85 protein-coding genes and 3 pseudogenes (1 of these 88 running past the window's edge) are annotated in these 98,529 nt (G+C 60.2%); 26 read left to right on the forward strand and 62 right to left on the reverse strand.

Translation table 11 applies throughout. From position 1 onward, the window contains the following. Nucleotides 1-295 carry the beginning of a TetR/AcrR family transcriptional regulator gene (locus tag OKW28_RS00875; protein WP_429443100.1) on the reverse strand. Its footprint begins 305 nt before the window's first position, so only the first 295 of its 600 coding nucleotides appear in the window; the start codon lies at nt 293-295; its stop codon lies beyond the left edge, outside the window. 205 nt (nt 296-500) lie between these two features. Between OKW28_RS00875 and OKW28_RS00880 the strand changes: the two genes are divergently transcribed. Both OKW28_RS00880 and OKW28_RS00885 read left to right on the forward strand, forming a co-directional pair. Next, nucleotides 501-1,163, forward strand: coding sequence for a DUF3313 domain-containing protein (locus OKW28_RS00880; RefSeq protein WP_429443102.1), 663 nt, complete (start codon nt 501-503; stop codon nt 1,161-1,163). Between the two features lie 122 nt (nt 1,164-1,285). Then, on the forward strand, nt 1,286-1,507 hold the full coding sequence (locus tag OKW28_RS00885) for a hypothetical protein (RefSeq protein ID WP_429443104.1): 222 nt from the start codon (nt 1,286-1,288) through the stop codon (nt 1,505-1,507). A 230-nt stretch (nt 1,508-1,737) separates the two neighbouring features. Here the strand turns inward: OKW28_RS00885 and OKW28_RS00890 are convergent. From OKW28_RS00890 to OKW28_RS00905, 4 genes and pseudogenes are all read right to left on the reverse strand, one after another. After that, nucleotides 1,738-1,866 (reverse strand): annotated as a pseudogene (locus OKW28_RS00890) (IS110 family transposase); the annotation flags it as partial. A 398-nt stretch (nt 1,867-2,264) separates the two neighbouring features. Then, the gene (locus tag OKW28_RS00895) at nt 2,265-3,590 is read right to left on the reverse strand and encodes a c-type cytochrome (RefSeq protein WP_429443106.1); all 1,326 of its coding nucleotides are present in this window, start codon (nt 3,588-3,590) and stop codon (nt 2,265-2,267) included. Nucleotides 3,591-3,651: 61 nt separating this feature from the next. Next, nucleotides 3,652-5,895, reverse strand: coding sequence for a molybdopterin cofactor-binding domain-containing protein (locus OKW28_RS00900; protein WP_429443108.1), 2,244 nt, complete (start codon nt 5,893-5,895; stop codon nt 3,652-3,654). Next, nucleotides 5,888-6,352: a (2Fe-2S)-binding protein gene (locus OKW28_RS00905; RefSeq protein WP_429443110.1), complete on the reverse strand. Its 465-nt coding sequence runs from the start codon at nt 6,350-6,352 to the stop codon at nt 5,888-5,890. Before OKW28_RS00905 ends, OKW28_RS00900 begins: the two co-directional genes overlap by 8 nt. A gap of 400 nt (nt 6,353-6,752) precedes the next feature. Between OKW28_RS00905 and OKW28_RS00910 the strand changes: the two are divergent. After that, a pseudogene (locus OKW28_RS00910) lies at nt 6,753-7,486 on the forward strand (IS6 family transposase). A gap of 38 nt (nt 7,487-7,524) precedes the next feature. Here OKW28_RS00910 and OKW28_RS00915 read toward each other — a convergent pair. From OKW28_RS00915 to OKW28_RS00940, 6 genes and pseudogenes are all read right to left on the reverse strand, one after another. Beyond that, complete coding sequence (locus OKW28_RS00915) at nt 7,525-7,689, reverse strand: LysR family transcriptional regulator (protein ID WP_429443112.1); 165 nt, start codon at nt 7,687-7,689, stop codon at nt 7,525-7,527. A 72-nt stretch (nt 7,690-7,761) separates the two neighbouring features. Further along, nucleotides 7,762-8,979, reverse strand: a complete 1,218-nt coding sequence (locus OKW28_RS00920; protein ID WP_429443114.1) for an NADH:flavin oxidoreductase — start codon at nt 8,977-8,979, stop codon at nt 7,762-7,764. A gap of 34 nt (nt 8,980-9,013) precedes the next feature. After that, the gene (locus OKW28_RS00925; protein WP_429443116.1) at nt 9,014-9,931 is read right to left on the reverse strand and encodes an alpha/beta hydrolase; all 918 of its coding nucleotides are present in this window, start codon (nt 9,929-9,931) and stop codon (nt 9,014-9,016) included. A gap of 64 nt (nt 9,932-9,995) precedes the next feature. Further along, nucleotides 9,996-10,244, reverse strand: a complete 249-nt coding sequence (locus OKW28_RS00930; RefSeq protein ID WP_429443118.1) for a hypothetical protein — start codon at nt 10,242-10,244, stop codon at nt 9,996-9,998. After that, complete coding sequence (locus tag OKW28_RS00935; RefSeq protein WP_429443120.1) at nt 10,231-10,386, reverse strand: SDR family NAD(P)-dependent oxidoreductase; 156 nt, start codon at nt 10,384-10,386, stop codon at nt 10,231-10,233. Before OKW28_RS00935 ends, OKW28_RS00930 begins: the two co-directional genes overlap by 14 nt. Nucleotides 10,387-11,219: 833 nt before the next feature. After that, nucleotides 11,220-11,765: pseudogene (locus OKW28_RS00940) on the reverse strand (IS6 family transposase); the annotation flags it as partial. A 1,468-nt stretch (nt 11,766-13,233) separates the two neighbouring features. Between OKW28_RS00940 and OKW28_RS00945 the strand changes: the two are divergent. Genes OKW28_RS00945 through OKW28_RS00960 form a run of 4 tightly spaced genes read left to right on the forward strand, consistent with a single transcriptional unit; the run spans nt 13,234 to nt 19,631 of the window. Further along, complete coding sequence (locus OKW28_RS00945) at nt 13,234-14,802, forward strand: DUF1302 family protein (protein WP_429443121.1); 1,569 nt, start codon at nt 13,234-13,236, stop codon at nt 14,800-14,802. 31 nt (nt 14,803-14,833) lie between these two features. Next, complete coding sequence (locus OKW28_RS00950; RefSeq protein WP_429443123.1) at nt 14,834-16,099, forward strand: DUF1329 domain-containing protein; 1,266 nt, start codon at nt 14,834-14,836, stop codon at nt 16,097-16,099. A 41-nt stretch (nt 16,100-16,140) separates the two neighbouring features. Beyond that, entirely contained in the window at nt 16,141-17,226 is a 1,086-nt protein-coding gene (locus tag OKW28_RS00955) for a WD40/YVTN/BNR-like repeat-containing protein (RefSeq protein WP_429443125.1), read from the forward strand. Next, on the forward strand, nt 17,223-19,631 hold the full coding sequence (locus tag OKW28_RS00960) for an efflux RND transporter permease subunit (RefSeq protein ID WP_429443127.1): 2,409 nt from the start codon (nt 17,223-17,225) through the stop codon (nt 19,629-19,631). The genes OKW28_RS00955 and OKW28_RS00960 overlap by 4 nt, the downstream gene beginning before the upstream one ends. 412 nt (nt 19,632-20,043) lie before the next feature. Here OKW28_RS00960 and OKW28_RS00965 read toward each other — a convergent pair whose 3' ends face one another. The 3 genes from OKW28_RS00965 to OKW28_RS00975 form a co-directional block, all read right to left on the reverse strand. After that, entirely contained in the window at nt 20,044-21,210 is a 1,167-nt protein-coding gene (locus OKW28_RS00965) for an acyl-CoA dehydrogenase family protein (protein WP_429443129.1), read from the reverse strand. 88 nt (nt 21,211-21,298) lie between these two features. Further along, nucleotides 21,299-22,258: an HpcH/HpaI aldolase/citrate lyase family protein gene (locus OKW28_RS00970; RefSeq protein ID WP_429443131.1), complete on the reverse strand. Its 960-nt coding sequence runs from the start codon at nt 22,256-22,258 to the stop codon at nt 21,299-21,301. Then, complete coding sequence (locus OKW28_RS00975) at nt 22,255-22,707, reverse strand: MaoC family dehydratase (protein WP_131315769.1); 453 nt, start codon at nt 22,705-22,707, stop codon at nt 22,255-22,257. The genes OKW28_RS00970 and OKW28_RS00975 overlap by 4 nt, the downstream gene beginning before the upstream one ends. An 840-nt stretch (nt 22,708-23,547) precedes the next feature. Here OKW28_RS00975 and OKW28_RS00980 point away from each other — a divergent pair. The 3 genes from OKW28_RS00980 to OKW28_RS00990 all read left to right on the forward strand — a co-directional run bounded on the left by OKW28_RS00980 (nt 23,548) and on the right by OKW28_RS00990 (nt 28,102). Continuing rightward, on the forward strand, nt 23,548-24,498 hold the full coding sequence (locus OKW28_RS00980; protein ID WP_429443134.1) for a LysR family transcriptional regulator: 951 nt from the start codon (nt 23,548-23,550) through the stop codon (nt 24,496-24,498). Nucleotides 24,499-25,397: 899 nt separating this feature from the next. Further along, complete coding sequence (locus OKW28_RS00985) at nt 25,398-26,579, forward strand: porin (protein ID WP_131315440.1); 1,182 nt, start codon at nt 25,398-25,400, stop codon at nt 26,577-26,579. Nucleotides 26,580-26,845: 266 nt separating this feature from the next. Continuing rightward, nucleotides 26,846-28,102 (forward strand): thiolase family protein, encoded by a 1,257-nt coding sequence (locus OKW28_RS00990; protein ID WP_429443136.1) that lies wholly within the window; start codon nt 26,846-26,848, stop codon nt 28,100-28,102. A gap of 716 nt (nt 28,103-28,818) precedes the next feature. Here OKW28_RS00990 and OKW28_RS00995 read toward each other — a convergent pair. From OKW28_RS00995 to OKW28_RS01005, 3 genes are all read right to left on the reverse strand, one after another. Beyond that, complete coding sequence (locus OKW28_RS00995) at nt 28,819-29,973, reverse strand: IS110 family transposase (protein ID WP_429443138.1); 1,155 nt, start codon at nt 29,971-29,973, stop codon at nt 28,819-28,821. A 253-nt stretch (nt 29,974-30,226) separates the two neighbouring features. Next, complete coding sequence (locus OKW28_RS01000) at nt 30,227-31,357, reverse strand: IS110 family transposase (RefSeq protein ID WP_429443139.1); 1,131 nt, start codon at nt 31,355-31,357, stop codon at nt 30,227-30,229. Between the two features lie 192 nt (nt 31,358-31,549). Then, on the reverse strand, nt 31,550-31,894 hold the full coding sequence (locus tag OKW28_RS01005) for a LysR substrate-binding domain-containing protein (protein ID WP_429443265.1): 345 nt from the start codon (nt 31,892-31,894) through the stop codon (nt 31,550-31,552). Nucleotides 31,895-32,016: 122 nt separating this feature from the next. On the opposite strand from OKW28_RS01005, the gene istA reads away from it, so the two are divergent. Both istA and istB read left to right on the forward strand, forming a co-directional pair. Continuing rightward, on the forward strand, nt 32,017-33,681 hold the full coding sequence (istA, locus tag OKW28_RS01010; protein WP_429443268.1) for an IS21 family transposase: 1,665 nt from the start codon (nt 32,017-32,019) through the stop codon (nt 33,679-33,681). Next, on the forward strand, nt 33,678-34,448 hold the full coding sequence (gene istB / locus OKW28_RS01015) for an IS21-like element helper ATPase IstB (RefSeq protein WP_006397378.1): 771 nt from the start codon (nt 33,678-33,680) through the stop codon (nt 34,446-34,448). The genes istA and istB overlap by 4 nt, the downstream gene beginning before the upstream one ends. 573 nt (nt 34,449-35,021) lie before the next feature. Here istB and OKW28_RS01020 read toward each other — a convergent pair. From OKW28_RS01020 to OKW28_RS01040, 5 genes are all read right to left on the reverse strand, one after another. Further along, on the reverse strand, nt 35,022-36,395 hold the full coding sequence (locus OKW28_RS01020; RefSeq protein WP_131315438.1) for an MFS transporter: 1,374 nt from the start codon (nt 36,393-36,395) through the stop codon (nt 35,022-35,024). A 117-nt stretch (nt 36,396-36,512) separates the two neighbouring features. Next, the gene (locus OKW28_RS01025; RefSeq protein ID WP_429443142.1) at nt 36,513-38,021 is read right to left on the reverse strand and encodes a class I adenylate-forming enzyme family protein; all 1,509 of its coding nucleotides are present in this window, start codon (nt 38,019-38,021) and stop codon (nt 36,513-36,515) included. 79 nt (nt 38,022-38,100) lie between these two features. Beyond that, nucleotides 38,101-39,168 carry an amidohydrolase family protein gene (locus tag OKW28_RS01030; RefSeq protein ID WP_429443145.1) on the reverse strand — a complete coding sequence of 356 codons (1,068 nt, stop codon included), beginning with the start codon at nt 39,166-39,168 and terminating at the stop codon, nt 38,101-38,103. A gap of 22 nt (nt 39,169-39,190) precedes the next feature. Then, nucleotides 39,191-40,006, reverse strand: coding sequence for an SDR family NAD(P)-dependent oxidoreductase (locus OKW28_RS01035; RefSeq protein WP_429443147.1), 816 nt, complete (start codon nt 40,004-40,006; stop codon nt 39,191-39,193). Between the two features lie 99 nt (nt 40,007-40,105). After that, nucleotides 40,106-41,875 (reverse strand): flavin-containing monooxygenase, encoded by a 1,770-nt coding sequence (locus OKW28_RS01040; RefSeq protein WP_429443149.1) that lies wholly within the window; start codon nt 41,873-41,875, stop codon nt 40,106-40,108. A 410-nt stretch (nt 41,876-42,285) separates the two neighbouring features. Here OKW28_RS01040 and OKW28_RS01045 point away from each other — a divergent pair, with 410 nt between their 5' ends. Then, on the forward strand, nt 42,286-43,014 hold the full coding sequence (locus tag OKW28_RS01045) for a carboxymuconolactone decarboxylase family protein (RefSeq protein ID WP_429443150.1): 729 nt from the start codon (nt 42,286-42,288) through the stop codon (nt 43,012-43,014). A 154-nt stretch (nt 43,015-43,168) separates the two neighbouring features. On the opposite strand, the gene OKW28_RS01050 is transcribed toward OKW28_RS01045, so the two are convergent. Genes OKW28_RS01050 through OKW28_RS01060 form a run of 3 tightly spaced genes read right to left on the reverse strand, consistent with a single transcriptional unit; the run spans nt 43,169 to nt 46,075 of the window. Beyond that, the gene (locus OKW28_RS01050; RefSeq protein ID WP_429443152.1) at nt 43,169-43,918 is read right to left on the reverse strand and encodes a nitroreductase; all 750 of its coding nucleotides are present in this window, start codon (nt 43,916-43,918) and stop codon (nt 43,169-43,171) included. Nucleotides 43,919-43,963: 45 nt separating this feature from the next. Then, nucleotides 43,964-45,592, reverse strand: a complete 1,629-nt coding sequence (locus tag OKW28_RS01055; protein WP_429443153.1) for a tripartite tricarboxylate transporter permease — start codon at nt 45,590-45,592, stop codon at nt 43,964-43,966. Between the two features lie 3 nt (nt 45,593-45,595). Then, a complete protein-coding gene (locus tag OKW28_RS01060; RefSeq protein WP_429443155.1) occupies nt 45,596-46,075 on the reverse strand; it encodes a tripartite tricarboxylate transporter TctB family protein in 480 nt (159 codons plus the stop codon). Nucleotides 46,076-46,413: 338 nt separating this feature from the next. On the opposite strand from OKW28_RS01060, the gene OKW28_RS01065 reads away from it, so the two are divergent. After that, nucleotides 46,414-47,232 carry an SDR family NAD(P)-dependent oxidoreductase gene (locus OKW28_RS01065; RefSeq protein ID WP_429443157.1) on the forward strand — a complete coding sequence of 273 codons (819 nt, stop codon included), beginning with the start codon at nt 46,414-46,416 and terminating at the stop codon, nt 47,230-47,232. Nucleotides 47,233-47,243: 11 nt separating this feature from the next. Further along, on the forward strand, nt 47,244-48,197 hold the full coding sequence (locus OKW28_RS01070; protein WP_429443159.1) for a zinc-binding dehydrogenase: 954 nt from the start codon (nt 47,244-47,246) through the stop codon (nt 48,195-48,197). 102 nt (nt 48,198-48,299) lie between these two features. On the opposite strand, the gene OKW28_RS01075 is transcribed toward OKW28_RS01070, so the two are convergent. The 5 genes from OKW28_RS01075 to OKW28_RS01095 form a co-directional block, all read right to left on the reverse strand. Beyond that, complete coding sequence (locus OKW28_RS01075) at nt 48,300-49,274, reverse strand: Ldh family oxidoreductase (RefSeq protein WP_166656295.1); 975 nt, start codon at nt 49,272-49,274, stop codon at nt 48,300-48,302. Nucleotides 49,275-49,295: 21 nt separating this feature from the next. After that, nucleotides 49,296-50,279: a Bug family tripartite tricarboxylate transporter substrate binding protein gene (locus OKW28_RS01080; RefSeq protein WP_429443161.1), complete on the reverse strand. Its 984-nt coding sequence runs from the start codon at nt 50,277-50,279 to the stop codon at nt 49,296-49,298. Between the two features lie 105 nt (nt 50,280-50,384). Further along, a complete protein-coding gene (locus OKW28_RS01085; protein ID WP_131315425.1) occupies nt 50,385-50,966 on the reverse strand; it encodes a carboxymuconolactone decarboxylase family protein in 582 nt (193 codons plus the stop codon). Between the two features lie 560 nt (nt 50,967-51,526). Next, nucleotides 51,527-52,711 carry a CaiB/BaiF CoA transferase family protein gene (locus OKW28_RS01090; RefSeq protein ID WP_429443164.1) on the reverse strand — a complete coding sequence of 395 codons (1,185 nt, stop codon included), beginning with the start codon at nt 52,709-52,711 and terminating at the stop codon, nt 51,527-51,529. A gap of 16 nt (nt 52,712-52,727) precedes the next feature. Then, nucleotides 52,728-53,573, reverse strand: coding sequence for an enoyl-CoA hydratase/isomerase family protein (locus OKW28_RS01095; RefSeq protein WP_429443167.1), 846 nt, complete (start codon nt 53,571-53,573; stop codon nt 52,728-52,730). Between the two features lie 336 nt (nt 53,574-53,909). On the opposite strand from OKW28_RS01095, the gene OKW28_RS01100 reads away from it, so the two are divergent. After that, nucleotides 53,910-55,190: an acetyl-CoA hydrolase/transferase family protein gene (locus OKW28_RS01100; protein WP_429443270.1), complete on the forward strand. Its 1,281-nt coding sequence runs from the start codon at nt 53,910-53,912 to the stop codon at nt 55,188-55,190. Between the two features lie 125 nt (nt 55,191-55,315). Here the strand turns inward: OKW28_RS01100 and OKW28_RS01105 are convergent, their stop codons facing one another. Both OKW28_RS01105 and OKW28_RS01110 read right to left on the reverse strand, forming a co-directional pair. Then, entirely contained in the window at nt 55,316-56,065 is a 750-nt protein-coding gene (locus tag OKW28_RS01105; protein WP_429443273.1) for a nitroreductase, read from the reverse strand. Nucleotides 56,066-56,157: 92 nt separating this feature from the next. Further along, the gene (locus OKW28_RS01110; RefSeq protein ID WP_429443169.1) at nt 56,158-57,582 is read right to left on the reverse strand and encodes an MmgE/PrpD family protein; all 1,425 of its coding nucleotides are present in this window, start codon (nt 57,580-57,582) and stop codon (nt 56,158-56,160) included. Between the two features lie 366 nt (nt 57,583-57,948). Here OKW28_RS01110 and OKW28_RS01115 point away from each other — a divergent pair, with 366 nt between their 5' ends. Then, complete coding sequence (locus tag OKW28_RS01115) at nt 57,949-59,148, forward strand: multidrug effflux MFS transporter (RefSeq protein WP_429443171.1); 1,200 nt, start codon at nt 57,949-57,951, stop codon at nt 59,146-59,148. 71 nt (nt 59,149-59,219) lie between these two features. Here OKW28_RS01115 and OKW28_RS01120 read toward each other — a convergent pair whose 3' ends face one another. From OKW28_RS01120 to OKW28_RS01160, 9 genes are all read right to left on the reverse strand, one after another. Next, a complete protein-coding gene (locus OKW28_RS01120) occupies nt 59,220-59,939 on the reverse strand; it encodes an ABC transporter ATP-binding protein (RefSeq protein ID WP_429443174.1) in 720 nt (239 codons plus the stop codon). Then, nucleotides 59,936-60,778 carry an ABC transporter ATP-binding protein gene (locus tag OKW28_RS01125; RefSeq protein ID WP_429443176.1) on the reverse strand — a complete coding sequence of 281 codons (843 nt, stop codon included), beginning with the start codon at nt 60,776-60,778 and terminating at the stop codon, nt 59,936-59,938. The genes OKW28_RS01120 and OKW28_RS01125 overlap by 4 nt, the downstream gene beginning before the upstream one ends. Continuing rightward, the gene (locus OKW28_RS01130; protein ID WP_429443178.1) at nt 60,775-61,668 is read right to left on the reverse strand and encodes a branched-chain amino acid ABC transporter permease; all 894 of its coding nucleotides are present in this window, start codon (nt 61,666-61,668) and stop codon (nt 60,775-60,777) included. The genes OKW28_RS01125 and OKW28_RS01130 overlap by 4 nt, the downstream gene beginning before the upstream one ends. 1 nt (nt 61,669) lies before the next feature. Continuing rightward, on the reverse strand, nt 61,670-62,563 hold the full coding sequence (locus tag OKW28_RS01135) for a branched-chain amino acid ABC transporter permease (protein ID WP_429443180.1): 894 nt from the start codon (nt 62,561-62,563) through the stop codon (nt 61,670-61,672). 10 nt (nt 62,564-62,573) lie between these two features. Then, nucleotides 62,574-63,719 carry an ABC transporter substrate-binding protein gene (locus OKW28_RS01140; RefSeq protein WP_429443182.1) on the reverse strand — a complete coding sequence of 382 codons (1,146 nt, stop codon included), beginning with the start codon at nt 63,717-63,719 and terminating at the stop codon, nt 62,574-62,576. A gap of 147 nt (nt 63,720-63,866) precedes the next feature. Next, complete coding sequence (locus OKW28_RS01145; protein ID WP_429443184.1) at nt 63,867-64,805, reverse strand: LysR family transcriptional regulator; 939 nt, start codon at nt 64,803-64,805, stop codon at nt 63,867-63,869. Nucleotides 64,806-64,969: 164 nt separating this feature from the next. After that, a complete protein-coding gene (locus tag OKW28_RS01150) occupies nt 64,970-65,758 on the reverse strand; it encodes an IclR family transcriptional regulator (RefSeq protein ID WP_131315755.1) in 789 nt (262 codons plus the stop codon). Nucleotides 65,759-65,765: 7 nt separating this feature from the next. Then, nucleotides 65,766-66,635, reverse strand: a complete 870-nt coding sequence (locus OKW28_RS01155) for an IclR family transcriptional regulator (protein ID WP_429443186.1) — start codon at nt 66,633-66,635, stop codon at nt 65,766-65,768. Between the two features lie 630 nt (nt 66,636-67,265). Next, the gene (locus OKW28_RS01160) at nt 67,266-68,420 is read right to left on the reverse strand and encodes an acyl-CoA dehydrogenase family protein (protein WP_133665325.1); all 1,155 of its coding nucleotides are present in this window, start codon (nt 68,418-68,420) and stop codon (nt 67,266-67,268) included. Nucleotides 68,421-68,722: 302 nt separating this feature from the next. Between OKW28_RS01160 and OKW28_RS01165 the strand changes: the two genes are divergently transcribed. From OKW28_RS01165 to OKW28_RS01175, 3 genes are all read left to right on the forward strand, one after another. Then, nucleotides 68,723-69,643 (forward strand): SDR family NAD(P)-dependent oxidoreductase, encoded by a 921-nt coding sequence (locus OKW28_RS01165; RefSeq protein WP_133665326.1) that lies wholly within the window; start codon nt 68,723-68,725, stop codon nt 69,641-69,643. 54 nt (nt 69,644-69,697) lie between these two features. Continuing rightward, nucleotides 69,698-70,576, forward strand: coding sequence for a MaoC/PaaZ C-terminal domain-containing protein (locus OKW28_RS01170; RefSeq protein ID WP_429443189.1), 879 nt, complete (start codon nt 69,698-69,700; stop codon nt 70,574-70,576). A gap of 214 nt (nt 70,577-70,790) precedes the next feature. Then, on the forward strand, nt 70,791-72,236 hold the full coding sequence (locus tag OKW28_RS01175) for an IS1182 family transposase (protein WP_429443192.1): 1,446 nt from the start codon (nt 70,791-70,793) through the stop codon (nt 72,234-72,236). 281 nt (nt 72,237-72,517) lie between these two features. Here the strand turns inward: OKW28_RS01175 and OKW28_RS01180 are convergent, their stop codons facing one another. From OKW28_RS01180 to OKW28_RS01215, 8 genes are all read right to left on the reverse strand, one after another. Continuing rightward, a complete protein-coding gene (locus OKW28_RS01180) occupies nt 72,518-73,186 on the reverse strand; it encodes a glutathione S-transferase family protein (RefSeq protein ID WP_429443194.1) in 669 nt (222 codons plus the stop codon). 164 nt (nt 73,187-73,350) lie between these two features. Beyond that, complete coding sequence (locus tag OKW28_RS01185; RefSeq protein WP_429443196.1) at nt 73,351-74,505, reverse strand: NADH-dependent flavin oxidoreductase; 1,155 nt, start codon at nt 74,503-74,505, stop codon at nt 73,351-73,353. Between the two features lie 249 nt (nt 74,506-74,754). After that, on the reverse strand, nt 74,755-75,876 hold the full coding sequence (locus tag OKW28_RS01190) for an NADH:flavin oxidoreductase (RefSeq protein WP_429443198.1): 1,122 nt from the start codon (nt 75,874-75,876) through the stop codon (nt 74,755-74,757). Nucleotides 75,877-75,966: 90 nt separating this feature from the next. After that, nucleotides 75,967-76,524 (reverse strand): isochorismatase family protein, encoded by a 558-nt coding sequence (locus OKW28_RS01195; RefSeq protein ID WP_429443200.1) that lies wholly within the window; start codon nt 76,522-76,524, stop codon nt 75,967-75,969. A gap of 143 nt (nt 76,525-76,667) precedes the next feature. Then, complete coding sequence (locus OKW28_RS01200; protein WP_131315405.1) at nt 76,668-77,582, reverse strand: alpha/beta hydrolase; 915 nt, start codon at nt 77,580-77,582, stop codon at nt 76,668-76,670. A gap of 162 nt (nt 77,583-77,744) precedes the next feature. Continuing rightward, nucleotides 77,745-78,572 (reverse strand): oxidoreductase, encoded by an 828-nt coding sequence (locus tag OKW28_RS01205; protein ID WP_429443202.1) that lies wholly within the window; start codon nt 78,570-78,572, stop codon nt 77,745-77,747. Nucleotides 78,573-78,589: 17 nt separating this feature from the next. Further along, on the reverse strand, nt 78,590-79,393 hold the full coding sequence (locus OKW28_RS01210; RefSeq protein ID WP_131315403.1) for an SDR family oxidoreductase: 804 nt from the start codon (nt 79,391-79,393) through the stop codon (nt 78,590-78,592). Between the two features lie 16 nt (nt 79,394-79,409). Next, nucleotides 79,410-80,438, reverse strand: coding sequence for an alpha/beta hydrolase (locus OKW28_RS01215; protein ID WP_429443204.1), 1,029 nt, complete (start codon nt 80,436-80,438; stop codon nt 79,410-79,412). A gap of 109 nt (nt 80,439-80,547) precedes the next feature. On the opposite strand from OKW28_RS01215, the gene OKW28_RS01220 reads away from it, so the two are divergent. Then, a complete protein-coding gene (locus OKW28_RS01220) occupies nt 80,548-81,480 on the forward strand; it encodes a LysR family transcriptional regulator (protein ID WP_429443206.1) in 933 nt (310 codons plus the stop codon). Nucleotides 81,481-81,742: 262 nt separating this feature from the next. Here OKW28_RS01220 and OKW28_RS01225 read toward each other — a convergent pair whose 3' ends face one another. Further along, nucleotides 81,743-81,997, reverse strand: a complete 255-nt coding sequence (locus OKW28_RS01225) for a hypothetical protein (RefSeq protein WP_429443208.1) — start codon at nt 81,995-81,997, stop codon at nt 81,743-81,745. Nucleotides 81,998-82,057: 60 nt separating this feature from the next. On the opposite strand from OKW28_RS01225, the gene OKW28_RS01230 reads away from it, so the two are divergent. Then, nucleotides 82,058-82,267, forward strand: coding sequence for a phage integrase family protein (locus OKW28_RS01230; protein WP_429443210.1), 210 nt, complete (start codon nt 82,058-82,060; stop codon nt 82,265-82,267). Beyond that, nucleotides 82,264-82,698, forward strand: a complete 435-nt coding sequence (locus tag OKW28_RS01235) for a hypothetical protein (protein WP_429443212.1) — start codon at nt 82,264-82,266, stop codon at nt 82,696-82,698. The genes OKW28_RS01230 and OKW28_RS01235 overlap by 4 nt, the downstream gene beginning before the upstream one ends. Before the next feature lie 265 nt (nt 82,699-82,963). Here OKW28_RS01235 and OKW28_RS01240 read toward each other — a convergent pair whose 3' ends face one another. After that, entirely contained in the window at nt 82,964-84,904 is a 1,941-nt protein-coding gene (locus OKW28_RS01240) for an AMP-binding protein (RefSeq protein WP_429443276.1), read from the reverse strand. 421 nt (nt 84,905-85,325) lie between these two features. Between OKW28_RS01240 and OKW28_RS01245 the strand changes: the two genes are divergently transcribed. After that, nucleotides 85,326-86,522: an acetyl-CoA C-acetyltransferase gene (locus OKW28_RS01245; protein ID WP_429443214.1), complete on the forward strand. Its 1,197-nt coding sequence runs from the start codon at nt 85,326-85,328 to the stop codon at nt 86,520-86,522. A 72-nt stretch (nt 86,523-86,594) separates the two neighbouring features. Next, nucleotides 86,595-86,996, forward strand: coding sequence for a hypothetical protein (locus OKW28_RS01250; protein WP_429443216.1), 402 nt, complete (start codon nt 86,595-86,597; stop codon nt 86,994-86,996). 275 nt (nt 86,997-87,271) lie between these two features. Here OKW28_RS01250 and OKW28_RS01255 read toward each other — a convergent pair whose 3' ends face one another. From OKW28_RS01255 to OKW28_RS01280, 6 genes are read right to left on the reverse strand one after another with little or no spacing between them, the layout of a single operon-like run. Beyond that, nucleotides 87,272-88,681 (reverse strand): MmgE/PrpD family protein, encoded by a 1,410-nt coding sequence (locus OKW28_RS01255; RefSeq protein WP_429443218.1) that lies wholly within the window; start codon nt 88,679-88,681, stop codon nt 87,272-87,274. Nucleotides 88,682-88,720: 39 nt separating this feature from the next. Next, nucleotides 88,721-89,875, reverse strand: a complete 1,155-nt coding sequence (locus OKW28_RS01260) for a CoA transferase (RefSeq protein ID WP_131315399.1) — start codon at nt 89,873-89,875, stop codon at nt 88,721-88,723. Next, nucleotides 89,868-91,094: a CaiB/BaiF CoA transferase family protein gene (locus OKW28_RS01265; RefSeq protein ID WP_429443220.1), complete on the reverse strand. Its 1,227-nt coding sequence runs from the start codon at nt 91,092-91,094 to the stop codon at nt 89,868-89,870. Before OKW28_RS01265 ends, OKW28_RS01260 begins: the two co-directional genes overlap by 8 nt. A 52-nt stretch (nt 91,095-91,146) precedes the next feature. After that, nucleotides 91,147-91,566 (reverse strand): Zn-ribbon domain-containing OB-fold protein, encoded by a 420-nt coding sequence (locus tag OKW28_RS01270; RefSeq protein WP_429443222.1) that lies wholly within the window; start codon nt 91,564-91,566, stop codon nt 91,147-91,149. Between the two features lie 25 nt (nt 91,567-91,591). After that, complete coding sequence (locus tag OKW28_RS01275) at nt 91,592-92,803, reverse strand: thiolase family protein (RefSeq protein WP_429443224.1); 1,212 nt, start codon at nt 92,801-92,803, stop codon at nt 91,592-91,594. Between the two features lie 11 nt (nt 92,804-92,814). Next, nucleotides 92,815-93,312, reverse strand: a complete 498-nt coding sequence (locus OKW28_RS01280; protein ID WP_131315396.1) for a MaoC/PaaZ C-terminal domain-containing protein — start codon at nt 93,310-93,312, stop codon at nt 92,815-92,817. A gap of 60 nt (nt 93,313-93,372) precedes the next feature. Between OKW28_RS01280 and OKW28_RS01285 the strand changes: the two genes are divergently transcribed. Continuing rightward, the gene (locus OKW28_RS01285; protein ID WP_429443227.1) at nt 93,373-93,786 is read left to right on the forward strand and encodes a hypothetical protein; all 414 of its coding nucleotides are present in this window, start codon (nt 93,373-93,375) and stop codon (nt 93,784-93,786) included. 115 nt (nt 93,787-93,901) lie between these two features. Here the strand turns inward: OKW28_RS01285 and OKW28_RS01290 are convergent, their stop codons facing one another. From OKW28_RS01290 to OKW28_RS01310, 5 genes are all read right to left on the reverse strand, one after another. Then, nucleotides 93,902-96,274, reverse strand: coding sequence for a xanthine dehydrogenase family protein molybdopterin-binding subunit (locus OKW28_RS01290; RefSeq protein ID WP_429443229.1), 2,373 nt, complete (start codon nt 96,272-96,274; stop codon nt 93,902-93,904). A gap of 58 nt (nt 96,275-96,332) precedes the next feature. Continuing rightward, nucleotides 96,333-96,845, reverse strand: a complete 513-nt coding sequence (locus tag OKW28_RS01295; protein WP_429443232.1) for a (2Fe-2S)-binding protein — start codon at nt 96,843-96,845, stop codon at nt 96,333-96,335. 1 nt (nt 96,846) lies between these two features. Continuing rightward, entirely contained in the window at nt 96,847-97,719 is an 873-nt protein-coding gene (locus OKW28_RS01300) for an FAD binding domain-containing protein (protein ID WP_429443234.1), read from the reverse strand. Between the two features lie 51 nt (nt 97,720-97,770). Continuing rightward, the gene (locus OKW28_RS01305; protein WP_429443237.1) at nt 97,771-98,346 is read right to left on the reverse strand and encodes an isochorismatase family protein; all 576 of its coding nucleotides are present in this window, start codon (nt 98,344-98,346) and stop codon (nt 97,771-97,773) included. Nucleotides 98,347-98,399: 53 nt separating this feature from the next. After that, nucleotides 98,400-98,529, reverse strand: a 130-nt coding sequence (locus OKW28_RS01310; protein ID WP_429443278.1) for an SDR family oxidoreductase, incomplete at its 5' end; no start/stop codon positions are given.

Below are 98,529 nucleotides of genomic sequence, written 5' to 3' on the forward strand. Positions count from 1 at the left end.
TGGCTTCGCGGTAAATCGCGATCCGGGCGGCGAGGATCGGTTCGGCTTTGGTTGAGCCTTCCTTCTTCAGATAGTCACGAGAAATCTGCTCGAACTGCTGCTGCTGATAATCGAGCAGCGCGCACAGCACCCCGTGCCGCGTACGGAACTGATGCAGGAGCCCCCCCTTGCTGATGCCGCTTTCGCGCGACAGCGAATCGAACGTCAGTCCACCGACACCATCCCGCGTCAGGATAGTAAGCGCGGCTTCAATTGCCTTTCTGCGGGAAATCTCCGAGCGGGTCTGATTGTCCATTGTCGATATCGATGACGTTGCGATGTTTGCGGCGGGGCGTTGCGGCTGGTGGAGCCGACCGGTGGAATTATACTGTCGCGCCTACACAAAAACAATCCGTCTAGACGGTTTACAAAGAGTAACGGCAGTGCTACTGTCCGGTCTCGTCGAATCCGCCCGGAACAGAGGGTTTGCCACGCTTGAACTTTCCTTCGAGGAACGCCAAATGCTTAACAAAAACGTCGTCCCGCTTCTTTTCACCGCGGTCACGGTGTTGACCCTGTCGGCATGCGCCGGTATGCAGCCTCTGCCCTACGCGGGTATTTCGTCGTCGTCGCAGTTGCAGCACAACCGCGATGACGATGCCGGCAAGGTGCCGTACAAATACACTGCCCCCGCGGCTTGGTCGCGATACACCCGGGTTCTCGTGGACCCGGTCGTCGTCTATCAGGGCAGTGACAACCAGTTCGGGGAGATGAAGGCGGAGGACCGCACCGAGCTTGCCGATTACATGGGAAAGAAGTTTTCGGAAAAACTGGCCGCTCGCTTCCAGGCCGCGCAACAGCCGGGCCCTAGTACGCTGCGCATCAAGCTGACCTTGACCGGTGCGGAAAAAACAACGGCGCTGGTTGGCCAGTTCATGCATTTCGACCTGGCAGGCAATCTCTATAACGGCGTGCAGTCGGTCCGCGGCGGCCAGGGAGCCTTCAGCGGCTCGGTTTCCTACGCCGTGGAAATCTATGACAGCGGCAACGGCCAACTGCTGAAGGCATACGTGTCCAAGCAATATCCTAATGCGATGAACCTCGTTGCAGCCTTCGGCTCTTTGAGCGCGGCGAAGACGGGCATCGACAAGGGAGCTGACGCGCTGGTCGCCCAGCTTCACTAAAACGACTCGCGGAACCGCGCCAGCTGAAGTCTTTCCCTCGCGGGCAGCGTCTGCACCGTATGAGTCACCGGAGCCGGCTGTGCAGAGAGGGCGGCCGCTGCGGACTTCACCGAGGTTTGCTCATGCGTGCTCTAGCTGACTTGCTTGTCCCGCTTGCACCCCCGCCTCTGATGGTCTGCATCGTATTTGCGATCGCGTACCTTCTGGTGGGGATTCCAGTCCATTTCCGACGCGGCGCGGTCGCCAGAAACGTGTTCGGCACGCTGGCCGGACTATTGTCCGGCATCGCCTACGTCACGCTCGTCGTGGGCTTCTCTTCTGGTATTCATACAGCCCCACGTTAAACCCCCGGTCATCGATGTGCATCTAGTCAACCCAGGCATTCGACGAAGGAAACAAAGTATGAAACGCTTGCGACCCGCGATTATGCCGTCGGTCATTTGCATGTGCCTTATGTCCGGTTGTGTCTCAACGGACCAGGTGATCAAACCCGAGGACTGAAGTTGACCCAGAAAAACGGACATCTATCCTTTGGACAAGGAGGTGCCGATTATGGGCAAGCATCGTAGCCCGTTTCTACCTGCGCCTGCGTCGTGCCAATCTTGCCCAGCAGTTCGACTTCGCCGGAGCCGAGCGCATACGCGACCGTGATCGATTCCTTGTGTACATCGAGACCGACGTACAACGTGATATTGTGTTCCAAGCTGGAAATCGCCGGGTGCGACCCTGTCCGCACCGTGCGGCTCTGGCAGCAATGCTAACCCGCGTTTGACTCCTCGCGGCAGGCCAGCCTTTGCCTCACGGAGTCATACTGTCTAGCCCAAAAAGTAAGAGCACGTAATGTCGCGCGAATTTGCGCCCGTCTGGCTGACAATATCCGTCATCGCACGCGCGCGGCGCCATCGTTCCGAGATGCGGTCGCCCTGCGTGAACTGGTGGACGCTATTGAGCAGTCCGCCGCGCGGTGGGTCTAATTCCGCGATCGCCGTCTGGTCCTTGCCAGTCTCCGGATAATTGTTATTGGGACACTATTCAAGCTGCGGACGCCGACGAACGAGAGCTCACTTGGGAGCTCAGTACAAGTAGCGGGTGCTCGTCGGATTACTTTGCAGCGCGCTGTGCGCGAACCTGATCAGACGTCACCGTGCCCTCCTTCGAGCCGAAATGGCTCAGCACGAAATTGGCGACCGCCGCGATATCCGAGTCGCCATACGCGCCCGCGAAACCCGGCATCTGCTGCAAGCGGCCATTCACCGTGAGCGAGGTGCCGTTGAGCAGCACCTGCACGAGCGCCGCGCCCGATGGATCGTTGACCGCGTGGCTGCCCGCGAGCGAGGCATAGTCGCTCTGGCGGCCCGCGCCGTTCCACTGGTGACAGCCCACGCAATCGCCTGCGAAGAGACGCTGGCCGCGTTCGAGCGCCGGCGTCGTGGCGCTCGCGCCCGGCAGCACCGCGTTCGATGCGCGCGCCGCCGACGGATCGAGCGTGATCGTCGCGGCCTCGTTCGTCTGCGCGCCCGTCGCGGGCGCGACGCTGCGCAGATAGGCGACGAGCGCCGCGATATCGCCGGGCGTCAGATATTGCAGGCTATGTTCGACGACATCGGCCATCGGCCCCGCCGCCGAACTGCGCCCCGGCGCATGGCCGCGCGAAAGATACTGCGCGACCTGCTGATCGCTCCACGCGCCGATGCCGTAGCTCTGATCCGAGGTCGTGTTGTACGCCTTCCAGCCTTCGATTTCCGCGCCCGAAAGATAATCGCGCGACTTCATCGCAAAACCCGCGTTGCGTGGCGTATGGCACTCGCCGCAATGGCCGAGCGCCGTGGCGAGATACGCGCCGCGATTCCATTCGACGCTCTTCGCCGGATCGGTGACGAAGCGCTGCTCGCGGAAGAACAGCACGTTCCAGGCGGCCATGCCCCAGCGCTGGTTATACGGGAACGACAGGTCGTTCGCTGGCGGCGCCTGATGCACGGCGGGCAGCGTCAGCAAGTACTGCTTGATCGCCAGCACGTCGTCGCGGCTTAGCTGCGTATACGAGGTATAGGGCATCGCCGGATACAGATTTCCGTGCGAACCGATGCCCGCGCGCACGGCGTTCACGAAGGCGTCGTCGCTCCAGTTGCCGATGCCGGTGTCCTTGTCCGGCGTGAGATTGGTGGAGTAGATCGTGCCGAAGGGCAGCTTGAACGGCCGCCCGCCCGCGTAGGGCGTGCCGCCTTGCGCCGTATGGCAGGCGACGCAATCGGCGGCTTTGGCGAGGTATTCGCCGTGCGCCACGATAGCCGCCAGATCGGCGGGCGTGCCCGCGACGGGCGGTTGCGGCTCGCTGCCTGCCGGCGTGAGCCAGGCGCGGCCGCACAGGACGGCGGCGGCCACGGCAGCCGCGAGCGCCGTATAGCCGATGATTCTGCGAATTTTCACGATGTGTGGGTGCTTATTAGTGTTGTCGGTTCGACGCAAGCCAGGCGATCAGTCCACGCAATCAAGCCGGGCGCAGCGAATCACCCAGCGGCAGCGCGCGGATCGTCGCGCCCGTGGCGGCGCCGAGCGCATTCGCCACGGCGGGCGCGGCGGGCGGCACGCCGGGCTCGCCGATGCCGGTCGGCGCTTCCTTCGACGGCACGATGTGCACCTCGACCACCGGCATGCCGCTCATGCGCAGCACCGGGTAGTCGTTGAAATTGCCCTGTCTGACGTGGCCCTTGTCGAACGTGATGGCCGTGCGCAGGAACGTGAGGCCGAAGCCGATCCCGCCTTCCACCTGGGTTGCGATGATGTCCGGATTCACCACCATGCCGCAATCGACCGCGCACACCACGCGATCCACTGTGAACGCGCCATCGGGCTGCACCGTCACTTCCGCCACCTGCGCGACATAGGTGCCGAACGCCAGTTGCAGCGCGATGCCGCGCCCGCGCCGCGTGCCCTGCGGGCCGGGTTTGAGCGGCATGGACCAGCCCGCCTTCTGCGCCACGAGTTCGAGCACGCCGCGATGGCGTGGCATGCTCGCGAGCAGCGCGTGACGGAATGCATAGGGATCCTGACCGGCTGCGCGCGCGGCTTCGTCCATCATAGTTTCGCCGACGAACGCCGAGTGCGTGTGCCCGACCGAGCGCATCCACTGCGTCTGCACGGGCAGCTTCGCCTTGTGCTGCGCGACGCGGAAATTGGGAATCGCGTAAGGGATATCGGCCGCGCCTTCGATCAGCACCGGATCGATAGAATCGGGCTTCGGCAACTGCATGAAACTCTGGCCGACCACATCATGATTCCATGAAACGAGGTTGCCCGTCTTGTCGACGGCCACGCGCACCTTGTGCACCGTGAGCGGGCGGTAATAGCCCGCGCGCATGTCGTCCTCGCGCATCCACACGAGCTTGATGGGCGCGTCAACGCCCTGCGCGTGCGCGGCTTTCACCACGCGCGCCGCTTCGCGCACGAAGTCCGAATGCGGATTCGCCCGGCGGCCGAAACTGCCGCCCGCATAAAGCTGATGAATCGTCACCTGCTCGGGCTTGAGACCGAGTTCCTTCGCCGCCATCGCCTGATCGGCCGTGTGCCACTGCTCGCCATTCCAGATCTCGCAACGGTCGCCTTTGAGGCTGATCAGACAGTTCATCGGCTCCATCGGCGCGTGGGCGAGATAGGGCTGCTCGTAGACAGCCTCGATATATTTTCCGCCCTCAGGTGCGCTCGTGAGCACCTTGCCGCGCTGCTCGGCCACATTGCCCGGCCGATCGGCGAGCGTGCGGAACTGGCTGAAGATATCCGTCGAGCTGAGCGCGAACGCGTGACTGTCGTCCCACGCAATCGCGAGCGCGTCGCGGCCCTGGCGCGCGATCCACGTGTTGTGCGCCAGCACGGCCACGCCGCCCTGCACTTCGTCGTCGCCTGGAATCTGCACGACCGCGACCACGCCGCGAATCGCCTTCGCCTTGCTGGCATCGACGTGACGCACCTTGCCGCCCAGTCGCGGCGGATGCGCAATCACGGCCACCAGCATGCCCGGCACCTTGATGTCCTGCGTGTAGATGGCCAAGCCGTTCACCTTCGCCGGGACATCGACGCGCTTCGACTCGCGCTTGCCGATCAGTTTGAAATCGGCGGGCTGCTTGACGACCACCTTCGCGGGCAGCGGCTCGCGCGCGGCGGCGGCCACGAACTGACCATAGCCCGCCCGGCGGCCCGAAGCCTCGTGGACAATCACGCCGTTTTCCACCTGCAGCCTGGCCGGGTCCACCTTCCATTGCTTGGCGGCGGCGGCAACCAGCATCATGCGTGCGGCGGCGGCGGCTTCGCGCATCTGCTTCCATGCGCCGGCCATCGCCGTGCTGCCGCCCGTGGCCTGCATCGTCCAGCCGAACGAAGCGAACATCGGGTTCGCGTATTTCTTGACGTCGGCGGGCGCGGCTTCGACCGTGATCCGGTCGAGCGGCACATCGAGTTCATCGGCGGCCAGCGTCGCAAGGCCCGTGAAGGTGCCTTGGCCCATCTCCAGATACTCGGCGATGACCGTGACCGAGCCGTCTGCATTCACGCGAATAAACGCATTCGGTTCAAACGTGAACGCTGTGCCTAGTTTCTCGGCGGAGTCGAGCGACGCCGCGACCGCCAGTCCGCCGCGAAAGCCAACCGCAAGCGTGAGCGCCGACATGCCCGCGAGAAACTGGCGGCGCGACAGCGTTGCGCCCGCCGCGGCGCTTTCGTTGAGTTTCGGATCACGCATGTTTGAGCGCCTCCGATGCTTCGTGGATCGCCGCGCGAATCCGCTGATAGGTCGCACAGCGGCAGATGTTGCCGCTCATGGCGTCGTCGATATCGGCATCGGTGGGATTAGGCTTCGTCGTGAGGAGCGCAACCGCCGACATCACCTGCCCCGATTGACAGTAGCCGCACTGTGGTGCTTGCTTCTCGATCCACGCGGCCTGCACAGCCGCGCCGACTTTCTGCTCGTGAATGGCTTCGATCGTCGTGACCTTACGGCCTTCGATTGCGCCGATGGGCGTCATACAGGCGCGCGCGGGCCGGCCGTCCAGATGCACAGTGCAGGCGCCGCATAGCGCCATGCCGCAGCCGAACTTGGTACCAGTGAGCCCAAGCTCGTCGCGCAAGTACCACATCAATGGCATCTCGGCGTTACCGTCGAACATATGCTGCTCACCATTCACACTAATGTTGATCACGCTTTTCACCTTAGATTGAGTGCCGCGCCCTTTACGCCAGCAGTCATGCGACGAGCCTCTGGGGCACTATCAGGAAATGAGCTCTCTCATGCTCGAAACTATGGAAGTTTTCTGACGTCCATTGCTGGGATGAGAAAGCATGGTCGAATTCGGCCTATCGCAGAGTCTATAAGGCAAAAGCAGACTGCGTCTTGCCCAAAACTATCAGTGTGTTGCCCAATTCTAGACAAGTTATCCCACAGACCTGACGCACCAGGTCCACCGATTGATCGCTTAACGAATAGAAACGACAGCAGCACTGATGTCCAATGCACAAGCGTCGGACATGCATATCCGATAACAGGCACAGCGCTACAAACGGCTCTGTCACGTTCGTTGAGCCGTGGGCTAAGATGACGTCATGAAAAAGTCGAAATCGCTGTATCACGGTCGTCGGTTTCCGGCATCGATGATCAGCCACGCCGTTCGCTGGTAGTTTCGCTTTCAGCTTAGCCTTCGCGATATCGAGGAGCTGCTGTTCGAGCGCGGCGTGGTCGTTAGCTACGAATCGATCCGTCGGTGGATAGACAAGTTCGGCGCCGATTTCGCGAATCGTGTGAAGGCCGTTCGTCGCATGCCGGGTAGTACGTGGCACCTCGACGAGAGGTTTGTCACCCTGCGTGGCGAACCGTACCTTCGGTGGCGTGCAGTCGACGAGCACGGCGTCGAACTCGACGTCTTACTGCAAAAGCGGCGCGACAAGGCCGCCGCCAAACGTTTCTTCAGGCGTGTGCTGCGCGCTAACCCGGTGCCACGCAAAATCGTCACCGGTCAGTTACGTAGCTATCCTGCGGCGAAAGCCGACATCCCGGAACTGGTCAACGTGAAGCACGTGTTCGTCAAGGCTGCGGCCCGCGTCAACAATCGTGCAGAGAACAGCCATCAGCCCACGCGTGAACGCGAGCGGCGCATGCGAGGTTTTCGCCATCCAAAGCGCACTCAGGCTTTCCTGTCGAGCTTCGGTCCGATATAGCAGCACTTCGCACTCAAGCGGCACTGCTGCGCGCTTCTCTCTATCGCAAGCACCTCGCCGCACGATTTGACTCATGGCGGCTTTTCACTGGCATCGCCCAAACTCCGTCTGCGGTCTTCTGAGCGATCCCTTCACCTGCCATCGCTTTGCCCAGAAATCGTCAATGTGACAGCGCCCTCAACAGCAATGTCCCTAAACTTTCCTCAAGGGCCTTTACCCGACGTGAAACCGCACCACGTGAGATGTTCAACGCGGCTGCGGCGCGTGTGAAATGCCGATGCTCGACAACGGTGGCAAATGTTTCTAACTGCAGCATATTCAACATCTCGTCCTCTTCCCAAACCGCACCCGTTAAGCAAGAGTGAAGTGTTCGGACGGGTGTCGCCTCGCAATCGATCTAGACCAACTCAGCCAATGCCTCCGGGCTGAAATGCTTCAGTGCCTCTGGATCCCCAGCAAGCACTTTAGTCACCCAACGAGGATCGCCTAACAGCGCACGCCCCACGGCAATCAGATCGAACTCGTCGCGCTCCATTCGCTGTATCAACCCGTCAAGGCTAGTAGGAGCAGATGTTTCACCCTCGAAGGACGTTGCGATATCCCTATCCAAGCCCACCGAGCCGACGCTGATCGTCGCTGCACCTGTAAGTTTTTTGGCCCAGCCGGCGAAATTAAGGCCGTCGGGCCCGTCGATTTCGGGAAACTCCGGCACGCAGAAGCGGCGTTGCGAGCAATCCAGAATATCCACGCCGGCTTCCACCAGTGGGGCAAGCCAAGCTCGCATTCGATCGGGCGTGTCGGCCAAGCGCACCGTGTAATCCTGTTGTTTCCACTGGCTAAGACGAAGGATGATAGGGAAGTCTTCGCCCGCCGCTTGCCGCACGGCTCTTACTACATGCACGGCGAAACGCGAGCGCTCCTCGATCGTACTGCCGCCGTAGTGATCGCTACGTTGGTTCGTGCCCGCCCAGAAGAATTGGTCAATAAGATAGCCATGTGCCCCGTGGATTTCTACCACGTCAAAGCCTAGCTGTTTGGCGTCCGCCGCTGCGCGCGCGTACGCTGCAATGGTGTCGGCGATGTCCTCCTCGCTCATCGCCTTGCCGCGCGGCTTGCCAGGCGCGAGCAGACCGGATGGACTTTCTACTGGCACCGTCGGCTCCCATGTGGTCATCGGGTTTTCCATCGAACCCACATGCCAGATCTGCGGTCCCATCTTGCCGCCAACTGAATGGACTTCGTCGATCACGTGTTTCCAGCCGTTGAGCGCATCAGCACCATGAAAAAACGGCACGTTCGGATCGTTGCGCGAGGCAGGACGGTCGATCACCGTCCCCTCGGAAAGAATTAATCCCACTTCGTTTTCCGCGCGTCGCTTGTAGTAGGTCGCCACGTCTTCGCCAGGTATGCCTTCCGGCGAAAATGAGCGGGTCATGGGAGCCATCACAATGCGGTTTTTCAGGGTGAGGGTCTTGATCTTGAACGGCCTGAACACTGGTGAGAGGGACAGCGAGGTCATGGCAGAAACCTTGGAAAAAATGGTTGCTCGATGGACGTTTCGTGCACTCTTGGGAACACCATTGCCGAGTGCCGCCATATTGAAAGGTGGCGGCATGCGGGCGATTTAAGATGTTTTCATCGAAATGGAGTTAGCTACCAAGATGCTGATGGAAGAAATCAGCGACCTTTTTAGAAGCAGGATCGACATACTGGGGCTTGTCATAGAGATCAATGTGCGTAGCGCCTTCGATCCAGAACAGTTCTTTCGGCCCCTTGGTCCTGTTGATCGTTTCGACGCTGAAGCGTTGTGTGTCGGCCTCAGTGCCTGCGATCATGAGCAGCGGCCGGGGCGCAATGAGCTCGACAAGCGCGTACGAGTCATACTGAGCGATCTTGTCCACACTTCGCGCGACCCACCGATTGGCCGCGCGGGGATGCTGCGCACGGGGGGTGCAATAGTAGTCGTAGGCCTCCCGAAACATGCTCTTCGGCGGAAAGTGCTCTGCCTGCTCAGGGGTCGCCGGAACGATCTGGCTCATTCGTACCGGCTCTCCCTTGGCCTCGTTGGTACGATCCACCGCCGCCTCGTCGAGTTGCTTCTTAATCACGGCTGGACTTTGCTTCCCATCCATCCCGTCGCGCCAAAGAATACCCACGCAAGCTGCTACCACAGTCGCGACAGCTTTGATGCGATGGTCGGTCTGAGCCGCGAACGGCACATATCCCCCCGAAGCACATATGCCGAGCGCGCCAATGCGCTTTGGGTCAACTTCTGGCTGGACGGAGAGGTAGGACACCGCGCTTTTCACATCCTCGGAACGTTGGAACGGATCCTCAAGGCCGTGGGGATTACCTTCGCTATCTCCTTGATAGGCGGCATCGAAGGTAAGAACGACGAAGCCCTGCTTAACAAGACGGTCCGCATAGTTCGCCGGGCTTTGTTCTTTCACCGCGCCCATGGGATGGCCAATGACGATACCCGGAAGGGGGCCCGACGCGTTCTCAGGAACATAAAGGTGGGCCGCGAGGCTTAAGCCACTGCTTGGAAATCTTACGTCTTTTAGCATGATTGCTTTCCTTACCTAGTCATTGGGCTGATGTGCGCTCCGCACTAACCGACAGGAAGCGCCGCTAGTAATTACCGTCCGTTGATTTCGTTAAAGCTTCGAATATCTTCATATCCGTCAACCGCGCCTCGAGCTCTGGAATGATCATCGTCAGCGAATCACTTCCCGCGGCAAAGATCCTCGGAGGATCTCCCATCGCCGCAATCGAAACCAGCGCGGCACCGAGCCCGTCCGGGTCTCCCGCCTGTCTTCCGTGTATCGATTCCATCATTCGTGGCGGATTTTCTTCATTCTTGTAATCACAAGTTGTCACTGGTTACCTCGCTCAAAGCAGCTTCAACCTTGGCTACGCTGCGACCGGTCGCAACTACACCGTCGCCGGTTTTCAACGCAGCCCTAGCCACTCCCGCCCCAATGCCGCTGCCTGCACCGGTTATAAGCCAAACTTTGCTCATGCCAACTCCTGATTGCGCCGGCCTGTCGGCCACTGTTGCGCGATCGGCTCGGTACGGTCGATCGCAGCAGGTGAGTCAGTCAATCAGTTGCTGCTGCGACGGATCGGCGATCCGCAGGCCAAGCTTGCCTTTACCGCGCCGCCGATACTCGCGTACGTAGTGCGCCAAAACAGTCACGAGTCCGCGTGGCGACGTCGGCGCGCGCTAACCTGCGGCGCGATCTAGAATATGGAAATGTCAATCTGAAAGCTTACGAGTCGGTCAGTCATGCCCGAACTCCATCGGCGGGTACATCGACGTGTATAACCGGAACAGACCCATCGGAGTCGTCGATTTAGACGCCACGGGGATATGCGTAGTGATGCAGGATACGAGCGAATCAAACTCTCGCTGTGACCTCCACCAACGCAATGTCTTAGAACTTGCGAGAAGGAGCACGGACACTTCTCACTCGCAAACAGCCTATGCGCGGCGGCCAACATTTCCAACTTGAGATTCACGAAGCATCGATTCGTAATTGGAGAAATGGCGGGGCGCTTACATACGCCTCAGATCTGCGCACCAAGGTTGCGATCGAGCTGGCACGCATAGGGTGTTGGCACGCTAGGAACATTCGCGATAGCAAAATTAGAACGGCAGCGCTCGCTTTCTGGCGCGGCCATTCACGGGTCGAGGCGGCAAAACGGCGCTGCCTGCGCCCATTTTTGCTTAGCCAAGCGGATTGATGTAAGCAGCTTTGACGACCGTGTACAGTTCTCTCGCGTGGCTGCCCTGCTCCCGCCGGCCAAAACTTGAACCCTTCCGGCCGCCGAACGGTACATGGCAGTCGACACCCGCTCGCGTTCACGCGTGGGCTGATGGCTGTTCTCTGCACGATTGTTGACGCGGGCCGCAGCCTTGACGAACACGTGCTTCACGTTGACCAGTTCCGGGATGTCGGCTTTCGCCGCAGGATAGCTACGTAACTGACCGGTGACGATTTTGCGTGGCACCGGGTTAGCGCGCAGCACACGCCTGAAGAAACGTTTGGCGGCGGCCTTGTCGCGCCGCTTTTGCAGTAAGACGTCGAGTTCGACGCCGTGCTCGTCGACTGCACGCCACCGAAGGTACGGTTCGCCACGCAGGGTGACAAACCTCTCGTCGAGGTGCCACGTACTACCCGGCATGCGACGAACGGCCTTCACACGATTCGCGAAATCGGCGCCGAACTTGTCTATCCACCGACGGATCGATTCGTAGCTAACGACCACGCCGCGCTCGAACAGCAGCTCCTCGATATCGCGAAGGCTAAGCTGAAAGCGAAACTACCAGCGAACGGCGTGGCTGATCATCGATGCCGGAAACCGACGACCGTGATACAGCGATTTCGACTTTTTCATGACGTCATCTTAGCCCACGGCTCAACGAACGTGACAGAGCCCTCGACTTCCCAGTCTGCCGCTTTTTCGAGAAAGTTCGAGAGCGGTGAATCGTGAACCCGCTCGCAACACGATGCTATCTCCTGATCGGTATAGAGGTACCCTTTGATGGATACGCGTCCTTCGCACCCGTGCCCACGAACGAGGCAGGAAGTTTGTAACACACGAAATAATGATCAGCAAGCTGCCCCCCGGAAGTCGAGCAGCGCCTTGTAGCAGGCCACTGGGAAGGCGATCTGATCATTGGGCTGGGAGGCTCTGCAATCGGAACGCTCGTAGAGCGCGCGACCCGCTTTGCCAAGCTGTTGCACGTTCCCCGCATGGCTGAAGACGGACAGGTTCGAGAGAAAAATGGACCAGCGCTAGCCGGTCACGGGCTGACGCGGTCAGAGTGGCAATCGCTGCCTTGATGGCGCCGCTGCCGCCACACTTGCGCAGGTCGCTGACATGGGACCATGGGTGCAGAGATGGCTCTGCTTGCCGACTGCGAATCGATACAATCCTCGCCTTCACGCCTTACGCAATCAAGATGTCTTCCCCGGGTGCTTCCCGAGGCGCAACGCAACCTCCACGTCGAGACGTTGAGCCACGGCCTTCAGCCCGAGCTGCCCCATGGTCTTCCATAGCAGTAGCTTCGCTCGCTCTGTGCATTTTCAAAAAAACACCCGAGGGATCTGTGACCCTCGGGGTGCCGTTCGAAGTTCAAGTGGACACTGTCGTCGCTGTTAGCAGCTCGGCACAACAGGGCTTCGATGAACGATCGCCTGCCCGGTATCGCGTGTTCGGCGGTCAGCTCGCGCGCCTAGATGTTGACGAAGACTTCCCGTTGGCCGGTTCGTCTCAGCATCTTAGGTAGCGCCGTGCGCCGAGTTCACGGACTGCTCTCTGGTTTCCCCGATCCCTAAGTACATGCCAATCAGCGACCGCGACCTTTTGAGAACAGACCCCGAGTGTCAACGTACGGAACGATCTGAAGCGGTGAATTGACGCTGCGATTTTCAAGCGGCTTTAATGCCTACCCAAGACGATATGAATTGAGAGGGAGACGGCAGTCTTTTGCGAAATCCGTTCCGCACCGGGTTCGAGATCACCTCGGCGCCTCGCGCAGCGGCTCGAACAAGCTGGTGCGTCGATCAGCATCGACGTAACGACATGCCGCGCGCACATGCATCGGATTGCGATTCGTTCCTCGACGCGGACGATCTGGAATTGACGGCCCAGAAAGACGGATGGGATGGGACTTAGGGTAAACGCTTCGCATAACTAGTAAATTCTGGAGGAGACAAACATTATGAAAGCGCTTCTGAAAAAGGCAAAGAGGCGAGTGCTACTTCGTCGCGCTCGGGGGAGCACGGCGTTTCTCGCAACCATACCGGCCTTATTGATCTTTCTCGACCACCCGTGTGACGCACACGCCGCGGACACGGCTGTGACCACGGTCTCCGCATCGGATACGGCTCCGGTGTCAGCGTCCGCTTCGGACGCGACGACTTCGACTTCGACCTCGGCTGCGGGTGCGGCGACGAGCCAGACGCCGGCCACGACGGGCTCGATGTTCGCCGGCCTAGCCGGCCTGCGGAACAACCTGACACTCGGCGGTTTCGTGCGCACGTGGGCGTCGCTCAATCTGCAGAACCACCCGGAAACGCCGACCAACTCCGCCGGCGATCTGCAAATGCTGCGTAGCTCGCTCGAGCTCGATGCAGGCCTGAAGACCGGCCCGTTCAAGTGGACGGCGATCGGCCGCTTCGACCGCGAAGTCCTGACGTCGTACCAGAAGGAGTTGCAGGAGCTTGCGCGTCAGCACACACCTGGCGGCCCGGGCAGCAGCCTGCTTTCGCAGTACGATCAGAACGAGCTCCGTGAATTCTACGTCGACACGGACATCGGCGACCGTGTGCATCTGCGTTTGGGCAAGCAGCAGATCGTCTGGGGTGAAACGGACTTCTTTCACCCGACCGATCTGATTCAAGGCTACGACTATCGGTGGCGCTCGTTCCTCGAGCCCGAGAGCGACGAGCTGAGAAAGCCGCTAATCATGGCGAACGCGACCATCAGCGTGCCCGAGGCCAACGGCGACCTGCAACTCGTGATTCGGCCGGGCCTCGATCGCAAACGCGACATCGGCAATTCCTACGATCTCTATGGCGGCCGCTGGATGCCGCAGCCATTCAAGGGCGTCGATTTCCTGTCCGGCATCACGTTCTACGATTACGACCATCCGTACGGCAAAGCCAGCTCGGTGACGGGCGGCGCCCGCTGGACCGGCATGGCGGGCCCGCTGAATTACGCGTTCTCGTATTTGCGCACGTTCACGCCGGATCCCGTGCTGAATCCGGCCGCCAATCCGATCGGCAAGGCGCCCTCGGGCGCGCTTGGCGACTGGTTCTTCCCGACGATCAACGTGTTCGACGCGAGCGTCAACGGCGAGATCCCAGGCATCGGCACGATCGCGAACTTCGAAATCGCGTATCAGCCGAACCGCTACTTCAACACCGGCACCAATCTACCGGTCGGTACCCAAGGCACCGGGCCAGTTGTCAGAAAGGACGTCGTCCTGACGACGATTCGTCTCGATCAGAAACTGAGCCTCCAATCGCTGCTCGGAACGAACGCACCGTCACTGCTTTCGTTCCAGATGTTCGACACGTGGATCCAGCACTTCAGGTCGAGCGACAACATCGTCGCGCAGGTCGGCTGGAGCGCGCCGGCGAAGCGGCACGACACGATCCTGACTTCGTTCATCACGCTGAACTACATGAGCAGCCGCCTGAATCCGCAACTCGCGGGTGGCGTCGACGTCAGTACCGGCGATGCGTTCGTGATCCCGAGCGTTGCGTTCCAATACGGCAATCACTGGCGCTTCCTCGTGGAGGCCGACATATTTCTCGCGAAGCATCCGCGCAGCTCGCCCGCTCAGCCCGGCCAGAGCACCTACGCGCTGGCCGGTTTCGCGAACAACGACCAGCTGATGTTCCGAGCAACGTACCAGTTCTAACCTACCCGAACAAAATCGGAGACGAATCATCATGAAGAAATCCATTAAACGGCCGATGACTTCCTGTATCGCCGCACTGATCGCCACGACGTTCGTCGCGACGGGCTCGACGGCGCTCGCGGCCGAGTTGCCGGCGGGCACGGTCATCAGCAAGGCAAACCTCGACCAGATCAAGAACGACACGTTCGAAGGCCACACCATCGAGAGCCTGCTCACTGACCGGATGGCCTGGGAAATTCGCAACTCGAACGTAAAAATTCCGCTGGCGAAAGCGGATGCTTCGGTCGATCCGAATTGGAAGGAAGCAACACAGAAATACTCCAGCAGCGTCCAATACGATCCGAAGACTCGCACCGTCACGGGTTACAAAGCCGGCGTGCCGTTCCCGACCATCAGCGAAAGCGATGCGGACGCCGGCGAGAAGGTCATGTGGGATTACTACTATGGCTCGCCGACCTATCCGCGCGACTTCTACGCGCACGTCGCGTTCGTGACGTTCAACTCCGGCGGCTTCGAGGCGTCACAGGACTGGGTGTTCGACCGCCTGCGCAATCGCGGCCGCCTGGGCAACGCCCCGACGCTCGACAACGACGACTGGATCACGAAGACGATTTTCGTCGCGACATCGCCGCAAGACATCAAGGGCACCGGCACCTTCACGACGCGCTACGACGTGAACGGCAAGCTCGAGGACCAGTTCGTGTACATCAAGTCGGCACGCCGCGTACGCCGCCTGTCAGGTAACGCGTGGATGGATCCGGTCGGCGGCTTCGACTTCCTCGACGATGACATCTACGTATACAACGCACGCCCGTCGCAATACGTAAGCAACAAGCTGATTGGTAAGCGCTGGATTCTCGCCGGCCTCGATACGAAGGTGCAACACGATTCGTCGAAGTCGGGGACGGCAGGCGAGTGGCCGAACATCGATTCGAAGGAAGCGCCGTACTGGAACGTCGTCACGCCCATGACGCCGCGCGAAGTCTACGTAATCGAAGCGACGCCGCCGGCCGAGCACCCGTACGGAAAGAAGGTGGTGTACGTCGACTCGAAGCTGTTCATCGCGTATCGCGGCGAAGTGTACGACAAGAAGGGCGAACCGTGGCGCACCTTCATGCAAAGCGCGGGACAGGTGGTCGGCAAGAAGTCGGGCATCAAGTACATGTCGCCGGCGATCGGTACGTTCGTCGACTACAAGGCGCATCATGCGACCGACTTCTTCGTCGTCGATCCGGTGTTTGATCGCGATCGCAGCGGGAGCGATTACGCGCCCAACGCGTTGGAGTCCTACCAGTAACCCGGGAAACCGGAGTCACCGTTGTTATCCGGAGCAAGTGAATGATGGTTATGCGACGTTTGTATCGTCTCGCGGGCTCAGCCTCTCCGTTCATCATCATCGGAGGGCTGCTTTACGCGGGGCTCTTCATCAAGCCCGAGCCGAAGGGTAATGCCGTCCCACGGCCCCCTTTTGAACGAAGCGATCGCCTGTACGGGACCGCGGTTCAACCCGACGGCAAGATCTGGCTCGTGGGTAATAACGGGAAGATTCTCGATAGCATGGATGCCGCCCGCACTTGGCAATACGCGAACGATCCGGCGCGCGTCGCGCTGCAGGACGTGGCGGCATGGGACGACCGGAGTGCGATCGCCGTCGGCGACGACGGCGTCGCACTGATCACCGACGACGGCGGCAAGTCGTGGAAGCCCGTCGATACCCCGAAATCCAAGATCGCCAACAAGCTGATGCGGGTCAAAACCGAACCCGACGGGCACGCGATCGCCGTCGGCGAGGGCGGAGTCATCGTGAGGTCGACCGATTACGGCCGGCACTGGGTCTCGGTGCGGTCTGAAGAGGACGAGGCCTGGAACGACGTCGGCTTGCGAGACGGACACGGCTGGATCGTGGGGGAACGCGGCCGCATCCTCCTGTCGAACGACGACGGCCGGTCGTGGCGCGAGGTCACGAGCCCGCTCAAGAGCAGCCTGATGTCGGTGTCGTTCAAGAGCGCGAAGGACGGCGTGGCCGTCGGCCTAAACGGCGTGATTCTCGCGTCTCACGACGGCGGCCAGACGTGGGTGCAAAAGCCGTTCGAGCTGCCCGATCAACCCCAAGCCGGCGGCTCGCCGCAGACGTCGGATGGATCGACGACGCTTTACCAGCGCGGCAGAACGGAGCATCTGTTGTGCGTGGTCTGGGACGGCGAACGGTGGATCGCGGCCGGCACGAAAGGCGTCATCGCGGTCGGGGATGCCGATGGCGACCACTGGCGCGGGACGCGCCTGACACCCGACGATCGGCACTGGTATACGGCGATCGTGCCGTATCGCGGCCGGTATCTGCTGTCCGGCAGCCGCTTCGTTTCATTCCCGATGAACGGCCTGAAATCGGCGGCCGTGTCTGAAAAAGCTGGAGAGCACGCATGAAAGACGAAGACTTTTCCAAGCTAGAGAGGTTCGTGGCGTTCTGCCTGCGCCGCCGCGTCGCAGTGACTGTTATCTACGTGGTCCTGACGGCGCTGATGGCGCTCTTTGCGTCTCGGATCGAGATCAAGACCGTCTTCGACGATCTGCTGCCGCGTACGCACGAATACGTGAAGGTGCATGAGCGTTTCAAGGAGCAGTTCGGCGGATCGAACGTCGTCAGCATCATGCTCGAAGCCGATCACGGCACGATTTTCCAGAAGGACGTGCTCGACAAGATCAAGAAGATCACGACGGACCTGGCGCTCGTTCGGGGCGTCAATCCGATGCAGATCATTTCGATCGCGTCGCCGAAGCTCAAAGAGATCCGCGGCTCGACCGACTCGATCGAATCGAAGCCCGTGATGTTCCCGGATGTGCCGCAGACGCAGGCGGCCCTCGACGGGTTGAAGGCATCCGTCCTCAACAATCCGCTCGTCTACGGCACATACGTTTCGCAGGATCTGAAGGCCGCGCTGATCACTGTCGACTTCTACGAGAGCGAGCTTGACTACAAGCAGATCTACGATCAGCTATACAAACTGACGAACTCGGTACAGGGCGGCTCCGTGAAGGTGAGCCTCGTCGGCGAGCCGATCCTGTTCGGCTGGGTCACGCACTACGTGCCGGAGACCCTAAAGATCTTCCTGATGACGATCGCATTCCTCGCCGCGCTGCTGTTCGTCATCATGCGCACTTGGCGCGGCACGATACTGCCGTTGCTGGCCGGCACAACGAGCGCGATCTGGGCACTCGGCTCGGCAAAGCTGTTCGGCTTCAACTTCGATCCGCTCGTGATCGTGATCGCGTTCCTGATCACCGCGCGGTCGATCTCGCATTCCGTTCAACTCGTTTCGAGATTCGGCGACGAGGTCGCGGCCGGCATCGTCTCGAGCCAGGCGGCCGCACACTCCGCGATGTTGCAGCTCTTCAAGCCCGGCATGCTCGGCGTGATAGCGGATGCGGGCTGCATGATCGTCGTCGTGCTCACGCCGATTCCGCTGATGCAGAAGGTGGCGATCGTCGGCACGGTCTGGGTGCTCACGATCGCGATCACCGCGTGCCTGATGACGCCGATCTTGCTATCGTGGGTTCGTAAGCCGCAAGGTCACGCTCATCCATTCGACGTGCTGCCGCTGTTCGATCGCGTGCTCGATCTGTGCGTGTCGGTCGCAACCTCGAAGCTTCGCTACGGGATTATCGGTCTGGCTGCCATCGTCTTCATCGTATCGGGCGTCTATGCGTTCAACCTGCACGTCGGCGATGCGGACGCCGGCTCGCCAATCCTGTGGCAGAAGTCGCGCTATAACGTCGACTCGGCTGCGATCAACGGCAAGTTCCAAGGTACCGATCGCATGTACACGGTATTCGAGGGCGATGGCCAGGACGCGATAAAGGAGCCGTCGGTTCTGCAGAGCATGGAGGCAATGCAGCGCTACATGGGCGCGCAACCGGAGATCGGTGGCAGCCTGTCCATCGCCGACGTGCTGCCAGCCGTGAACCAGATCCTGCACGAGGACAACCCGCGCTATGACCGGCTCGGCAAGACCCGCAATGAGAACGGCGAGCTGATCTACATGTGGGGCCCCGATGCAGGCGAGGCAGGACGCTACATGGATCCACAGGCGCGTAAAGGGTCGGTCACGTTCTACTTCAAGGATCACCGCGGCGATACGATCCGGACCGCGATGCAACGGCTGAAGGAATTCATCGCGGACAACCCGGTACAGCACGGCAAGTATCTGCTGGCCGGCGGGATAATCGGCGTCACCGCAGCAGTGAACGAAGTGATTCTGTCCGGCCAGGTCGAAAGCGTCGCGCTCGCGCTGCTCTGGCTCGTGATCTGCTGCGCGGTCGCGTATCGCACGCCGCGTGCCGGCATCTTCTTCATGATCCCCGTGATGCTGTCGAACACAGTAACGTTCAGCTTCATGGCATGGAAAGGCATCGGCATGACACTCAGCACGCTGCCGGTCGCCGCGCTCGGGATCGGCCTCGGCGTCGACTACACGTTCTACGTGGTCGACGGAATCCGCGAGGAATTGCATCATCACAACGACCTGAAGCGTGCGATCGAGCACGCGATCCGCACGGCGGGCAAGGGCGTGCTGATTACCGCGCTGACGCTGACGGCCGCGGTCGGACTCTGGTCGATGTCGTCCCTGCGCTTCCAGGCCGAGATGAGCCTGCTGATGGGAATCTGGCTGTTCGTGTCGGCGTTCAGTGCGCTGTTCATCATGCCGGCGCTCGTCTACGTGTTCAGGCCTGAATTCGTCGTCGGCAAACCGAAGACCGGGATAGAGACGGAAGGGCGCGGCACCGACGTGGACCACCGGATGCTAGGCCGAGCAAAACTGAAACGCGTGTAAGCGCGTCGGTCGCGGCGAGGCACTGGCCGTGATCAAAGTCCCCTACCCGTCGCTCACCGACGTAAAGACGGTCCCAACAAGCACGCGCCTGCTGCTCGATAACTGCGCCGCAATTAATATCAGGTCGCGGCGTAGCCCATGCGGTTGCGGCCCGGGACGCGTCCGCGTCCGCACCCAATCCGCGCGCGCGTGATTCGCACCGCTGCCCGTGCTTCAAGGCCGTGCCCTACGGTAGCTTGCCAAGCATCATCGGTAAGCCGAAACGGTAAGTTTCAGTGTCGCCACTGACCACTGCCCCCGCCCACCTACTCTTATGGCTTGCGCGTGCTGGACGCTTCTTCAACATTGCAAGCGCGACGAGACCTCCGCTACCGCCAGCGGAATTCGTCGAGGTATGGCGGGCTCACTAAGTTCAGTAGGACTTGGGCAAACCCAGCACTTTTTCGGCTATAAAGCACATGATCATTTGGGGACTCACGGGCGCCAGCCGAGGGATCATGCACTCCCGGAGGTAACGCTCGACATGGTATTCCTTCGCATACCCCATTCCGCCCAACGTAGCGATCGCTGTCTGGCAGGACTGGAAAGCCGCCTCAGCAGCGAGATATTTGGCGCTGTTCGCCTCCGCACCGCAGGGCTTCCCTGCGTCGTACAGGGTCGCGGCCTTCAACACCATCAGGTTGGCCGCCTCCAGTTGCATCCACGCTTGTGCAAGGGGATGTTGAATTGCCTGGTTTTGCCCGATTGGACGACCGAATACAACCCGCTCCTTTGCGTACTGAGTAGCGCGCCGCAACGCTGCTTGCCCGAGACCAATGGCTTCTGCTGCAATCAGAATGCGTTCGGGGTTGAGCCCGTGCAGCAAGTATTTGAAGCCTTGTCCCTCGACGCCGATCAAGTCCGCCTTCGGAACCCGCAATCCGTCGATGAACAACATATTGGAATCGACGGCCTTGCGGCCCATCTTTTCGATTTCCCGAACCTCCACACGACTGCGGTCGAGGTCGGTGTAAAAGAGACTCAACCCGTCAGTCGGTTTCGCGAGCTGATCGAGCGGGGTCGTACGCGCAATGATCAGCATCTTGTTAGCCACCTGTGCGGTCGAAATCCAGATCTTTCTTCCCGTGATGACGTAGTGATCGCCGTCTAGCACTGCTTGAGTCTTCAGGTGGGCTGTATCAAGTCCGGCGTCCGGTTCTGTCACTGCGAAACAGGCTTTGTCCTCTCCTTTAATGAGCGGAGACAGGAATCTTTGTTTCTGCTCGTCGGTTCCGAACACCTGCACCGGGTTAAGACCAAAAATATTGATGTGTACGGCCGAAGCTCCCGATAGGCCCGCCCCCGACGCGCTAATAGTTCGCATCATTAAGGCCGCTTCCGTCATGCCCAGTCCCGCACCGCCGTAGTCGGGGGACATGGCAATGCCGAGCCAACCGTTTTCCGCCAGCGTTCGGTAAAACTCATGAGGGAAGCCCCCGTTGCGATCGCGCTCCAGCCAGTATTCATCGTCGAATTCCTCACAGATCCTTTCGATCGACGACTGAATTGACAACTGATCTTCGTTAAGATCGAAGTTCATAAACTAAAACTCCTTGGATCGTGTCGTGGCCGTTCACGTGCGGCCCGCTTGAAATGTCATTCGTTATCTGGACGGCAACCGGTCTGCGTCAGCGCAGACCACTGACAGGTCGATTGTGCGGAGCGTCAGTCGCGTTGATACTCTCGTCTGCGAAAGTTCGTGGTCGCTGGTGTGCGACATCGATTTGCTGCCCTGAGCATGCGGCGAGGAGCCTTTCTGCGAGCCTCTTGTGCGGTCGGTCCAGCATCTTCCCGTCTAGCGTTGCAACGCCGCTTCCATCATTGAATGCGCTGATGACTCGGTGTGCCCACCGGAGCTCTTCGTCGGACGGCGTGAACACATCATTGATCGGGAAGACCTGAGAAGGATGAATGGCGGCCTTCGCTGCAAATCCGTCTTGCTTGGCTTCCAGCGCCTCGCTTTCGACGACCCGCAAATCCGCAATCTCCGCTGAGATTGCATCGATTGCTGGTACGCCCGCGTTCGCCGCCGCGATCAGGCAGAGCGATCGCGCATGCGCAATCGCCCCTGTCCAGCGCCCGCTCGATTTTCGGCGCGTCGCGCCTATGTCGGCCGAGAGATCCTCGGCCCCCCACATCAGGCCCATGAGTCGAGGCGACGCGTTCTTGTAGGACCCAAATTCAAAGAGTGATGAAGCGGTCTCCGTGACGATGGGGAGAATCCTTGTCGGTGATCCCGTCCGGCTATTTACCGCATCAAAGACGTCCAGGTAGTAGCTAAGACATCGAACGTCCTCACCGCTTATGGACTTCGGCAGGACGATACCATCGGGCCGATGCTGCATGACCGCTGCGAGGTCATTCACTGTCATGCCCGAGGTCAGATCGTTAACCCGAACATACACGGGCTTGTCGATTCGCCCCCGGTGCTGCAAAAGAAATCTGTGCAGGCATGACCTTGCCTCGGCCTTCCTGCTAGTGGCAACAGAATCTTCCAGATCGAAAATCAACGCGTCGGACGCGCTTGCGAGAGATTTTTCGAGTTTTCGTTCGCTGTCGGCCGGCACAAACATGAATGAGCGAATCATTCCGCTTTCCTTCGCATCATCGCAGTGCGAACGCATCGACACACTGCGTCCCCTGTCTGTTTGACCGCCACATGCTCGAACTCGACGAGTCCGGCGTTGGGCCGGGATTTACTTTCGCGCGTATCGAGCACAGTGGTCCGTGCCCGGATTGTGTCGCCGTGAAATACCGGGTTTGGAAACGTCACCTCGCGCATTCCCAGATTGCCAACGGTCGTTCCGATCGTCGTGTCGTTGACCGTCATGCCAATGAGGAGCCCCAGTGTAAAAAGGCTGTTGACCAAGGGCTTACCGAACTCTGTCTTCGCCGCGAAGTCTGAATCGATGTGTAGCGGTTGGACGTTTAGCGTCAGACAACTGAAAAGAACGTTGTCCATTTCAGTCACGGTGCGAGACCACGCATGCTCGAACACCCGGCCGACTTCGAACTCTTCATAAAACAAACCTGCCATCACCCGGTCCCCAGGTTGCTCGGCCTCCTCGAAAAAGCGAGGCAGCACGAGAAAACTCTTGATCCGACGCGTCTCGCGCCCCGAAAGGCCCCAAAACCCATTAATGGTCGGGAACACGCGCGCGAGGCACTCGTCCCTGCTTCGCTTCTCACCGATCGCCTACAAATGGTGCATTTGCATCACGGTTCTTACAAACAGATAGCCTCTTGCTGTTCAGAACAGCGTACCAATGCACTACGGCTGAGTCCAGAATCTCGCAGCGATTTTCCGGCCAAGGTGCTTGTCATCTATCGCAAAAATCCGGCCAACCCCCGCGTCGCCCATGCGCAGCTTTCGCTCCAACCACCCGCGAAAAAGAAGATGCCAGCCGCGCATCGCCCGCGTCATAAGCGAACTCGTCCGACGTCATTATTGCGCCGCAATAATCTGCCGCAACCGGAAGTTGCGCGCGCATCGCAATTTTGCCCAGCCGAAGCGGCAGCCTCTGCCGCTATCGACGTCCGTCAGCGATATCGCGGCAGCGATACGGCGCGAGGCTGGGACAGGGCCGCACGAATGCGACAAGGAGCGTCTGACGCGCAAGCATTCGTGTCAGGACGCGCGCACGTCTAAAGACGAACCCCACCATTTGTCATGCTTCAAGCGATGTCCCCGCCTGAAGCGTCGTCTGGATTGCCCGCCCCGCCTACGACGGCCCGGCTTATAGGGAGAGTCCCCGTTGACAAGGAGCGGTGATGAAGGTCTGCTGTCGAAATGAAATGCAAGTCGGAGCGGAAACGTTTCCATTCGCGACTGCGCTTCATTGACAAGTAATCTCTTCTATATGGACATCCAGGCTGGATGATGGACGACTTCACACGGATCCAAACGTTTATCAAAGTGGTCGAAGCCGGAAGTTTTTCGGCGGCCGCCCGTTGCACCGACTCCTCCATCAGTGCTGTCGCAAGACAAGTCCAGTCGCTTGAAGAAGAGCTTTGCATACGGCTTCTTAACCGCAGCACACGCAGTTTGTCGCTGACCGAGCCCGGGAGAATATTCTTTGAGCGCGTTCGAACCATCTCGAAAGACCTGAGCAACGCGAAATCAGAAGCTACGTCTTTCCAGGAAAGCGTCAAGGGAGTCCTGAGAGTATCCTTGAGAGTCTCAACGGGCACCACGATTATCGTTCCCGCCCTCCCCCGTCTTGTCGATCAGTATCCGGAGTTGGGTTTCGATATCTCGTTGACGGATGAGCGACCCGATCTTATAGCAAACAATATAGACGTCGCTGTCTGGATGGGCCATATACCGGACGCGGAAATTGTCGCGAGGCGCCTGACTCGCAGTGAACGGATCGTCTGTGCCTCGCCCAGCTACTTTGAGCGCCACGGCGTTCCCAAGACACCAGAAGACCTGCGCCACCATAATTGCTTGCTCTACGCAGCGCGCTCTTACGGCAACATATGGGAGTTCACAAAGGACGACACGCGGGAAGATATCGAGGTCAACGGCAATCTTCGATCGGACAATGGTCTGGTGCTGATTTCCGCGGCTATAGCAGGCATCGGTATCCTCGTAGCGCAGGAATGGACGGTTCGGCTTCCAGTATCTCGAGGTGAACTTGCCAGGATGATGGGCGATTATACCGTGCGACCACGAGCAGAGGATTCCGAATTGTACGTCGTATATCCGAACAGCCGCGGTCTTTCACGCAAGGTTCGCATCTTTGTCGACTTTCTTGTCCATCTGTTCAAAGGCGCGGATTCTTTAGTCGAAGCTCCTCGCTTGTTGGCCGACGGTCCGCCAAATTGAGTCAATAGTGATTCCAAATGGTTACTCATCCGCAAACGTATTGATCTGAGAAGCACCTCTGCAACGGATAACAAAGCGAACCTCCTATCAGCCGGCCCACTCCATCGCCCTTGGGGAATGCCTGCAACCCAGAAACGCCATCTCCAGATTTGGGTTCATTCTTCACGTCCCCGGCGCCCACCCCCAGCCTTGCCCTTACTGTAGCGCCTTTCGCCGTGATCAGGCGGTATCTTCCAAGAATTGCTAACCGCGAAAGGTTCCAGCAGTTGGCTCGCCGTTGGCCAACACGGCGCGCGGTCAGAAAACCTTTTCCATCGCAAAATCGCGCAGTTGGCCTTCCATGGCGACGAAAAGGGTTCTTCCCGACGAGCGAGAACACCGACTTTTAGCGAGGCTTCCCATCACTGGATCGCGCTGGCGAGAACGATATTCCCGCCGACACTTCGATTCCTGATAAGAACCTTGCCGCATAGCGCAAAGACCAATCGTCGATCATCTAGTAAGCTTGTCAGTACCGGTTTGGACAATAACTCACCGCTGAAAGTTCAGGTGATTGCATCGTCGGAATGGATGCATTTAATCGACTTGCGGAGGCGAGAGCCTGCTGCCAAAGAGAGCGTTCCGTTGCGTATTGTCCCTTTGCCGTCCAATTAAGGATATCAAAATGATTTGGAGACAACGTCCAGCTGCACCTGCTGGCGACACAGCGACGTCCCTCGCAATGGACCGCTTGCATCTCCCCATGCGCGGTTGGAATCGGTACTTTTGCCGGCCTTTTCGCGTATCTCATTCTTCCTCGGTTCGACTGTCTGCATCCGCGCAGCACTCTTTTCTCTCCTCTGTCGACTCCGTAACGATAGGGAGATCGCGTCAAACCTATAAGTCAATGGAGATCAAGCATGAAAAAGCGTCTTGCTGCGGGAGTATTGCTGGGTATGACAAGCAGTATTGCGTTGGCGCAAAGCAGCGTAACCCTCTACGGACTTATCGACGAGGGTTTTAACTTCAACAGCAATTCGGACGGGAAGCGTCAATACTATCTGTCGAGCGGCGAGTTGCAGGGATCCCGCTTTGGACTGCGTGGAAAAGAAGACCTAGGCGGCGGCATCTCGGCGATCTTCGTCGTGGAAAACGGGTATGACGTCAACACTGGCAAACTTGGACAAGGGGGCCTTATGTTCGGACGACAAGCCTATGTAGGCTTGTCGAGCCCATACGGCACACTGACGGCTGGCCGCCAATATGATTCAGTCGTGGATTACGTCGGCCCCCTGGGCGCAGCTGAGCAATGGGGTGGTTCGTTCCTCGCGCACCCGGGCGATACCGATAACTTCAACAACACCAATCGAACAAACAACGCCATCAAATACACGAGCGACAGCTTTGGTGGCCTCAGGTTCGGTGGTGTGTATGCAGTCGGAGGTGTAGCTGGCAACGTTAGTCGCAATCAGATCTGGTCTCTCGGAGCCGGGTATTCAAACGGGCCATTGCAACTTGGCGTTGGATATCTCAACGTGCGCAATCCGAACACATCGTTCTATGGCGCCGGCGGTACAGTCGCAGCGACCGTTGGAGGTGTACCCGGTTCGAATTTCGGGTCATCGCCTGTTATTTCCGCGTATGCGTCGGCGCACACACAGCAAGTCATTGCCGCAGGGGCGGCATACACACTGGGAGCAGCGACCATTGGAGCCACATATTCAAACGCAAAGTACATGTCACTCGGGGATAAATCATCAGGTCCCGTTCCGGCAAGCGGTATCAGTGGCACCGCCACCTTCAATAATGCCGAACTGAGCTTCAAATACCAAATCACGCCTGCATTGCTGGCTGGCGCATCTTACGTTTACTCCCGGAATAGCGGCGCCAACGGAGCAGATCATGCGACATACAACCAGGGTGGGCTCGGCATTGACTACTTCCTCTCTAAGCGGACGGACGTATACGCTCTGGCGATATATCAAAAGGCGAGCGGCACCGATTCCACAGGAAAGAGCGCTGTCGCGTCGATTAATACCGTCACACCTTCTACGTCCAATCACCAGGCGGTAATTCGAGTCGCGATTCGGCACAAGTTCTGACAACGAGGGGCCGATATCCGGACAGAAGGTTCGCGCGCCTGCGCGACGCGGTCGATTAGCTTCTTCACCCCATAGGCGGCTTTGCATCGAGGACAAAGAACCTTGTCAGCTCATGGGCGGCCCACCCCGACAGCAGGCGCCTAAAATCGAAGCGTGGTTGTTGTCTTAAGCCGCAGAAGCGCAGCGGTCTCTTAACAGCTAACGTCTTCTCCCGAAATAGCTCAGAGAAATCGACTTCTTGGTCCATATGAAAGGACGGAATACCAATGACTAGTGTGTATGTGGTGGGCGTCGGAATGACGAACCTTGGGAAGTTCGTGGACAAGTCGGTCAAAGATCTCGTTCGCGAAGCGGTCAATTTAGCACTGCGGGACGCCCAGTTGGAACTCGCAGACGTGCAGGGCGCGTGGTTTGCCAACGCTCGTCAAGGTCAAATGGAGGGACAAAATTCTATCCGTGGCCAATGCGCCTTGAAGGCTATTGGAGTCCAAACCATTCCCATTATCAATGTGGAGAACGCATGTGCCAGCGGCAGCACGGCTTTCAACCAAGCCATGATGAGCATCTTGGCCGGCCAGCATGACGTCGTGCTCGCTGTGGGTGCAGATAAGCTCTTTTATCCCGACAAAAAGGAAGCAATGTTCAAGGCGTTCAATGGCGGAACGGATGTTCATCTCGTCAATGAAACGTTTGAGCGCCTGGCAAATCTCGGCAAGTCGGCTGTGCCGCCCGGGGTGGAAGACGACATGCGAATCGGCGCACCCGGACGAAGCTTTTTTATGGATATCTACGCCGGCCTGACGCGTCAGCACATGGCAAAATTCGGTACCACTGCTGAGCAGATCGCCGCAATCGCTGCCAAAAATCACCGCCACTCGGTTCATAATCCGCGCGCTCAGTATCGCAAGCCTATGACAACCGAGGAGGTTCTGAACGATGCTCCTGTCGTGTGGCCCCTCACGCGCTCAATGTGCTCACCCATTAGCGACGGCGCCGCCGCCACTGTGCTGGTTAGTGAAAAGGCGCTGAAGCAACTCGGTTCACGCCGCGCGGTCAAGGTGGCGGCTTCCGTAATCGTAAGCAGCTCGGATCGTGATCCGGACGATTATGAACGCCACTCGGGACTGATCGCCGCACGCAAAGCTTATGAGCAAGCCAGTGTAGGCCCGGAAGACATGAGCCTTGCCGAATTACATGATGCAACGGCGTTTGCCGAGGTGTTGCAATCCGAAAACCTGGGGTTTTGCGCCCGTGGCGAAGGTGGACCGCTGGGCGTTTCCGGTCAAACCTCACTGGGTGGCCGAATCCCGATCAATGTATCAGGTGGCCTCATCTCGAAGGGACATCCCATTGGTGGTACCGGGCTGGTGATGATCCACGACGTAGTGACACAACTTCGTGGTGAAGCGGGTTCCGGGCAAGTGGCAGGCGCTCGCTTCGGCATCATCGAAAATGGGGGTGGATTGCTTGGCGTCGAAGATGCCGCCACGGCTGTTCACGTGCTCGGGCCTCTGATCAAGTAGCCAGCTCCGCGACCTGATATCGCTCCATTCGTCTAAGACCTAGTGACCCGTGCCACGAAAATTGGCACGGTCACCCCACATGATATGTTGGCGTAAGCACGATTTTGCGGCCGACCCTCATGGCCCGCGGTACCTGCCATGCGTGGAGTCCGGCCCCAGTACAGCGGCTGCTCTGGCAGTCGCCTCTTCTGATATGACTCCCGGTGTCAATCGGGATTGGTTTTGAACTTGGTGTTCACTTTCGTTCCGAATTTCCTGAGGGCGGCGCAGCAGTAACTCTCGACGGTGGATCACGCTTCTATGAGCATCAGATTGTCAAGGGCTTTCCTTGGATTGGCACTGTGGCCCACGGCCATCACGAGACAGGTTCTCCCTTAAGGCAACCGTTGCTACGGTGCGTGTCATGCTTCATGTCCGGACTCGCTCAAGATCGTTTTTGCGAAGTTTTCATAACGTGTCTCCTTGTGTTTGGTCTGAAGCCGCCCTTGCGCTCGTGAGAAGAACCAGCATCTCACCGCCTTCTATCCGCTGGCGTGTCACCAGCCTTATCCTGCATGCGCGTTACGCCGGAATCAATCCCGGGAACACATGCCCCATCTGAAAGTATTCGGTTGCTTCAGCAACCCAGTGTGATCACGGGCATGTTCACTCCAACCGTGTTTGCTGCGTAACTGCCTAGCCGAACCTTTACCTCCTTCCTGCGAAACCAGATCGACTCAAGCTGACTTAAGGTGCGCGCCTTCGGGAATGACTCCGTCTTTCAGATAGCGCCACAGCGCAATGGCAAGACGTCGCGCGACCGCGACGATGGCGATCCGTCGCGCGCGTCGGTTCGGTCCCGTACCCTGTGTGCGCTGATCAAACCATTTCGCTAATGCGCTGCCAGGCTGGTAGCGAAGCCAGGTCCACGCCATCTCGATCAGCAGCGCGCGCACCCGCCGGTTTCCCTGTTTGCTGATGCCCTGGTCGACCTGGCTTTCGCCACTGTCGTAGGGCTGCGGCACCAGCCCGACGCACGCACCGATTTCGCGGCGGTTGTTGAAGTCGCGCCAGAACAGCTCGAGGGCAAGGCGCGAAGCGCCTACTTCGCCAATCCCCTTCAGGCGCGCCAGCGCATCGCAACGCTGGCGCGCCGGAGCTGGTACGTTTGTCTGTCGCGTCTTCTCCAGCGCGGCAAGTTGCTGTTCGACGAGTGCCAGCCGTTCGCACTCGCGCAGTAACCGCTCACGCATCTCCTGCGGTAACGGCGCACCGTCGTGGCAGCGCACCTCTTCGCGCTCGAGCCGGTCGGCGAAGGCCCGGTGATCGACCGCATCCCAGCAGCCGAGCGTGGCCAGCAGCTTGCGCATCCGGTCGCGGTGCTGCAGGACTTCCTTCTGCAGTTGCCCGCGTTCGCGCATCAGGTGGCGCGATGCCTCGTCCTCCGGTGACGGCGCATGCACCACGTGCATGCGGTCGCGCTCGCCGCGCAGCCACGCGCGCAGGTTTACCACGAGTTTGATGACATCGAGCCGGTCGGTCTTCGCGCGCCGCCTGTGACGTTCGACGGGGATGCTGGCCGGATCGACGACATAGCACTCGACGCCGTGCGCCTGCAGCGCGCGATAGATCCAGAATGCGTCCTGTCCGGCCTCGTAGCTCACGACGATGCGCACGCCGGCCGGCAGCGACCACTTCTCCTTGTGCGTTTCGATCAGGTCCAGCACCGCCTGCAGACGCGCCGCGGCCTGCGGCTGTGCGACCGTGTGCACGGCCGGCTTCTCGCGCCTGCCATCGTGAAGCGCGACTTTCCATTTGGCCGCCGCCAGTTCCAGCGATACTGCCAGCACCGGTACGTCACCACTACCCGTGTATGCCTGATTGGTACGCATGATGTTCTCCTGTGAGCAAACCTTAGCAAGCTGATTTTAGGCGTCAGCTTGTCGAGGGCCTCGCTCATAGGATCTGATATTCGCGGGTTGGATACCGCATTACTGTGGTCCGTCTCATGAGCCTGCCGCTGACTTGCTTCGCAAGTCGACCTGATGCCGTTGCTAAAAGAGGACGCGGGTTGCTCGAATACCGGGCTGCGCCGCCCTCAGGAAACTCTCCTTTCGTTGAACCGGGTACATGCTTCGCAGAAAGTTAGGCTAGCTGACCACAGTGAGGTATTGCCAAGGCCATGCCCAGCCGCCCAATGTCCCAGATAAAAGCGGCCAGTTCTCGTGCGACCGCAACGATGGCAACGTGGGCAATCTTTCCCCTGGCCTGCAGCTTCCGGTATCGCCGGCACAGGCGCAATTGCGCGTCCCACGCCCGATCGATGATCGCTTTTGGAATACCTTCATGCCGGCGTTGAATATCGATGCTCACGCGCGCCGGATGCCGGTAGCTCCACGCGGACTCGACCAGCAGCTTTCTCGCGTAACTGTTTCCTGTCTTTGTGATGCTTCCTTGCCGCCGTTTGCCTCCTGACGAATGTTCTGACGGCGTTACACCAAGCCACGCCATCAACTGCCGCGGGTGTTCGAAGCGCGACAGATCGCCCAGCTCAGACACGAGGCCCACAGCCGACGTGAAGTTGATGCCCCGCATTGCTTGCAGAGCGAGTACGGCAGGATAAAAACGCCAGCCTGCAACCGCTTCACGCAGCGCGGTTTCCAGTCGTTCGCATTGCGCCAGGCGATCCTCGATCGTACGGCGGTGTTCGTTGAATGCCAGTTGTTGCCAGCCGCTGTCGAAGGCGAATGTGCTCAACCAGCGTCGATGGGTTGGTCCCCAGTCCGCGCGGCCAAGGTAATTCACACCATGCTGGAGCAGAAACGATTTCAGCCGGCATCGCGCCTGCTTGAGGTCTTCTCTCGCGGACGACCAGGCACGGGCCAGATCGCGAAATGCTTCATCTTCCACCGTGGGGACGTGCACGGCGGACAGATCACCGGCTCTCAGCGAACGCACCAGCTTGATGGCGTCGCGCCGGTCTGTCTTAACCCGCTCGCCGGGCTTGCGTGGGATGAGGGATGGCGCGCACACCATACAGTCGAAGCCCTTGTCAATCAGCCGTCGGTACAGGCCGTAACCGCAGGGACCTGCTTCGTACACCACGTAGATGTGTCGAGCTTTGGACTGCAGTCGCTTGCATAGGCGATCAACTTCGATCTGTGTCGTGCCGATCTTGCCGAGCAGCTCCACGTCGCTCATACCGACCGCATAGGCAACCATGATCGAATCCTTGTGAACGTCGAGCCCTACGTACAACGTGCTATCGTCTTGCATACTAGCCTCCGTGCCGGAAACAGACCGTTGAGTGGCGGTCCGTCCCCACTCAATGCGGCTCTGGCAGCAATGCTAACCCGCGCTTAGATCCGCACGGCGGCTAGCCTCACCTCACGGGGAGTCATACTGACTGGCTGGAACAATTCGATCAAGAAGTCGATAAAAATCCTTACCTTCCGTGGAAGACCCCGATCAGTTGGACAAACAGCATACAACTCCGAGTCTGCAGCGCGCGGACTGACGACATAACCATCTAACACCCGCGTCAGCTGACCGCCTAATATTTGGCAGCCGGACCATCCGCTCGTGGACCATGGTAATGCCGGCGCCCGCCAACGCGGCGGAGAGTAAGACCAGGCCATCGTCGGACCGCAGGTTCCCGTGGACAGCAACTTTCTGTCGTGCACCATCCCTCGAAAATCCCCATACATTGCCGTACGATCGTGCCGCATAGAGCAGACAGACATGATCCCGTAGGTCGTCAGGTGTCTTCTGAGCGCCTCGTCGCCTAAAGTATTCTGGCGAGCCGCAAACAATGCGGCGGTTCGGACCCCCGGCGGTCGGTCAAATTCCTCCGGGTATGGTCACTTCAAACTCCCCCACCTGACGACCGTCGGCTGAGCCACTAAAGCCGCCGGGAGAGGTGTTGCAGGACGTCTATCTTCGTCTCCTTCGAACAAGAAGGAGTTCAGGGAGTGAACGTCTTGAAGCCGCACCTGCAAAGCACCGTATTCACATTACTCGAGCGCAACAAGAGCCAGCGCCAGATCCAGCGGCTCACGGGCATCGACCGCAAGACGATTCGTCGCTATCAGGCGATGTTCGAGTCGGAGAAGTCCGCTTCGGCAAACTCCCCCATGGTGACCACCGGCTCTGAAACGGCCGTCACGCAAACTCCCCCACCGCCGCGACCACCGGCTACCGACGGTTCCAGCAAGACCACAACGTTCAATTTCGCCCGCTCCGCAAGCGAACCGCATCGCGAGTGGATCGAACAGCAGGTCCGCCTGAGGCGCAACGCGCAGGCGATCTATCAGGATCTGGTCGATCAGTTCGCATTCACCGCGAGCTACGAGAGCGTCAAGCGTTTCGTGCGCGCCTTGCGCCACACTGATCCCGAGCAGTTCGACCGTCTCGCGTTCGCCCCCGGCGAAGAAGCTCAAGTTGATTATGGCGAAGGTGCACTGACCCGCGATCCGAAGACCGGCCGCTACCGACGCCCGCGGTTGTTCGTGATGACCCTGCGGTACTCGCGGCGCAGTTTCCGGCGCGTGGTCTGGAAGTCCAGCAAGCAGGTCTGGGCCCAGCTTCACGAAGAAGCCTTTCGTTACTTTGGGGGAGCGGTCAGCTACGTTGTGCTCGACAACCTCCGGGAGGGCGTCATCACGCCCGACCTGTACGAACCCGGGATCAACCGGCTCTACGAGGCGATGCTTGAGCACTACGGTGTCGTCGCCGATCCGGCACGTGTGCGGGACCCGAATCGAAAGGGGACCGTCGAGAACGCGATTCAACATACGCAGGGCACCGCGCTTGCCGGCCGCCGTTTCGAGTCGCTCGAAGCCCAGAACGAATTCCTGATGCACTGGGAGGCAAACTGGGCGGCCAAACGCATCCATGGCAGCACCCGGCGACAGGTCGAGGCCATGTTCCAGGAGAAGAGGCCGCATCTGCGGCCGTTGCCGACCACCGGCTTTCGCTACTTCACGGAGGTCGTGCGTACCGTCTGGGACGACACCACTGTCAACATCGATCGCAGCAACTATGCGGCACGACCTGCACCGATCGGCAGTCTCGTTTCAGTGCGCATATACGATTCCACCATCGAGATTCGCGATCGCCGTACGCAGGCGTTGTTGCGCACCCATCCTCGCGCCCTGCAGGCCGGTTCGCTTGAATTGCCCGAAGACGAACGCCCGTTCAATCCGTCCCGCCAGAGCGCCTTCCTGCTCGCGAGCGCCGGCGACATCGGGCCACAAACAAAGGCGCTGTGCCAGCACATGTTCGATAACGAAGGTCGCGTCGGCCATCGCGCCATGTGGGGCATCGTGGGTCTGGCGAAGAAGTATCCCGCCCGGCTCGTCGAGCAGGCCTGCGATCACGCGTTGCGTCATCACGTCTACCGCTACAAACAGGTGCGCGCGATCGTCGAACGGCTGTTCGAACAGGCACTCGAGCGTCTCGATCAGGCACCGCAGCTAGAGCTACCTCTTACGCAGGATCACCCGCTGATCCGTCCTGCCGCCGAGTACGGCGAACTCTTTACCCTCGGTGCGCAGCACGGCGCCGAACCTCAACCTCCAACTGGAGAAACACAGGCATGACCATGACGTTACCGGAAATCGAACGGGCTCTCGGACAGCTCCGCCTGTCTGGCGTGCGCGACACACTCGAAACGCGCGTGTTGCAGGCCCAGGGCTCCCAGCAGCCGTTCCTTGAAACCTTCGCACTGATCCTGCAGGACGAACTGGATCGCCGCCAGTCCCGGCTCATCGAACGCCGCTACAAGCTCTCCGGCCTCGAAGAGAAACTCACGCTCGCCGAATTCGACTGGGCCTTCAATCCCAAAGTGCCTCGCCAGGCCTGCTTCCAGCTGCACACGCTGAAGTTCATCGCCGCCGGCGACAACGCGCTGATCATCGGTAAACCAGGCACCGGCAAATCGCATGTTGCGAAGGCCGTCGCCTACCAGGCCGTCCTGCAAGGCCACAAGGTGCAGTATCTTGAGACCGACGACTTCTTTAACCGTTACGCGCTGAGCCCGACTGCCCAGCGCGAAGCCCGGCTGCGAGCCATCCTCGAGAGCGATCTGCTCGTGCTGGATGACCTGTTCCTGTCGCGTACGATACCCGACGCCGCTGGCGCACTGCTGCAAACGCTGATCCATCAACGCTACAAACTGCATCGAAGCGTTGTCGTCACGTCCAACCGCGTTGTGCAGGATTGGGGCGCATACCTGGGCGACAACACGATGAGCACCACGATCCTCGACCGGCTCATGCATCACTGCCACCTGCTTGAATTCGACGGCCGCAGCTACCGCCTCAAGGAAGCCGCTGAAACGCTTGCACGGAAATCGAAAACCAGCTAAATAACCCTTAGTCCTGCTTCACAGGGTGGGGGAATTTGCGCGACCATAAGTGGGGGAGTTTCAACTGACCGTCCGGGTTCGGACTAATAGGCCTGGCGACCAGCTCCGTATCGGGTATGTCGGCCGCCCAGATGGCCACGTCATTATTGTTCGAAACGAGGTCTACCCGCTCGCTCGTCAGTCACCGAAATGTCAAAGCCCAGGTCCGGGTATCGCTGGAGCAGGCGAGGGAGTGCCGGTATGATGATCGTTGTGCCGGTCGCGACGCGCAATGATACCCTCGCCACCCCCTTTGCACTTTCCCGGAATGAAGCCGCCTCCGATTTGGCATTGCTAGCTGCCCGGCGATCGTGCTGACGCGGTCATGAAACGTTCGTCCCGGCTCAGTCAACGCCAGACTGGGAGTAGAACGATTCAGAAGCCTGATACCGAGTTCATCTTCGAGAGCACCTTTATAAACGTCTGGATTCGCGTGAACTCGTCCATTGCGAAACTGTTCTCCGGACACGACTATTGGACAGCCGTCATGCGTTGTTACGCGACGGCGTACCGTGAAGACGCCGGCTCGGCCTGCTAGGAGTGCTTCACCGCTGCAGTCGTTGACTCTTCCCCGCCCCTTGCATGCGACAAGCAGATCGAAACCGCGTACACAGCCCCACCAGCCAATAGCGTCGGCACGGCAAGCAGGCCAAACACGTCTGCAGCCCGCCAGCCTAGTGTGAGGAGCTCACCGCCCAGGAACGCGCCCGCGACAGCGCCGGTTCGACCGACGCCAAGGACCCATGCAACGCCCGTCGCGCGCGCCTCGGTCGGATAGACTCTTGCCGGGTAAGCAGATGTGGAAGTGGCCGCGCTCGTGAGGATCATCCCGCAAAGGAAAATCAGGATACCAAATAGCACCGGCGCGCTACCGACGCTCCGCCCCACGATGAATACCAGCAAGGCCGCCAGCACGTATGCGAACGTTATCGTGCGGTTCGCGTCGAAACGATCCATTAACCAGCCGGTAACGATGGTACCGATAACCCCGCCAAGCGGGAACAGCGACGTCACCAACGCACTGCGCTGCGCGTCGAACCCCGCATCATGAAAAAGCGTCGGCATCCAGTTGACGAGCAGGTAATAGACTATAAGCGTCAAAAAATATGCAGCCCAGAGCAGCAGCGTGCGGGGTAAATAGCGTGGGGACAATACGAGCGCAAGCGCCGCGCCGCGCGCGGGCTCGCCACGCTGGCTGGCAACAAACCTGTAGTTGTCGAATTGCTGTTGCGGCGCAATGCGCTTGAGGATGCGAGCGATCCGCGCATGCGTGTCCTGGCGCACCGCAAGAAATTGGGCTGATTCCGGCAACGCGACAGCGACCAGCAACGCGATCAGGCAAGGGCCGACGCCGCCCGCGATCAACACGCTCTTCCAGCCTGCATGCGGTATGAGCCAGGCCGACGCTGCGCCACCAACGACCATTCCGCATGAGAAACCGCAGATCATGCTGTTGACAACGACACCGCGTATGCGCTCCGGAGCGTATTCCGACGTGAGCGTTATTCCAGTCGGCATCGCGGCACCGAGGCCCAACCCCGTCAGGAAGCGGAACACAAGCAGCACGGTAATGGTATGTGCCTGTGCCGCCGCAAGGCTCCAGACACCAATACATGCAATGGACAGGACGAGCACCGTCTTGCGGCCAACGCGGTCGGCCAACGGACCGGCGGCGAGCGCTCCGATCCCGACGCCGACCAGCGCCGCACTCATGACCGATCCCAGAGCGTCGCGTGCCACACCCCAATCGCGTATCAGCGCCGGCGCGATGTAGCCAATCGCCGCGTTGTCAAATCCGTCGGCCGCGAAGGCGAGAAAACATAGGGCCAGTATCAACCATTGGCAGGGCGAAAATCGCTCACCATCGATAAACGACTGAACATCAAGCGTTCGAACGGGCTGATTCATCTAGTATCTCCTGTTTCACTTTTCGGTGCCGGGATTCATGGCATTTCCGCATGAACCCGGTCCTAAGCGATGTTTAGGTACGGGGAAGAAAGGTCGCGTTACCGGGTCTCAGAGCCATCATGCGTTGCCTCCCGATATTGCCATCGCCCGCGCTTCCCGACGAACGACTTTCCCCACCGGGCTGCGTGGCAGCGATTTGACGATTCTGATGTGCTTCGGCGTCTTCACGGACCCCACGCGCTCCTTGCAGAATGCGATGAGCTCATCCTCGGTGGCGGTCTGGCCGGCACGGAACTCCAGGGCGGCTTCGACGCGCTCGCCCCAGTGGTCGTCCGGTACCCCGAATACCACTACCTCAGACACAGCCGGATGCTGCGCGATCACAGCTTCCACATCAGACGGATAGACGTTAAACCCGCCGCTGATGACCACGTCGCGTATCCGGTCCTTGATGTACAGAAACCCGTCTTCGTCAATCAGGCCCAGGTCGCCCGTACAGAGCCAGCCGTCACGGATCGCCTTCGCCGATTCTTCCGGCATGTCAAGGTACCCGCTCATCAGGAGATCTCCGCGCGCACAGATCTCTCCCGGTTCATTGGGGCCGAGCCGCTTTCCCTCCTTGTCCAGGATCGCGACATCCACCAGAGGTGCGACTCGACCAACCGACGTGAGCCGCCTTTCGTTCGTGATGTCGCCCGCGCGCGCCGCGGACAGAATAAGGGGCGCTTCCGTCTGGCCATAAGCCGTTTCGATCACGGGACCAAACACCTGTAGCGCTTCGCGCAGACGGGCCGGTGATGCAGCTGCTCCGCCCCAGATAAGGTGGGCCAGGCGGGGCAGCTCGCGCGGCCGCGCCTTCTGCTCGTCGATCAGCTTGTAAAGGAGCGTCGGCGGAATCCAGGTGCTCGTCACGCGCTCGCGCTGCATAAGGTCGAGGAGGTGCCTCGGCGCCGCGTTGGATGTCAGCACCACACAGCCGCCCCTGGATAGCGTCGGCAGGATGAACGCCCCGGCGCCATGAGTCATCGGCGCCGCGCAAAGATAGCGATCGTTCGGCGTCAGCTCGAACGTCATCACGACCGCACTGACTAGCGCGTTGATGCACCTGAAAGACTGCAATACCCCCTTGGGCACGCCGGAGGAGCCTCCTGTAAATTTGATGGCGTTGATATCCGTGAGGCTGGCACTCCATTCGGCGCGTTGCCCCCGATACTTGCGTTCGAGCCGGGTCATGGCGCGCGCGTCGCCCAAGTCTGCATCGACGACCGACACACGGCGATCACCAGCGGTGAACTTGTCCAGATAGTCTCGATGAACGACGAGCACGTCCGGTTTGGCACGGCCTATCTGTGCATCGAGTTCGGGCTTGGCGTTACGTCCGTTAAGCGGCACGAGAATCGCTCCGCTGGCGTGGACCGCCATCAACGCTACCAGCATCTCGACACTGTTGGGGCCCAGCAGCGCGACAGTCGGCCGTGTTTTGCCCGCCAGGTCCTGTAGCCCTGCCGCGAAAGCATCACTTCGATCAATCAATTCCTTATAGCTCAGACGACTATCATCGTCGACCGCCGCCACTGAATCCGGGCAGGTGAGCGCCGAGCGGCGCAGGAAGTTTATGGGAAACATCAGTTATCCAAATTGAATGTGTCGTGATCCAAAAGCACTTGCTGGTCTCGGCAGTCGTCCCGGTTTCCAATACTACGCGCTACGAAGAAGCTATGTCCGATCGAAGACGATAGAACCGCGTCGCACTTCGCCAGAACAAATCAGCCCGCTCCTCGGCGCTCGCACCGGCGGCGATCCGCTTGAGGCCGTTTAGTCCAACGCCGAAGCTGTAGCTTCCCTTATCGACAGGGAAGTTGCTACCGTACATGCAACGGTCCGCACCGAAAGCTTCAATACACGTTTCGAACCAGGGACGCCATGCGTCGGCGAGGTCTGCTGACGACGGAGCCCGGTCCCGGTCCTCGAAGCGAAAGCCGGATAACCGCATACCGAGGCCACTGAGCTTGACCATCACGTTCGGGCATTTGGCAAGTTCAAGTAGCGAAGCCTTCCATTGAGCAAGAACTTCCTGCTGCTTACCTGTGAAACGCTCGATGCCCAGCACTCCCCCGCAATGGTTCAGTACGATGGGCGTCTCTGGAAAGGCGCGCGCGAGCGACGTCAGTCGCGGTATCTGGGGGAAAAGCAACCAGGCATCGAAGCTCAAGCCAAGTGCACCCAGATGCGCAAAACCTGCGCGAAACGACGCGCAATCCATCATGTCTTCGGTGGTCGCGTAGGCTGCAGCATTGAACAGCGCGGAGTCGCCGTCCCAGGCGAGAGACTGGCGAATGCCGCGGAATCTGCCGCCTTCCGACACTGGCCCGCCAGCCGCTGCGATGTGGCGTTCCAGCACGGGACGGACGTCGTCGCCGAGAAGCAGATCCGCGAAACCCACTATGGCCGCGCACATTCGCACATCGCCATAAAGACCGCTAGCGCTCTTCGCTGCCACTCCGTTGGCAAATTCCGTCTCGCCGACCGGGCGCATCGCCGGGGGCGCGTCGACCCGATACATCGTCCGCGCCTGCACGTATACGGTAGCGCGCACGTCATGACCGCATCGCAGGTCGGCAAGCATGTCATCGAATAGATATTTGAGACCCGGACGTTGATAAAGGTGGTGGTGCGAGTCGACGACCGGGAGCGCAGGATCGAGTGGCTCTTCGGTGCGCGCGGCGAGCCACTGTGGCCTGATCGGGTTGTGCTGAAAGGCACCATGAGTCATTGGGTCCCCCTTGTCGTCGCGCTTACCTGGCTGCGGTCACGCCGCCATCCACGACGAGTTGCGTCGCGGTGATGTACTTCGCCTCGTCGCTTGCGAGAAACACTATGGCATTCGCAATGTCCCACGCGTCGCCCATATGACCGATAGGAATCATAGCGTTGCGGTTGGCATTCAATTCGTCGGCGGATACGCCCAATTGTTTGGTGATCCGTGTTTTGACGGTTGGTGTGTCCATCATGCCGACCACGACTGTGTTGACTCGTATGCCCTTCTTCACGTAGGCAATGGCTGTCGATCGGCTGAACGCCATAAGTCCAGCCTTTGAAGCCGCATAGGCAACGTGCACGCGTCCGCCGACCTGATGGCTCATGTGCGCGATGCTCGAGACGTTGACGATTGCGCCACCTTTACCTTCAGCCTCAAACTGCCGCACCATGACGGGAAGCACGTGCTTGCAGCCCAGAAATGCCGTCTTGAGGTTCAGGTCCATCTGCGCATCCCATGCGTCGACGCCGAGCGACACGGGATCCCCCGGGACACTCCCTCCGACGACGTTGACCAGGATATCAATCCGCCCAAACTGTTCCACGCACGCGACGATCGCCGCCTTGACGTCATCATTCGACGTCAAGTCGCATCTTTGCCACGCCCAGTTCTTGTGACCTTCCCGCTCCATGATCGCCGCCGTGTCAGCCAACGCTTGCTCATTGATGTCCACGCCGAACACTTTGGCGCCCTGCCGAGCCATCAGCACCGCCGTGGCCCTGCCGTTGCCCCAGCCTTCCCCCAATGAACCCGCGCCTGCGACGAAAGCCACCTTTCCAGTCAGATCCAGCATGTCTCGTATCCTCTTTTTGAGTCTATAAGCGATCAGGGCGGCGATTCCTAAGAGCGCCTCGCCGCTGTGCACGAACTCCTGCGCCAGTGCGACCGCGGCTCAGGCAATGAGCCCGATTTCGCGGGCCTTGATTTGCAAGGCGACGTAATGTGAGTAAATGCGTGCCTGCGATAACCCGCTGCCGAGAAACCATAGCCCCTTTTGCGCTGTGGGCCTGTACATGTTGTTGAGTTCGCCGTCCTTCGCGATTCCCCAAATGGGGCCGATTCTCTCGGCCACCGCGGCACCCAGCAGTTCCCTTACCACGCTCTGCTGGCTCTGATAGCCCGTGGCGGTTACCAACAGGTCCGCCTTCTCCACGCGCCCGTCCTTCATCAGCGCACCATCCTCGACAAAGCGTTCGATGTCCTCGAAGTGAAGCAGGCCGACCTGACCATTGACAATCAATTCCGAGCAGCCGCAGTTCAGATAGTAGCCACCGTGCGTACGCCGAACCTTCATCATGTACCCGGTTCCGTCCTCGCAAAAATCCAGCTTGAAGCCCCGAGCGCGCAGCCCGTCCAGCAACGGCTTGTCCAATTCCTGCTGCCGCTTCGTCACGGCTTGCGCGTTTCGCACTGCGATCGGGTACGTAGCGGACAACGCAAGCAGGTCGCAATCCTCGATAGGCAAGCCGTCATCGTAGTACGTGGTATAGGTCACGCATGCCGCATCAAGGCTCGTCACTGCGATCGCACCACGCTGGATCAGCTTGACGTTCGCGCCGTGGCCGTGCAGGTCCTGCGCGATGTCGTGGCCGCTCGTGCCTGCGCCCAGCACCAGCGCATTCCTTCCGCGCCAAGCGGCCCCGTCCTTGTAGTCATGTGTGTGCAGAACCTCACCCTTGAAGTCCTCGAGCCCTGCCAACTTGGGCCGCTTGGGCGCACCAACGATGCCGTTGGCAAACACGATATGCCTGGGCCGAAGCACACGCTCGGACCCGTCGGCACGACGCACCTTCGCACGCCAATGGCCAGCTGCCTCATCGTATTCCCCGCCCACAAACGTCGTGCTTGTCCAAACATTGCATTCCATCGCCCATGCGTAGTTCTCGATCCAATTGGCCAGCATGTCCTTCGCAAGGTACTTCGGCCAGGTTGGAGGAAACGGCATGTATGCCATGTGGTTTAGCGCTACCTGATTGTGCAGCGCTAACGAGTGATACCGTTGGCGCCACACGTCTCCTACTCGAGGCAGCTTCTCCACGCATAGCACGTCCACACCAATCATCCGGAGCCGCGCCGCTGTGGACAGGCCGGTCTGGCCGGCGCCAATGATCAGTACGGCCGGCTCGCGATCTTCGAAAGCTTGCTCTTTTGCACGACGCTCCGCCCAATTCTGGCTGCCGAACTGGCGCGAGTATTCCGCACCCGATGGACGCCGCTCGCCCACCGCCGGCTCATGGCCCTTGAGTTCCTGCAGCGACGTCATGAAAATCCACGCCCTCTCAGGGTCGCATTCCAACAACCGCACGACGCCGCTACCACGGCCGTCGGCTGTCTCGAAAGTAAAAATAGCCTCAGTCACCGGAATCCCGATACGCTTGACGCGGCGGGGCGGCGTACGTTTTTCGGCGATCTCGAACCGATGCGCCTGGATTTGGTGCTGTCTGCTTATCAGCTCATTAACGATGCTCTCGCGCCCCTGATGCGGCGTGATGTTCCAGGTGAACGACAGCAAATCGCGCCAGTGGGATTCGTCGGCAAAAAGCTGACCCAATGCATCCCGGTTCAGCGACTTCAGCGCCTGCTCGAAACGGGACAGCCACCTTTGAACCAGGTCTGCCTCACTATCCACACTTTCGGCAATGCTAGAGATAGCTTCTTCCATAACGTCCGTTCCTTGTTTGTGCTTGGCAAAGCAACCTTTCCAGGTTTGCCCCTGTGAACAAATTGTAGTAGCGGTGCTAGCCGCCCGCCATCTGCGGACGCGGTTAGGACTCTTGCTCAGGCCGCAAAAATCATTGGCCCGCGCACATCTATCGCGGCACGACGCGACAATGCCTACTCCGATTTTCTGTCTGGCGCAAATGAGCTTCGCTTAAGAAACGCTGGATGCCCCTTCAGTCCCACGCCTATTCTTTTTTATAAGCATGCGTAGTCCGGGGTCCCCGCCATTTTCACGTCCTGCGGCATGGATTGATCGCGATACCTTCAAAGCGGGAGGCGACCTGTGTTGCTACGGACATATTCGTTCTATCAATAGTCAGCTCGCCGGTGCAACCGACGCAAGGAGACGATGTGCATTACGAACTTGATCAACTCGACAGCACCTTCGATGACCCGCGCGTGCCGGAACATCTGCGGCTGACGGCCACAACGTCATTCGAAGCCGCCTCCCAACTTTGGCGCGCCGTTATTGGTGACGAGCACCTTTCACCGAGAATGAAGGAACTCGTGCTGCTTGCGCTGCATGCATCAGCGACGGCTCTGAACGAGAAGGCTATTAGGCGGCACGTCGGACGGGCTAGGGCGGCAGGCGCATCCGAGCGGGACGTGTTGGACGTCCTGCTGTCTATCGTCGGTTTGAGTAATCATGCGCTGTACTTCGCCGTGCCGATCCTCATCGAGGAACTGCGAGCGACGCGCGGGCAGGATGCCGCCGATCTGCCAGCTGCGCGCTCTGATATCGAAGAAATACGACAGGACTTCGTGAAGACGCGCGGATTCTGGAACGAACAGCGCGATGCTATCGCGCGGCTGCTTCCGGATTACTTCAAGGCGCTGTCGGGACTATCGACCGAGCCGTGGAAGCATGGTTCGCTGACGCCCAAAGAGCGAGAATTGATCTACGTTGCCATCGACTCTTCCGTGACTCATATGTATGGCGCGGGCCTTGCCCTTCATATACGTCATGCGCTGCAGCACGGCGCCACGCGGGAAGAGCTCCTCGCGATCTTTCAATTGGTCGCGCTAACGGGCCTCGAAACCTTCATCCTCGGTACGGAAGCCTTGTTCTACAAAAGTTGACGAACCGCGCGGCCACCTACGACCAGTCGCTGCGTCGTACGGTGTCCAGCTGCCGCCGCCGTGGCGTCTGCGCCAGAATCTGCCTATAAAAGACACTGGCGCAACGCCGAGCGCATCGCGCCGGAAACCGCGCATTTTTGGCGCACCGCGATGGTCATTCCACCCATGCTACGACGTCGTCGATCGGCGCCCTCGACGTGCGGAAACCGTTGGCCGCGTGCTCCGTGTCTTCGAATCCGAAGGAGATGCCGCAGATGATGCGATTCTCGGCGCCAATGTCGAGGTGCTTGCGCAGGATATCAGGCCATGAGGCCAGTGCAGCTTGTGCGATTGCACTGACGCCTACCGCGGTGGCTGCCAACAGGAAGTTGGACACCCAGGCGCCGCAATCCATGACGCCGTGAGTGCCGAGGGAGTCGTCACTGCACACGATCGCCAGATGCGGAGCACCAAATAACCTGAAATTCTCTCTCCCCTGTCTCGCCGCGGCTTCGCGATCGCCTTTCTGCACGCCGGTGGCATGATAAAGGGCCCAGCCGCTTTCGCGCCTGCGCGTCTGATGAACGCCGCGATATTCGCGCGGCCAATCGAGTTCGGGTGATGGGGCGAGGTTCGCTGAGGCGCGGGCAATCAGATCGCTTCGAAGGCTTTCGAGCGGTTCGCCGCTCATCACGTGCACCTGCCAAGGTTGGGCATTACACCAGGATGCAGTGCGCTGCGCCGTCTCCAGAATTCGCCGGATGACGTCTCGCGACACTGGCCGCGGCAGAAAGGCTCGGCAGCTGTGGCGCCGCCGCAGCAATTCGTCCAGGCAAGTGAAATCTGCGGTGACTGTATCGGTACAAAGAGAAGCCATCTTTTGTCCCTCGCTTTCCATTGCCGCTGCGGCGGCGTTGATGAGCAAATATGAACGATGAATGTAGGGTCGGCAGCAGGCAAATGCGTGGACTCACGTGTCGGACAGGCGGCGGCTCGCCGTTTGCGCGGCGGGAACGCTGATCGGCTCAGCGCCGCCCTGAGCTAACGGTTCCGACTGATGGGCCTGGCCCGTCTGCGCGGCAGCGCTCACTCGTCTTTGAATCACCGCACGCCGAAGGCCGAAGCAGAGCTGAGCCAGCAGCAACAAGGCGCAAAGCGTGATCAGCACGGCGCTGATCGGATGTTCGACAAAGATCATCATGTCACCGCGTGACAGCAGCAGTGCCCGGCGAAAGTTCTCTTCGAATGGTCGCCCGAGCACGAAGCCGAGCAGGATCGGCGCGACGGGAAAGTCAAGTGCGAGAAGGACCGCGCCGACTACGCCGAAGAAGAGCGCCTCGCCAACCTCGAAAAGCGAGTTATTCGTGGAGTACACCCCTATGGCAATAAAGCCCATCGCCAACGGCAAAAGGTAGCGGTAAGGCACCTTCAGCATTCTGACCCAGATGCCGATCATCGGTAGGTTCATGATCATCAGCAACACATTGCCAATCCAGAAGCTTGCGATCAAGCCCCAGAAGATGTCCGGGTGTTCCCTGATCATTTGGGGGCCCGGCTGAACGCCTTGAATCAGTAGCGCGCCAAGAATGAGCGCCATCACCGCGTCGCCCGGAATGCCGAGACTCATCGTCGGGATGAAATCGACCTGCGTCTTGGAATGGGATGCGGCTTCCGGAGCTGCAACGCCCTCAAGTGCGCCATGACCGAAGCGACCGGGCTTGCGAGATACCTTGCGCTCGAATGCATATGCTACGAACGACGCTACCGTCGGACCGGTCCCCGGCATTGCGCCGAAGACCGTACCTACCAACGTTCCGCGGATCGTTGGCCAGAATGCCTGCTTGATGTCCGTCCTGCTCGGCAGCATATCCCTGAAGCCGACGTCCATCTTCTTGTTGCTGGACGTGACCGCGTGCATGCGGTTGATACTGACGAGGAAATCAGCCACACCGAAAAGGCCAAGCGCTAGCGCAACGAGTTCGATCTTGTCGGAGAGCTCCAGAAATCCAAACGTGAACCGTTGCACGCCGCTGGTAACATCCGTGCCGACGATGCCGAGGAGCAATCCCACGGTGGTCATGGCAACGCCCTTGAGCGGTGAGCCGCGAGCCATCGTCGAGCCTGCCAGCAGGCCGAGCAGCATGATCGAGAAGATTTCCGCAGGTCCGAATTTGAAGGCGATTCGTACTAGCAGCGGCGAAGCGATGATCATCACGACGATGCCGAACGATGCGGCGAAGAACGATGCAAACATCGCGACGCCCAGCGCGGTTCCGCCTCTTCCAGCCCTGGCCATCGGGTACCCGTCGAGGCAGGTTACCGCATGCGGCGGGTGCGATGGCAGGTTCAGCAGGATCGCGCCTATCGCGCCGCCATACATCGATCCGTAGAAGATCCCGGCCAGCATCAGGACGGCGGGTACCGGATGCATGGAATAGGTGATCGGCAGGAGCATCGAGATGGCCGTCAGTGCGCCGAGCCCCGGTAAAACACCTATCAAGTTGCCTATCAGAACACCGACGAACGACCACCAAAGGTTGTGAGGTTGCAGCGCAATCTCGAAGCCGTACCAGAGGTTTGTGAGCGAATCGGTCAGCATGGCTCAGGCACCTCCCCACGTAAACAGCGGAAAGGACATTCGCAGCACGCCCCATATCACGACCACCGCAAATACCAGCATGATCGCCATGAGCAGCACGCCGTCCTTCGGCTTGTTGTCGCGGTCACCCATCGCCGCGATAAAAACGACCGCGGCGCAGGCGGGCAACAAGCCCCCATAACGGCCCAGAATGACGAATGCGATCAACGCACCAACGATGCACGCCCAGCCTCGCCACTCTGGCGGCAACGTCTTCGAATTAACCACAGCTGCAGGCGCATGCTCGAGCCAAGCCGCAACGGCTATGGCCGTGCCGGCAAGCATCAATAAGGCCCCCAACGCGATCGGGAAAAAGCCCGGCCCCATTTGCCGCAGCGTTCCGACACTGTATGTCGCGCCCATGACAGCTGCGCTCGCACCAATCAGTATCATCAAGCCGCCACCAAGATAGTCCTTCGGTAGCGAAACCAATGGATTCGGCATTCGTCCTTCCTCCAATTGCCAGACAGCTTCCGAACCCGTGATCGCCGATCACCCTCGAACATAAAGGCAGCTCGCGAACAGGACTCAGTCGTGCCTTGTCTCCGATATTTACTATGTGAACTCTGGTAGCCGGATGATCGTGCAAGAGTAGTGTATGACTCACTCGGCGCCCGATCTATGCGCCCGGCCGGCAAGCAGTTTTGCGCGCGGCGGCAAGACATTCGGAGAGCCTGCCGTACCCGCTCATCTTTGCGAGCGCGAGCAAGCAGCTTCGCACACTCGTGCGTTGACTTTGCTGATGGCGCACTCCTAAGCTCGTCCGAGCCACTGGAGAAATCATGACCAACAAAACTGCTGTTGTCACAGGCGGCGCGTCCGGGATCGGGCGGCGCACTGTCGAACGCCTGATTGCCGAAGACTGGACCGTATGGTCCCTGGACGTTTGTGGACATGCACTGGACCAGTATGCGCCATTGCAGACTTCGGGAAACCGACTGCGTCACCTCCAATGCGACGTGGCCGACGTCGAGAGCATCCGGTCCGCATTCGAGACCATCCGCCGCCAAACGGCGAAACTCGACGCCCTGATCTGTTCCGCTGGCGTGATCCGCGTCGGAGCGCTCGAAGAGCACACGCCAGAAGATGTGGATCTGCTGCTCGGCGTGAACGTCAAGGGTCCATGGTTGACAGTGCGCGAAGCGCTTCCGCTTTTGCGCGAGCGGTCAAGTGTTGTCCATCCAGCGCGCGTGGTGATGGTCGGCTCCTGTGCCGGCATCCGGCCCAAGCCTGGTTCGGGCTTCTACGCGGCGACGAAGGCAGCACTCCATTTGCTCACCCGCGTGCTTGCCGTCGAGTTGGGACCCTCCGGCGTTGTCGTCAACGCCGTCGCGCCCGGAACCGTGGCAACGCCGATGCTGGAGGGCGCAGCCAAAACCGATGTCACTTCGTTGTACAAGCCGACCGGTGAATCGCCGCTAGGCCGCATCGCCGAACCGGACGACATCGCCGATGTCATCCTGTTCTTCCTTAGCGATGCGGCTCGGTACGTTAACGGGACGGTGCTCCCTGTCGACGGCGGGACGCGCGCCGCCTTCTATACCGGCAATGCCACCAAGCGGCGGGTGGCAGCTAGATCCCTCGATGAGACTCCACAATGACAGGACCCGTCATGAAAGCGATACTTGCAACGCCCGCCGGTGCACAGCCCGGCGACACCCCGGTGCCGTGCCCTGAGCCCGACCAGATCCTCGTGCGTGTCGGCGCGGCAAGTCTGAACCGCGCCGATCTTTCAGGCGTAGCAGCGAAAGATGGCAAGGTGATTGGCATGGAGTGGGCCGGCGAAATCGCCGGGGTAGGATCTGCCGTGACCGAATGGAGACCTGGCGACCGCGTGATGTGCACAGGGACCGGCGCATACGCGGAATACGCCGTCACGGATCGGGGCCGCGCCATGCGTATCCCGGACGGCATCGCTTTCGAGGAGGCAACGGTCCTCATGCTCGCGTGCCAGACCATGCACAACGCAATCGTTACTGCAGGCCGCATGCAACGCGGCGAGATACTCATGATCCACGGTGCCAGCTCCGGTGTCGGCCTCATGGGCATGCAGATCGGGAAACTTCTCGGAGCAGGCGCTGTGATCGGCACTTCGACGAACAGCGTAAGGCGTAGCCGGCTCCAGGAATTCGGCGCGGATTATGCGCTGGATGCGTCCGCGCCCGACTGGGTAGAGAAAATCCTTGACGCAACTGCCGGAAAGGGCGTGGATGTCATAGTGGACCAGGTGAGCGGACCAGCCTTCAACCAGACCATGAAGACCTGCGCCAAGCTTGGTCGCATCGTCAATGTCGGCCGGCTCGGAGGCAGTGAGGGTGTTGTTGATTTCAATTGGCATGCGCTGCGTCGCATCTCATACATGGGAGTCACTTTCCGTACGCGGTCAGTAGATGAGATTCGCGACCTCACGGCACTGATGGCACGTGACTTGTCGGCCGCCATTGCCGATCGCAGATTGCGGCTGCCGATCGATCGCGTGTTCCCCCTCGAGCAGGCCGCCGCGGCCCTTGACCGTATGAGCTCGAACGCCCATTTCGGCAAGATCGTCCTGTCCGTCCCCGCCTGACTCCTGCCTCCATTGCGTAGGCACGAATCCTGAGCAAAAATGCCGTCCAGCGTTTTTGCTGGACGGCATGACAGTCTCCGATGGCCCTCGCGATTCGCGAGTTTACTCCTCCGTAAGGCGGCGGTAGATCTCGTCTTCGATCTCGATCCATCCACGCGCGCGCCCTTCGGCCAGGCGCGCATCGGTTGCGCTTCCAGGCACCCTCACGGGACCGCCGCCCTCGATGGGACGGGAGCCTTCGATGGACGAACGCAAGACGCCGATGCGCTGCTTGAATTCGTCGAGCGGCATCAAGAGTTCCGGGTTGATCGTCATGAAAAGATACCCCCACTTACCCGCCTCACCTACGATGGGATCGCTACCTGCAAGAATGCCGAGTGCCTGCACAATCAGTGAGACGCTAAAACCGCGCGCACCGCCCCAACCGAGAATAGCACCTGCGAGCGCCGCAGCAGGGTCCGTGGTCCGCCGCCCTTGCGGATCAACAGCGCAGTCAGGCGGAAGCGGCTTGCCGAGTTGCCCGTGATAAATGACGTCGCCCCACATGAGCTGGGAGGTGGCGAAGTCGATCACAAGTGGCGAGGGGTCACCGGGAAATGCAAACGCGATCGGGTTCGTTCCCAGCAAACTGTCGGCGCCGCCATGTGGCGCGACTCGAGCCGTCGAGTTCGCGGCATGGATCGAGATGAAGCCCTCGTTTGCGGGAGGCTCGACGTAATAGCGAAGCAGGCCGGAGAACCAACTGTTGTTCACGCCCACAATGCCGACGCCGCTCGCCTTGGCAAGTGCCATGGCCTTCTTCATCGCCATGACAGATGTGACATAGCCGTTGACATTCGCCCCGTCGATCAGCGCGGATTTATCTGTCTCCTTCACGGTCCGGATTGTGCCGCCCGTTCCGGTCTTGCGCAGCCGTTCGGCCATGGGAATCAGCCTCGGCAGGCCGGCGTACGCATGTCCGGCAAGCATTGCGTAGATGAGGTGGTCCGCGACCATTCGTGCGTGTTCCTCGGACATGCCGCGCCGCACGAGGAAGGCGACCGCCACCCCGTGGGCTTCGGTGGTATTGATCTTCACTGGGTTCTCCTTCAGAGACAGTTACTGAGGCTTGAAATGGATACTCGCAAGAAAATCGCGCCATTGCTTTGTTTCTGTTTCGATCTCCTGCGCAAAAAGCTGTGGGTTGGACTTGGGTATGAAGCCGGAGAAAGTCGATTCGATGCGATTTTTTATATCCGGTGCCGTTGACGCCGCGTAGATGTCCGCGGCGATGCGGTCGAGCACGCTTGACGGCGTGCCCTTTGGCGCGAACACACCATTCCAGAGGACCGGGTAAAACCCCCTGTACCCGGCTTCACGCACCGTCTGGACACTCGGCAACTCGGGGAAGCGTTCCTCGCCGAACGCCGCGATGGGGTAGATGCTGCCGTCGGCGATATGTCCCTTCAGCGCAGCAGGCGTGTTCTCGAGTACCTGCACCTCGTTGCGAATCAGTGCGAGCATGATGGGCATCGTGCCGTTGTAATTCACCTCGGAATACTTCACGCCGAGCCCCCTGAAAACAAACCCGGCGCTCATATTGAAAGCGGTCCCTGGCCCTGTGCCACCGTAGAAAATTCCGCCTGGTGCAGATTCGCTGAGCGTGGCAAGTTCGTGGAGGTTTTTTGCCTTGGCATATGTAACGGCATTCGTGGCAAGCACCATCTTGAACTTGAGGTACTTGAGCACGGGCGCGAGTTCGACCTGGGGATCGAAGTGCACGTTCGCGTTGGTCAGCTTGGCCATGCTGGTGCTAAGGCTTCCGAGCAGTAACGTGTGACCGTCAGGCTTCGAACGCATGACATAGGCAACGCCGATCATGGTGCTCGCCCCTGGCATGTTCTGCACGATCACCGGCTGCTTCCACAGCGCCGAAAGCTTCGGCGCGATCATCCGTGCCCAAAGGTCTGCCGTATTGCCAGGCTCATAGGGAACGATCAACGTCACCTGCCTGCCTGGAAACTCGCTCGCCGCCGCGAGACCCGGTGTGAGTCCGCCGGCCAACAAGCCAGCGAGCGCGAGGCACGCGTCACGGCGGGTCATGCGCGAAGATCTCATGAATGTCTCCCTACGTATTTGGAATGTTCGTCCCGGCTTGAGCCGGGATCTGCACGTGGCCCGGATGGGTCCGCGCTACCGCCAGCCATCTCAACTGCCGGTCTTCGTCTCCAGATAGTCCGGATCCTCCAATTCCGGCGCCACGCTGCTCGGCAGGCCGAGTTCGAATGTGTTGAGCGTGAACGATGCCAGGCAGTAGTAGCCCAGAATTGCGACAAGCTCCGCCATCCCGCGCTCGCCGAGCTGCTCGATGCCGCGTGCGTAAAGCTGCTCAGGCACCCGGCTCGTCGAGAGGAGCGTCGAAGAGACCTCGTAGACAGAGCGCATTCGGTCTTCGCTGATGGCTGGCGCGCGACGCGCCGCGATGGCCTCGACAACCTGCGGGTCGAGTCCCGATTTCAGCGCTATTGCCTTATGCGCGTTCCATTGCACGTGCGCAGTCCAATGCCGGGCGCACACGAGAATGGCGAGCTCACTGAGCCGCGGCTCGAGCGTTGTTTGATAGCGAAGCAGCTCACCCAGCTTCTGCACGCGTCTTGCGAGCTCCGGGTTTCGCAACCAGGCAATCATCGGAGCGGGCACTTTGCCGCGTGGCCCACTTATCACTTCTGCACAAACAGCTGCCTGTTCAGGGGTCATGGCCTCTTCCGCTGGCATTTCCAGTCGTGGCATAAAATTACTCCTTTCGATTGACTACCAAACGGCGCCCATGCGGTCCATCGGAATCAGCCCGTTGCGCTTTGCCACCGGTTCTTCACCACCAGCAGCGCCACACTGCTTCACCAAGTGGTGCTCCACCAGCGGCGTATGCATCATGCCGACCACTACCGTGTTCGCATCTGATTACCTGCACCGATATGGAGAATTCTAGGAAGTGACCGAGTGCTTGCATACGGAGTTGGGCGACAAGGATCCTTGCCCGTGAAGCAAAGACCTCCTCGCGTCGAACGTTCCGCGAAGGCACGCGCCAAGGGCCATCCTTATCGGCGATCGATCTGCGGTGCCCCACAAGGACGGTAGATCCAAGGCGGTCGTCATACGCTTAGCCCGCTCTTTAAACGGGCGCGTAATCCGACAACAAGAGGTGGGAGGAGATGGTGCTTTGTAGTGGACTGAGCCAAGCGCTCACAGATGGGCGGGAATGCCTTTAGTATGTGGCCACGGGAAGACGGTCATCGGCGCCAAACGCGCGTGCCGCTCCCCATGTCGATGTTCGTGGTGCAATTGCCGCCTCAGGCAACACCAAGTTCGCGAAGCGCGGCAATTTCCGGCATCGTGTAGCCGGCTTCGAGCAAGATTTCTTCGGTGTGCTCGCCAATCATAGGAGGCCGCGATTCGACCGTGGGGGACGTACGCGACAATCTTGCCGGTGAGAGTACGACCGGAGCCGAACGGGAAAGACCGGGATAGTCGATCCAGTCGAACGCACGCGACGCACGAATCACCGGGTCTTCCAGTGCTTCACGCGGGGAATAGACGGGGCCCGACGGAATCTTGGCCTTTTCGAGTTCAGCCAACGCTTGCTCGCGCGAGCGGGACGCACACCATTGCACCATCATCTGGCTCAGCAGTTCCCCGTTCTGCCCGCGCAGCAGGTCATCGCTGAAGCGCGGATCCTCGAGCAGTTCCTGGGCGCCGATCATCTTCGACCATCGCTTGAACAAAGACTGCCCAATAACCTGAACGATGATCCATCCATCCGTGACTCGAAAGATATCCGATGGACCGTATATTGGGCTCCGATTACCGGTCGCTTGCCGGTTGACACCAAGGACCGATTCCTCGATCAGCACACCGCTTGCAAACGTCAGAGCTGTATGCAGTAGAGAGGCCTCGACGACCTGCCCACGCCCGCTATTGCGACGCTCATATAAGGCCATGACCGTGCCCAGCGCACATGACAATGCGGTAGCAAAATCAACGACTGGCACCATCGACTTTACCGGATTGTCCGGCGTGCCTGACATGTAGACTGCCCCGCTCATTGCTTGGCCGACACCATCAAAGCCGAGCCGGTGGACAGCGTCGGCATGAGTCCCGAATGCAGAGGAAGCCGTCAGTATGATGTCGGGCTTGAGTGCGCTCAGTGACTCATAGTCGAGGCCCAGATTCGTCATGGTCGCCGGCGGCATATTCGCGATAACGACGTCCGCAGTGCCGACGAGCCGTCGAACCACCTCACGCCCCTCGGGGCGATCGATATCAAGCGTCAGCGATCGCTTATTTCGGTTGCATTGCAAGAATAGCGCACCCTCGCCTGTTTCCGTCACCGGCATGACGAACCGGTCTTCGCTCCCGCCTACCCGATCGATGCGAATCACGTCGGCGCCGAAGTCGGCGAGCAATGCAGCGCAGAACGGACCCGCGATGTACCGACCAAAATCAAGGACACGGATTCCTTCGAGAACCTTCGGCATATTTCAATATTCCTGTCTATGAATTGGCGGTCGGCGAAACAGGCGTCGCCGTGGGGAACTCGGGTGGCCGCTTCTCGCGAAAGGACAAGACGCCCTCCCGCACCTCCGGACCGCCAAAACCGAACATCTCGAGTGCAAGCGATGCGTCGAAGATCGGCCCCGCCTGGCGAAGCCAGTTGTTAAAGGCATATTTCGTCCAGCGAATCGCCGTGGGCGCGCCGTTTGCGAGGCGCGTGGCGATCGATAGTGCCTTGTCCTGCAGTTCGTCGTCCTCGACGGCAATCGAGACGAGCCCCATCTGCTCTGCCTTTTCCCCGCTCACCGGCTCACAAAGCAGTAAGTGATACTTCGCTTTCGCGAGGCCGCAGAGCAACGGCCAGACGATGGCGGCATGATCACCGGCGGCCACACCCAGCCTCGTGTGTCCGTCAACAAGACGCGCCGAACGAGCGGCGACGGAAATATCGGCAAGCAACGCGGCAACCAGGCCGGCGCCCACTGCCGAACCGTGGATGGCGGACACAATCGGTTTTGAGCAGTTGATCATGTTGTAGACGAGTTCTTTCGCCTCACGCCACACTCGCACGCGGGCATCGAACGACTCGATCATCTGCTCGACCACGTCGAAATCGCCGCCAGCAGAGAATGCTCGCCCTGCCCCACAAAGCAGGATGGCGCTGACGTCGGGGTCTGCATCAGCGTCGCGCCATACGCGAGCGAGTTCATCGTGTCCGCGCGCATCCAGCGCATTCAATTTATCTGGGCGATTCAAGGTGATACGCAGCACACCACGTGCCGGGCGATCGAACGCCAGGCTCGAGTACGATGTATAGGCCTCCAGGCTTGTCTGTTGATCCGACATGGTCCTCTCCCTACTTCGATTTAACTGACGGGGTAGCCTGATGCAGGCGTCTACCGGCGGCGATCGCGCCGACATTTAACGAGGCCGATCGACCGAGTAGTCCTGATGACATCAATGCGCCCCGTGCGCCGGATGTAAGCGTCATGCAACATGACGGCTCCGACAGCCATTCTGAGAGCCCCCCATCCATCGCGTCAACGCGATCGCAGCCACGTTCCGTACGTCGAAAATGGTGCTTCCCGATTGGTGGCCGAATCCGAACTTCGCCGCCGCAGAAGTGTTGGTTCGAAATTGATCATTTGGCGCGGCGTCGCACGCGAACTACATTGGCTGGCAATGGAACCCGCCAAAACCGCCGTGAACCTGCACCGCTCCCTCCCAGACCTGAGCGCAACAATCCGTCCCGGCGACACCCTGCTGTGGGGGCAAGCGCACGCCGAACCGGTAACGCTCATTCGCGCGCTCGTCGAGCAACGACGAGCGTTGGGGCGGCTGCGTTTGTTTCTCGGCATCGGGGCAGCAGACATTCTGCAGCCAGCGCATGCCGACAGCTTCGACTTCCTTGCGTATTGCGGGACGGGCGCAAACCGCAAGCTTGCACAGGCTGGCGTGCTCGATATCCTCCCCGTCCACTACTCGCAACTGCCGCGGCTGATTCGCAGTGGCGAATTGCACGCCGATGTCGTATTTGTTCAGGTTTCCCCACCGGATGGCTTGGGGCGTTACAGCTTGGGACTCGCACGGGAGTATCTCGTCGAGGCTGTCCGGCATGCGAGGAGCATCATCGGCGAGATACATCCGGATGTCCCGTGGACGTACGGTGGACCCTATCTGCGCGAGCAAGACTTCGCCCAACTCGTAGAGTCGACTTCGCCACTGCCTTCGTCTGCGCGACCGCTGCCGGGCCGCGTCGAAGCGGAGATTGGAAGGCATGTCGCCAGCCTCGTTGAAGACGGCGCCACGCTGCAGACCGGTATCGGGACGATTCCGGACGCCGTGCTCGCAAATCTGAAAAATCATCGTGAACTCGGCGTGCATTCGGGCAGCATCGGCGAAGGGTTTGCTCAGCTATGCGAAGCCGGCGTCGTGACCAATGCTTGCAAAAGCATCGACGCGGGTCTAACGATCGGGGGCGTGCTGATCGGCGGAGCCGCCTTGCACCGCTTCGCCCACCGTAATCCCTCTCTCGAACTGCGGGGAACGGAATATACGCACGATCAGGCAGTGTTGGCCAGCATAGAACGCTTCGTCGCCATCAACTCGGCCATCGAGGTAGATCTCACCGGTCAAATCAATGCGGAAGTCGCGGGTACGACCTACGTGGGTGGCGTCGGCGGCATTGGGGATTTCCTGCGCGCCGCGCAACGCAACCGCGGCGGCGTGCCTATCGTCGCACTGCCTTCGACCGCCGGGACGCGAAGCCGTGTCGTTGCGTCGCTGTCAGGCCCGGTAACCGTGGCTCGCAGCGACGCCTGCGTGATCGTGACCGAGCATGGAATTGCCGACCTGCGCGGTTTGTCGATCGCCCAGCGCATTCCACGCATGATCGCCATCGCCGATCCTCTACACCGTGACGCGTTAGAGCGTGAGGCTCGCATGCTCATGAACTGCGCGTGAAAAACGGGCAGCGCGGACGCGTAGCCGGGCGATAGACGGTTCGGCGATGCCCGGCAAACCGCAACGACCGTCGCGAACACGGCAAAGATGGCGCAGAGCACAACGCCGCGCCCCCTGGTTCGCTCCTAATCCAGCCAGCGCGAAAAGACGCTCGGATCCTCCCGCTGAGGACGGTACTCGTTCACGGCCGCATTGACGTCTGCGTAGCCAAGCGAAAGCGCGCAGACCAGCCGCTCGTCGATCGCACCGAGGTGCGGCAGGACAATTGACGAGAATGGATTCCATGCCGCCTGCACGCAAGTGTGCAGCCCCTCCCCGCGCGCGGCGATCATCACGCTCTGCACGAACATCGCGGTATCCATAAGTGCGCCTTGGGCCATCACCTTTTCATTGGTGAAGAAGAGGCCGACGGGTGCGTCGAAGAACTTGTAGTTCCGCTGGTGTTGAGCGTGCATTCTGTCCCGGTCGCCCTTCCCGATACCCAGCGCGCCGTAGAGCCCCCAACCTGTCGCACGCCGCCGCTCGATGTACGGTGACGTCCATTCAGACGGATAGTAGGGGTAGTCTTCCTGGTAAACCGAAGCGAGCGACGGATCGTCGCGTAGCGCGTCGTGGGCGGCGCACACTTTGCTTACGAGTGCATCGCGGCTCGCACCTCGCACGACGTAGGCTTTCCACGGCTGAGTATTGGAACCCGATGGCGACCAACTGCAAGCGCGCAAGATGCGCTCAATAGTCTCCCGCTCCACTGGCTCCGGCAAGAACGCACGGCAGCAAAAGCGCGTTTCGATCGCCGTATAGACGCTTTGCGGGTCCTCCACGACGGCCCTCACATCGGGGACCTTGCCTCGGCCTTGCAAATCGCGGCCCATCATGTGATTCATGTTCACATTCATGCTTATCCATTCTGGAATGGCAGCCTGCGTGGCCGCGACATATTCGCAGCCGCGAAAGCATGACCGGATTATCAAACCGGCTGGGAGGCGGTGCTCAGCGAACGAACCGCTGCAGAAAATTCGCTAACCTCGATGTTTTCGAGGTTCTGCACCAGTTCCCAGAACCGGCGTACCTCCGCTTCGCTCGGCGGGTGCGCCGATAGCGCGGCACAGTCGATGAACTTGTGCACGAGCAGTTCTTCTGAGATTGGGAAATCGGGGTGGCCAATGGCATGGCGGACAGTATGCCGGTAGCATTCACCGCTGCGCAGGTACACAGCCACATCGCCGCCTTCGATTGTGCCGTCATGGGAGCGCTCGTCATCTGCCTCCCACGTAATTCGCTCGGCAAGTTCCAGTATGCGCGGATCGCGCATACCCTCCTCCGAGAACGCCCCGAGCCGCACGCTTCCATGATGGAGCGCCACAGCAGAACAGAACGGGAGGCTGCAAAGCGCATCGATCCTGAGCGTGGGCTGGCGCCGCTGCGCGGCAGGTTCGCAGAATCGCAGGTTGGTCGCTCCAACACGCAAGACGACCTTTTCGATCGCTTGTGGATCGACGCCGTGCTGGTCGCGAACTTCGACGAGTGCCTGCAATGTTGCATGCGTCTCGCGAGCTGAGGGCCAAGCCTTGATTGTGATCCCTTCCGTCTTGTAGACTTGACCTAGCCTGTCGAGCAAGCGTGCGCGGTCGTATTCGCCGCGGAAAAAAGCGCCAAAGAAGCCGAATCGACCGTCAAGCGCGTCCGGGTCTCCGCGTAGACCAGCCTCAGCCATGAATGCCGCGGTGACGCCGTTACGCGCGGAGAAACCATCCCGAAGACCACGCACATCCGACCCCGGGCCGTAAAGGCATTGCAACGTGCTGCCTGTCTGGTGAAGTGTCAAGCCGTAGGCGGATTGCAACTGATCGGCGTTGAATCCCAGCGCCCTCGCCGCGGCCGACGTCGCGCCCCAGATCGCGACGATTGCCGGCCATAGCCAAACGTAGTCATAGAGCGATCCCTTTACTGCCAGGCCGACGCGGCATATGACCTCGTTGCCAAGAAGTACCGAGGAGATCAGTTCTCGCCCACTGGTTCCGGGTCGTTCCTCCGCCACGGCCAGCGCGGCGGCGAGGGTAGTCCCAGTGAGATGCGCCACGGCTTCATCGTGTGCGTCATCGAAATCATATTGATGTGCCATCGATGCGTTGGCGAACGCTGCGTGGGGAGCCGGCAGGCGCATCGGATGCCCGATAACAGTCCCGCTCGGCGTGCCGCCCCATTGCGCGAGCATGTGCACGATATGTTGCGCGTTGGCATGCGGACCACCGCCCGCGAGCATCACACCTACCGTGTCGAAGATGGATCGCTTGGTGCTCTTCAGTGCGGCAGGCGGCAAATCCTCGAACCGCGTGCTGGCCACATAGTCCGCGAGAATCCGGCTGGCATCAGGCGTCGGCGTGCTTGTCATTTAAATCCTCGGTTACGGATGAATGGATGGGGATTACCTACGATCATTGCCGCATAAATGTCGCAATAAGAGGAAAATTGGCACTCACTTTTTAACGCTGGGCTACGCTTCGGTGCAACAAATGGCATCACCCATTAGAGCAATCGTAGGCGCTCGGACATCCGGGGCCAATTTGAGAATGACGAATCCGCAATTCGCTGGCTGCGAACGGCGGGCGCCAAAACATAAAGTAATCCGTCATAGAGCCTATTGCTCCAGAGTACGGAACAGGTCGCACCGCCCGGTTGACTCCGGGACCCCACACCGCAATTCTCAACGGTGGCTTCCTATCGAAGTACAAGCCGGGTGCAACGAAAAAGGACTGCAATGAGTTCGGAGTGCGTCGATTCAATTCCAAGGATAGCGCCGCCCTTCTGGGTGCTGGTACTGATCGCGTTGGGTGGAACCATGGCCATGCACATGTTCGTGCCCGCGTTGCCAGATGCCGCTCAGTCGCTTCACGCGCAAGCGGGCCAGATGCAGATGGCTATCAGCATCTATATCATCGGGCTGGCCGTAGGCCAGCTCATATACGGGCCATTATCGGATTCGTTCGGCCGCCGTCCGCTGCTGATGATCGGGCTCACCGTGTACGTCGTGGGCGGACTGATCATCGCGCTCGCCCCGAATCTCTCGTGCCTCCTTTTTGGACGCCTGGTGCAAGCCCTTGGCAGCTGCGCCGGCGTGGCGCTGGGCCGCGCGATTGTCCGCGATACGTCAGACGGCGGCTCGTCAGTATCGCAACTTGCACTGCTCAATCTAATGGTCGTCATGAGTCCCGGCTTCGCTCCCATGATCGGGGGTTTCGTCGCCGGGGCGTGGGGATGGCGCATCATGTTCGCCCTGCTGTCGCTTACTGGGGCGTTCACGCTTGGGGTTGCGTGGAAACTATTACCCGAAACGCGCCGTGCCGCGCACCGAACCGATGCGGCAAATCTTGTGGCCGATTACCGCGCACTGCTCGGGTCCGCCAGATTTTTGGGGTTCGCCGTCGGTAACGGCCTCGCAACGTTTTCGATCTATGCGTTTCTGTCGGCAGCACCGTTCATTCTTGTCAACGAATTACATCTTCCGTTGCATCTGGTCGGGATTTACATGGGGCTCATGATCGCCGGGATGGCGATCGGCAACCTCATCACAGTCAAGCTGGCAAAACGCGTATGCCCCGTGTCCTTGATGCGCGTGGGTTGTACAATCAGTTTTGTCTGTGCCTTCACGCTCCTTTGTATCCTGCTGCTTGGCCGGCTCGATGTGCGGACTGTGGTTTGCGGCATCGTCCTCTTCACCTGCGGCTCTGGCATGGTGAATCCCGTCGCGCTCGCGAATGCGCTGAGCGTCAATGACCGGTTAATTGGCTCAGCAGCAGGATTGTGCGGCTGCATCCAATATGCGGTGGGTGCGGTGTGTACTACTGTCGCAGCACTTGGCCCGAGCCCCGCGTTTTCAGCGCTATTGGTCCTCGTCATCGCGACGGCGACTGCGCAATTTGCCTTTTTCCTCGCACTCGCAAAACGGCCTGCTCGATAGCAGGAACGACGGTTCGTACCTGAAAGCCCAGAGCGACGGGAATGCCGGTTAGCGATTCCCCCCCGCGCACATCATGTCGCTGCGCCAAGATACGCCTCCTGTATGACGCTGCTGTCCCGCAGTTCCGTGGCGGTGCCGCACAGTGCACAGCGGCCGGATTCGATCACATATCCACGCTGGGCCACTTGCAACGCTATGCTTGCATTCTGCTCGACCAGCAGAATTGTCATGCCGGCAGATCGCAGTTCCTCGATAGTACGGAAGATCGCAGCCACGATGAGTGGGGCTACGCCGAACGACGGCTCATCCAGAATCAGCATGCTAGGGCGGCTCATCAACGCACGTGCAATCACGAGTTGCTTCTGCTCGCCACCGCTCAGCGTGGTCGCCGTCTGTGAGCGGCGAGCACCAAGCACGGGAAACTGGTCCATCAGTTGCCGCATATGGTCGCGCACATCGGAATCGCGGCGTCTGACATACGCCCCGAGCAGCAGGTTCTCCTCGACCGTCAACGACGGCAGGAGCCCACGCCCCTCGGGCACGAGCGCAATCCCCGCTTCCACGCGCTCATGCGTGGGTGCCTTCGTGATATCGCGATGCGCGAAGACAATGCGCCCGGATCTCGGTCGAACCGCGCCGGCAATCGCCTTCATCAAGGTCGACTTTCCTGCGCCATTCGGTCCGATCAGGCAGACGGACTCGCCGGCATGAACTTCTAAGCTGATTCCGTGAATGACGTCTGCGCGACCGTAGCCGCAATGGAGGTCATCCACCTCGAGAAGCGTCGTCATCGCGCACCCTCCTTCGGGCTGCCGAGATAGGCTTCGTGAACGAGCGGATCAGCCTGCACCTGCGCCGGGGTGCCGCTCGCAAGGAGCGATCCGAAATTCAGCACCCAGACATGCTCGGCAATGGACATGAGCAAGGTCATATCGTGTTCCACTATGACGAGGTGGCACCCGGTTTCCGCAACGATACGCAGCAGAAGGTCACCGAGACGCGCCTTCTCCACAGCATTCAGACCCGCAGCCGGCTCATCGAGCAGCAATACCGCCGGCTCAGAACTAAGGGCGCGTGCAATTTCGACCATCCGGCTTTCCCAGAGCGTGAGCTGCGAGGGAAGACGCCTGCGCATGGCGACCGCGAGGCCTACACGATCAAGCGCTCCGTGTGCTCGCTCGCGGCTTTCGGCTGACTCCCACCATTCCGGCAACAGCTTCCCTCGGGTGCGTTCTTGCTGACCGCGCACGGACCGCGCAGCGAGCAAGACGTTCTGCTCGATATTGAGATGCTCGAAGAGCCGGACGCCCTGAAAAGTGCGCGAGAGCCCACGCCGGTATATATCGTCCTGGCGCAGGCCAGTGATGTCGTTTCCTTGCAGGAGGACGCGTCCCTGGTTCGGGCGCACCACGCCTGTCAACGCGTTGAACAGTGTCGTCTTGCCGGCCCCGTTCGGCCCGATGATGGCGTCGATGCCGCGATCGGCAGGAATGTCGATCGAGACGTTAGACAATGCTTTCACGCCGCCGAATGCGACGCTAACCTTATCGATCGAGAGCAAGGAGCGGCTAGCCATGCAAGTCACCGACGTATCGAGCGGAATGGATGGCGTCAATGCAGAAGTCGTCATCGGGGTTCCCCTCTCGTGTGAAGCCGCCTGTATATCCCTGATGCAACTCGTTCGACAACAGACGAGAGTGACGCGATCGCGCCGTGCGTCAGCAACCCTCCTGGACGTATGATCAGCAACAACAGCGTCGCGCCGGCTGTGAAAAGCAGTCGGAATTGACCGAGTTCGCGAAGGAGTTCCGGTATCGCCGCGAGCAACAGCGTACCGGCCAGTGCACCCCAGAAACGATCAAGACCGCCAAAGACGATCGGCAACTGAATCGCTATCAGCAACGCAAACCCGAAATCGTCCGGACGCATGAACAGCACGTAGTGCGCGTAAAGGCCGCCCGCGAGCCCGCCCAAGCCGCCACCCAGTGCGAAGACCGTGAGCTTGGTCGCAACGACCGGAATACCAAGCTGAGGCACTATGAATTCGTCATCCGCAATCGCCGTCTTCAGTCTTCCGAGCCGAGTCCGATCGAGCACGCAGAACCCTGCTACGATCAGGGCGAGAATGCCGGCGGACTGTGCCAGCGTCGTGTTCGGTGGGATCTGCGCGAAGCCGAGCGTCGCACCGACCGCTTCTGTGTTGTTCAAAATGATGCGCAGTGACTCCGCGAAACTAAGACTGAAGACGGCGTAGGCAAATCCGCTCAGCCGGACGCGCGTCGCCAGCGAGTCGACGACGAGCGCGCCGACGGCGGCCATCCCCGCCCCGCCCGCCAGCGCAAGCTCGAACGTGACGTGGTAATCGCGAGTCAGGAGAGCGCTCGTATACGCACCGATCGACATATACCCGGCGATGCCAAGATCGAGCTGCTTCATCGAGAGCGGCAAGTAGTGGCCAAGCGCGGCAATGCACAGGATGCACTGGAGCGTGACGAAAGCCTCGAAGGCGGAAGCGGCCATATTAAACCCGTTGTGTCAGGCGTCGGCCGAACAACCCTTGTGGCCGCATCATGAGGATGGCGATCATCAAAACGTACGCGAAGAGGTCGCGATAAGACGTATCCAGGTAGCCCGCCGCGAACGCCTCGACGAAACCTAGCAGGTAGCCACCCACCACCGCGCCCGGAATACTGCCTAGCCCAGCAAAGAGTACGATCGCCAATGCCTTGAATTGCAGCGGCTCGGCGAAATGCGCATCGATCGCTCCAATCGACAGCGCCAGCAGGACGCCTGCCGCACCTGCAAGCATCGAAGCCAGCGCCATCGTCCTGGCAGAGGTGACGTTCACGCGCACACCAAGCAGCGAGGAGACATCTTCAGAATCGGCGACGGCACGCATCGCACGGCCGACCCAAGTACGCTGCACGACAACCCTGAGCGTCAAGACGAGCGCGAGTGTCAGGGCAAAAATCAATACCTGGCCGACGGTGAAGTATGGTTCTGCGCCGCCCACGTGCAGGCGAATGACGGTCGATGCAAAGGTGTCTGGGTAGGAAATCGGCTGGCCGGAGAGCACCGTCAGACGCAGCGTTTCTTCGATGATGATTGCGACGGATATTGAAGTCACCATCGGGATCAAGTGATTCTGACCTCGAACCGGGCGGATGGCGATCCGTTCGATCACCACACCCAAGACAGCTCCGGCAAGCGTCGCAACTACAATTGCAGCGACTGCGCTATTCGTGACTTCGATGACGCCGTATCCGATATAAGCGCATGCCGCGAGCACAGCTGCATGTGACAGGTAAACTACCCGCAGTACTCCAAATATAAGGGTGAAGCCCACTGCAACTAGCGCATAGCTGCTGCCGATTGTGATGCCGTTGATGAAACTCTGGCCTAACGCGCCCATCATGACACTCCCCTCAGTCCTTGACCAGTTCCCATTTGCCACCGTGCGATACCAGCACTTGAGGCAACTTGAAGACGTAGCCCTCAGGCGTCATCGAAACGGTCCCCGTCAGACCCGTCCAGTCACGAACCGCGGCCAGCGTCTCAATGAACTTCTTTCGATCCGAGGCGCGATTTGCGGCATCGCCCTTCAATCCGCCACGCTCCATCACCGTCTTCGTCATCATCATCAGGTCGTAGGGCAGTGCCGCGACCCATGATGGCGCGCGACCGCCCGATCGGCTCTCGTATTTTTTGATGAACGCCTTCACGCGCGGGTCGGGCGAACTAGCCAGATCCGCCTGGGCATACCGGTAGACACCTTCGAGGATATCGGGGGGCAATGAGCCTACGAGCGCGTTGTATGCAGACTGCGTCAACATCACATGTGCGCCTGAGCGGGATTTGCGCAACTCTTTCAGCAGGCCCACGGCCGATCGATCAAGTGTGGCCAGAATCAAGAGGTCGGCGTTGGCGCTCGCCGCGCGGTTGATCTGCGGCCCGAAATCGACGTCCTTACTCGAAACGGACAGCGTGTCGACCGGGATGCTGTCGTGTGCCAATGCCTTGACGATGAGTTGAGCGTAAGAGGTCGCCGCGTTGTCCTCCTTCTCGACAATCAACGCCACCTTTTTTGGCTTGAGCTTTTTCGTGATGAAGTCGATCGCGACCGGGGTGGTCACGTTGACAGGCGTGGCAAACGAGAATGCCCATGGGCGGTTAGATGCCGTAAGACCGATAGCGGGAGCTGCGGGCGCGAACGAGGGACATTGCATGCTGTTGGCGACCGGGAAACCTACCTGTGCCTCATGTGACAAGGCAGGGCCAACCACGATCAGTGCATCATTGCAGGCTTGCCTGATCAACGTGGCAACCTGTCCGGGGTTGCTTTGTGTGTCCATCATCGTCAACTGAACGGGCCGCCCCAAGATCCCCCCGCTATGATTGATGTCTTCTACGGCGATCTCATAACCCAGTTTGAGGTCGAGACTGTACCCCGCGTTGACACCGGTGAGGGGCAACAACGCTGCGAACTTCCAGGGCTGCGGCGACTGGGCCAGGCTTGGCCCTGCGATTGTGCTGGCAAGCAACGCGGCAGCCAGCTTGGCTCGAAGCTTCATCTGATGTCTCCTCGTTCTCTCTTTTAACGCCATACATTGACTCGAAGCCTAAGCGCTTCGGTCAGGGGCGCCAACTTGAGATTTACGAAGCTTCGATTCGCTGCCGGCGAATGCGTGTGCTCGATGCCGCTACGCTTCGTCAGTGAGTTATCTTTGAGCGGCGGCAGGCACCTCTGGGGGCCGATCCAGCAACTGCTTGAGCAACATACCGGTTGCGGGTCCGATCGCGCGGCCCCTCGCCGTCGCGATGTGGATCGAGCGGGTGGCCCACGGCTCCGCAAAGTTCACCGCCGCAACTTCATTAAATAGCTTGAAGTCGAGCAGGCATTCAGGCTGCACAGTCACGCCGAGGCCTGCCTGCGCCAGGCTGATCGCGACGCCCGCGCTCTGCACACTGTATTTTGGTTTGAATTCGCGCCCAAGCCGTTTCGCCGCTTCCCGAAAACCGCTCAGCATCGCGCCGGCGACGATGACATTTTCCGGAAGTAGGTCTTCGAATGTGACGCTTTGCCGGTGGGCTAGCGGATGCCCTGCAGGTACGACGACGACCATGCGGTCTTTGCGGTACGGGACGATCTCGAGGCCGTCCAGTTCGAGCCCAGGCGCCGCCGCGAACACACCAATGTCGGCTTCACCCTGAGCTACATCCTGCACGATCCGGGCATTCTCGACCTCATGCACGACCAGATCGACGAGCGGAAATTCGCGCACGTACTCGCCCAGTTCCCGGGCCAGGAACGGAGCAATAATCGAACGCGCGGAGGCAATGGTTACGGCGCCACGCACCCCTTCACAGAATCCGGCAATTTCCGCTCTCGTATCATCGAGCTTGGAAAAAACTGTCCGGATGTATCGCAGGAGTACTTCGCCCGCCGGGCTCGGTACCACCCCCTTCGGGCTGCGCTCGAGGAGCTTTACGCCCGCGATCTCTTCGAGGTCCTGGATTCGTTTCGTCGCGGCCGAGGCAGCAATGTTCTCCCGGATTGCCGCACGCCCGATCTGCTGCTCTTCGACGGCCGACAAGAAAAGCCGCAGCGTGAAGAGATCAACCTGCCGGATGAAATAAAGTCTGTTAAAAGAGCTCATTGCCGTGGAATCATTAACGCAGAGGGAATCATGATGTTGTCGCCTAGTTTGCCCTGTCTCCGCTAGTTTGTGCCGGGGCCGGCTCGATCGCCATGGGCGTTAATCCCAATGCAGCCGGCGGCCTGATATCTCGTGCGCTAACAGCGCGCGACACACGATATGTGTCAAGGTTCACAGTCGATGTCAGCAAGCAATTCGGGGACTTTATGCGCGGCCAACTTCAGCGCCGGTATCACCTTTTTACGAATTGCCGCCATATGTGGTTCGAGTTCTACAGCGCCGCAACTCAACGCCATCAACGTGCGCGACCGCCCGACGTGGATTGGCAGCGCTATCCCATAGGCGTTGCGCTGATACTCCCCGACCGACATGCATACACCCGACTCCCGAAGATCATCAAAAGCCACCTCTATACCATTGCGCACAGTTGCCGCGGCGCCGCCGGCTGCATTCAGGATAGCGGTCATGCGAGCGCGGCGCTCGTCTGGTGGGAGCGCATAGAGATAAGCACGACCAACGGAGGTCGATTCCATCGGAAGCACCGTGCCCACGCCGAGCCGAAGCGTGGCGATTCTTGCACTGGTTCGGCAAGCGATGTAAAGCATATTCAGGTGGTGGGGCACTGCCAACGCAACGCATACATCAAGTTTGTCGGCTAGTTCCTGCATGAATGGATTGACGCAGTGCGTGATAGGGTTCGCCTCGAGATAGGCGTAGCCGATGCTGAGCGCTCCCGGTCCCAGTTCGAATTGACGACCGCCTCCGACTCGCCGTAGAAAGCCGATGCGAATCAAGGTCGATGTCAACCGTGACACAGTGGCCTTAGACAGGCCCGTTCGACGGACGAGCTCCGCGTTTGACAACGGGGCTCGCTCCGCGCGAAATGCGCACAGGACTTCCAGGCCGCGCTCGACGGTGAGCGTGACGTTTTGCGAATCGCTCGCGCCTGTCATATTTTCCTCAATCAACAAATAGCGCCTTTTCCTGCAGGGAACGTGCGGCGGCGACAAGCCTAGGCGCCAATTCGCGCTCCAATCGTGCGCGCCCCATGCGTGCGCTATGACCGATGCATGCGAGCACGAGCGGAGCATGGTCAGGAATGGTCAACGGTGCAGCGACGATCGAGAGCTCAGGCTCCCATTCACCCAGCGACGCGCAATAACCGGTGTTGAGTGCCTGCGAAATTCCCTCGCTGATGCGGTGCCGCAGGTGCGGCCAGTCGCGCCCCGCCTTGCGCTCGATATTGCCAAGCAGATAGAAGCGTTCCAGTTCAGGCAATGCCGAAAGCAACGCCCATCCCATCGGTGACGACGCGATACGCAGACGCGTGCCGACGTAGAGTCCAAGGTCAACGGACGCCGCTTTGCCCGCGCATGTTTCGAGTACGATCACGTCGAGACGGTCGCGCGTACCAAGCACCACATACGTTTCGTTTGCATCCGCTAGTGACTGCATTCCGAGACGGGCCAGACGCTGAACGTTCGAATGCGCGATTGCCGCGTATCCGAGGGACAAGACGGAAGCCGACAAACGATATTTGCGCCGCTCCGGCGAATAGCGCAGGTACCCCAGCGTCAGGAGCGAGCGCAGCATCCTGGAGACGGTCGGCGCCGGGATGCCTGTCTCGAGCACGATGTCCTGATTGCCGAGCCATGGCTCCTGCGGCCTGAAGGCCGCCAGAACCGCGATGCTTCGTGCCAGGGGCACGACCATCGCTCCCCCACAGGCACCGTGGGCACTAGCCCCCGCCTGTTCCATCGCTGCGGCATCCAGCCCCGCCTCTTCGCGCGCGGCGACAGCTGCGTCGCCATGATGTGTGCGCAATGACATTGATCACCCCGTTTATAGTCAAGCGAATGCCGTAACAAGCATACGGGTCGGAGGGCAGAAAACCTGTTCGGTACTCGGTGTTCAACACAATGCATCTAACGAATCGATGGCGCAGCTCGTCAATGATCTTGCGTCAACGTTCCGTACATCGGAAGTATCGCGCTATGCGAGGCCTTGGCCATTCGGGGATACCCGTGCCCGCTCCGTCGCAAACGATTGATAGCGCTTGCCGTTCTCTCGCCCGAGTGCGGAACAGATGTTCCGGCGTTTCCTGACGGAGCGTTCCCGGCTAGGAAACCCGCATGGCCGGGCGCCGCGGTCCTGGCGGGAACACGCACCAGGAGCCGTCCTCGTGCCGAAAGAAACAGATGGCTACGAGGCCCGTTGCCGCTTTCGCTTCGACGCGCACGTAACGCCCGCACGCCAAGCTCGAAAGTCTGAATAAACGTACTCGGACCGGAATCGCTCTGTTCGGTGAGAGCCAACTTTCAACTACCTCACGTAACGACCTTCTCGCGCTTTCCATTTGCATCTCCACCGCCGCGGAAACCATTCGGTTGCTCGGGGCTGCCGCCCCGCCCGCTCCGTTTCCGCCTGGCACGCATCGCCGGCCATGCCGGCTCCAACTGATTAATGTTCCGCTTCCCGGATCATGTTTCGAGCAATCACAAGTTGCTGGATCTGGCTCGTTCCCTCGAAAATGCGAAAGAGCCGCACATCGCGATAAAAGCGTTCAATGCCGTACTCGCTCATATAACCTGCCCCGCCATGAATCTGGACTGCCCGGTCAGCCACACGCCCGCACATTTCCGAAGCGAAGAGCTTCGCGCAGGAGGCCTCGGTGCTGACCTTTTTCCCCTCGTCGCGACGCCGCGCCGCGTCGAGTACCATACAGCGCGCCGCGTAGAGCTCGGCCTGACTATCGGCCAGCATGGCCTGTACGAGCTGGAAGTCAGCGATCGGCTGACCGAACTGCTTACGCTCCATCGCATAGCGCAACGCATCGTCAAGCATCCGCTGCGCGACGGCCACGCATATGGCAGCAATATGAATCCGGCCCTTATCCAGCACCTTCATCGCCGTCTTGAATCCGTTACCTTCAATGCCGCCGATCAGGTTGGCAGCCGGTACGCGGCAGTTTTCAAATATCACGTCGCAGGTGTGTGCGCCTCGCTGCCCCATCTTTTTGTCGCGCTTGCCGAAGCTGATGCCCGACGCGCCTGCCTCGACTATGAATGCCGAAATGCCGCTTGCGCGCTTGTCTTCGGGGTTGGTCCGGGCCATAAGCGTAAAAATGCCAGCCTGCGGCGCGTTGGTAATAAATCGTTTCGTACCATTGACGACGTAATCGTCGCCATCACGAATCGCGGTAGCCCGCAATGAAGCAGCATCGGAACCGGCCTCTGGCTCGGTCAACGCGAACGATGCAATCAACTCGCCTGTAGCCAGCCGGGGCAAATACCGCGCCTTTTGCTCTGGCGTACCGTCAAGAAGAATCCCCTGCGAGCCGATGCCCACCGTCGTGCCGATCAGCGAGCGGAACGCGGGCGAAGCGCGACCCAGCTCGAACATCGCAAGAACTTCCTCCTCCATCGTCAACTGCAGGCCGCCGTACTCCTCGGGAATCGTGATGCCGAAGAGACCCATCGCCTTCATGTCTTCGATGATGTCCTGTGGAATCTCGTCGGTCTCGGCCACCCGTTCCTCATTGGGGATCAGGCGCTCTCGTACGAATCGCGCGATATTGTCGCGCAGAGCATTCATCGTTTCGATGTCTCGAATCATGGTGGTGTCGTTGCTCGTGTGGGTCCATTGACGACTTCATGCTCCGATTCAAAGGAGTTAGCGTCAATCACATCTGCAGGCATGTTCCGTACTTTGACATCAACGACGACAGCGCCAATATCCCTCGGCGCCGGACCGCCTGTTGTTCCGGCCCCGCTCAATGCACTTTTGAAGTACGGAAAGGCTTTGCCTCACGCGTTGACAGCGAACGTCCGTGAGCTCCATTGTGATGGATGATCCCGCTGCAGGTAGCAGCACCCGCACATCACACCTGTGGCACTGACAGTTCTATGGAGACATGCATGACAAACAAAGATCTGATGGCTGGCAAAGTGGTGATCGTCACCGGCGCCGGCGGCGGCATCGGCCGCGACATCGCGTTGCTGATGGCACGGTATGGCGCGCGCGTCGTGGTGAACGATATCGGCGCCTCGCTTCAGGGTACCGGGCGCGATACGACGCCAGGCGAAAGCGTCGTTGAAGAGATTCGCGCCGACGGCGGTGAAGCAGTCGCCAACACGGATAGCGTGGCCGACCAGGGCGCGGGTGCACGGATCATATCGCAGGCACTCGACGCATTCGGCCGAATCGACTGTGTCGTCAACAATGCCGGCATTCTTCGCGATCGATTTTTCCACAAGATGTCGGACGAGGAATGGGATGCCGTGTTGAAGGTGCATCTTTACGGCACGTTCAGTCTCAGCCGGGCCGCCGCTCCGTACTTCAAGGATCAGGCAGGCGGAGCATTCGTGCACATGACTTCCACCTCGGGGCTCATCGGCAACTACGCACAGGCCAACTACAACGCCGCGAAGATGGGCATTGCGGGGCTCTCGAAATCGATCGCGCTCGACCTCGAAAAATTCAATGTTCGCTCGAATTGCATTGCGCCATTCGCTTTCAGCCGCATGATCAGCTCAATACCGACCGACACGCCGGAGCAAGCGGCGCGGGTGGAAAAGATTAAGCAAATGACGCCAGCGAAGATAGCTCCGCTTGCCGTCTACCTCGCAAGCGACACCGCTCGTGAAGTGAACGGACAGATTTTCACCGTGCGCAACAACGAAATCTTTTTGATGAGCCAGCCTCGCCCACTGCGTTCCGTGCATCGCAGCGAAGGATGGAGCCCGGAGACAATCGCCGAGCACGGCATGCCGGCGCTCAAATCCTCATTCGTTCCGATGGAGCGTTCAGGCGATGTATTCAGCTGGGACCCGGTATGACACTCGCTATGGCCATACCGCGCAGGCCAACGGCGATCGGCAACGGAGTTTGACATGGCCATCGACTATCACGGGCTGAAAGCCTGGCGATTCGACGATGTCCGACAGGACTACAGCGAACGCGACGCGGTACTTTATGCCCTCAGTGTCGGCTTCGGAGTCGATCCGCTCGATCGCCGAGCGCTTAGCTATACGTTCGGCCCATCACTGTCGGTCGCACCGACTCTGGCTGCGGTTCTCGGCTTTCCGGGACAGTGGATGAGAAATCCCGAGAGCGGCATTGACTGGGTCAAGGTCGTGCACGGCGAGCAGCGCGTGCGCCTCTACGCCCCATTACCGCCAGCCGGCACGATTATCGGCCGCACACGCGTCAAAGCGATCGTCGACAAGGGGCGCAGCAAGGGTGCACAGGTACTGATGGAGAGGGATGTCATCGATGCCACCAACGGCAGACTCCTCGCAAAGGTCGAGCAGTTGAATTTCTGTCGTGGCGATGGCGGCTTTGCGGAGAACGGTCCGCCAGGCGACCCCCCTCTGCCGCCCGTGCCGAACGTCCCCGAACGAGAGCCTGATATCGTTTGCGACTTACCGACTAGACCCGAGGCTGCACTGCTTTACCGGCTCAATGGAGATCCTAATCCGTTGCACGTCGATCCCGAAGTGGCGCGGGCCGCCGGCTTCGAGCGGCCAATCCTTCACGGCCTCGCGACGTACGGTATTGCAGGGCATGCAATTCTGCGCGACGTCTGCGGCTATGCCCCCGGACGTCTCAAGATGCTCTATGCACGGTTCTCCGCACCTGTGTTTCCCGGCGAAACCATACGCACCGAGATATGGACACTCGACGAACCCGAAGGCCGCGTCTATTTCCGCTCGCGCGCCGTCGAGCGAAACGTCGTCGTGCTGATGAATGGCGAGGCCGAGATCGACTGACACGTAGACCGCATTAAATCTATCACTGTTGCGACAGTAAATGTGTCGCAACGCTCGGCCGGTTGCGAATCGTCGGTCTCGGCCACACTCTGCTGGGCGCCGCGCTACGATGCTCCCCGCCACAGTGCAAAGCGCATGAGCCGTAGTCGGCCGAGGGTGTGTGAAAACGCACTCATCGCCTAAACTGAATCAACTCATTGAGACCGGGTGACTCATGAAGCGATTCGTTGAAGGCGATGACCGCAAGCAGGTCGCACTACTTCCCGAATGCGTCGATGACTACATCGGCCAGGACAACCCGATCAGAATCGTCGACGTGTTCGTGGACGAACTGGACCTCACGACTCTCGGCTTCAACGGCACCACGCCCGCAATCACCGGGCGCCCGTCCTACCACCCTGGCGTGATGCTCAAGATCTATATCTACGGGTATCTGAACCGGGTACCCTCAAGTCGGCGTCTTGAGCGCGAATGCCAACGCAACGTCGAGTTGATGTGGCTGACAGGACGTCTGGCGCCAGACTTCAAGACGATCGCCGACTTTCGCCGCGACAACGGGCCGGCCATTCGCAACGTATGCCGTCGCTTCGTCGAGCTGTGTCGAGGACTGAAGCTGCTATCGAGCGACATGGTCGCCATCGACGGCAGCAAATTCAAGGCGGTGAACAGCCGCGACAGGAACTACACGGCGGGCAAGATCGACAAGCGTCAGCAACAGATTGAGGAAAGCGTCCAGCGATACCTCGACATGATTGAAACCGCAGACCGGACCAGTCCGACAGGTTTCGATGTGAAGACCGTGCGCCTGTACGAGAAGATCGCTCTGTTGCGCCAGCGGATGCGTGAGCTCGAGCAAATCAAAGCGCAGCTGAAGAAAGAACCTGACGGACAACTGTCGCTTACCGACCCGGATTCCCGCTCTATGACCAGCGGTGGCAAAAGAACCGGAACTGTCGGCTACAACGTGCAGACCGCCGTGGATACGAAGCACCATCTGATCGTGGAACATGAGGTGACGAATATCGGAGGCGATCACGGGCAACTCAGCAGGATGGCCGTGTCAGCGAAGAAGGCGATGGGCAAGTCGGGGCTGAAGGTGCTAGCTGATCGAGGCTACTACAGCGGTCCGGACATCCGCGCCTGTGCACTGGCGGGAATCACCACGTATGTCCCGAAACCACTCACCTCGGCGTCAAGAAAGAAAGGGCTCTTTACCAAGCGCGACTTCATCTACGTTGCCAGGAACGATGAGTATCGATGCCCCGCTGGTGAGCGCGCAATTCTTCGATTCAAGACCGTTGAGAAAGACATGAACCTGCGCGTGTACTGGCCCAGCGCATGCCCGCGTTGCCATCTCAAGGAGCGATGTTCCCCCAGCGACTACCGCCGCATCCGACGATGGGAACACGAACATGTACTGGAAGCCATGCAGCGTCGACTCGAGCGCATGCCCGATGCAATGACCATTCGAAGAAGCACGGTCGAACACGTCTTCGGCACGCTGAAGCATTGGATGGGGGCCACCCACTTCCTGACCCGGACGCTGGGACGGGTGAGCACCGAAATGAGCCTTCAGGTGCTAGCCTATAACCTCAAGCGCGTCATCAATATACTGGGGGTTGCCGGAATGATGAAGGCGATGAAGCTGGCTACCAGCTGAGGCCCCGAGGGGCTTCTTACGGCCGCGATGTTCGATTAGCGCTAGCTCGACGCATCTAACCTGATCGATCCGACCCGCAACGTCGCCCTCAGCGGTAGAAATGGAGTTTCCACACGCCCTCGGCCATCTACGGCCGACCGCATCGCGTCCAAACTGACACTCAGGCATCCGCTCCAGTCGCGCCAAACTTTCATGCTCATGAGGGCGCATCCGATTTTTCGGTTCGTCCCCGCAATCTACGACTGAATCAAAGCTGCGGAGTTTTGGCGAGAGCCACGCATCTATTGCAGGATCAGCGCATGTTGCCTGGAAAGCTGTTCCCGAAAACGGACCGCGTAGTCGGCGCCCACCGCTGCTGCAACGCTGGGTCGGGACCTCAACGTTTGTCGCCACTTCTCAATCTTCGGAGCGTATTCAAAAAATACTGACGTACGATCCGCAGGGAGACAATCGAAAAAACGACTCAGTGGGGCCATGGCAGCATCAACCATGCTGAAAAACTTGCCATTGAAGTACGGTCCAGAGGAAACTTCGCCCTCTATCTGACGGATCTTTGCACGGAATGTGGTTTTTTTGCTTTCGAAAACTTCCATATCGTTCGCGTTGAGCATCAGCCAGACGTCCGCGTACATCGATGAGATGTACTCCGCCCATGCTCGATCGCGCGCGCGGTCAAAGGCATTTGATGGGTGCATCGGCGGACCTTCCTGCGACTCTTCAAGGAACTCGCATATCGCCGTGCTTTCGAAGAGAACAGCTTCACCACCGTCGGGGCGCGACGCGATCAAAAGAGGTACCTTGCCCGTTGGAGATTTCTTCAGAAACCATTCGGGTTTCTCTGACAGATCAACGTTGACCCGATCAAATGCTACGCCTTTCTCCCCCAGCACGATTGCGGCACGTTGGACGAAAGGGCACAGGTGATGGCTAACCAATGACAGCGGTTTCATTTCAGTATTGCTCCTCCAGGAGCTCGGTTTCCCCATCGTGAGGATGTAAAGGTTAGGCGTGCTGGCCGGAGTTTGAGCTCCGGCCTTCTCGCTCCTGGCGCCGGGAGGGCTCGTCAAGACTCTCCTGGCGAACGTCATCGAACCTTCCCAGACACCTGGTCAGCTCATTCAGCAACCACCGCTTGGGTATCGAGCGAAAACCAACCCTTCGTTGCCTGAATCACTTCCCACAGCTTGTCCGGAATCGCCAGCTCTGGCACTCGCGACGGATCCAGTGTGGTGGCAATGTCCGCCGCCCGGCCATCGCTCGCGAGCTCGATCCAGTCCGGATTCATCACCAGCGCCTGTCCGATTGCGACCAGCGACAGCCCCGATGCCAACGATTTGACGGCTTCACCGGGCGTTCGGACCAAGCCAGCTGCAACTAGAGGTATGCGGCCACCGACATGTTCAACAATCAACTCGGCGGTCGTATGCTCGCCCGCATAGTCCAGCGGCCTGGCATTCGGGATATCAAAGAGCGAGGCGTGGATGTAATCGACACCGCTCTCGATCAGCGCGTCAATCAGGACATAAGTGTCGTCCATCCGCAGTGCGCCTTCGCCTGGTTCTTCAGGTGACAGGCGATAACCAAGCAGGAAGGGCCGCCCGGCATGTTCCGCGATGACGCGCTGCACTTCACGCACGACCGCGAGTGGAAAGCGCATGCGGTTTTCCAGAGAGCCACCCCATTCGTCGTTGCGCTGGTTGAAAAATGGCGAAAAGAAATTCTGAATGAGGAATCCATGAGCGCCATGCAATTCAACGCCATCAAACCCTGCCTCGATGGCGCGGCGTGTTGTCTCGCCAAACGCACGAATGATTTCCACTATTTCGTCGTGAGTGAGGGCCTGACTGGTCACTTCGCCGTCGTTGAATGGACCAGGAGGCGCCTTTAGCGCGCTGGCACTGACCACCCGAGCGTCCGGAACCAGATGCGGCACGGCCTTGTTGCCAGCGTGGAAGATCTGCAGGATCGCCGGCGCACCACCGCTTTTCGCCGCCTGCGCGAGACGGCGCAGGCTCGGAATAAACCGGTCCTCATGAGCAGCGAATTCACCGGTAAACCCGATGCCGTTTGCCGTCACGTGGGTGCAGCCGGTCACAATCATGCCGACGCCTTCGGCTCGGGCGCGATAGTAGGCCACCTCCTGATCGGACACCGTGCCGTCGGCATTGGCGGACCAGGTCGTCATTGGCGCCATGACGGAGCGATTGCGAAGGGCAACGCCGTTCCCGAATGCAAACGGCTGGAAGAGTGGCGATGTTCGTTGCGTCATAAGAGTCGATTTGATTATGATCAGCGACAACCAGCCGTGGCTACCGCGTAAGGTTCGAATGAACCTATACCCGGCGTCGGCGGACCGTGCGAGATCCAGTTGGATTGTTTGCAGCGAGGGGGCTTTCCCGGAGCTTGCGGATCGAGTACACCCGATAGTGCTTTCGGATGTACTCGATCCGCAAGCTTCAGGGCAAGCCAGGCGCCGGAGTCAGAACACGGTGGTGCGTCGTCCAGTCGTGGTACGGGTTCAGACCAGCTCGGCCAGCGCGGCCGCACTGAAACTGTTCAACTCGTCGTGTGCGCCGCCCAGCACTTTCGCTACCCACCGCGGATCGCCGAGCAGCGCACGGCCCACCGCGATCAGGTCGAATTCCTCACGTTCCATGCGCTGCACCAGGGCATCGAGGCTCGCCGGCGCCGCTGTTTCGCCGCTGAAGGAGGCCGTGAGATCGCTGCCCAACCCGACTGAACCAACGCTGATCGTGGCCGCGCCGGTGAGCTTCTTGGCCCAGCCCGCAAAGTTGAGGCCTGCCTCGCCGTCGATTTCGGGAAACTCCGGCTCCCAGAAACGGCGTTGCGAGCAGTGCAGGATGTCTACGCCGGCCTCGACCAGCGGAGTAAGCCACGCACCCATGCGCTCGGGCGTGTCAGCCAGGCGCACCGAGTAGTCCTGCTGCTTCCATTGGCTAAGGCGCAGGATGATCGGGAAGTCTTCGCCCACGGCTGCACGCACGGCTTTCACCACCTCCGATGCGAAGCGCGAGCGCTCCTCGATGGTGCTGCCGCCATACCTGTCGGTGCGCTGGTTGCTACCGGCCCAGAAGAACTGGTCAATGAGATAGCCATGCGCGCCATGAATCTCGGCTACGTCGAAACCCAGACGTTTGGCATCCGCCGCCGCGCGCCCGTAAGCGGCGATGGTGTCGGCGATGTCCTCATCGCTCATCGCCTTGCCACGGCTGTCGCCCGGGCCGACCAGACCCGACGGGCTTTCCACGGGCACGCCCGGCTCCCATGCAGTCATCGGGCTTTTCAACGAGCCGACGTGCCAGATCTGCGGGCCCATCTTTCCGCCCGCGGCGTGGACCTCGTCGATCACATGCTTCCAGCCGTTCAGTGCCGCCGTCCCATGGAAAAGAGGGATGTTCGGGTCGTTGCTCGACGCGGGGCGATCGATCACGGTGCCTTCGGAAAGGATCAGGCCCACGTTGTTTTCGGCGCGGCGCCGGTAATAGGCCGCGACGTTCTCGCCAGGGACTCCTTCGGGAGCGAATGAGCGCGTCATGGGTGCCATGACGATGCGATTTTTCAACGTCAGGGACTTGAGCTTGAACGGCTGGAACAACGGCGCGACTGAGAGCTTGTTCATGAGGGAAACTCCTGAAAATAATATTGCGTATCTATGTGATGCCATCTATGCGGTCAACGGTCGCAGCGCGCCCGGGCCTGGCGCAAGCGCTCAGCCGAGCAGTGCACCGATAGCCTTCAAAACAGCAGCGCTATCCGGCGAGGAGAATGTCTCGAGCAGACTCGTCGAGAGCGTGAGCGTCGAGGAGATAACCGCGCCGGCCGCGCGCATCTGTTCGATGGCCGCAGTTTCGGTGCGCTCGCTCCATCCACCGCAAGCGTCGATCATTACGTGCACTTCGTAGCCGGCGTTTCGTGCACCTAAAACAGCATTGAGGACAACGATTTCGGTCAGGACACCGCCGACCACGAGCACCGGTCTCTTCAGCGCGCTGATATGTTGAACGGACTCCGCGTGGCCAAATAGATGCGGCCCATTGCGGGTGGCCATCGTCGCAGAAAGCCCGTCGACCTCAAGTTCGGGGATGAGCTTCGTCTCCGAGCCGGTCGGTATGGTCGAGATAAATGCCGGTGCGCCAAAATCCCTGGCTAGCGTTGCCAATGCGCCCACCGATGTTTGAAGGCGCTCCAGCGGCAGAGTTTTCGCTGCAGGGATGACGTCGATCTGGAAATCGAGAAATAGAAAGGCGATGTCTTGCGCTTTAAGCATGAAACTACTCCGTGAATCGCAACCGGGACGAAGCGGACTGGCACTCACCATGCCGGCGCGGGTTGAACAACCGCGCCGGCATGGTGACGATAGTAAGAGGAGCCTGCGCCACCCTGGAACACTTTTGCGATGGCGCGGTCCGCTTAACTGAGATGCTGCTTGAAGAAGCTAACGAGCTTCACGGAGGCGGGATCGACATACTCGGGCTTGTCGTACAGGTCGACATGTGACGCGCCTTCGATCCAGAACAGCTCCTTCGGCCCTTTGGCCTTATCGATCGTCTCGACGCTGAAGCGCTGGGTATCGGCTTCGGTACCGGTGATCATCAGCAGCGGACGCGGCGCAATGAGATCGACGAGGGCATAGGAGTCGTACTGCGCGATCTTGTCGACGCTGCGCGGAACCCACTGATTGGTCGAGCGGGGATGCTGGCCACGCGGTGTGCGATAGTAGTCGTAGGCCTCGCGGAACATGCTCCTCTCGGGGAAGAACTTTGCCTGTTCGTCGGTCGCCGGCACGACCTGAGCCATGCGGACCGGCTCGCCTTTCGCTTCGTTGGTGCGATCGACAGCCGCCTCGTCGAGCTGCTTCTGCAGCACGTCCGGGCTTTGCTTTCCGTCCATGCCGTCACGCCAGAGGATGCCAACGCACGCGCCGACCACGGTGGCAACGGCCTTGATCCTGTGGTCGGTCTGAGCCGCGAACGGCACGTAGCCACCCGATGCGCAGATGCCGAGCGCGCCGATGCGTTGCGGATCGACTTCCGGCCGGATCGAGAGGTAAGAAACCGCGCTCTTGACATCTTCGGCGCGTTGGGTCGGATCTTCCAGCCCGCGAGGCAAGCCTTCGCTGTCACCCTGATAGGCCGCATCGAAAGTCAGAACGACGAAACCCTGCTTGACCAGGCGCTCTGCATAGTTGGACGGGCTCTGTTCCTTCACCGCGCCCATAGGGTGGCTGATGACGACGCCCGGCAGAGGACCGGATGCGTTTTCGGGAACATAGAGATGGCCGGCAATGCTCAGGCCGCTGCTGGGGAATTTGACTTCGTGTCGCATGACAGATTTCCTTCGTGGTTGAACGGATCAAACGGGTATCGCGGGCGGCCTCTGGATATAACTGACGACAATCCTCCAGAGGTTCCGCTATGACTCCTCGGCCAGTGCACGTTTTGCTTCCAATTGAGCAACTGGCCGATTCGTACGATTTCGTATTGCTGATTATTCTGAAAAGTCAGTCGAAACCGACACGCTGCGCCACTCGTCGGCCAGTTCGCGGTCCCGACCTGCGCGCCTGATCACGCCTTCGTAAGCATCGGTCCCGGCAGCCAGGCGGACCGGCGGCTCTTTCGACTGCACCAGCGCCACCACAACCTCGCCGAGCCTGGCGGGGTCTCCGGGCTGCCGGTAGTTCGCCTCGTCGAACCTGACCTGTAGGGTATTGCCATAAGCTTCGTAGTCGGGAATTGAGACATCGCCATGGAAAACCGATGTGGCATCAAGGAAGTCCGTACGGAAGGCACCTGGCTCGATCAGCGTCGCCTTGATGTCGAACTGCTCCAGTTCGCCGCTCAACCCTTCCGACCAGCCCTCCAGGGCGAACTTGGACGCACAGTAGATCGACGCCCCCGGCGTACTTAGAAGGCCGCCGATAGACGACACTGTGAGCACATGGCCCGATCGCTGCGCGCGCATGACCGGCAGGATCGCCCGGGTTACGGCGAACACCCCGAAGACGTTCGTGGCGAACTGCCTGTCGATTGCTGCGGCCGACAGCTGCTCGAATGCTCCCAGCTGACCGTAGCCGGCATTGTTGACGAGTACATCAATGCGCGTGAATTTCTGGACAGCCCTGTCAACGGCGGACCGGATCGAAAGCTCATCGGTGACGTCGAGCGGTAGCACCAGCAGTCGGTCTCCGGCGAGGACGGATTCGAGCTGTTGTGGTTTGCGCGCCGTGGCAACGACCTGATCCCCCGCCGCCAGGGCAGCACGGGCGATTTCAAGGCCGAATCCACGGCTGGCTCCGGTAATAAACCAGGTCTTCATTGGTGAGCTTCCCAAGGTCAAAGGGTTGAGCGGGTAATGGACTCGTTCTGCTTCCACGCATCAAGATGTTCCTGATAGCGCTTGCGCACAGAGTCGAGACCGTGTCCCACATAGAGGCGCACAGGTGCGTCCTTCGAGCCCGCGATGGATACGATTGCTTCACTGGCGCCGTCGAGGTTCCCCGGCGTGTAGTCGAATATCGCGCCACGCAGCTCAGCGGCAGGCGCATAAGCCTCGATCCTCTGTGCCGGGGCTTCGGCCTTGCTGCCAAGCTCCGTTTCGAAGTAGCCGGGCTCGACGATCGTGACCATGACACCAAGGTGCGCAAGGTCGAAGGCGAGAGACTCGCTATAGCCCTCGATCGCGAACTTCGAGGCCGCGTATGCGGGTATGAGGGGCATGGCGATCACCCCAGCGGCAGACGAGAAGTTGAGGATGTGGCCCGAACCCCGCGCGCGCATGCCGGGCAGGACAGCACGGGTCACGGCCAGCGTTCCGAACACGTTGGTCTCGAACTGGTCCCTGACCTGGTCGATCGTATGTTCCTCGAGGGTGCCTCCAAGCACCTTGGCCGCCGCGTTCACGAGCACATCGAGCGCACCGAAGCGCTGCTCGCTGCTGGCAAGTGCCTGATGGATGCTCGCTTCATCGCGCACATCCAGTCGCGTCACATGGACGTTGGACAGCTTCGCGAAGCTGAACGGCGCCTTGTTGATATCCCGCATCGTGGCAGTGACGTTCCAGCCCTTTTCAGCAAACTTGTGGACGAGGTTTTCGCCAAACCCCGACGCCGCGCCGGTAATGAGAACAGTCCTGGTCATTAAACTCTCCTGTGACTCAGATATTGGTTGCAGACCGTCTGCCGCCTCGTGCGGTCGACGGAAAGCGCCTTCTGGGGATCTGGCTGACGTGGCCCTCTCCCCGCGATGCCCGGCTCGCCACTTCCATCACAGGCAGCCTGCTCAAAAAGAACGGTGCGAGCACCGACACAGCTTCTTCAACAAACCTGCACACGTCGTACAGGTCCATATGATTGGCGCCCTCGACAACATGAAAAGATTTGTCTTTGCTTGCAGCACGATCGAACAGTTCTTCACTCATCCACCTGCTGCCCGCTTCACTGCCCGCAACGATCAACAGCGGTTGCGTCAGATAGATGTCGGCCAGGTGATAGGCGTCGTAGGTGACGATCTGGTTCAGGCTGCGTAGCGTGGCGAAACCCGGCGCCGTGGCGCACTCCGCGCGGACCGAGTGGTAGTACTCCCAAGCCTGACGCATCTCCTCGTTCGGGGCGTCCTGCTCCCGCAGGGGCGCAAGCGGCATCGTGGCCAAAGCCGCACCGCGGGCATCCATGGTTCGGGCGTTGGAGCCCGCTTCGATGTTTGGCAATGCGTCGATGGACTTTCCACTGTTGTCCCAGCCATTGCGGAACAGCGTACCGATGTTGACGGCACTCACGGTGCCGACGGCCTTGATCCGACGGTCCTGAATCGCGGCGCAGGCGGCATATCCGGCTCCCGCGCAGATGCCCATCGCCCCGAGGCGATTCATGTCGACGTACGGCAGCGTCGCCAGGTAATCGATCACCGCGCTGATGTCCTCGGTACGGATGTAGGGGTTTTCAAGCTGGCGCGGCTCGCCGGTACTCTCGCCCTGATAGGACGCGTCGTAGGCAATGGTCACGAAACCGTGCGCCGCAAGCTTCTTCGCATAGGTGCCCGCGGTTTGCTCCTTCACGCCGCCGCCCGGATGTGACACCACGATCGCCGGATACACACGGTTCTCGTCGAATCCTTCCGGAAAGTTGACCACCGCCGACATGGCGATCGCCTTGTTACACGAATTGGCGAACGTGACTTTGCCCACAATCAGGCTCCTCTTAATCTAGACCGGCGCTTCGGTTCAGGACCGACGCCATCCAATGTAGACCAGAAGGATTGGATTGATTAGACGCCCAATATCGATGGGGCCTATCATGCCTGTGATAAATCAATTCGATGCGGGAGAAAACCTTATGCGGCGGGACGAGATCGCGGATCTAACGGTGTTCGTAGTTGTGGCAGAAGAGCGCAGTTTCACGAAGGCGGCCACCCGCCTCGGTATGGCACAGTCTGCGCTTAGCCAGATCGTGCGTCGCACTGAAGAGCGCCTCGGCCTGCGCCTGCTCTCGCGCACGACCCGAAGCGTGGCCCCCACGGAAGCCGGTGAGCGGCTTCTCGCGACCCTCGGCCCCATGCTGCACGACCTGGACGCGGCAATCGCCTCATTGGGTGACCTGCGTGATCGTCCGTCTGGCACCATTCGGCTCACAACCGTGGAACACGCAGCCAAAACAATCCTCATTCCGGCAATGCGGCGGCTGCTTGTTGGAAACCCGGACATCAACGTCGAGGTCACAGTCGATTACGGGCTGGCAGACGTCGTGGCCGACCGCTTCGATGCCGGAGTACGCCTCGGCGGGGAGATCGCCAGGGACATGATCGCGATGCGGATTGGCCCCGACATTCCGATGGCGATCGTCGGTTCGCCGGAATACTTTCGCGACAGCCCAATGCCGACGTCACCGGCTCAACTGATCGACCACCGGGCCATCAATCTACGCCTGCCAACGTCGGGCACGGTAAACGCATGGCGACTGAAACGCGGAGGTCGCGAAGCACGTGTCCGGGTTGATGGTCAGCTTGTGCTGAATACCATCGATCTCATCCTTGATGCGGCGCTCGACGGCCACGGCCTTGCCTATCTGCCGCTCGACCAGGTCCAGCCCTGTCTCGACGCCGAGCGGCTCGTGAGGGTCCTGGGAAGGTTCACACCCGACCTGCCGGGATACCATCTCTACTATCCCCACCGGCGCCATGCATCGCCTGCTTTCAGGCTTCTCGTGGACGCCTTGAGATATCGGGGATAAAGGGCAACAAGCCGTACGACGGTCGCTGCGTGGACCCGCTGGACTTTGCGATAACAATCAACGAACTATGTGGACACAGTTCGACAGCCGACTGACGTTGACACGCGTGCGCTGCCGCCTGCTACCTAGCGCGACTGGCTGATGCCCACGCGCTGCGGCCCACTCGCTATGTGGTATTAGCGATATAGCTGCGTTTTTCGTTCAAGCGCGCAGCCTGGAAAACGCGTCACACCAAGCCTCACGTCATCCCATAAGCCGTTACCTATGCTGAGGAGATGCCCAACTCTTCCATACCACCATCGTAACCCGGCACCGCTTCCCTCTCCGCGCGTGGTACGACGGCGCTCGCGCGCGCGACGCGATCCTGCGATATTGTCCGCAGGCGCTCGATGGCAGCCCTTCGACGCGCGGTGCGATCGGTCGCATTCGCCGGCAGGTGGTCGGATTCGCCCTCAGCCGCCATCGCGCCGATCTCGCGGAGCCGTTTCAATGCGTGGCGGGCGAGCGTACTCGTCACCGCAGTGATGCGATCCGGGCGCTCGACGTCCTGCCGTTACTTCCGGTCCCGCGACCACTTGTGAGCGATGCGGTCGAATCCTGGCTCCCGCCCCGGGACATTCCGGTACTGCATCGGCACCGCATCCGGACGCTGGCCGACCTGACTGTCCGAGTTCCCCGCCGCCGGCGATGGTGGGTCGTGATCCCCGGTCTCGGTGAACGTAGTGCCCGGCGGATCGAAGCGTTCTTTGCCACACATCCTGCGCTCCCGAGCGCGCCCGCGCCTTGATCGTCACGGAAGCGGCCTCCCCCGTTACGCCATGGGAAAACATCCTCGTCCCGCACGAGGTGGACGGTTCATGCGGAATCTTCCGCGCGCCGAAGCAGGTATGCGCCATCGAGGCCGATAACGACTGGCTGGCAATCAACGCCTGGCTCGAACGCCACGAAGCGGTGGAGACCCGGCGTACCTATCGCCGGGAAGCGGAACGGTTGCTGCTGTGGGCGATTGTCGAGCGCGGCACAGCGCTATGCGCTGGCGAATCCGTTCGCGGGTTTGACGGTCAGGGGATCGCCGGTCGTGAAGGCACGAGAGACGTCCAGTTCGCCCGCGCGCTGCGACATGCGTCGATCACCACCACCTCGATCTACCTGGATCACGACGAAGTTCAGCGTACGCGACAGATCGAGCGCATTTTCGTGCAGAGACGATCGGCATGAGTTAACCCGAACGGCCACCGTGCCGGACATCGCGTATCCGCTACTGTTCATCCAAAATATCGCTGGAAATACTGCCGCGTGAACGCCTTGCGATGCTCCGCTGTCGTCCATGGATCCCGGCCTGGCGTCCACCCCTGGCTTTCAATGGGTGACACTTTTATTTCGTTCGCACTGGAAGCGAAAGTGTCACCGCGACGGCGCTTTACCGCACGCCACCGCGCCGTGGGCGGTGACACACTCATTGCGGTCTACGTGACAAGTGCGCTTAATCCTGCGCTGCCATCCGGATCTCATCGATTGCGGCCGGATTATCGAGCGACGACAGATCTCCAGGCGGCAGGCCGCAGTACACACTGCGTATGACGCGTCGCATGATCTTCGAACTGCGCGTCTTCGGCAATTGCCCGACCACATGGATCGCCGACGGCCGGAACGGACGCCCGAGCCGCCGATCCACGTGCCGCGCCACCGCTTCTTCGAGTTGCGGGAGAGAGCCGGCCGCCTGGGGCCCACAGACCAGGAACACGACGAGCTTCTGCCCCTTGACCGGGTCGTCGACACCGATTGCTGCTGCCTCAGCAACCTGCGCCAATTCGAGCAAGACCTCCTCGATTTCCGCAGGCCCCACCCGCTTCCCGGCCAGCTTGATGGTATCGTCGGAGCGTCCCAGCATGAACCAGTGACCGTCTTCGCGATGCATGGCGAGGTCGCCGTGCAGCCAGATGCCGGGTACGGTCCGCCAATAGGAGTCAAGATAGCGCTCGTCGTCCTTCCAGAACGACTGTGTCATGCCGACGAACGGCTTCCGAACAGCCAGTTCGCCGATCTGACCGATCAGCGGTTCTCCGACTGGACCCACGACATCAACCGCAACGGATGGGGACGCCGTATTGAAGCCACTCGGAACTATCGGCTTGACGATGACGCTCGATAGCAGCGCGCCAGATACCTCGGTGCCGCCTGTATAGTTGATGACGGGACGCCGCCCCGAGCCGAACGCCTGCTGGAACCACACAAAGTGTTCCGGATCAATACCCTCTCCCGCTGTAATCAAAAGACGCACAGTGGACAGATCGCCTTGCGTGGCGAGTCCGGCATTGGCAGAGAGGCCGCGGATCAGCGTCGGCGCCGAGCCGAAGTGCGTGACGCGATGACGCTCAATCAGCCGTGACATACGCGACCAATCGGGAAAATCCGGCGCGCCGTCGTAGCAGACCAGTGTAGCCCCGCGCAGCAGCGCGCTCGACATCACGAGGCTCCCAGCAATCCAGCCGATATCGGCTGGCCAGCAAAAAACATCGCCTTGTTTGACGTTGAAATGTATCGCTGAGTCGTGCGCAATCTTGAGCGGAAAGCCACCATGCGTATGAACCGCACCTTTAGGCTTGCCCGTCGTACCCGATGTATAGATGACCATGAAAGGGTCTTCGGGCGACATGCGCTCAGGTGCGACCGCTGGTTGTGCGTCGGCGACGGCATGCCAGTCGAGTACGCTGTCGTTGAACGTCAGCGATTCATTCGCGCCCTTCCAGACGACCATTTCCAACGCACTTAGCCGCGAGGTGGCCTCGTTGACGAGCGTGCATGTGTCCACCCATTTGCCGCGGCGCGAAAACCCGGTTGTCGCAATGAGCACACGAGCGGAACATGATGACAGGCGTGACACGATCGCATCGACACCGAAGCCGCTGAACAGTGGCACCACGATCGCACCGAGCCAGGCGACCGAAAGCAACGTGATGGTTGCCTCGACGCCGTTCTCCATCAGCAGGCCGACACGGTCACCTCGCCGTACGCCCTTTGCCTTCAGGCCCGCTGCGAATGACGCGACCCGCTTTGCGAGGTCGCGATAGGTCAACTGCTCTATCGAACCGTCCTCGCGCTCGGCGACAACCGCAAGCTGTCCTGCGGTGTCTGGATCGCTTGCCCATTTGAGGACTGAGTTCACCCAATTCAATTGTCCGCCGCGAAACCATTTTGGAAACTCCGGCCCCGCGGATGCGTCCAGAAAGGTGTCGTAGCCAACGTCCCATACGATTCCGCAAAACTCGACAACGGCTTTCCAGTACGCGTCGGGCTGGTCGTTCGAAAACGCTAGCAGCTCGTCATAGTGGTCAAGACCCAATCGTTCGAGCAAAATCTTCACGTTCGCGGAGCCGATATCATCGGCCGTTGGTTGCCATTCATGTCTCATGAGATCACTCATCGATGTTCCGCGCAGATTGATAGATGTTCTCGGTGCACGGACGAGAGAGAACGCTGGTTGACTGTTGCAACACAAGCATTGCCTCCGTCCCGCATTTAGTCAACTTCTAACTCATCGTGAATTCCAGGCATAGGCAAGTCAACGCATCGCCGGAGCAGGTTCCGTACAAAGAAACAATTGGAATCGGCCGGTCTGGGACGCGGAGGCACAACACTCGGCGACATCGCATAAGGGATCACCCGAGGACCGAAAAAGATGCTGTCAGAGTACGGAAATGTTTTGCTCTTCGCGTTGACCGGATGTTGATCATTTCGCAATCTTTCAATGCCGTCCACAAAGCCGGTCGCGCTGAGCAGCAGATCTTCGGTCACGGTCAACGGATTGAGGCATACGTCGATAAATGAAGAAGCGAGGAGATTTGATGAGACGAGCAGCGATCGTGGCACCCGTGCGCACGCCAGTCGGAAGTTTTGGAGGCAGCCTGCGCGACGTTCCAGTCGAAGCGCTAACGGATTCCGTCATCAAGGCCGTACTTGCGCGCACCCGGATCGACCCGTCTCGCGTCGACGACCTGGTTTTTGCCCAGTCCTATGCCAACAGCGAGACGCCCTGCATTGGGCGCTGGGCAGCGCTGCATGCCGGGTTGCCGATCAATGTGCCGGGCTTCCAGATCGATAGACGCTGCGGCGGTGGACTGCAGGCCGTGGTGACCGCAGCGATGATGGTACAAAGTGGCGCGGCCGATGTAGTGCTCGCCGGCGGGGTCGAGAGTATGAGCAACATCGAGTATTACACGACGGATATGCGCTGGGGCAAGCGTTCGGGATCGGTGCGGTTACATGACCGTCTCGAGCGCGGCCGCGAGCGATCTCAGCCTGAGGAACGTTTCGGCTATATCTCCGGGATGGTGGAGACGGCTGAAAATCTCGCTCGTGAATACGGCATCACGCGTGCGCAAGCCGATGCCTTCGCTGCGTCTAGTCACCAACGCGCGGCTGCCGCATGGCAGGCAGGGAAATTCGATGAGGAAATCGTGCCCGTTGCCGTGCCGCAAAGGAAAGGCGAACCCATCGCATTCACGAGAGACGAAGGCATCCGCGCTGACACTACCGCCGACACGCTGGCCAGGCTCAGGCCACTTCTTAAAGACGGCACGGTCACGGCCGGGAATGCCAGTCAGCAGAACGACGCCGCAGCAGCCTGTCTGGTCGTCGCCGAGGACAAGCTCGACGAACTCGAACTGTCACCGCTCGGCTATCTCGTCGGTTGGGCCGCCGCCGGCTGTGAGCCGGCAAAGATGGGAATCGGACCCGTTCCCGCCGTCGAGCGTCTTCTCAAACGTACCGGCTTTTCATTCGACCGGATCGATCTGGTCGAACTGAATGAGGCATTTGCTGTGCAGGTCCTGGCCGTGCTAAAGGGCTGGAACTGGAACGAGCCGGAGCGTTTGAATGTCAACGGCTCCGGCATTTCCCTAGGCCATCCGATTGGCGCCACTGGCGTGCGAATGCTGGCCACGCTGCTCTACGAGTTGCGTCGGCGCGGCGGGCGCTACGGGCTCGAGTCGATGTGTGTCGGTGGTGGTCAGGGGCTGGCGGCGATCTTCGAAGCCGCTTGACTGACGATACCCTCGACATTCAAACGAAAGACAGCCGTTGCTGCAGAGCACCCCGCAAACCCCGAGTCGCATATGAGCGTCGCCAAGATGACCGCAATGTGCGCTGCCTCGGCGGCCTCGGCCTTTGGAAACGAACGATCCGCATCAGCGACCCTCGACGATCGAGAACGAATTCCGATCGCATATCGGATCCACTTTGTCGCAGCTATTTTCAGTTGGCCGTTTCACAATGAAAGCTGGTTCGGAGTAGATATGAACGACTCGGCACATAGCACCACAAACGTCAGGAGCAATCGCGACCAGCCACAATCGAGGCACCGGCGGCCCGAGCGTCCTCTGATCAGCGAGGATGTTTGCTGGTATCTACTCGGGCTTCTGTCGGCCGCCTGTTCTGTCGCGTACCTCGACGTTCGAACAATCGAACTGATCAACGACTGCCTGCCTGTTTCCCTTCTTCGCGAGCGCGATCTCTAACGCCAATCACGTGTAGGAGTCGATGCGGGTGCCGCATCGTTCCCGAGGCACAGGAGTCAGTCGGCGGACGCCGGTAGGTTTCTCGTCGTACGCGCCGGGTCAAACGGTGGCGCATACGTACGCTGAGGCGACGTCAGTCATCGACCGCCACAGTTTGGTTCAATGCGGGTTTACTGTTGGGAGCCCACTGCGGACGATATTACGAAACCTTGTGCGCCACTCGCAAGCGCGGGCGGCGCACAAGGTTCCTTCAGGGCAACTTCAAGCCACGGCGGTCAGGCGCTTGCAAGCGAGCGGATAGCCGCGGAGAATTCTCCAACTTCAACGTTCTCGAGATTCTGCACGACGTCCCAGAACTTGCGCACCTCGACTTCACTCGGGCGGCGCTGCGCCAGAGCCGCGCAGTCGATGAACTTGCGCAGAAGGAGCTCGTCTGAAATCGGGAAGTCTGGATGCCCGATGCCGTGACGCACCTGGTGACGGAATTTCTGGCCGTTCTTCAGATGCACTTCGACGTCGCCACCCTCGACCGTGCCTTCGGACAGAGATTCGTCGGCCTGCCAGGTCACACGGTCGGCCAGCGCGAGGACGCGTGCGTCGCGCATGCCTTCATCGGAGAACGCGGCCAAAGGCACACTGCCGTGGGCCAATGCAACACCGGCGCAGAAGGGTAGCGCACATAGCGCGTCCATCCGTACGGTCGGGCGTCGCCGTGCCTCGCCCGGTTCGCAGAATCGGAGATTCGTATCGCCCACGTGAAGCACTACCTTTTCGATCGAATCGAGATCGATGCTCTGCCGCTCGCGCACTTCGATCAGTGCCTGCAGCGTCGCATGTGTCTCGCGCGCCGATGGCCACGCCTTGATCGAAATCCGCTCCGCCGTGTAGCGCTGGCCCAGTTCGCCTACGAGGCGCTCGCGGTCATATTCGCCCCGGAAAAAGGCGCCGTAGAAGCCGTACTTGCCCTCGAAAGCGGCGGCGTCGCCGCGCAGGCCAGCCCTGGCCATATAGGAAGCGGTCACGCCGTTGCGCGCACCGAAGCCGTCACGAAACCCCCGCACGTCGGAGCCCGGGCCGTGATGGCACTGCAAGGTCGTGCCGGTCTGGTGCAGCGTCAGGCCGTAGGCCGACTGCAATTGCTCTGCATCAAGGCCCATCACCCGCGCGGATGCCGTCGTCGAACCCCAGATCGCCACCACTGCCGGCCAGATCCAGACATAGTCATATAGCGATCCCTTGATGGCGAGCCCAACCCGGCACACAATTTCGTTGCCCAGCAAGACCGCTGAGAGCAGCTCGCGTCCCGTACACCCGGGTACTTCCTCTGCCGCGGCCAGCGCCCCGCCGAACGAATTGCTCGTCGGGTGCGCCACCGCTTCGTCATGCACATCGTCGAAGTCATACTGGTGGGCCATCGCCGCATTTGCGAACGCGGCGTGAGGCGCCGGCAGGCGTACGTCGTGCCCGATTACAGTGCCGGATGGCGTGCCGCCCCAGCGTGAGAGCATCCGCACGATGCGCTGCGCGTTGGCGTCCGGGCCGCCGCCGGCGAGCATGACGCCCACCGTGTCGAAAATGGAGCGCTTCGTGCTGGCAATCGCCTTGGCCGGCAGATCCTCGAAGCGCGTCGTAGTAACGAACTCGGCGAAAAGGCGGCTCGCGTCGGGAGCTTCGTTGTTGCTCATGTGGAATCCTCGCTTGAAATTGAAGAGGTATGCAGGCCGTTACTTCACCCGCGCCGCTTCCAGCAGTGCATGCATCCGGTCGTTGTCCTGACCGATATTCGGGGCGGACGCGAGCGGCGGCGGGCGTTGGCCGTCGAACGACAACGGCACGCCCACGCACTCGATCTCGTCGGGCGACGGCTTGCCCAGGATCCCCAGCGCCTTCGTCTGCTCGTGCGCGAACAGTTCGGCCGTGGTCTGGATCGGTGCCGACGCGACGCCATAGGCTTCAAGTTGCTTCTTCCAGTATGCCCGCGTGTCGGTGGCAAGCCGATCGCCGATGAGTCCATCGATCTCCGCCCGGTTTTGCAGGCGCGCCGCATTCGTCGCGAATTTCGGATCCGTTGCCCATTCAGGGTGACCGAGTGCCTCGCTCAGCTTCCCGAACAGGCGATCATTCGCGCAGCTAACGATGAGATAGCCATCCTTCGTGGTGAATGCGCGATGCGGCACGATGAATGCGATACCCGAGCCGTGGCGACTGCCTGGCTCGCCGTCGGTGGCGTAGTTCGCGATGCCGACCGACATCCAGGCAATGGCCGTTTCAAGCAGCGAGGAATTGACGGTAGCGCCCTTGCCGGTGACTTTGCGGCGGTAAAGCGCAGAGAGGATACCGATCACCGCCCACATACCCGTTCCGAAGTCCACGATGGAAACACCGGCACGTGACGGAGCTTGCCCATTCTCGCCGGTGAGACTCATGATCCCGGAGAAAGCCTGCATTAGCGGATCATAGCCGGGTTCTTTGTTCATCGGGCCGACATGCCCGAACGCACCGACCTCACAGCAGATGAGTTCCGGCTTGCGAGCCCGCAGACTTTCGGGGTCCAGGCCGTATTGACCCGCTGAGCCCGGCCGCAGATTGTGCGTAAATACATCCGCATGCTGGAATATCAGGTCCTTGAGCATTGCCAGTTGCGCGGGATCCTTGATGTCGATGCAGATCGAGCTTTTGCCGCGATTGAGTGCATGGAATGCAGCGCCGCTGCCGTTCCATTTGCTCGGCCCCCAACCGCGGGATGCATCGCCACCGGGCCGCTCCACCTTCCACACCTGCGCGCCGAGGCCGGCGAGCGTCTGGCCACCAAACGGCAGCGATGCGTTGTCGCTCAACTCGACGACGACAACGCCGGACAGGGGCAACTCATCATGCATGATTCAACTCCTGGTTCGAATTTTGGATTTCTGCGCGAGCGCCGCCGTCTCGGAGGGCAGCGTCGACCTCTTGCTGCGTGAGCCCGTATTCCAGCAGTACCTCAACAGTATGTTCGCCGAGGCGCGGCGCGGGATACCGCACCTCAGGCTTGCTCTCGCTCCATTGCTGCGCGATCCCCAGCGTACGGATCGGCCCTTCGGTGGGGTGCTCCTGCATCTGGAAGAACCCCACTGCCTTCATGTGCTCATCGTCCAGAAGCGTTTCCGGCGTGTTCATCTTCACAATGGGAATGTCGGCTTCTACGAGCAGCTTTACCCACTCGTCGGTCGACCTGGTCTCGAAGGTCTGCGCAAGGAACTCGAACAGCTCGACGACGTGCTGCATCCGCGCGGCCAGCGATGCATAACGGGGATCGGCTGCCATTTCAGACCGGCCGGCCATCTCGAAGAAGCGTTGCCAATGGCGGTCGGTGTACACGCTCACGCCGACATGGCCATCGAGCGTGCGGTACGGCTTGCGCTCAGGGCTCATCATGCGTTCGTAGCCCCAGTCGCCAATGGGCGGTACGAATGTGTGGCCGTACAGATGATCGCCCAGCACGAAATGCGCGAACGTTTCGAACATGGGTACCTCAACGGCCTGCCCGCTGCCTGTCCGCTCCCGATAGTAGAGCGCCATGGCAATCGCCTGGGTCATCGCCATGCCCACAACGCGATCGGCGAAGGCAGCTGCCACATACTGCGGCGGACCCGATTTGCGTGCCTGCAGCAGGGGCATGCCGACCGCTGCCTGCATCAGGTCGTCATACGCGGGACGATCCGCATATGGCCCGCGCTGGCCAAAGCCGAAGGCACCACAGTAGATCAGGCGCGGGTTCGCATCACGCACTTGCTCATAGGCGAGGTCGAGCTTGGCCATCGTCTTCGGCCTCAGGCTGTACATGAGGACATCCGACGTCGACACCATGCGCTTCAAGGCAGCAAGACCGCTGTTTTTCTTCAGGTCTAGCACGACGCTGCGCTTGTTACGGTTCGCGTGCAGGAAGGTGACGCTCATGCCTTTGTTGCGCCCAGGTCCGACCGAGCGCGTGGAATCACCTTCCGGAGATTCGATCTTGCACACGTCCGCCCCCATGTCGGCCAGCAACAGCGAGGCATAGGGACCCATGATGTTGGACGTCAGGTCAAGAACGCGTACGCCCGAGAGTGGTCCGGACATTCTCATTACTCCAGTTTCAACTTGACGGATGGCACCAGCGGCATCGGTCAGCTCACGGCACCAGTGAGAAAACCGGAAGCGTCTGCTCGCCGCGCCTGATGAAGTGCACCTGCACGCTCTTGCCTACTGCGATTGACTCCGGAGCTCCGTCGATCTGGGTGAACAGAAAATAGCCTTCCACCATCTGCACGAAGCCGACGGTGTACGGCACGATCGAGGCCCAGACCGGCGTTGGACCGCGCATGACGGTGCTGAACGAGTAAACCGTTCCGCGGCCGCTCGAATCCTTCCATTCGAGCGAGCCTGATCCGCAATGCGGGCAATACCAATGCGCTGGCCAAACAGGTTGATCGCAGCTCGCGCAGCGCTGGTACTTGAGTTGCTCTTCCTGCAGCGCTTCCCAGTAGGGCTGTGCATCGAGCAGGCGGTAGGGCTGGGGCCAGCCGTTGGTGGAATGCATTTCAGTGCTCACGCTGTGCTCCTTGTTCGCGGGCCGATCACGTGTTGGAAGAAAGAATGGTCACGCTCCCGGCGGCCAGCATGCCGCCCGAGCCCTGAACCAGCACGGTGCGCGGGCGCTTGCCCGGTACAAGGCCCAGTGCTTGCCCGCGCAGTTGACGGATGGCCTCGACGTAGCTGTCCATATTGCAGGAGATGCCTGGCTGACCGAAAGACAGCCAGCCTCCATTCGTGTCGGTCGGCAAGTCGCCGTCGACGCCCGTGCGTCCTTCCCGGTAGAGGCTGATGCCCTGCCCTTTCTTCGCGAAACCGAGGTCTTCCATGATGATTGGCCCCATGTGCGCAAAGTTGACCGATATCTGCGCCATCTCGATATCAGTGGGAGCAAGCTTCGACATCGCGTATGCCTGGCGTGCAGCTTCGGCCGTGGCTGTGTAGGTGAGATTCGGAAATGGGCCGAGCGCTTCATATCGACAGTGCGGCATGTTCACGCGATCGCCAAGGTACTCATGCGTGGTCGCTGACCCGTAGCCCATCACGTATACCGCATCGCGGGCCTTCTTCGCGTTTTCCACGGAGGTGACCACCAACGCCCCCCCCGTGCCGCCGCCCCAGGTCGAACACATCCAGCGTCGCAAAGGTGTGGCCACATACGGTGAACCCAGGACTTTGGCGCGATCGATCTCGCCAAACCGGGCCTTGACCGCATGCGGGTGATGCACCGCCCACCTCTGGTTTGCAATCGCGACGTCGGCAAGATCCTCCTCTGTCACGCCGAACTCATGGAAGTAGCGGCAAGCGGCCTGCGCATAGAGCGACGGGATCGTCGGACCGTAGGGAATCTCGAACTGCGGATCGGCATCCGCCTCAGCGCCCATTGCTACGGCATCGACGAAAAGCTCCGTGGCGTCGCTTTGCAGGCACAGCACGTACTGGGCACGACCTGCCGCGATCATCTGCGACGCCATCGCAACCGTTGCATTCAGTCCTGCACCGTGCATCGTTATCTCGCTGGTGATCGTCACTGGCATGTGCATGTGCGAGCAGAAGATGTTGCTCCACTGGGAGCGCTTGTCGGCCCAGGGCGAACGCCCGGTGAACACCGCATCAACCTGGCCTTTCCCGATGCCCGCATCTGCGAGCGCCTTGTGCGTGGCTTCGGCGGCAAGTTGCAGGGGATCCTTGCGCTCGCGCACGGATGCGTAAGCATCTCCCATCCCGACGATCGCGGCTTGTGGCTTGGGTGTCATACGTCGGCCCCTCAGTCCTTAACTTCAGGCAGCGAAAGGCTGACCAGCGCATCGAGGTCCTCGCGGCGCCGAAGCATCAGCAGACTCCACTCACCTTTCTGGACGACGACTCCCTCCTGATTGACCGCCTTCATCAGAAACTTGATCACGCCGTACTTGTCATCCTTCTCCTTCTTGCCGATGACTTCACATACTGCGTAGATGGTGTCCCCGATGAAGACCGGCGCGAGGAAACGCATGTTGTCGATGCCGTAATTCGCCTGGATCCCGAGGCCAAACTGAATGAGGCCGGTGACAATGGAGTATGTGAGCGATCCCTGCACCAGTCGCTTGCCGAACCGAGTCTTCGATGCGTATTGGACGTTGGAATGGATCTCGATCCAGTTGCCGGTAAACGCACAGAAGTTGACCACATCCGTTTCCGTCACGGTTCGGCCTCCCGAACGAAAGACTTGCCCAACCTCGAGCTCGTCGTAAGTCTGGTCGATGCGGTTGTTGGTCTTGCTCATGTCTTAGGTTCCTTTCGTAGTATTGAAGATGGAGCTCGGGGGAAGCATCATGGATCGGCGATGGTGGCGATAGGAGCATGGGACAAGTTCAGCCGCATGTCGTCTCCCTGGGTTTTTACGTCGATCAGGTTTGATCTGTCGTTGATGAACAGCGTAGAAAATTCAAGCTCCAGATCCAAGTTGCGAATTTGGAAGATGCGATTCTCGGCCTGCGAATCCTATATGGGCGGATGCGTGCAATGCGTCTACCGGGTTGTCATGGACGACCAGCGCGGCTGCGCCACAGCAACGTACCGCACGTCGGTTCACGATGAAACCAACCGTCGCAGCCTCGCATGCTGCCGCATCATGTCCGCACCGTCCTCGCTGGTCATCATTGCGGGGGCGCTCGTGTTCACTGCCGTAATCCGAGACATGGTGGTGGCGCCGATCACCCGAGCCGCTCGACGCCGCGCACGCGTAACCGCGCGTTGACGCGGGCCATCTCGTCCGTTCCGTCTTGCAAGTACCGACCTGATGCCAAAGGGGCATCCCCGCCGACCGGTAATCCGGCCTCAAAACCTGTAGCGCATGCCAACAGCAGAACCGATCAGGTTCCTGCGACATTGGCTGTTGGGGAGCCGTTCTCCACCGCGTGGCCGATCAGCGCTAACACGCGAGGCGGGGTAAGCGGGGTCTCGAGCACTTCCGCCCGGAAGGGGCGAAGCGCATCTTCCACAGCCGAAAGCAACGCTGCGCCAAGGCCGATGTGGCAACCTTCGCCCACGCCCTTCGTGCCCAGCGGCGTAAGTGGCGATGGGGTTTCGATATGCAGAACATCGATCTCGGGCACCGTCGCGATGTGAGGGATCTGGTAGTCGCCAAGGGTGCGAGTCAGAAGTCTCGAAGCTTCGTCATGGACAATCTGTTCCAGCAGCGTGCCGCCCAGAGCCTGAACCGCGCTGCCTCGTAGCTGGTTGTCCACGATGCCCGGATTGATGAGCCGCCCGGCGTCATGCGCAACCCAGATCTTCCTCACCTCCACCTGGCCCGTGCGTGCGTCCACTTCGACGAGACAGCCAATGGCCCCGCAAGCGTGCGTCGGATAGAGCCGAAGCCGCCCAAACTCGTCAGGGACCCAGTTGACATCCGGACTCGCATAGGTGGCGCTCGCCTCCAATAACGGATCAGATACGCCCGGCAACATGGCGTAAGGGCCGGGCTCGAAGTACGTTCGCCTCGCTACTTCCGCGATCCGCATCGCCTTGTCGGTATTCCTGACCCACGCCACGCCATCAGCCAGCTCGATGTGCTGCGGTGCCGCGTCGAGCGCGATGCCGGCCGCCATCGCGAGCTTCTGTCTGACCTCGGTGGCCGCCTTATGGATGGCACCGACACCGAAGGTAGCGCCGCGGCTCGCAAATGCGCCCTGGCCATATGGAACAGACTCGGTATCACCCCAGCGCATACGAACGTCGCCCGGCTCGAGCCCGAGGCAATCAGCGACCACCTGCGCATAGGTCGTCTCGATACCCTGCCCAATAGACTGCATGCCCGTGAGAGCAGTCGCTGTGCCATCGGGATGAAGCCGCACGGTGGCGCTCTCTATCCCGCTGAAGATTGACATAGGGATAGCGCCACCCGAGGGTTCGAGCGTCGAGACCACGCCAAACCCGAGGTAGCGCCCTTCTGCATGGGCTTGCTGCTGTTGCTCGCGCAGGTCAGGCAACGACATTCGTTTACACAACAGGTCGAGGCATGCCGCGAAGCTTCCGCTTTCGATGACCGGCCCGGTACAGATCTGATGAGGAAAGCTCACCGGCAAATTGCGGCGGCGAAGCTCGACCGGATCGATGTTCAATGCAGCGGCCGCCTTGTCCATCAACCGTTCGATGACCTGGTTGGCGATGTCCTTGCCCATCCCTCGGTAGGCACCGTAGGGAGCCTTCGTCGTCAGCAGGCCACGAGCGCTCACTTCGTAGGCGTCGACGAGGTACGGCCCGGGTGCGTAAATGGCGCCGATGATTGCTCCTGCCGCACCGTTAGCGCGAGCGACTCCATCACAGCCGAGATCGATCAGCAGGCGATCGCGCATGCCGAGGATGGTCCCGTCCGAGCGGAGCGCGAGTTCGCCGCGATGCACGTAGCTGCGCGAGCCGACCGGTGCCGCGAGCAGCCATTCTTCTCGCGTCTCTGCCCACTTCACGGGGCGAGCGGCCAGCATCGACAACAGAATCGGGACAACGTCGGCATCAGGCTGTGCCTTCGATCCATACCCGCCGCCGACATCAGTCGCCAGCACACGGACCGATGACTCGGGCAGACGGAACATCTGCGCAAAAAGCGAACGCATCTGGTGCGGGATCTGAGTGGCAAGGCGCACGGTCAGCGAGCGCCTCGCGGGTTCGAATTCCGCGACGACTGCACGAGGCTCGAGTGGCATCGCGCTGTAGCGATGGACGGCGACGCGCGCTTTGACGATCGTATCGGCTCGCGCAAAGGCCCCGTCAACATCGCCGATGGAGAAGTCGTAACGAAGCTGCACGTTGTCCGGCCAGTTCTCGTAGACCTTCGTCGATACTGGTGACGGACCCTTGCCCCAATCGATGGCCTCTTCCGGATCGAGCGCGACAGGTTCAAGCACCTCATAGACGACCTCGATCGCCTCGAGGGCATCTTCGGCCAGATAGCGGTCGATGGCGGCGACTGCCGCGACTGGCTCTCCTTCGTAGACGACCTTGTCGACAGCGAGTCCATAGACCGTGGGAATCACAATGCCAGGGAGCGAGAAGGTGGCGGGCAACGGCGTCCAATGCTCGCGCGCCTCTGCGCCGCTGATTGCGATAGCGACACCCGGTATCGCCCGAGCCCGCGATACGTCGACACTGACGATGCGCGCGTGCGGGTGCGGGCTGCGCAAAATCGCACAATGCAGCGCGCCGGGCGGCTCGACGTCGTCCGCAAAGAGACCTGTGCCAGTCACAAGCCGCTCGTCTTCCTGCCGAGGGATCGGCCGGCCTACCCAACTCCGCTTCACTCGCTCAGCGCTCATCGCACCCGTCCCCAATGTCGCTCGCTCCAGCAGCGCGCTGAGACGCAACGCTGCGCACAGCCTTCACGATGTTGGCATACGAGCCGCATCGGCAGAGATTCCCGATCAGGCCACGGCACACGGCTTCGTCCGTCAACGGCGTTTCGCGCTCAATCATGGCCGCCGCCGCGACAACAAAGCCCGGTGTGCAGTATCCGCACTGGACCGCCTGCGCGTCGATGAAGGCTTGTTGAACCGGATGAAGGCGACCAGGCTGGCCGAGCCCCTCGACGGTGGTCACATCGGCATCGTCGATCTGCACCGCGAGCATCAGGCAGCTCTTGATCGGCGCCCCGTCGAAGAGCACCGTACATGCCCCGCACACACCGTCGTCACATCCGACGTGAGAACCCGTCAGCCCGAGGTCGCGACGGAGAAAGTCCACCAGCAACAACCGCGGCTCAATCTGCCAACGCCCCCGCTTGCCGTTGACACAGGCTTCGATCTCGACCTGCGATGGCATGTCATTCCTCCTGAGCTGGCGCTTCGGGACTGCGCCCCGTAGCGCACCGGTCGAGCGCCTGGGCGATAAGAACCGAGGCAATGCGCGCCCGGTACGCCGCATCACCTCGAAGATCCTCGAACCGTAGACAATCCGTCTGGAATTCGTCGATCGCTTGACGGATGCGGTGTTCGGTCGCCCGCCCCGTGCGCGCAAGCTCCTCAATCGTCACTGCACGCCATGGTATGTCGAACAAACCTCCGACCGCGATTCGAGGTTCACGACCCGCCGCGCCAGGCACAACGGCGACATTCACGATCGGTGTTCCGTTGAGTTGGGGCGCGAGCTCGAGATAGACCCCCTGCGCGTGTTCCGGCGTGTGCCGGATACGCAATCGAATCAGAAGTTCATCCGCTCGCCGGCTCGACTGACGAAAGCCCGTGAACATGTCCGCTACCGGACAATCGCGAACGCCGCCGGTGTGAACCAACACGGCCACGGCGTCCAGTGCAACGAGCGCCGTGGCCAGGTTGGCTCGTGGATCCGCGAAGCAGATGTTCCCGCCGATGGTGCCCCGGGCCCGCACCTGAATGTCGCCGAGACGTCTCGCTGCGCAGGCGAGCAGCGGGACTCTGGATTGAACGAGTGGATGGTCTGCGATGTCCTGGTGGCGGGTCATTGCTCCGATGAACAACTCCTCCGCCTCATTTGTCGTGATGCCCGCGAGTTCGTCGATTCGATTGAGGTCGATAATCCGCTTGGGCCGCACGATGCGCAGCTTGAGTAGCGGGACCAGGCTCTGGCCTCCCGCGAGCACCGTCCCTCCTGCCGTGAGCGCTTCGCATGCCTCAGCGACAGATGCCGGCCGCACGTAGTCGAAGGATGCCGGTCTCATTTAGCGTCCCAATTCCGTGTACCAGTCGTAGTCAAAGATCCATCCGAGCGTTCAAGCGCCGATCATTTTATAGATCACTTCGACGGCATCGCGTCCGGGCGGCTCCGTGAAGTCCCCTGCCAATTCGCCAGCCAACGAGACGACAGATGTCATCACTGCGCCGGCGGCTTCAAAGCGACGGAACGCTGCATCTTCGGAACGAACGGAAAGCCCGCCGCAAACATCGACCACGACATAGACCTTGTAGCCATGGGCGATTCCGGACAGGGCAAGCCAGTACAGGCAGATTTCCGTCGCCACGCCACAAACGATCAACGTCTTGCGACCAGTGTCTTCGATCGCTCTACGGAATGCTTCGTTTGCGAATGAATCTGGCGTGGTGCGCAGGAACTTGTCATACTGAGTGCGCGTGCCATCAATTTCTGGAATGATCTCAGGTAGCCCGCCATCGCTCTTCGGGATCGTCATGGCCAGCGTTGGTATATTGAAAATTTCGCCGAGTCGGGCTAATCCCCAGGCAGATCGTTTGAGACTCTCGGTTGAAACCGTCAAAGGTAATTCCGCGATCCCGACCTGAAGATCACCGAATATCAAAACAGCCTCGTCAGGTCGAATTTTTGATTCCATAACCGCTCCGTTCCAATGAATGTTTGAAGCCACCAGTAAGGCCGCGCAGCACGTCAGCAGGCCATACCGCCATCTACTGCAAATTCACCGCCAGTAATGAAGCTCGCCGAATCCGATGCGAGGAATGCAACCGTGCTGGCCACGTCCTGAGGTTTCCCGATTCGTCCGAGAGGCGTCATGGCC

This window comes from Paraburkholderia sp. 40, assembly GCF_050434105.1.
Classification (GTDB): Bacteria; Pseudomonadota; Gammaproteobacteria; order Burkholderiales; family Burkholderiaceae; genus Paraburkholderia; species Paraburkholderia tuberum.

Excerpts from the sequence above, each read along its gene's own strand:
- OKW28_RS00880 (WP_429443102.1), top strand. The coding sequence starts at position 501 with ATGCTTAACAAAAACGTCGTCCCGCTTCTTTTCACCGCGGTCACGGTG.
- OKW28_RS00885 (WP_429443104.1), top strand. The coding sequence starts at position 1,286 with ATGCGTGCTCTAGCTGACTTGCTTGTCCCGCTTGCACCCCCGCCTCTG.
- OKW28_RS00900 (WP_429443108.1), bottom strand. The coding sequence starts at position 5,895 with ATGCGTGATCCGAAACTCAACGAAAGCGCCGCGGCGGGCGCAACGCTG.
- OKW28_RS00915 (WP_429443112.1), bottom strand. The coding sequence starts at position 7,689 with ATGTTGAATATGCTGCAGTTAGAAACATTTGCCACCGTTGTCGAGCAT.
- OKW28_RS00920 (WP_429443114.1), bottom strand. The coding sequence starts at position 8,979 with ATGCCGCCACCTTTCAATATGGCGGCACTCGGCAATGGTGTTCCCAAG.
- OKW28_RS00925 (WP_429443116.1), bottom strand. The coding sequence starts at position 9,931 with ATGCTAAAAGACGTAAGATTTCCAAGCAGTGGCTTAAGCCTCGCGGCC.
- OKW28_RS00935 (WP_429443120.1), bottom strand. The coding sequence starts at position 10,386 with ATGAGCAAAGTTTGGCTTATAACCGGTGCAGGCAGCGGCATTGGGGCG.
- OKW28_RS00950 (WP_429443123.1), top strand. The coding sequence starts at position 14,834 with ATGAAGAAATCCATTAAACGGCCGATGACTTCCTGTATCGCCGCACTG.
- OKW28_RS00955 (WP_429443125.1), top strand. The coding sequence starts at position 16,141 with ATGATGGTTATGCGACGTTTGTATCGTCTCGCGGGCTCAGCCTCTCCG.
- OKW28_RS00960 (WP_429443127.1), top strand. The coding sequence starts at position 17,223 with ATGAAAGACGAAGACTTTTCCAAGCTAGAGAGGTTCGTGGCGTTCTGC.
- OKW28_RS00965 (WP_429443129.1), bottom strand. The coding sequence starts at position 21,210 with ATGAACTTCGATCTTAACGAAGATCAGTTGTCAATTCAGTCGTCGATC.
- OKW28_RS00970 (WP_429443131.1), bottom strand. The coding sequence starts at position 22,258 with ATGATTCGCTCATTCATGTTTGTGCCGGCCGACAGCGAACGAAAACTC.
- OKW28_RS00975 (WP_131315769.1), bottom strand. The coding sequence starts at position 22,707 with ATGGCAGGTTTGTTTTATGAAGAGTTCGAAGTCGGCCGGGTGTTCGAG.
- OKW28_RS00980 (WP_429443134.1), top strand. The coding sequence starts at position 23,548 with ATGATGGACGACTTCACACGGATCCAAACGTTTATCAAAGTGGTCGAA.
- OKW28_RS00985 (WP_131315440.1), top strand. The coding sequence starts at position 25,398 with ATGAAAAAGCGTCTTGCTGCGGGAGTATTGCTGGGTATGACAAGCAGT.
- OKW28_RS00990 (WP_429443136.1), top strand. The coding sequence starts at position 26,846 with ATGACTAGTGTGTATGTGGTGGGCGTCGGAATGACGAACCTTGGGAAG.
- OKW28_RS00995 (WP_429443138.1), bottom strand. The coding sequence starts at position 29,973 with ATGCGTACCAATCAGGCATACACGGGTAGTGGTGACGTACCGGTGCTG.
- OKW28_RS01000 (WP_429443139.1), bottom strand. The coding sequence starts at position 31,357 with ATGCAAGACGATAGCACGTTGTACGTAGGGCTCGACGTTCACAAGGAT.
- istB (WP_006397378.1), top strand. The coding sequence starts at position 33,678 with ATGACCATGACGTTACCGGAAATCGAACGGGCTCTCGGACAGCTCCGC.
- OKW28_RS01020 (WP_131315438.1), bottom strand. The coding sequence starts at position 36,395 with ATGAATCAGCCCGTTCGAACGCTTGATGTTCAGTCGTTTATCGATGGT.
- OKW28_RS01025 (WP_429443142.1), bottom strand. The coding sequence starts at position 38,021 with ATGTTTCCCATAAACTTCCTGCGCCGCTCGGCGCTCACCTGCCCGGAT.
- OKW28_RS01030 (WP_429443145.1), bottom strand. The coding sequence starts at position 39,168 with ATGACTCATGGTGCCTTTCAGCACAACCCGATCAGGCCACAGTGGCTC.
- OKW28_RS01035 (WP_429443147.1), bottom strand. The coding sequence starts at position 40,006 with ATGCTGGATCTGACTGGAAAGGTGGCTTTCGTCGCAGGCGCGGGTTCA.
- OKW28_RS01040 (WP_429443149.1), bottom strand. The coding sequence starts at position 41,875 with ATGGAAGAAGCTATCTCTAGCATTGCCGAAAGTGTGGATAGTGAGGCA.
- OKW28_RS01055 (WP_429443153.1), bottom strand. The coding sequence starts at position 45,592 with ATGCTGACCGATTCGCTCACAAACCTCTGGTACGGCTTCGAGATTGCG.
- OKW28_RS01060 (WP_429443155.1), bottom strand. The coding sequence starts at position 46,075 with ATGCCGAATCCATTGGTTTCGCTACCGAAGGACTATCTTGGTGGCGGC.
- OKW28_RS01065 (WP_429443157.1), top strand. The coding sequence starts at position 46,414 with ATGACCAACAAAACTGCTGTTGTCACAGGCGGCGCGTCCGGGATCGGG.
- OKW28_RS01070 (WP_429443159.1), top strand. The coding sequence starts at position 47,244 with ATGAAAGCGATACTTGCAACGCCCGCCGGTGCACAGCCCGGCGACACC.
- OKW28_RS01080 (WP_429443161.1), bottom strand. The coding sequence starts at position 50,279 with ATGACCCGCCGTGACGCGTGCCTCGCGCTCGCTGGCTTGTTGGCCGGC.
- OKW28_RS01085 (WP_131315425.1), bottom strand. The coding sequence starts at position 50,966 with ATGCCACGACTGGAAATGCCAGCGGAAGAGGCCATGACCCCTGAACAG.
- OKW28_RS01090 (WP_429443164.1), bottom strand. The coding sequence starts at position 52,711 with ATGCCGAAGGTTCTCGAAGGAATCCGTGTCCTTGATTTTGGTCGGTAC.
- OKW28_RS01095 (WP_429443167.1), bottom strand. The coding sequence starts at position 53,573 with ATGTCGGATCAACAGACAAGCCTGGAGGCCTATACATCGTACTCGAGC.
- OKW28_RS01100 (WP_429443270.1), top strand. The coding sequence starts at position 53,910 with ATGGAACCCGCCAAAACCGCCGTGAACCTGCACCGCTCCCTCCCAGAC.
- OKW28_RS01105 (WP_429443273.1), bottom strand. The coding sequence starts at position 56,065 with ATGATGGGCCGCGATTTGCAAGGCCGAGGCAAGGTCCCCGATGTGAGG.
- OKW28_RS01110 (WP_429443169.1), bottom strand. The coding sequence starts at position 57,582 with ATGACAAGCACGCCGACGCCTGATGCCAGCCGGATTCTCGCGGACTAT.
- OKW28_RS01115 (WP_429443171.1), top strand. The coding sequence starts at position 57,949 with ATGAGTTCGGAGTGCGTCGATTCAATTCCAAGGATAGCGCCGCCCTTC.
- OKW28_RS01120 (WP_429443174.1), bottom strand. The coding sequence starts at position 59,939 with ATGACGACGCTTCTCGAGGTGGATGACCTCCATTGCGGCTACGGTCGC.
- OKW28_RS01125 (WP_429443176.1), bottom strand. The coding sequence starts at position 60,778 with ATGACGACTTCTGCATTGACGCCATCCATTCCGCTCGATACGTCGGTG.
- OKW28_RS01130 (WP_429443178.1), bottom strand. The coding sequence starts at position 61,668 with ATGGCCGCTTCCGCCTTCGAGGCTTTCGTCACGCTCCAGTGCATCCTG.
- OKW28_RS01135 (WP_429443180.1), bottom strand. The coding sequence starts at position 62,563 with ATGATGGGCGCGTTAGGCCAGAGTTTCATCAACGGCATCACAATCGGC.
- OKW28_RS01140 (WP_429443182.1), bottom strand. The coding sequence starts at position 63,719 with ATGAAGCTTCGAGCCAAGCTGGCTGCCGCGTTGCTTGCCAGCACAATC.
- OKW28_RS01145 (WP_429443184.1), bottom strand. The coding sequence starts at position 64,805 with ATGAGCTCTTTTAACAGACTTTATTTCATCCGGCAGGTTGATCTCTTC.
- OKW28_RS01150 (WP_131315755.1), bottom strand. The coding sequence starts at position 65,758 with ATGACAGGCGCGAGCGATTCGCAAAACGTCACGCTCACCGTCGAGCGC.
- OKW28_RS01155 (WP_429443186.1), bottom strand. The coding sequence starts at position 66,635 with ATGTCATTGCGCACACATCATGGCGACGCAGCTGTCGCCGCGCGCGAA.
- OKW28_RS01160 (WP_133665325.1), bottom strand. The coding sequence starts at position 68,420 with ATGATTCGAGACATCGAAACGATGAATGCTCTGCGCGACAATATCGCG.
- OKW28_RS01165 (WP_133665326.1), top strand. The coding sequence starts at position 68,723 with ATGACAAACAAAGATCTGATGGCTGGCAAAGTGGTGATCGTCACCGGC.
- OKW28_RS01170 (WP_429443189.1), top strand. The coding sequence starts at position 69,698 with ATGGCCATCGACTATCACGGGCTGAAAGCCTGGCGATTCGACGATGTC.
- OKW28_RS01175 (WP_429443192.1), top strand. The coding sequence starts at position 70,791 with ATGAAGCGATTCGTTGAAGGCGATGACCGCAAGCAGGTCGCACTACTT.
- OKW28_RS01180 (WP_429443194.1), bottom strand. The coding sequence starts at position 73,186 with ATGAAACCGCTGTCATTGGTTAGCCATCACCTGTGCCCTTTCGTCCAA.
- OKW28_RS01185 (WP_429443196.1), bottom strand. The coding sequence starts at position 74,505 with ATGACGCAACGAACATCGCCACTCTTCCAGCCGTTTGCATTCGGGAAC.
- OKW28_RS01190 (WP_429443198.1), bottom strand. The coding sequence starts at position 75,876 with ATGAACAAGCTCTCAGTCGCGCCGTTGTTCCAGCCGTTCAAGCTCAAG.
- OKW28_RS01195 (WP_429443200.1), bottom strand. The coding sequence starts at position 76,524 with ATGCTTAAAGCGCAAGACATCGCCTTTCTATTTCTCGATTTCCAGATC.
- OKW28_RS01200 (WP_131315405.1), bottom strand. The coding sequence starts at position 77,582 with ATGCGACACGAAGTCAAATTCCCCAGCAGCGGCCTGAGCATTGCCGGC.
- OKW28_RS01205 (WP_429443202.1), bottom strand. The coding sequence starts at position 78,572 with ATGAAGACCTGGTTTATTACCGGAGCCAGCCGTGGATTCGGCCTTGAA.
- OKW28_RS01210 (WP_131315403.1), bottom strand. The coding sequence starts at position 79,393 with ATGACCAGGACTGTTCTCATTACCGGCGCGGCGTCGGGGTTTGGCGAA.
- OKW28_RS01220 (WP_429443206.1), top strand. The coding sequence starts at position 80,548 with ATGCCTGTGATAAATCAATTCGATGCGGGAGAAAACCTTATGCGGCGG.
- OKW28_RS01240 (WP_429443276.1), bottom strand. The coding sequence starts at position 84,904 with ATGAGTGATCTCATGAGACATGAATGGCAACCAACGGCCGATGATATC.
- OKW28_RS01245 (WP_429443214.1), top strand. The coding sequence starts at position 85,326 with ATGAGACGAGCAGCGATCGTGGCACCCGTGCGCACGCCAGTCGGAAGT.
- OKW28_RS01250 (WP_429443216.1), top strand. The coding sequence starts at position 86,595 with ATGAGCGTCGCCAAGATGACCGCAATGTGCGCTGCCTCGGCGGCCTCG.
- OKW28_RS01255 (WP_429443218.1), bottom strand. The coding sequence starts at position 88,681 with ATGAGCAACAACGAAGCTCCCGACGCGAGCCGCCTTTTCGCCGAGTTC.
- OKW28_RS01260 (WP_131315399.1), bottom strand. The coding sequence starts at position 89,875 with ATGCATGATGAGTTGCCCCTGTCCGGCGTTGTCGTCGTCGAGTTGAGC.
- OKW28_RS01265 (WP_429443220.1), bottom strand. The coding sequence starts at position 91,094 with ATGTCCGGACCACTCTCGGGCGTACGCGTTCTTGACCTGACGTCCAAC.
- OKW28_RS01275 (WP_429443224.1), bottom strand. The coding sequence starts at position 92,803 with ATGACACCCAAGCCACAAGCCGCGATCGTCGGGATGGGAGATGCTTAC.
- OKW28_RS01280 (WP_131315396.1), bottom strand. The coding sequence starts at position 93,312 with ATGAGCAAGACCAACAACCGCATCGACCAGACTTACGACGAGCTCGAG.
- OKW28_RS01285 (WP_429443227.1), top strand. The coding sequence starts at position 93,373 with ATGGTGGCGATAGGAGCATGGGACAAGTTCAGCCGCATGTCGTCTCCC.
- OKW28_RS01295 (WP_429443232.1), bottom strand. The coding sequence starts at position 96,845 with ATGCCATCGCAGGTCGAGATCGAAGCCTGTGTCAACGGCAAGCGGGGG.
- OKW28_RS01300 (WP_429443234.1), bottom strand. The coding sequence starts at position 97,719 with ATGAGACCGGCATCCTTCGACTACGTGCGGCCGGCATCTGTCGCTGAG.
- OKW28_RS01305 (WP_429443237.1), bottom strand. The coding sequence starts at position 98,346 with ATGGAATCAAAAATTCGACCTGACGAGGCTGTTTTGATATTCGGTGAT.